This window comes from Corynebacterium sp. MSK218 (assembly GCF_030232655.1).
In the GTDB taxonomy this organism is placed as follows: Bacteria; Actinomycetota; Actinomycetes; order Mycobacteriales; family Mycobacteriaceae; genus Corynebacterium.
This window is the reverse complement of sequence record NZ_JASPGN010000003.1, coordinates 115,343-230,429: the sequence shown is the minus strand read 5'-3', so window position 1 is coordinate 230,429 and position 115,087 is coordinate 115,343. Positions and strand designations below refer to the sequence as shown.

Here is a 115,087-nt window from a genome sequence, read left to right as displayed (position 1 = left end):
TGCTTGCACGCCCGCATATCCTGCTCTACGCCCTAAACTGTCGAGCATTGAAGAATGCAGCCGGACCTAGATGTTGCATCCGTGGGGCAGTGCTGAAAATAGGGTACAGGGGCCTGTAGCTGAGATGTAATAGCTCACCGCAAGTTGTTGAACGAAAAGGGGGTGACGAAGGGGGGGGCAAACTTTCGTTAAGAAGCTTAAGAATCTCAGCTAGGTTTACCGGCATTGGAGGACGGGCGCAAGCCGAAAGCGCATTTATAATTTACGTGGCAAAGTTTGAAAGTCATCGGTACCGTGGGGGACGTGGTCGCGAGCAGAAGTTGATAGCTGCTCCTTACTGAGGTGTCGAGAAACAAGAAACATTTCCGTTGCCGGCACTGTCCTGCAGTAATTAAAGGGGAGTCTCAGCCACTCGCTGCGGCCGCAGTGAATTAGAAATGTAGTTAGACAGAAGGGATGATACGACATGGGTATCTTCGACAAGGCTAAGGATGCACTGAACTCCGATAAGGGCGAGCAGGTTTCTGACTCTGCACTGGATAAGGGCGCTGATTTCGCAAAGAGCAAGCTCGGCGAGGATAAGGCTGACAAGATTGACTCTGCACGCGACCAGCTGGATGAGCGCATTGGCAACCAGGGTGCTGAGGGCAACCAGCCGGAGCAGAACGACCAGAAGTAATTAGGTTTCTGCGCCGCTTTTCTGAGTGGTGCCCCTATTGTGGGCATGCTTGGTAAGCGGTACAGCGCAGGAGAGTCCGGACCCATTCATGTGGGCCTGGACTCTTTTTCTATCCACTATGATGAATAGTATATATCCACTATGTGAGAAAATGAGTTCCATATCCTGAACTTAAAGCTGAGCGGAACATTAATGAACGCTAAGTTATATCGCATGAAACTAAAACGACGATGCTACTGGGTAGGCTCATATCCGTGGTTACTTCAGAAGGTGCGGAAAAGGGCAACCAGCCCTCACGGCAGCTCCTTATTGAACAAGCTGGTCGGGTTATCGCTAAGGCTGGCATGGACGCAGTTCGGCTGCGTGATGTTGCCGACCAAGTTGATGTGCCCCTAGCGGAAGCTCAGGAGCAATTCGCAGGTGACGGCGAACTGGTCGAGGAAACCAAAGAGACTTTGAACCAGGCCCTTCTGTCCGTGGTGGATCTGCACTTTAAGCGCCTCCCAGAGAATGCCACCGCAGTGGATAAACTACGGGCCGCAGCGATGTCCTACTTCTCCTTTGCTGTGGAGGACCCCACCTCTTTCGCCGCCTTCACGGCGGTGCAGGCATCCCCGCGTGAAGGTCTGACCGCTGAGGTTTTCTCTGAGCAGGGCGGCAGCGCAGATACGTGCCCTATTCTTGAGGTTCTCTTCAATTTAACTCGTGATGCCATCAAGGAAGCTGGAGGCACTACTGATGCCCGTGGCACGATGCTTTCCGCATTGGCTATCTTCTCGTACCTACATGGCGTAACCCAGTTGGCCGCCGAAGGTATCCTTCGCTATCTGTCGCCCGCTGCAATGAAGCAGACCTTTGGCGGCGTTATGGACACTTTGAGCGTGGGGCTCATTCCTTTTTTCCAGGGGGAGCGCGTTGAACAAACCGCGCCTTTCGGCTTAGTGGGTGAGCAGCCTGAGCCTCTGCTGGCAAAGGCGGTCGATTTTCCCCGCAGCACCAATGAAGAGAAGCGTACGGCACTTCTTCGAGGGGCAATTGAGGAGTCTCTCGACCACGGAGTTACTGGTCTCCATATTGGCGGTGCCGCGACTCGGGCCGGGCTTACCGTGCAGGAAGCGGAGCACCTCATCGAAAGCGACCAGGAGTTGGCAAGCTACCTTGAGCGATACCTGGACAAGATTAACTACGAGTTTATTTACCGTCAGGTAGCTGCAGTGCCGGAAGGTTCCGGCGCGGTATCCAGAATTAAGGCCACTGGCTACGGTTATGTGTCTCATGCTCTGGCTGATCCGCTCGGCTTTGAAGCGCTCATCAAGATTGCTTCCGGCCCCATTGTCCCGATGTCCTTCGAGGATGACTTCCTGCCGAACGCCAACAAGGCTGCGGAAGTCCAGCGTGACTTCAGTGAATTTGGTCAGGCTTTCGGTTTCATCATGTCCCTAGTGCGGGAAGCTATCGATGAAGTTGATGGTCCACGCGCACCGTGGGTTCTCTTCACTCTCGTGATTTCTGTCTGGGCAGGTGCTCATGGTTTGGCCATGTTGAGCGCCAAGGGGCCACTGCGTGGGTACTCCACGGACTTTATCTTCGAGATTCTTACGCACTACATGGATATTGAGCTTGGCGGTGTCATGCGCAGCCTTGGCGTTGCGAAGTAGCCGTTGGGTCTAGGCCTACGCATGATGCTGTTATGTGCATCACGGTTCCCTGCCTTCCTCTCAGGAAAGGTAGAGAATATTTTTTGATGACAGGGCCTTGTGCTGACCGAAGAATCAGCACGCTCTATCGAAAAGTGCCCACGTAGCGATGGTAGTTTCGTAGAAATATGTGTATCTACATCCTGAATGTATACGCCGTGAACTGGCGTTATGTTCAATGGGGTTGGCGATCCCAAAAAGGGGGCAATAGTTAATTAAGTGTAGAAATCATTTCTGCGCGGCGGTACTGTGGCCTCGTCCGAAACTTATCGCACAACGCGATAGCGGTAAGTTGTTCTTCATTTAGGCTTAAGAAAGAATTACCATGCGCCCTATTTCCTCCCGCATTGTTGCCACCGCGGTGGCTGTAGCTACCTTCTCGTCCGTCATCGTTGCACCTCAGGCGCTTGCAGTAGAAGCGCCTGAAGATTCCGCCTTCGTTCATGAGCAGTCGGGGTCTGACACGGTGGATGTCAACGGCACCACCTTTGACGAAAACGGCAACCTGATTGACTCTGACAATGCCGGCGACAAAGCTATCGATGAGATCGAGCGGGAGTCCCGCGGCAACGAATTTGGTTTCTACGGTGCTGACGATGCCAAGCCATCCAGTCTCGATGAGCTGAAGACCACCGAGGCTACGACATCTGACGTGACCGTGACCGCCGTGGAAAAGAACGGCAAGCTGGTGTGTGAGATCTCGGATGCGCCGGGCAAGGAAGGTCAACTGCTGGAGCGCAAGCTCGACCTTGCGAAGGCTTTCTATGACGGCGGCAATAAGCTCTTGCAGACCGTCTGGGAGGTCATCCCAGTGGTAGGGGACCTCGTACCCGCAGATTTCATCAAGAAGATCGGTGCCAGCTCGTGGGAAAAGATTGAGAAGCTCGTCCGCGAGGGCGAAGCGGATAAGTCCGTAACGTGGGACTTGGTTCGTGCACAGGGCATGGCGATCGGACGGATTGATAACGCGGATGCGGAGGTTGATCTTAAAAACCCTGACGCGGCCAAAAAGACCGTTTCTAACCTCATCAAGTTTGCCGATGGCGCCTTTGGTAAGGGCGTGTCTGTAGTTCTCAAGATTTTCAATGCCGCGGTAACCATCGCCGGTCTCTTCCCCGGAGCTAGCGCTGCAAAGGAATTGAAGCTGTCCGACGCCCAGCGCGCTGAGATTGAAGAGACTCTTGGAGGTATTTCTGCTTCAGCCTCTGCGCTTGCCGCGGTCAACGCACCTGCCGGCCAGAAGTGCGCTGACATGCTGAACGGCAAGAAGGTCAACAGCGATGAGCCGACCAAGCCAAGCGACGAGACCAAGCCAAGCGACGAGACCAAGCCAAGCGACGAGACCAAGCCAAGCGACGAGACCAAGCCCTCCGAAACTCCTGGGGCCGGCGTTGACGGTAAGGACGGCGAGCCAGGCCGCGATGGCAAGGACGGCGTTGACGGTAAGGACGGCGAACCAGGCCGCGATGGCAAGGATGGCGTTGACGGTAAGGACGGCGAACGAGGCCGCGATGGCAAGGACGGCGTTGATGGCAAGGACGGCGAGCCTGGCCGCGACGGCAAGGATGGCGTAGACGGCAAGGACGGCCGAGATGGCTCCAACGGTTTGAACGGTGCTCCTGGTGCTCCCGGCGCACCGGGTCGTGATGGAGTGGACGGCCAAGATGGCCGCGATGGTCTTAACGGTCTGAATGGTCGTGACGGTGTAGACGGCAAGGACGGCAAAGATGGCAAGGACGTTGATACGTCCTCGATGGTGGGTTACTCCTTCCTCGCTGCAATCCTTGGTGGCGGTCTCATCGTGTCTGTCTTGGGCGCGATGGATTACCTCTACCTCCTGGGCTACCTGCCCAAGGAAGGCATCCCGTGGCGCGCTGACCGCTAGTTGAGGAGGCTTACTGCGGTGTAGCCCAGATAGCTCACGCGCGCAAGCAGTATGAGGCCATGCCCTCGGCTCTTAGCCAGGGGTGTGGCCTTGCTGCTTTCTTGGACTTGTCGGTCGACTGCGTGGTTGTTACGTGGTTATCATCGCGGCATGACAGTAGAGACCACGCCGTACATTTCTTTCCCTGGTAACGCCCGCGAGATCCTCGAGTTCTACCATTCGGTTTTCGGCGGTGAGCTCGAGGGTTTGACCTATGGCGAGCAGCTCGATAGTGGAGTTGAATTCCCCTTCGACCCGCCTCGTGAGGCTGTAGCGCACGGCACTCTCCGCGGGCCTTTTTCTCTTGGTGGCGGGGACGATCTGCAGAATTCTCGTGACCGACTCACCCCTGGAGATATCGGATTCATCGTCGAGGCCACTTCGGTTAAAGAAGCCGAAAAGATTTACGCTGCGCTAGCCAATGATGGAACGGTGTCCATGCCTTTCGCTCAGGCGCCGTGGGGAGACTATTTCGGCATGGTTGTTGACCGATTTGGAGTTGGCTTCAACATCACAGTCCCGGCAAGTACCGGCACACCAGAATCATAGGCGTAAATGATGATGGGGAACGAGTCGGTTCCCGTCAGAAGCGCTACGCATGAGCGCCCTCATGATGTTGCCGTGATGCTCAGTGATTCCAACGCGGAATTCGACACCCCGTGCCCGTCAATCGATGTTCTTACAGAGCGTTTTCAGCGTCTTCTTCGACGCGATGACGTCATTGTCTGCATTGCTGATGGTGAGAAGCTACCTGTCGGCTTCGCCTTCGTGACGGTTCGCCCCAGCCCCTACTATGAGGGGCCTACTGTGATGCTTGAAGAGCTTTACGTTCATCCCGGGCTTCGAGCGCGGGGGATAGGCACTGCCATCATGGACCTAGTAGAAACCGCAGTGTCTAAAGCAGACGTCACTGAGATTCAGATCAATGTCGATGAAGTGGACGTTGACGCTCGCCGATTTTACGAAAAGCGCGGATTCTCACATTACGAAGACGGGAACGATTACCGCATGTTTTGCTACATTAAGGAGCTCACGCGGTAGCCGCATGAGCCCCCGTGGTTGCCTAACAGCAAAGCAAAGTCTCACCACATCGATTCTCTGCGGCTTTCCACACCGAAGTGACGGCTGCTGAAAATAAGCCCGTGCGAGGCCCAGCTCTGCTGCTTCTAGCGCTTTCAGGAGCAGTTCTAGAAGCGTGTCTCAACCTATGAACGACAACTGAGATCGCAACCAAGCCCCAGCTATCGCGTTTAAAGCCCGCAAATGGGGCACGTTCTCGGGCCACACAGTTCCCTGTCCCGCGAAGTATCCGAGGTGTTGCGGCTACCCGATTTCCGGGCTCCAGCCCACAGCTCTGGGACTCGCACACCTGTCACTGTCATTCACGGTAGATAAGGGCGAAAAATTTCTGGCCCTTATCTACCGTGAATGTGGCCTTAAGCCTGAATGACGGCTCCAAAAACGACTCTTAACCCGAAAACGAAAAATCTCGAGACGCCGATCGGAACGATGTCTCGAGACTTCGAGTCTTTTGCGAAACTACCCATCCACCTGCAACGGCACTAACCACAGCTGTGGTTTCCGTCGGTTTCCGTTCCCGGTTCCGTCGCCTGGTGGGCCGGGGCGGTGTCGGAGGTGGGGGCACACCACGTGGTTCGTCCCCAGTCCTAGCCCCTATCCGCGAGAGGGACAGGATAACGCCACGACCGGAGACACACCCCGCCGCCAAAGTCACAAGCAAGTTTATGGTGCTGGAGGTCTACGCGACGTGCTTAGCGCATACGCTGTGACAGCCCATAGCGCGGAGCCAAAACCACCGCGCCCCTTGTTTAAGGAAGAGCCTGATTACTCGGGGATCTCGCTGAGTTGGGCCTCAATCCGATCCAACCGCTCGGTGATGTTGCGTAGATGCTCCACGATGAGTTGGTTGGAACCATCGATCGCCGTCGCCGTTTCGCGTCGTGCGCTGGTGACGGTGCGTACCACCCAGACGGTAAGAGCAACGAAGATCGCGAGTGGTAGTGCGGCGGCGAGGATGACAAGAAATACGGTAGCGGTAAGTGTCACGAAGATTCCCTTTTCTGTTCTTGATTAATCAGGTGCCTAATGTGGTCTGGAGTTACTTCAAGCTGAAACGGAGCGACCCAGTAGTGCTTCCTCACTCGGCTCTCTCCGAGCTGTTCCAGGCCACTCTCGATGAGTCCAGCAGCTTCCAAGCGGTTGAGGTGCTGGTAGAGCAGTGGCCGAGACATCCCGAGTCGGCGGGCCAGCTCACTGACATGGGTCGAATCCGTCTCTAGGGAGGCGATAATTCGCAACCGAGGCTCACTTCCGAGAGCACTGAGCATCTGAGCGAGCCGTGCTGCGTCCATCATCCCTCCGTATCGTAATCGAACGATGTCAGGTGTAAGTATATGCTTACAGTCAGCGGTGCGCAAGTTCTGCCGGGTCTGGCGGGAACGCTGCCCGACTTAAGACGTGGCCGGTGTCCCATCACGTCCCCTCTTCACCCTCCCCAAGAAGAAACCCAGCCGCAGCACACACCACAGCTGGGTTCCTTCATGGCTTACAGCGTAGCCAGCAGCTACAGCCGCTCGATGTCTACATCTCCATCCAGTACGCGCGGCTCGATTTCCATGTGGATCCCGCGGTAGGGAAGGAGGGCGCGCAGGATGTCGTGGGTGATGTCGATGCCTGGTCGTGGTTCGTCCCGCAGTAGGTGGTTCAGGCTGGGGCAGTAGTCCACGCCGGGGAACTCGTCTTTAGCTTCGGGAACACAGCCGTCCGGGTCGTGAGTAGTACAGCGAACAACCAGGTCGTCGTGGACACTATTGGGCAGGTTGAGGGTGAGTCCTGGGGTGGAGTAGGACATGTCGGCCACCGTGGCCTCGTTCACAGACCGGGTGAGCGGGATGGGGCCGCGCGCAGCCTCACCGCCCTGGATTCGGGTGAGTCCCGCGCGGCTCCCGTAGGTATCTGCCAGGGTGACAAACGTGACGCGCACGGGGGCTGTAGGCACAGCGAGCGCCGAGAAGGCGGTGAGTACACGGTCGTCCTGGTCGGTGAACTGACCGGCCTCGCCGGTAAACGTCAGAGTGTGGTTGTAGAGCGCGGCGGTGGCCATTGACACCATGGTGCCTTCCACCTGCTTTCGCTCTCGCAGCGTGGCGGTGATGAGTTCGAGTTCATCCACGGTGGTTTCGGCGGTGAAGTACTGGCAGTACAGCGGTGCTGTGAGGTCAAGTGTGGACATGGTTCGTCCCCTTTCTTGTGTGGTGTGGACAGGTGCTGGGCGCAGCGTGCAGGCGATTAAATTGCGTATCCGCAAACTGTCCGCGCGGTAGATCGGGCTACACCGCGCAGGTACTGGAGTCGGTCGTGCATCGGTCGTAATTGCGTATCCGCAAACTGTCCCAACGGTGGTCACGCTAGACGGTTCGGGTCGCGCACCAGGCTCCACGCAGGTCGCGGGCTGGGCGGCTAACCACAACCGGGGGCAGTGAATCTACATGTTGGGGCGGCCTGTCCTTCAGGCCACAAGACGGGGCTGTGGTGGGCGTGGTGGGTAGGGTTAAGGCCGCGAATGTCGCCGCCTCGGGGGTACTAAATATGGCATGTCCCTTTGTCGATTGCCCCAACATGGTGTGGTGGTTCGTCTCGGCACCGATTGCGGAACCGCAAACATGCAGGTCATATAAGGAGTTTGTGTGACGTTGGCGAGATAAACCCACCGCCTTGCCGGATTGCAGATCGGCAAACAAGACTATGTGTGGCGGGATGCACTACTTGACTCTCAAGACGTAGCATCAGCTACACCCGCTGCACTCCACTCTCAAAGGTCAGGGAGGAAAGACCGAATGCCCAGCAACTACACCGCCGCCGACTACGAGGCGATCATCGCCAACTACACACCACACGCGGTTCGCTCAGAACCGTGGAGCCACGTTGCCGACTTCACCCGCGAGTGCGTGCGCGCACTTGACCTCACCCCGGACAACACCAGCCGCGACGCACTGCGCAACACGCTCAACTGCGTGTCCAAGCTCGCCGCCTGGGTCTGGGTGAGCTACGGCGTGGTCACCGTCGAGACCGTATTCCATCCCGACATCATCGGAAACTACTTCCTTGCCGGTGACGGCAAGAACCTCAGCCCATCTACCGCAGGAACCCAGCGCTCGCTACTGTGCCGGGCGGCAGAAGTGCTCAACGACGACTGGAATCCCGACTACCAGCACCCGATCACCTACGAACCAGCACTCCAGCCCTACGACAGCTACGCCACCGACCGGCTGTGGGACTGGGCTGAGTCGCAACCTACCGCCGCCCGCCGCCGCAACTTCACCACGGTGCTAGCGCTCACCCTGGGCGCGGGGCTACGCGCGGGAGAAATTTGTACGCTGCGCGGCAAAGACGTACGCGTTGACGGCGACGGAGTGCTGCTACTTCCGCACGGATACCGCGGTGCTGGCCCGCGCGAGGTACCACTGCTGAAAACTCATACCGAGGTACTTCAGCCGGTCATTATGGCGACCAGCCCGGAGGACTACCTGTTTAGGCCAGGCCGCGACAACGAGAATGTCAGCCAGCTCTCGGCCTATCTTCGCCGGGTAACACCGAGCACGTCGCCAGAGATGGTGCCGGATACCCGCAGGCTGCGCAACACCTGGATCATCGACCGCATTGCAGCCGGAGTTCCCGCTGATGTGCTGTGTGCTGCGGCAGGACTAAAGTCCTTGCATCAATTCGAGGATTATGTGGTTGAAGCCGGAGCTAACCGCCGCCACGCCTATCGGCTTCTTCTCGCCGGTGGCTCTACCCACGGCACCCCAGGTGGCGGGCTGTACGTGCTGTAGCACAGCTCGCGGAGACTCCCTGGGCTATCCCTAGCGATTGCGGATATGCAAAATCTGTTTGCGGATACGCAATCTGAAGCTTGTGGCTGAGGTCAAGTGCTAGGGACGAACCACCCTGTGACCTGCGGGTTTATGGGCGCGCTGCGATAAGAAGGCACCGCCGCCTATTTCATGGCGCGAGTGTGCTCACCTCGTGAGCCATGAACGACACCCATGTAACTAATACCCGCCTCACCAGTGTCGGAAACATGCAGTTTCCAACCCTCGGGTCACTGACTGCCGTATCGGTTGCTGCGATGGCGCGGCCACAAGGATTGGCCTGTGGTGACCTCGATATTGGCAATGACACGTCCCGTCGGGATCATCTCGCCGCGGATGATTCGGGTGATGGTGGAGGTGGGGATACCGCAGGCCTCGGCCAAGTCTTTGGCACTGGGGTAGCTCCCGTCCAGGGTGAGTTTCTGGACGTTGCGGGCAAAGTCCTGCAATTTCCGCATGACCGGATCGTGGGCCTCGATATGGGCATTAGGCCAGTTGGCGTAACGCCTGACCGGAGCCTCGGCGGGAAGGTCGGAAGCCACGAGACCACTTCCTTTGAACAAGAAGAAAAAGACGAACCACCTAAGTCTAAATACAATGAGGTCTACGCTGTGATCGACACACTGACGACACGCGGATTACTGCCACCTACAACTCCCACCGTTCAGCGCAACCGCAAGCGCGTACTCGCCACGTACTTTTGCTACATGCGCGACCGCTGGTACGACGACATTGACGTGGACGGCTGCATCTACCTGCTGCGTGATGGCGGAAAGATCCGCACCTACTTACAAGCTAGAACAGCAGATTTATCCAAGCCCAGCCTCAATGTCACCCGCCGCATCCTCAACCGCTGCGCGAGCCATGTCATTGGCCTCAAAGGTGCACTGGAGTGGGCAGAAGAATTGCCGGAGGTCTTTTACCTGGCAGCTAAGTCTCAGCGTCTCGCCTACAACGCCAGCGAACTTATCCGAATCGACGACTGGGTTCACTCCCGACCGCGCCGCGAGTCGCGGCGCGTGGCCTGCATTATCGTGTCACTGGCTTTAGGTGCTGGCATGTCCACCGAGGAAATCTATCACTGCCGATACGGCGACTTCACTGACTTTGGCACAGTGCTGGCGGTTCATGCGCGCGGTGGTCGTGGGATAAAGCCGCGTATAGTTCCGCTGACTGCCCCGTTCGACGACCTCATGCGCCAGGTGCTGCATGGTGTGGGTGAGGATCGCGGGGACGAACCACTGGTGAAACCCAACTCGGCGCGCCGCCGCAACGATGCCACCGGCCCGCACCTGATTGCTGATTTCATTCACAAGACCAGCCAGAACCCATCGAGTACCGGCCTTGCCCCGACACTGCCCAGGCTGCGCTATACCTGGATTGCCGACCACGCCGCCGAGCGCGTGGACTTTGACCAGCTGGTCTATGCCACCGGAAACATCCAGCCCTTCCGCGACACGTTTCACCACATGATTGTCGAGTCTGGCGCGCTCACCGAGACCGAATACCGCGAGTGGATCGGTGGTAGTAGGGACGAACCGGACTACCCGCCGCTGCGACTCGTCGAACCGAATACAGGGGGCGAAGGGTAGGTGGCGAACTTCAACACCACGCCCACCCCGCTGCTTCGCCTGGACGGAGCCAGCGTGTCCTGGGCGCTGAGCATTATCGACCGCACCGACATCTGTCATCACCTGGCAACGTGGCGGCGCGTAGACGGCTACGACCCCTCCAAAGGAGGACGGCCAACAACCGTCACCGACCGCACCATCCTCGCGCTCTACCTCATTCTGGCCCGCTCTGGTCAACCCATGCACTTGACCACCATGACCACACTGCTGGCCTCGCCCGACACGACAGACAAGGCCCTGGAACTGCTTAACCTGCCCAGCCGCGATAGGGCACGCCGGGTAGGCGACAACTACGACACTCAGCACACCATCTGGTACCACCGTCTGTGGCGAGCACTGCACAGCTTCCTGCACGTCGTTGATCCCTTCGACAACATCACTCACCACGCCCGGCTTACCCGCAGCGAGTTCAACCGGCTGATGGACGAACAATCCTCTGAGCGGCGCGAAGAAAAGTGGCAGCGCGCCACCTACGTCTTCAATGAACTGGTCATGGCCAGTACCCAGGACATGCCCGAAGAGTACCGAGCCAACTGGCAGGGAGACCTCACTCTGGATGGCACGCTGATTCCAGGCGTGCGCCGAGGGAACAACCGATGGACGAACCGGCCGGACGATCTCATGTCCTCCGAGCCGGAGGCAGGCTGGTACTCCCGTGACGAGCGGCAGGAAACCCACGGCGAAAACAAGCGCAGGAGGAACGCCAAGCACGTCTGGGGCTGGGAGGCCACACTGGTTGCCGGAGTAATCCGCGACCAAGGCCCATATCGTCAGCCACACCTGATTATGGGCATGGCTTTCGACCGGCCAAGCCACAACCCGGCGATCCGTGGGCTGGAAGCAATGCGCCACCTCACCGACGATCCTGAGACACCTAAAGGCACAGTGGTGGGCGACCGCGCGTACTTTGCCGTGGCCAAGACCAAGCACTTCCATGAGCCGTTGCGAAAACTCGGCTACACGCTGGTGGGAGACTACAAGACGAACCAGCTGGGAAAGCGCGGCTCCTATGAAACCATGGGGCTAGTCGAAGGCCACTGGTATTGTCCGGCCATGCCGAAACCACTGGTGGAAGCCACCGAAGACTTCTATGCGGGACGCATTGACGAAGCCACCTACAACCAGCGGATCAACGAGCGCCGCATGTTTGCCATGCGAAGAAAAGGCAAAGATCTAGCCGGTGACAGCCAGATGTTTATGTGTCCGGGACGAGGTAAAGGAAAGACACTGGCATGTCCCTTGGTGGAAAAGAGTCAGCGCCAGGACGCGAGAGCCAAAGGACTGCCCTCCATCTCCGGGCCACATCTAACTACTGCGCGTATGGGAAAAGGCAAGTGCTGTACTAACAAGGCCTCGGTAACCATTCCAAATAAGGAAGGTATGCGCTACCGGCAAACTGGCCCTGCTTTCAAGACACCGGAATGGAAGAAGGTGTATGGCACCTGGCGCAATGTGATTGAAACTCGCAACGACTATGTGAAGAACAATCGCGGTGGTGCTGCAATTGGCGACCACACCAGGAGGCCTGTACGTGGTTTTGCTGCGGCATTCTTCTATACGGCCCTTGGTGTGGTTGCGGCCAATGTATCCATGATCCGGCGTTTCCTTGGCCGGGTGGAGCGAGACGAAAAGACACCACCGCCTGAATGTCGTGAGCCACAGCCGCCGCGCGATCCGGCGCGTGAGAAGGCAAGCCCGAACGCGCCGCCTGCGCGCGAGGCTGCTTAAGACCAACTAAATACTTTTATCCATCTAGCTCGGAAAACCGATAAGGGGTTCCGGGCTAGAAGTCGTTTTAGAGGGGACGAACCATGCTGTGTTTGTTATTGGTTAGTACTGTCCAGGAGGCGAAAACGACCAAACCCACCGCTTCTATGCGGTGGGTTTGTCTATGCGGAGCAGTTTCGCAAATGATTTAAGCTAGATTCGCAAAACCGTCACTTCACACTGTCGGACTAACAGGATTTGAACCTGCGACCCCTACACCCCCAGTGTAGTGCGCTACCAAACTGCGCCATAGTCCGCTGTCGCACCGTGTGGTGCAACTGCTTCAGATTACACCAGCGGTATTCGCTTCAACAAATTGCTGTTCACGCGCCTTTTTAGTGACCTCGATGTGGCGGGCGCGGCCCGAGCGGCGCGTGAAGTTGTCCTAGAATTCGCCGGAGGAGTAGACCCACTGCCCGCCTTGCCGGTGGAAAGAGGAGCGCTCGCGTTGTGAACCTTTTGCAGCGCCTTTGTAGAAGGCCTCAAATTCGACGATGCCGGTGTCATCGAGTGGGCCGCCGGCAACGGTGTCAATAATGTCGAGACGGTAGAAGCGAATGCCGGTATCGGCCAGCTCTAGGCGCTCAGGGCGGGTTTCAGGGTCCCAGGTGCGCAGAAGATAGTCTTCGTCGCCGGTGACGAAAGCACTAAACCGATAGCGCATAAGGGCCTCCGCTGAGGGCGCAGGAGTGCCCGCGTGGTAGCGCGAGCAGCACTCGCCAAAGGCTAAACCCGTGCCACAGGGGCACCGAGCACTAGAGTCGAGGGGGTTGAGAACGATCATGTCTAGGCCTAGGAATCGATGGCCTCATTCGTCACGATGGTGGTCGTGACGGTGGCATTGAGGAGGGCATCGATGGGGGTGGCCATGGAGGCGTCGAGAAGCGCGGTGCGGTGTGCTGTGCTTAGGGAATCCGGAAGAGAAATGGTGCGTGTGAAGGCGGACTCAGAATCCTGGGTAATGGTAACGCTGATTGCTTCCAAAGCCTTAGCATCCACTTTGTGTTCTTTGCCCGCAGCCTTGAGCTCTTGTGTGGTGGCGGTGGCCAGGGCCGACATGAGCAGACCTTCAGCGGTAAAACCTTGGCCCTTGCCGCCGGCCTTCTTCGTGCGGTCGGCAGCAACGGTGTGCTCGTTGCTGCGTACGATGACTCCCATGCGCGTGCCCACCGCCGGGATGGCGACGGCGGCCGTAGCGTCGACGGGCTCCGGGAGGTTTTCCGGCACAATGTACTGCTCAGCCCAAGCACCAATGAGATCTGCCGCGCGCGCAGCGGCGCCCTGCTTGGTCACAAGGTGGTCTGCCTTATCCAAGGCCACAAGGGACTTGGGGTAGCGCGTGATGAGGAAGATGTTCTGGGCGTTATCGATGCCGACGGTCTGATCAATCGGGGAGTGCAGCAGAAGCAGCGGTTTGCGCAAGCGCGGAAGGTAGGCCTCCGGATTGGTCTCAGCGAGATCCTCGAGGAAGTGGCGGGAAATGGTCAAAGCTCGGCCGCCAAGGGTGACCTCCACCTCGCCGTTGGCGTCGACTTCACCAATCTTGTCGGCGTAATGAAGAACGGAGTGTGCGGGGTCGAACGGCGCGCCAATAGTGGCCACTGCCTTGAGTGAGCGAATGTCATTAGCCGCTGCTAGGGAAGCAGCTCCACCCAACGAGTGTCCCATGAGTAGCTGCGGGGCAGAGTAGTTGTGGCTCAGCCACTCAGCAGCAGCTTGAATATCCGCTACGTTTTGGCTGAAGTTTGTCTCCCCAAAGTTGCCTTCGGACTGGCCAAGACCGGGGAAATCAAAGCGCAGGGTCGCGATACCGAAGTTGGTGAGCTGCTTGCTTACGCGGGCGGCGCCCGGCGTGTGGCGGGAGCCGGCAAAGCAGTGCGCGAAGATAGCAAAAGCCTTCGGTGGGGTGTCGGGGAAGTCGATAGTTCCGGCCATCGCTGTGCCGGTGCTGGAGGGGAGCGTCACGTTCACGGATTGCATGCCAATAAGGATATAAGGGCAAGTGTGAGGCTGCGAACCGGGGTTGACTAGAGTCGAGGGAAGACGAGTAAGGCCGCTCAGAAAGGTAGGGAGTGCACATGGGCGCATTCGATTGGTTCTGGAAGGCGATGGGCGCGCAGTCCGAACGCAACAACAAGAAGTCTAAGGCTGTGGTGGCGGCTGCAGATTCAGCGGTGGAGGATGTTGCGGCGCTTGACGACGCCTCCGTGGCCACCGCCGCTCGCTCCTGCGTCAAAGACGGCACGATTGCGGATAAGTCGCAGTTCCTCGCAGCCCTCGCCGTAGCGAGTGAACGCAAGCTTGGCATGCGCCCCTTTAACGTGCAATCCCAGGCGGTGCTCCGGTTATTAGAGGGCGATGTCATCCAAATGGCAACCGGTGAGGGCAAGACCCTAGTCGGCGCCATGGCTGCGACTGGCTTTGCGTTGACTGGCAAACGCGTGCACGTGGTGACGGTGAATAACTATCTGGCCGCGCGCGACGCCGAGTGGATGCGCCCGCTCGTGGAGTTCTTTGGGCTTACCGTGGCCTCCGTGACGGAAAAGCTTGGACCTGATGAACGGCGCGAAGCCTACCGCGCTGACATCATTTATGCCCCGGTTAATGAGTTGGGCTTTGATGTCCTGCGCGATAATCAGATCACCTCTCGCGAGCAGACCGTTCAGGCCCGCGCTGACGTGGCGCTCGTAGATGAAGCGGACTCTGTACTAGTGGATGAGGCCCTGGTTCCGCTGGTTCTAGCCGGCAATCGCCCTGGTGAGGAGTCGACGGGGCATATCACCAACGTGGTGTCCCGCCTGCGCGAAGACCAGGACTACGTGATCGCGGAGGATGGGCGCACGGTGGCGCTTACCGATGACGGCGCGGCGCGCGTCGAGCGCGAATTAGGCATCGATTCGCTGTACTCCGAGGAGAACATCGGTTCCGTGCTGGTCAAGGTCAACCTGGCACTGCACGCGAAGGCACTGCTTATCCGCGATATTCACTACATTATAACGGATGGCAAGCTGCAGCTTATCGACGCCTCCCGGGGCCGCGTTGCCGACCTCCAACGCTGGCCCGATGGCCTCCAGGCGGCCGTGGAGGCGAAAGAAGGCCTTGAGGTTTCTGAAGGTGGGCGCATTCTCGACACCATTACCCTGCAGGAATTGATGCGGCGTTACCCGCTGGTGTGTGGCATGACTGGTACAGCCGTTGAGGCCACTGACCAGCTGCGTCAGTTTTATGATCTGCACGTTTCCGTTATCGATCGCAATAAGGAGCTGCAGCGCCTCGACGAAGCTGACCGCATTTATGCGACTATCGATGACAAATCGAAGGCCATCGTCGAAGAAATTGCTGCCCTTCACGCCACTGGACAGCCGGTGTTGGTGGGCACGCACGATGTGGCTGAGTCAGAAGATCTCGCAGAAGCACTGCGGGAACGCGGCATTGAGGTCAGCGTGCTCAATGCCAAGAATGATGAGGATGAGGCCCGCATCGTGGCTGAGGCCGGCGACGTGGGGAGGGTCACCGTCTCTACCCAAATGGCTGGCCGTGGTACCGACATCAAATTGGGTGGCGCTGATGAGGCTGACCGCGATGCGGTGGTAGAGAAGGGCGGTCTGGCAGTGATCGGTACCTCCCGGCACCGCTCGTCGCGTTTGGATAACCAGCTGCGCGGCCGCGCCGGCCGCCAGGGAGATCCTGGAATGTCCGTGTTTTTCGTCTCTCTTGAAGACGATGTGGTCCAGCAGGGAGGGGAGGATGAGTCCCTCTCCGCGCGTCCGGATTCTGACGGCCGTATCGAGTCGAAGCGGGTGAGCGATTTTGTGGCGCACTGCCAGCGCGTAACCGAGGGCCAACTGCTTGAGATCCACGCGCAGACCTGGAAGTACAATCAGTTGCTCGCCGACCAGCGCATCATCATCGACGAGCGCCGTGCCAAGCTCCTTGATACTGCCCAGGCATGGGAGGAACTGGCCGAGCGTGCCCCCGAACGGGCCGCCGAGCTTGACGATGTCCCCCAGGACGCCCGCGAGCGTGCGGCCCGCGAGATTATGCTGTACCACCTGGATCTATCTTGGGCAGACCACTTAGAGCTCATGGACGATGTTCGCGAGTCCATCCACCTGCGCGCCATTGCGCGTGAAACCCCTATCGACGAGTTTCACCGCATCGCGGTGCGAGAGTTCAAGGACTTAGCCCAACGCGCAGTGGATGATGCCGTTGAGACGTTCAACACCGTGGTGATCGATTCCGATGGCGCCCACTTGGAAGACCACGGCCTGTCCCGCCCGAGCGCGACATGGACCTACATGGTTTCTGATAATCCACTGGCAGGAGGCGGAAACTCAGTGCTCAAGGGCATCGGAAATATCTTCCGTTAATATAATTTTTCTGGTGGTGGCTCGCGAGGACAGCGGAGTCGCTACTATGGATTTAGTCAATATCGATCCGACCCTTCGGAGGTAAAAATGAGCGAGAACACCGGAACGCCGGAACCGCAGGCAGAGACTACTTCTGTCTTCCGTGCCGATCTTCTCAAGGAGATGGAAAGCGGTGCGTCGGCAGGCTCTGACGCTTCCGTCGCTGGTGCTGAGAATCTAGCTGAGGGGCAGGCGCTGCTCGTCGTCAAGCGTGGCCCTAACGCCGGTGCGCGGTTCCTGCTGGATCAGCCCACTACCACCGCTGGCCGTCACCCAGAGGCAGACATTTTCCTGGACGATGTCACCGTTTCCCGTCGCCACGCTGAGTTCCGCGCTCAGGACGGTCAGTTTGAGGTCGTGGACGTCGGATCACTCAACGGCACCTACGTCAACCGCGAGCCGCGCAACGCACAGGTTCTCGAGGTGGGCGACGAAATTCAGATTGGTAAATTCCGTCTGGTTTTCATCGCCGCCAAGTAAGTCCACACCTGCGGGGCTGGGGGAGTGTTCTCCCCGCCTCGCTGTGATGTCCAGACCGTGTAGAAAGCAGAAGTAGTTCCCATCGTGAGCTCCCAGAACTCCACCGCCGCAGTAGCGTCCACTGCCGCTAGGAAGCCCAAGGCCGCCAAGCAGAAGCCGATGTCTATCGGTGTGACGCTGAAGCACTTGCAGAAGCAGTTCCCTGATGTCACGGTGTCAAAGATTCGCTTCCTGGAGTCTGAGGGACTTATCACCCCTGAGCGCACGCCGAAGGGCTATCGCCGCTACTACCAGAAGGACTTGGACCGTCTGCGCTACATTCTGACTGCGCAGCGCGATAACTACACGCCGCTTAAGGTAATCCGCGAACAGCTGGAGGCTATGGACTCCGGCCAGGTTACTGCGATTGTCTCGTCACAGGCCGAGGCGCTCATTAGTGCTGAACAGCTGCGTGCCCCTGTGGTCAATAGGCTTACTGACGCCGACGTGGCCGATCAAGCCGGCACCACCCAGGAAGAGATTGCCAGCCTCGTTGCAGTCGGCCTTATTAAGCCGGATGCGGCGGGTTTCTTCGATACCGACGATGTATCGATTGTGTCCGCGGCCGTGGCTCTTGAGTCTTTTGGCTTCGATGCTCGCCAGCTCAAGTCCCTGCGCAATGCTGCCCGCCGCCAAGCTGACCTCATCGCGCAAGTTGCTAGCCCGGTAGCGCACTCGAAGTCCGATACCGCTCCACAGCAAGCAGAAGAGCTTTCCCAGCAGATGGCTGCGCTGGTCCTGTCTCTGCACAGCACGTTGGTCAAGACCGAGCTGCGTGACGAATTTCTACCCTAAACCCCTTCGGTTACTCCGTCGCGAACTGGTGCGCCAGTCACCATCACCGAAATTATGGGAGAGTGGACACCATGAATTCTGAAGTATTGAAATTTTTAGGTATCCATCCTGTCGGTCCCGAAAATAATCTCTGCGCTCTGTTCTACTGGGAGGAAGCAGACCGCCACGTGCCCGTATGGGTCTCACCCATTGATGGAGCCCGTGTTCTCCAGATGCTGGAGCGCCACTTCAACGCTCGCCCCAGCACGTACGAACTTCTCATCGCCTTCGCGGATGAGCTCGACGGTATTGATGAGATCTGCGTATCCGAGTACCGCAAAGGTGCCTTTATGGTGGACCTTGTAGATGGCAGGGGAGAAGAGCACGATGCTCGGATGTGCGATGCTCTTGTCCTCGCAGACCACTACGGGGTTCCCATCACCTTTGAGAAGGACGTGCTCGATGAGGTAGCTATCTACATCAGCGATGAGGACCTGAAGGAGTACTACGGCCTTGAGCGCGATGCCGCATCGCCGGAGACGTTCCCGCAGAAACGAGTGCGGGAACTTCAGGAACGGCTAGCTCAACAGAAAAGCCAAGAAGATGATGACTTCGAGCAGATGATGCGTGATTCTGGTATCTCCGAAGATGACTTGCTTGGCGGCGACGAGCCCGACGACGAAGACTAGATTCTCACCTGACATTAAACCGTGCGTCGTCCCTTCGGGGCGGCGTCTTTTTAACTGTCCGTAAACTTTTTAATGACACGCGTGTGACTCATGATGACAATGAGGTAGAAAAAGTCTAAAGTTCTACTAGAGGTTCATTCCGATGCACCCTTGACGTGGTTGACGGCGTGCCCTTTAATAGACAATTAGAACTCCCTTCAAACATCACTGGAGTAATTACGTGAGCAGTAAAGACCTTCACACCGAGACACTCGACCTTGAGACCGGCGCTGCGCTGAACTACGACGAATGCGGCAGCTACGTTCAAGAGTCTTTGTTTGACATTGGCCCCGACGAGGAACTTGGCTATCGTGTGCCGATTGCCTGCCAGGTGGCGGGCATTACCTACCGCCAGCTGGACTACTGGGCGCGTACAGATCTGGTGAAGCCTTCTATTCGAACCGCCCGAGGTTCCGGTTCCCAGCGCCTGTACTCCTTCAAGGACGTCCTCGTCCTCAAGATTGTGAAGCGCCTTCTGGATACGGGTATCTCCCTGCAGAATATTCGCCTCGCCGTAGAGTCCTTGCGTGACCGCGGCGTCAACGATCTCGCCGAGCTCACCCTAGTGTCTGATGGCACCACCGTCTACGAGTGCCGCTCCAATGACGAAGTCATTGACCTCCTCGCCGGTGGTCAGGGCGTCTTCGGCATTGCAGTGCCGGGCATCCTCAAGGAGCTCTCCGGAACCATTACGTCCTTCCCGGCTGAGCGCATCGTTGAGGAGGAAGAAACCGACGTGGTCGTGGGCCTCGACGAGCTCGCTGCCCGCCGCAAGCGCAAGTCCTCCTAAGGTTCGCTTCGTTTTCCATACAGCCGCCGCACCTTCTCAGCACTGCTGCTCACGTCAGTGCCATAGGAAGGTGCGGTGGCTTCGTGCTTGCTGTGAGGGAAGGCTAGTCAGCACGCTTGAATTCGCGCTGACTACTGGCTGCCTATTGAGCGCCAGCTGCGGCCGTGATGCTCTTCTTGTTCGCGGTAGCATCTGAAGGATCTGAGACAGTGCTGTAAGAATCGGCAAGTTTCTCCAGCTCAGCATCCTTCTCGCCCGTTCCGAGGTGCACCACGCTTAGGCTAACGCCCTCGCCGCGCGCATTCTTGACGGCTTCGGTGAAAGCGGCGTCATCCATGTCCTGTTGGGTTCCCGTAGTGACGAGAACAACGCGAGCATCCTTTCCGCTTTCAGCGACTTGATCAGAAGCGTTTCCCAGCGCGGCCACGACTGCGCTGCGCGTTTGCGGCACACCTCCGGTGCCGAACAATCCCACGGCTTGAGCCACGTTGTCAGCCTCGCCGTAGGCCACGTTCGGACGATAACCCACGGTTGCCGTAGCGGAAATAGGGGAGGAATAGTTCCACAGACCCACCTGGCTGCCCTCATCACCGGCGGCCGTTGCGGCATCGGCGACACCCTGGCTTACTGCCTCGAAATATGGCGCCAGGTTGTCAGAAGTATCGAGAAGGAACAGCGTATTCGGGGCAACCTCTGCAACTGCATCTGCAGGTTTGTCTTCAGAGCTGGGAGCTGCCGATGAGGACTCGCCCTCAGATTCCTCGGCTTCAGACTCTCCGGCCTTTGTAGATGAGGTGGCTTCTGCGGACGACTCCGACGCGGAATTCGTTGCATGAGCGGTGGATTCGCTGCCGGAGCCTGCCGCAGCCGTGGATTCTGCGGATGTCTCGGTAGCCGCCATATCGGTGGAATCCGAATCGCCGCCGCGGAAGAGGAAAAAGCCACCAACAATCAGCGCTAGCAGTGCGAGGATGGCCACAATGATGACCCACGGTGCGAATGCGTAGTTGTTCTTTCCATCCGAGTGTCGGGCCATTTTCTTCCTTCCGCGCTGGGGCCGTGGTGGAAACCTGGGGGCAGCAGAGTGTGCCCCGACTGGTCACATCAATGGTTCTTCATTGTAGCGGGCAGCACGGCGCGAATTTGGGAGACAAGCCGTGCGCGGAGGGGTGCGGCGGCGTCGGACAGCGCGCGTTGGCGGCGCACGTACTCGGACTTGCCTTCTGGAGTTTCAATCGGAACAACGCCAAAGCCCCACTCACGGCAATCATACGGCGAGGCCTCCATATCTAAGGTTCGCGCAGCGACGGCCAGACGAAAGGTATCAAGGAAGAGCTCGCCGGGTACCAACGGCCCCAATTTCCATGCCCACTTGTACAAGTCCATCGTGGCATGGACGCATCCGGCTTGGTCATGACCCGGCTGGTCATCACGCGTGAGGACCGTGAGGTTGAGAGGCCGGGCAGGAGCGGTGAAGAAGCGGAAGGCATCATAGTGAGTGCATTTGATGCGGTGCTTGTCGACGACCTCATTTGTTCCCTCCGCGCCCAGCCGCAGTGGCAAGTCGTGACGCGGGGTATCCGTGTGATAGACCATCGCCCACTCGTGGAGGCCGAAGCAATCGAATTGGATGGGGTTGCGGGTAGTCTTTTCGAGCAATTTGAGAACATAGCGCACCGTGCCTCCGCGACTTTCGAGGAATGCATCGGCATCAAGCGTGATTCCTTCAGAAGTGCGGTGATAGAACCGCCACTCAGCGTGGGGGACATCCTCACCAGCCAGTGTGACACCAACGCCTGGGTGCCAGCGCCGCAAGTGGGAGGGGCGTACGGGGTAGTACTCGAAAAGGAAGTCGTAGACAGGGTGGTAGGAGCCAGGATGGCGGTAGCGAGAGAGATACTCGTTAGCCGCTTCCTCATGGGCACGCATCTGAGCCTGCCAATCTGTGGGCTGAAGTATCATCGCTGACCCGTATTGCCGCGCCGACGGCGTTGGTTTCGGCCGCGTCCGCGGTGACCTTGGTTTCCCGAGCGCTGTCGCGAAGACTGCTTGTGGGCCTCGCTCTTCTGCTTGTTCTTCGATGGTTGCTGGTGCGGTGGCCCGAGCGGTTCACCAGTGGGCTTGCGCGCTCCGGTCATCTGCGCGAGCTCAGGGCTGCTGGCGGGGTTGGTGCGGTCGCTAATGTCAAGGTCCGTGTGGCTAACACCAGCTTTCTGAATGAGCTTGGCTACCTCATCGCGTTGCTCATCGGTTACCAAGGTAACGACGGTGCCAGAATCACCTCCACGGGCCGTCCGCCCGGAGCGGTGCAGGTAGGCCTTGTGTTCCGCAGGCGGGTCGACATGGACGACGAGAGACACATCCGCGATGTCGATGCCGCGGGCGGCGATATCCGTGGCGACGAGGACTGGGACGCTGCCGTCGGCGAACCCTTCGATTGCCTTGGTGCGGGATCCTTGCCCTTTGTCTCCATGCAAAGGCAGTGCATTGATGCCGACGCGGCGGAGTTTCTTGGCTTGTCGGTCTACTCCATGCTTGGTGCGCATAAACATGATGGTCTTGCCTTTGCGTGCGCCTAAGCGCAGGACCACATCATTACGGGCTTCACGGGTGCCAATAAAGATGAGGTGGTGTTCCATGGTATCCACGGCTGCCTCCACTGGGGCTGTGGAATGAGTAACCGGATCGTGCAGGAACTGGTTGACGAGCTTGTTGACTTCGCCGTCGAGAGTCGCCGAAAAGAGCAACCGTTGGCCATTTTCCGGCGTGAGCCTAAGTAGCTTGCGCACCTGGGGGAGGAAGCCCATATCGGCCATCTGATCGGCCTCGTCCAGCGCGGTGATGGCGACGTGGTCAAAGAAAAGTTTGCCCTGGTCAATGAGGTCTTGAGCGCGGCCTGGTGTAGCGACGAGCAGGTCTACTGGTCGCGCGAGCGAGCGAATGTGATTGTTGATATTGACGCCACCGACGACAGCCAGCACACGGAGCCCCAATGCAGCGGCGGGTTCTTCTAGGCGCTGCTGAATTTGGATAGCAAGTTCACGTGTAGGCGCTAGCACCAGTCCACGCGGATGGGCGGGACGGGAGACACCGGATTCCGCCAAGCGGGTGAGCATCGGAAGCCCAAAAGTAAACGTTTTTCCCGAGCCCGTCGGGCCACGGCCGAGCACATCTTTTCCTGCAAGAGCGTCAGGAATCGCAGCGGCTTGGATGGGGAAGGGGGTCGTGATGCCCTGTTTGTCAAGGACACGGACGACGTCACGGGGCAGACCGAGATCGGCAAAAGTAGTCATCGCTTCCAAAGTTTAATGCCCTGCCTAGGGATTCAGAAACCACGTCGTGACCTACCGTCGGTAGAAGGGGAAGGATCCCCGTGGCCTGCAATTATGCGAAATTTGTGACCGAGTTCTCTGTTACTCTAAGGCCATGACAAACCCTCACGGAAACTCCTCTTACTCTCAACAGTCGCCGCGTGGTTTTGCTCCTGGTCCACAGTTTGGCGTGCCGCGCCCCATGCAACCACAAGATGCCGGATACGGTCACCACGGTGCAGCGATCCCTGGTAGTCAGCAACGTGGACAAGCTCAGTTTCAGCAACCACTAGGCATTGCTCCAGGAATGCAGCAGTCACCCTCTGCACAGTGGCCACCGCAGAAAAATGGCGGCTCAAAGAAGACGCTATGGACAATTCTCGGAGTGATTGGAGCTGTGGTGTTTGTACTCGGATTGTCACTCTTTGTCGCCTTCCAAGCCTTCAATGATGCCACCAGTAGCGTCAGTGAGAACCACAATGGGGCGGAATCGTTAACGCCAGCTGATGACGGCTATTGGGACCGGACCATTGATGTGGATGACATCAATACCCTCCAATACCCTCCGCGATTCTGCGGGAGATGCACCGGTACCTTCCGCCCTCTCAGACCTTACGTCTGACTGCTATGAAGGCACATCCTACTTTGGTCAATCTGACGACGATGGCCGCGATGCACACTGGGTGCCGACCGTTGAGTGCATGTTTGGTGATGATAACGAATTCACCGCGCAATACACCGAGAACAAGGAAGCCATCGCTGCTGCGGAGAGCATGGGGCTGCAGGAATCGATAGTGGACTTTTCTACTGCGCGCGGCTCCACCATTGCTGGCTATATACAGGACTCTGATCTGGTGATTGTTGAGGTTCTGGCTAACGGAGAAGCCGTGATTGAGTACCTCATGCTGTTCACTGAAGATATAACAGGCTTTGACTACGACTGTATGCAGAGGCTCGTCGATGCCGGAATTCTCGACAGCACTCCGGGCCCACCCTTCATCGACGCCTAGCAGTCTCAGTGTGAATGACTGCTGACAGGTGGGGATTAGCACCCATGGCCTGCCATTTTCCCGGGAGCACTCGGTGAGACTTTGCTAATTTGCAACCATGACGCAACCTCACAATGGCTCGCACTTCCAGCAGGGACCACAGAATCCACAACAATCCACACAGCCGTTCAATCACTCCGGACCGAATGGGGCTCAGCAATATGGGATGCAGCAGGGCGCCCCATATGGAAACCATCAGGCAGGGCCGTATGGCGCCGGCGCCCTGGCAGACCCCGCCTTTGCTAAGCCGCAGAAGAAGTCCTCATCGGCCGCGATATGGATTCTTCTTGCCGTCATTATTGCGATGCTCCTTCTTCTTGGCGTTGGGTTCTTCCTAGTTCGGGGGCTTGTCAACAACGATGATGATGGCACATCCGCTCCCACACCGGCGTCAGCAACTGAAGCGAAGGCGACTGCGCAATCAACAATGCCGACCTCGGATGACGCTGCAGATACAACTGATAAGGACACAGCTGACGGCGAGAAAGCAACGCAGGCAGAAGCCGCACCGCTTGCGCCGCTAGAAGGCTTGCCGGAGGACTACTTCGACCACTCACTATCCATCGAGGAAGCCGAGAAGATCCGCGAGGGAGACCTGAAGGAGGCACCTGTTCCGGAGGAATTGGCGGGGTTGAGCGACACATGTGTGCAGGGAGCATCGTTCTTCGGTAAACCCGATGACCAAGGATTCTTCTCTAGTGGGATGGTGCCTACCATCACCTGCTTTTTCGGTGAAGAAGGCGAATTCATGGCCAATTACACGAGAAATAAGGATGCCATTGCCGCCGCAGCCAAACCAGGCAAGGAACACAAGGAAAAGTTCGAGTCGCTGGCCGATACGATCGATATCGTCGGTACAGCAAACGAAGTGAAAACAACTCGTGGGTCGATGCTCTTTATGATTTACAACTCGTACGAGGGCGAGACAGAATACGTCATGTCTGAAGTTCTTGCCGGGGAGACGGCCGCCATTGAATACATCTCGAATACAAGCGAAGTCCTTCTGCGCCAACCACTCATTGACGCAGGAATCGTAGAGCGTGTCCGAAAATAGTGAGATCCGTTAGTGGCAACGCAGAAAAGGTAAAGGTAAAGGCCTCTCGCAATCACGGCGAGAGGCCTTTACCCAAAGCGTTTGAGCTTTGTACGCGGTATTTAGTACTCGCTCAGGGAGCGATCACCTGACCACTCGATGTGGAAAGTGCCTTCGCGGTCAACGCGCTTGAAGGTGTGAGCACCGAAGAAGTCACGCTGGCCCTGGATCAGAGCAGCAGGCAGGCGCTCAGCGCGGAGGCTGTCGTAGTAGGACAGGGAGGACGCAAAAACCGGTGCTGGGAGGCCGAGCTGAGTGGCGGCGACCACGACGCGGCGCCACGGATCGATGAGGCCCTCGAGCTCACCCTTAAAGTATGGGTCCAGAATGAGGGCTGGGAGGTCAGCGTTATTGTCGTAGGCCTCACGGATGCGGTCGAGGAACTTGGCGCGAATAATGCAGCCACCGCGCCAGATGGTGGCCAGATCACGCGGATCGACGTTCCAACCAAACTCTTCAGAGCCAGCCTTGATTTCATCAAAGCCCTGAGAGTAGGCGATGAGCTTGGCAGCATATAGTGCGCGGCGCACATCCTCGATGAAGTCGGCCTTATCAACGTCGAGTTCCTTGATGGTGCCGGATGGCAGCTGGCCCTCTTGTGCAGCCGCACGCTGTGCAGTGGAGGAGGACAAGGCGCGGGCAAAGACGGACTCCGCAATGCCAGTGATGGGCACACCTAGCTCGAGGCCATTAATGGCGGTCCAGCGGCCGGTGCCCTTCTGGCCGGCGGCGTCCACGATGACGTCGACAAGCGGGGCTCCCGTCTCTGGGTCCTTCTGCGCCAAGACCTCGGCGGTGATCTCAATGAGGTAGGAGTCCAAATCACCGGAGTTCCATTCCTTGAAGGTCTCCGCGATCTCCGCTGGCTCCATACCTGCGCCGTAACGCAGCAACTGGTAGGCCTCACCAATAACCTGCATGTCGGCGTACTCAATGCCATTGTGAACCATCTTGACAAAGTGGCCAGCACCATCGGGGCCGATGTGAGTCACGCACGGCGTGCCGTCAACGTTAGCTGCGATGGATTCCAGGATGGGGCCGAGCGTCTCCCAGGACTCGGCCGGACCACCCGGCATGATGGACGGGCCATTGAGGGCCCCCTCTTCGCCGCCGGAGATACCGGCGCCGACAAAGTGGCGGCCCTTCTCAGCGACTTCTTTCTCACGACGGATCGTATCAGTAAAAAGCGCGTTACCACCGTCGATGATGATGTCACCTTCATCCATAGCCTCAGCCAGCTGGTTGATGACGGCGTCAGTCGCTTTGCCTGCCTGCACCATGATGATGGCCATACGCGGACGCTCCAAGGACGCAACGAAATCCGCAACGGTTTCGGACGGGATAAACTTGCCCTCATCGCCATGGTTGTCGATGAGCGCTCGGGTCTTCTCTGGGCTGCGGTTGTACACCGCTACGGTGTTGCCGTTGCGGGCAAAATTGCGTGCGAGGTTGGAACCCATAACGGCCAAGCCCACGACACCAATCTGAGCGAGATCTGTCTTTTCAGAAGTTTGAGTCATGTTCACCATCCTACGTCACCAAAATCTACTACTCTGGTGTGGCATGGAACACGCTGAAATCTTTGTCAAGCTTCTCGGCGCGGCGCAAGAACGCCCGCTCAACGAGGAAGAACTCGACCTCATTAACTCCAACCCACAAGGCCTCGCGGGACTGATCGGACTGCGCTACACGTACATCTCCGGTGATGAAATCCGTTCCGAGGTTGAGGTCGTGCCGGACCACCACCAGCCGTGGGGCGTGGCTAATGGCGGCTTGTACTGCACGATTACAGAGTCCACCGCGTCCGTCGGCAGCCTCATTGTGGCAGGCAAGCCTGTCGTCGGTGTTAACAACAACACGGATTTCCTCAAGCCCGTGTCAGAAGGAATCGTTTCAGCTGTGGCCACGCCGCTCTACAAGGGGCGCCGCACGCAGCTGTGGGAGGTCAAGATTAGCCAGGGCGATGTGCTGCTGGCTGCCTCCACGCTGCGAACGATGGTCGTGCAATAAGACGCAATCGCTACAGCCAGTGGTTGCGGCGGAACCACCACCACATGGCCGCGACCACTAACACCATGAGCCCAAGTGCGCCGAAATAGCCCCACGCGAAATGGAGCTCAGGCATGACATCAAAGTTCATGCCATAGATACCAGCGACCAGCGTGGGAGCTGCCCACATGCCAACCACCGCGGAGATAGTGCGCATGTCGGAGTTCTGCTGCATGGTGACTTTGGCCACGGAGGCGTCGATAAGCGAGGTTAAGCGCTCATCGAAGCCCGCTACCTGGTCTTTGACTACCAATTCATGGTCGTTAACGTCACGCAGGTAGGAACGGATCGTCTTGGAAATGAGATCCTTGTGGTCGGAATTCATCGCGCGTAGCGCCGGCGAGAGCGGGTCGATGGCATGCTTCATCTCGAGAATCTCGCGCTTAAACATGTAAATGCGGTCAATGTTAGGCAACGAGTTAGGCGTGAAGACTTCCTCTTCGAGCTCGTCGACCTCAATGGCGATGAGGCGGCAAATCTCGGAGTAGCGGTCCACCATCATGTCCAGAATCTTCCAGGCCATGGCCACCGGACCCTGTTCCACAAGGTCTTGTTCGTCCTGCACCACGTAGGCCAAGTTAGGCAGTTTGGCGGAGTGGCGCACGGTGATGATGAACGTATCACCAATAATCATCTGCACCTCGCCGGTGGAAATGATCTGACGCTTATCGGTCACCTCATCGTGGTCGCGGTAATTCACGGAGCGTGCAACAACGAAGAGCTGGTCATCATAGCGCTCCAGCTTCGGGCGCTGGTGAGCTTGGACGACGTCTTCCACGATGAGCTCGTGAATGCGGAACTCGGAGGCCACCTTGGTCATTTGGGACTCCAACGGTTCGTGCAGGCCGACCCATACGAAGCCACGTCCATACTCCTCGATGGTCTGCAGTGCGCTGTGCGGGGTATATTCACCGGGCAAGGCTTCACCGTCGACGAACACGCGGCAATGTTCGATGGCACGCTCGGCGGGGACGGTGAGTGACGAGGAGGAACTGGGAGGAGCACTCTTTTTACGTGGCCTAAATGGCGACGGTACGTTCGGCATCGGTGACAGCCTCCTTCGCGAGATGTAAGCCTGGGAGGCAAGCTTCCCTGGCGAGTTTTATGAGAGCGGCTAAAGCTTACACCGTGAATGGGCATATAATCGCTTTTATGCCTACCTGGAAAGAAGTTACCGCAGCTAACCCGGCCCATTCCCACAATTTCGCGCGGAAGTGGAAGACGCTTCGGGCCCAAGGCAAGGATATCGATGGGGAAGCACGGCTGATCGATGCCATGGTGGAGCGCTCCTCCCGCGTCCTTGATGCGGGCTGTGGCTCTGGGCGCCTCGGCGGTGAGCTGGCTAAGCGTGGGCACACTGTAGTGGGCGTGGACGTCGACCCAATTCTTATCGAGCATGCCGAACACGACTATCCGGAGGCTCGCTGGGAGGTGGGGGACCTCTCCGAAGACGAGATCCCGGAAGGTGATTTCGACATCGCCGTGGCAGCGGGCAATGTCATGACGTTCATTGCCCCTGAAGGTAGGGAAGCGACCCTGCGTAACGTTTTTGATGCTCTGCGCCCAGGCGGGCGCTTCGTTGTTGGCTTTGGTGAGGGACGTGGCTGGGGCTTCGAAGAGTTTCTTGCACTGGCCAGAGCGGTAGGTTACCGCGTGGATTTCACCTTTTCTTCATGGGACATGAAGGTGTTCAAGGACAATTCGACGTTTCTCGTCGCGGTGCTGACTCGCCCCGGCGCGGACTTACTCGGATAAAGCGAGGCGGCGCATGCGGTGTCCATGGTCGATAGGGCCATGGCCGTGGCCGACGTGAAGCTCATCGGCATGCACGATGGCTTCGTGGAGCCACTCCGTGGCCCACTGAAGGGCGGCGTCAAGCGTATCGCCCGCGCCTAAGCGCGCGGCAAGTGCTGAAGAAAGAGAACAGCCGGTGCCGTGCGTGTTCTTCGTCTCCACGCGCGGGCAAGGGACGCGGGTGACGTGGCCATCGGGGCTTACCGTGGCGTTATCGGCCTGCATGCCGTCAAGGTGTCCGCCTTTCACCACGACCCACGTGCCATTCGTGGCCGCCCACTCGCTCGCCACCGCAATCGCCTCTTCCAGCGTGCGCGGTTCCTCCACACCTGCAAGGACAGCAAGTTCTGGCAGATTGGGGGTGACAACGGTAGTTCGCCGAGCGAGCTCCTGCACCGCACGCTCTGCCGCTGGCTCCAAGAGACGGTCCCCGCTGGAAGCAATCATGACAGGGTCGCACACGACCGGAACTCCATCCGGCAACGACGACACGAACTTGCTCACCGTTTCGGTGATGGCGACGGAACCGAGCATGCCGATCTTGATGGCGTCGATAAGCACATCGTCCTTCACACAATCCAACTGTTCCTGAAGGAAACTGACCGGAGGGGTGTGGATACTGCGCACGCCCTGCGTATTTTGTGCTACCAGCGCTGTGACTACAGCCATTCCGTAGGCGCCGGCAGCCTCGAAGGACTTCAAATCCGCGTGGATACCTGCGCCGCCTGTGGGATCGGTACCGGCGATGCTAAGAACTCGAGGCAGGGGCATGATGGCTCTCCTTCAGGCTGGGAACTGGAATCACTTCCCACCGTATCTGGGAATGAAAAAGGGGAGAGGATTAATTCCTCTCCCACGGTGGCGCGACGCTTATTAATTAAGGTCGCGGTCAATCACATTGCGGGCAATGCGCTGCTGCTGGGTAATCTCCAGGTTGCCGCGGTCACGCGAAACAGCGTTGAGCAGCCAGTGCAGCGCCACGAGTACGCGGCTGCGGAAGCCCACGATGTACGCGATGTGCAGGCCCAGCCAGGACAGCCATGCCGGGAAGCCGGCAAACTCGGTCTTGCCCAGTTTGACCACGGCGTTGAAACGAGAGATAACCGCCATGGAGCCCTTGTCGAAGTAGTCGAATGCCTCAGACTCGTTCGCGGTGGACTCCTCATCAATCTTGGCCTCGATGAGCTTGCCCACGTGGTTACCACCCTGGATGGCTACCTGAGCCACACCCGGCAGACGGTTGAGGGAAATCATGTCACCAACGATGTAGACGTTCTTGTACTCGCCCACGGTGAGGTCCTCGTTGACAGCAACGCGGCCAGCACGGTCAGCCTCGACACCGGCCTGGTCTGCGATGAGCTTGCCCAGCGGGGATGCAGCCACACCGGCGGACCAGATCTTGGTGGCAGCCTCGATGGTGACCTCTTCCTCGGTCTTCATGTTCTTGTAGGTCACAGCATCCGCGGTCACGTCGGTGACCATGGCGTTGAGGCGGACGTCCACGCCCAGCTTCTCCAAGACGCGCTGTGCCTTGCGGCCAAGGCGCTTGCCAAACGGCGGCAGAACCTGCGGGGCACCATCGAGCAGGTAGATCTTGGCGGAGGTGGAACCGAAGTTGGAGTAAGCGCCGGCGAAGGTACGCTGTGCCAATTCAGCAATCTGGCCGGTGAGCTCCACACCAGTCGGGCCGGCACCCACGATGACAAAGGTGAGCAGCTTCTCGCGCTCGGCAGGATCTTCTTCGAGCTCTGCCTTCTCAAAAGCCGAAATGATGCGGGAGCGAATCTCGAGGGCATCATCCAGCGTCTTCATGCCCGGCGCGTACTGGGCAAAGTGGTCGTTTCCGAAGTAGGACTGGCCAGCACCGGCAGCGACGACGAGGGAATCGTACTCATAGGTGCGGGTTGCGCCATCGAGCTCAGCGGTAACGGTCTGGTCCTTGATGTTGATGTCAGTGACCTCAGCGTTGACGAAGTGAGCATTGTCCTGGTTGCGCAGAATCTGGCGCGTGGACGGAGCGATCTCACCGGCAGAAATAACACCGGTTGCTACTTGGTAGAGCATCGGCTGGAAGAGGTGGTGGTTCTTCTTGTCGATGAGGGTGATCTCAACGTCTGCGTCCTTGAGCTTCTTCACGGCATTGATGCCTCCGAAGCCTGCACCGATAACAACGACGTGGTGGCGGCCGTTAGCTGGACGGTGGGGAGTGTGCGCCATAGCGATTGTGTACCTTCCTGAAGAAAGCTAGAAATTTTTACGCGAGCTAGTCTAAACCCTTCTAGCCGTACATGCATACTATTTGGGGGATTAACTGGCTTTTTGGGCCGCGCCTCCACCCTTTGTGGGCGGGAGCGCTTTATTCTTATCGCGACGTGTGTGCGATGAGGAGGCTGGCTTAAGCGTGTATTCCCACTTGGCTTCGATCGATGCTGAGGCCTGGCCAGGAGTGGCCTCAGTGCCGTCCTCGCGTCTGTTGCGTTTTAATGCTAGGCGTGCAGAATCAGAGTTTGCGCAGGCCTGTGCCAAGGCGGGGGTCGAATTAGAAGGTAGCGATCCCGATATTGCTGTGCTTCACGACGCCCTCTTCTCCCGCATCGCCGATTCCGGCTGGCTCGGCCTGGCGGAATCCTACATGGCGGGAGAATGGACAACTCCGGATTCCGAGCGCTTGGTCAAGGTGCTATTGCGCTTGCTGGGGGTGGGATACCGCCCAAAGGCAAAGGACGTGACAGTGGAAGAATCCACGCCGGGGGAGTTGCCCCTCGATGTGGTGAAGCTCTATGCCGGTGATTCTTTGAGTCACTCTGGCGGCATTTTTGCCAGCGGCGTGCCGACTACGGTGCGCGAAGCAGTGCGCAGCTATAGCGCGCATGCAGGCCGCAAAGAGCCGAAGGAGCATTTCGTCGACGTGACGACGGTGAGCGAGCCGACGTCAACGGACCGTGAGGACTTGGGGGATGCGCAGCGTCGAGCGGCGCAGTGGCTCCTTGACGCTACCCATACTGGTGCCGGTACCCACCTTCTGGTTTATCCGGCTACGGGCTTGCAGGTGGCGGTGCAGGCAGTGGCTCGTCGTGCAACCGTTGATGTTCTTACGGGCGATGAGGAGCAGCGTGCGCTTTTCGACGAACAGCTTCTCCTTGAAGGTGCTGCCGATTCGGTGCATGTGCAAGCAATCGACACCACGCTGCCGGATCCAAAACAGTGGCGCGGGCGGTATGACGCCATCGTGAGCGTGGAGAAATTGGAGACCCTCTCCCCGCGGGAGCGCCTTCGCTTCGTTCAAGTGATTGACCGCTCTCTTATCAACGGCGGCCGCGTGGGCTTGTCCTCGTTGTTCGCGACCACCAAGATGACCCCGGCAGCACGATCAGCCGTGCAGGTTATGCGGGGCTATATTTGGCCAGGCTTGGATTATCCGACGCTGGAGGAAACCCACCAGCTTTTTGATAAGCGTTCAAACCTGCGCATTGTTGCGCAGACCCACGTGGGCACGCATTATTTGGAAACCGTGCGCTATCAGCGCAGTTTCTTCGATGGCCGCCTACGTGAGGCAGCGGCCGCTGGCTTTGACCACGTGTTCCGCCGTCTGTGGACCTTCCAGTTTGCATTACGTGAGGCTTTGCTTACCTTAGGCATGTTGGACGCGGTCCACGTTGTGGCAACACATCGCCACCGCGGCGGGCGCCGTTAGCGCGGTCTACACTGGGCGGCGCCATCACAACCCACCTCGCGGCTCGGAGGAAGAACATGTCAGACCGCACTGGAATTATCGCGCACCGCGGCTATAACGGCTGGTACCCGGAGAATACCCACCGTTCCTTCGATGAAGCCCTCAAGCTTGATGTGGCTGGAGTGGAGTGCGACGTCAACCTGACCAAGGATGGGGAAGTCGTGGTCATCCACGACCAGACGGTGGACAGGACATCAGACGGCAGCGGTGCAGTAGGCGATATGACGCTGGGGGAGCTGCGCGCACTTAATGTCGGCACCGCTGAGGATCCGCAACGCATCATGCTTCTCGACGAATTGCTCGACCTCGTCGAATCCTATCCCGGCAAGCAGCTACTCATTGAGACTAAACATCCGTCCCCATTTGGCGCGCGGCTTGAGGAATCGGTAGCGGAGGTCTTGCGCAACCGACAGCTCGATGCCGACCCACGGTTTAGCCTCATTTCCTTTAATCCCGAAGCAATTTCCCGGTTCCGAAACCTGCTCCCGTCCCTGCAATCCTTTTTGCTCCTAGAGCCGGAAGAGGGGCTTCCTCAGTCCCGTGAGGGCGCGACGGGTTTCGGGCCTTCCATTCGCCAGGCACGGAGTGAAGCCGACTTCTTTGTTGACACTGATTGCCCGACCTACGTGTGGACGGTGAACCTGCCGAAGGACATGGCGTGGTGCCGCGATAGCGGGGTAGAGCTCATGGCAACCGATCTGCCGGAGCTGGCCCTAGAGGTGATTTTACGCAGCTAATTAGCATTAAGTTAGGCCTGTATTGGTTCCGCTCATGAGTCTAAAAGGTCTAGCTATTGAGGTTGCGGCATTTACCCTTTAGTGACGTGTGACGGGATGTTCATGGTGGTGCTATGTGTGACGTTATCCACGCGTATATGCCACTTTTGGGGACTGGACCCCTGAAATTCTCCGGCTGTTTAACCGTCCAAAACTTTTGATCCACTTTTTGTTAACCGGCTTGGTCTAGCTTTCTCTGCATGGCAATATCCAACCCGGCAAACGGGCACATGACTGCGATCCCAGCAGTCACCGAGAAGCCGGTCGTCTCCGAGGAGTATGCGCGTCACCCACGCAAGCAGAAGCTCGACTGGAGACAGATCGGCCTCGCGGCATTGCTCATTGGCCCGAACCTTCTCCTTCTCATTCTTTTCACCTATCGACCACTGGTCGATAACATCCGTATCTCTTTCTTTAACTGGAATATTTCCTCGCCGACGATGACCTTTGTCGGCCTCCAGAACTACATCGACTGGTTCCAAGCCCCAGATACCGGACGCGTGGTGTTCAACACCGTCGTGTTCACCTTCTTCGCAGTGGCCGGTTCGATGGTTCTGGGGCTAGCGCTGGCACTGTTGCTGGACCAGAAACTGTTTGGTCGCGCTGCAGTGCGTTCGATGGTTTTCGCGCCCTACGTCATTGCAGGCGCGGCGATTGGTGTGGCCTTCCAGTTCGTATTCGATCCTAACTACGGCCTCATCCAGTACTTCTTGGGCCTTATCGGGGTCGACGTCCCGAACTTCTACCAACAGCAGAACTGGGCACTGTTCATGATTACGGTGACCTACGTGTGGAAGAACGTCGGCTATGTCTTCGTCATCTATCTCGCAGCTTTGCAGGGCCGCCGCCGAGACCTTGATGAGGCCTCGGAGATTGACGGCACCCCTGCCGCGCGGCACTTCTTCCGCGTGGTCCTGCCGCAGCTTCGCGGCACCACCTTCTTCTTGCTGATTACTGTGCTGCTCAATTCCTTCCAGGTCTTCGACATCATCAATGCAATGACCGGTGGTGGACCGTTTGGCTACGGAACCTCCACGATGGTCTTCCAGGTGTACCAGGAGACCTTCATTAACAACCGTGCCGGTTATGGCGCTGCCGTGGCCACCATCATGTTCCTCGTCGTGCTTGTCATTACGGTACTGCAGATAAAGCTGCAGGAAAGGATGGATAAATAGATGTCCGAAAGTCGCGCAATTCCGGCTTCCGTCCAGGTAGGTCTTCCGCAAGCCAAAGGCGAACTTCCGCCCGTTCCTGGCTCCCAATCCCTCGCAGCTCCGGTTATTACTGATGCACAGCGAAAGCGCAAAGGCGAGCCAATTGATCACAGTCATCCAGCGACGAAGGTCATCGGCTACATCGCCTTGGTACTGACAGTGCTGATGATTATGGTGCCGCTGTACTTTATTTTCATCACCAGCTTCAAGTCTTTCCAGGACGTGTATTCGGATCCAATTTCCTTCTGGCCTAATCCTTTCAAGGCAGAGAACTATTCCTACGTCTGGCAGACCTCTGGCTTCTCGAGTTACCTGAAAAACTCCGTCATCATCACGCTGATCCTGACGGTGGTAGAGGTAGTCCTCGGCGTTCTGACTGCCTATGCCTTCGCTTTCATTCGCTTCCCCGGCCGCAATCTGCTGTTCCTGCTTATCATCGCCTCGCTGATGGTGCCCAACCAGATCACCATTATTTCCAACTACTCGCTGGTTGCGTCGTGGGGTTGGAGAGACACCTACGCCGGCGTCATCATCCCACTGGCGGGTGTGGCGTTCGGTGCCTTCCTCATGCGCAATCACTTCCAGTCATTGCCCCCGGAAATTCTCGAGGCCGCTCGCATGGACGGGGCAGGGTTCTTTACCACCTTGTTCCGCGTGGTCCTGCCGATGTCGTGGCCAACGCTGTCCGCGTTCGTCCTCATCACCGTGGTCAATGAATGGAACCAATACCTGTGGCCCTTCCTGATTACGGATACACCGGCTGCAGCCACGCTGCCGGTGGGCCTGACCCGCTTGCAGGACGCGGAAGGCGTTACAAACTGGGCGCCAGTGATGGCCGGCACCGTGCTGACAACCCTGCCCATGATCATCATCTTCCTTATTCTTCAGAAGCCGATGATCAAGGGCCTGACTGCGGGTGCAGTCAAGGGTTAGTCTGACCGCCTGCTATCCCAACGCCCAACTCACTCAAGTCCCCCCATACTCTTCACTTTTCAAGGAGAACCTCCACCATGTCTCGTAAGACCTCTACTCGCATCGCTGCCGTTTGTGCAGCACTGCTGACCACCGTGTCTCTGACCGCCTGCGCAGGTGGCTCGACCACTGCAGGAAGCGGCTCCAAGGACGGCGGCGACGCCAACACCATCACCTTCTGGTCCAACCACCCGGGTTCCTCCCGTGACCTGGAGCAAGAGCTCATCGATGAGTTCGAGAAGGAAAACCCGGACCTCAAGGTTGAACTGGTCACCGCTGGTTCCAACTATGAGGAAGTTGCACAGCGCTTCAACGCGGCGCTCGCTGGTGGCGACTTGCCTGACGTCCTCGTTGCGTCCGACGTCACCTGGTTCAACTTCGCACTGAATGAGGCCACCACGCCGCTCGATGAGCTGTGGGAGATGAACGACATCGACTCTGACAGCTACGTCGATACCCTGCGTGAGGACTACAAGTACAAGGACAAGCACTACGGCGTCCCGTACTCCCGCTCCACGAACCTGATGTACTGGAACACCGATGACCTCAAGGCAGCCGGTCTTCCTACCGACCGTGGACCGAAGGACTGGGAAGAGTTCGATGAGTGGGCCACCAAGATCAAGGACAAGCTCGACAAGCCTGCCGTAACCGTTCCGGATGGCTCCAACTACCTCGACTGGTACTTCCAGGGCATGATTTGGGCCTTCGGTGGTTCTTACTCTGATGAGTGGGAGCCGAACTTTACCTCGAAGGAGTCCATCGAGGCAGGTAAGTTCCTGCAGGACCAGGTCAAGGAAGGCCACATCGAAATCTCCACTGACCCGACCGTCGCATTCGGTTCCGGCAAGGCCTCCGGTCTGCTGGAGTCCACCGGTTCGCTGGGTGGTCTGAAGGAGACGGCTACGATTCCGTTCATCACCACCTACCTGCCAGGCCCTGGTCCTTCGGCAGCCACCGGTGGTGCTGGTCTGGCCGTGCCGGCTGGAATTTCTGACGAGCGTAAGGCCAACGCGGTCAAGTTCATTGACTTCCTGACCAACACCGAGAACACCATCAAGTTCTCCCAGAAGACGGGCTACATGCCGGTGCGCAAGGACGCCCTGGATGATCCGGAAGAGAAGAAGTTCTTGGAGGAGAACCCGAACGCCCAGACCGCTATCGAGCAGCTCAACGAGAACACCAAGCCGCAGGACTACGCTCGCGTCTTCGTGCCGGGCGGCGGACAGCGCATCGGTGGCGTTCTGGACCGCATCACTGTGGGCAATGAGGACGTCGAGTCCGCATTCGGTGACCTGCAGAAGGAGACCCAGAGCGTTATCGACCGCGACATCACCCCGAAGCTGAAGTAACACTTCGGATCGTTTGAAAGGACATCATGGCTACTGTTGAATTCCGCCAAGCTTCCAGGATCTACGATCCGAAGAAGCCTCCAGCGGTCAGCCGCATTAACCTCGATATCAAGGACGGCGAGTTCTTGGTACTCGTCGGACCTTCGGGCTGCGGCAAGTCGACGACATTGCGTATGCTCGCCGGGCTGGAGCCGATCGACGAAGGGCAAATCTTCATCGACGGGGCCGACGTTACTGAGACCCGCTCGCGGGACCGCGATGTAGCCATGGTGTTCCAGTCCTATGCGCTGTACCCCAACATGACAGCGCGTCAGAACATGGCGTTTGCATTGCAAAACGCCAAAGTGGATAAAGCAACCATCGAAGAGCGCGTGAACTTTGCCGCGAAAATGCTCGAACTGGAAGACCTTATTGATCGCAAACCGTCCGCAATGTCGGGCGGCCAGCGTCAGCGTGTGGCCATGGGGCGTGCCATCGTGCGCCAGCCCAAAGTCTTCCTCATGGATGAGCCGCTATCTAACTTGGATGCGAAGCTGCGTGTTTCCACGCGTGCGCAAATCCTGCAGTTGCAGCGCGAGCTCAATACCACCACGGTCTACGTCACCCACGATCAGACTGAGGCAATGACCATGGGGGACCGAGTGTGCGTCCTCAAAAACGGCATCATCCAGCAGGTTGATGCACCGAACACCTTGTATGAGAACCCCGGAAACTCCTTTGTGGCGACGTTCATTGGTTCGCCGGCGATGACCCTCATTGAAAACGTCCCGTTCGTCGATGGTCGTGTCGTTGGCGGCAAGGACCATGCTCTGGACTACTACATGCCACAGGAGCAGGCTGCGAAGGTGACATCGGATCGCGTCATCGTCGGTGTGCGCCCAGAAAACTGGGAAATCGTCGGCGTGAACCAGCCCGGTGAGCAATATGGTCTTCCGGTCCGGGTCGATATTGTGGAGCACTTAGGCTCCGAGCTGTATGTCTACGGTAGTCGCGAGGAGTCCGCGGATGACGTGATTGCGGTCCGTGGTGACCGTATAACGGTAAAGGTGCCGCGCGGCATCAATGTGGATCAGGGCGACACGATCTACTTGCGCCCGATAAAGGGCGGCTGCGTCTTCTTCGCTCCAGATACCGAAATCAACTACGACTACCTCTAAACAGGTTCGGCCATATCCGATGCGCCGGTGGCGGGGCTCCCACAGTGAGTGCCGCCACCGGCGTTTTGCTATGGCGTGACGACCGGTCGAGAGGCGCGTTCGAGGAGCACAGCGATAGAGTCATAGGTCTTGCCCGCGATCATCTCTAGCCCCATCTCGCAGGTGCGGTTATCGGAGACGTACGCGTCGAATCGCTCGGCGTCGAGTGAGGCGCGTTCCTCGCGGGTAGCGGACTCAACGAGCTCTGGGTGGAGCATTACGCGGTCGCCAGCGGAGCCGCAGCACATCGCGCCCTCGGGAACCTTGGCGTCACCGCAGAGGTTGGCCAAATCGACGAGGTCCTGACTGATACCCATGTGATCGGTTGAACACGTGGGGTGTACGGCAATGCTTCCCATGTTCTTGACAATCGGCAGGTGGGGTGCGACTTCATCGCGCAGCCACTCCACGAGGTCAAGGATGCGCAGGTCCTCCCAGAGCTCACGGTCGGCCGTGGACAGTGCGTCTGGTACCGAATCCAGCAGGCCGTGGGTGCAGCTAGCGGCATCCACCACGATGGGCAGGCGACCATGCTCAGACCAGTGCCACAGGTCACGCACAATCTTCTGCGCTTGGTATTCGAAACCTTCCTTGTAGCCCTTAGAGGACCAGGGTGTACCGCAGCAATCGCCGGCTACATCCTCTGGAATCCACACTGGTTGGCCGGCACGGCGGCCGAGCTCGACGACTGCGCGTGGCAGGTCCACCGAGTCCTGCGCGGCTCCTGCCGGGCGGCCGAAGATGCGGTTAATGCAGGCAGGGAAGTAGAGTGCTTGGGCGCCCTCGCGTGGGGTCCCTGGAAGTCGGGAGGCGCCTTTCGGCAGCGGTCCTGGAACGGTTGGCAGCAGGTCGGGTGCCACGACGTTACGGGCCATGTTCGCACCCAGCTCCAGTGGCTTGTGCGGAATCTTGTTGGCGGAAATAATGCCGGCGCGGGCAAGCTTTTCCACGACATCCCAGCGCTGCGCTGTGGTTAGCGCAACCTTCTCACGGGCCGGGGTGGTTTGCTGGTTACGCAACTGCTTCATCACTGCACCGGTATCGATGCTGATGGGGCAGGGGATGGAGCAGGTGCCGTCGGCAGCACACATATCCACCGCGTCGTACTGATACTCTTCCTGCAGCTGGGCAAGCACCTGCGAGCCTTCTTTCTGGCGGGCCATTTCGCGCCGCAGCACGATGCGCTGTCGCGGGGTGACCGTTGCGTGACGCGACGGGCAGACTGGCTCGCAGAAGCCGCATTCCACGCACGGGTTAATCTCCTCTTCCACCTTGGGGAAGGACTTGAAGTTGCGCAGGTGAATGGTCTCATCGCGGGTAAGTTTCACATCAGGAGCGAGGATGCCCTTCGGGTCGATCATGTTCTTGACCTCCCAGAAGAGCTCGAAGGCCTCTGTGCCCCACTCGTGTTCCAAGAAGGGCGCCATGTTCACACCGGTGCCGTGCTCTGCCTTCATTGAGCCCTGGTACTTATCGATGACCAGCTCCGCCAAGTCGTCGAGGAAGTTGGCATAGGATTCACGCTCTTCCTCACGGTCAAAGCGTGGGGTAAAGAAGAAGTGCAGGTTTCCAAAGGCTGCATGGCCCATGACGGATTCCGGGTAACCGTACTTGGCTTGCAGATCCATAAGGTCAGCTGCAGCCTCGCCGATCTGGGCCGGCGGGAAGCATACGTCCTCGGTGATGTAGGCAGTGCCGTTGGGGCGGTCAGCGCCGAGCAGACCATACAGGCCATTGCGCAGCTCCCAGGCTCCGCGCATGCCCTTTGGGGTGGTGAGGAATTCGAGGGGACGGAGCAGTGGGGCGTCGGCAAGCACAGCGCGCAGGCGCTCCATGGCTTGGTTCAGCTCATCCTCATTGCCGCCGCCGACCTCTACCAGAAGAGCTGCCGCGTCATCGTCGAGGTTCCGCCACGATTCCGGCGCGTGTGAGTAATGCTCTGCCGAGCGGCGCATAACGGGAGCAACGAGCAACTCGCAGGCCTCAGCACCGGTTTCCATAATGGGGTGCACGAAGTTAGCGGCATCACGCAAGTTGGGCAGCTCGACCCAGGTGGTGGCCTTCACGCGAGGTAGCTTCACCGTGCGCATAACGGACTCGGTAATGGCACCGAAGATACCTTCGGAACCGATGAGGAGGCGCTTGAGAATGTGTACCGGCTCGTCCTCATCGAGGAATGCATCGATGCGCAGGCCGTTGGTGTTGCGGATGGAGAACTTGGTGCGCAGGAACTCCACCATCTCGGTATTGGCGCGTAACTTATCGCGGAAGGCCAGCAAGTCAGCATGGAGCTTCGGCTCCTGCTTTCGGAAGGCCTCATCACCACGAGCGGTATCAACGATGGTGCCCGAAGGGAGAACGAAGACAAGTTCTTCGATGCTGTGGTAGCTATCGCGCTCCAGTGAACAGCGCATTCCTCCGGAGTTATCGGCCAACACACCGCCGATGGTGCACACGGAGGTCGAACCCGGGTCCGGGCCCAGCATGAAGCCATGGTGGAAGAGCACCGCTTGGGCATCGCCCAAAATGACGCCGGGACGTGACCACAGTTTGGTGCCACCCTCGCGCACTTCCATGCCGCTGAAGTGGGTTTTTACATCGACGAGTATGTCGTCGCCCATAGCTTGGCCGTTGAGCGAGGTTCCTGCCGCGCGAAAAGTCATATGGCGGTCATGCGCATCGCAGTAGGCCATGAGCGCCGAAAGGTCAGCGGCGTTGCGCGGGGAGACCACGATGTTGGGGATTGAGCGGTAGGGACCGGCATCAGAGGAAAAACGCACGAGGTCGCTTAAGCGGCCATGTACGTTTTCTTTGCCGACGATGGCTTCCATGTCCGCGACGAGTTCGGCGGGGGAGCCGTGGCTGTAGCGGGCCGGGACGGCGTCGGCTTGGCTGGTGGTTCCCTCAGGGCGTGAGAGACGCGAGGTATCGGGGCTGAAGAGCTTTGACATACCTCTAATCTATCGCTTGACAGTAAATATGGGTGAAATGGGCTACGCGTCGTCCGGAATATGGGATACTTAGCCCACTGAATGAGATTATTGATGGAAAGGACACGCTATGACCAGCCCACGTACGGAAGGGGAGCGCGGCGAGAAGATCGCCGTCTATGCCTTCCCCCTCGTCATCATTGCCTGCGCCGCCGTGGCATTTGTGAGCCCCAGTACTTTTGAACCGGTAGGCCAGTACACCAAGCAACTGCTCATGGTCATCATGTTCTCCATGGGCTTGACGCTGACTATCCCGGACTTAGCGTTGGTGGCGAAACGGCCCACGCCCATCTTCTTGGGTGTGTTCTGTCAATTTGCCATTATGCCCACGAGCGCGCTGCTGGTGTCGCAGGTGCTCGGGCTTTCCGACGCCGCCACCGTCGGCCTCATCCTCCTCGGCTCCGTCCCAGGTGGCACGGCTTCCAATGTCATGGCCTTCTTGGCCAAAGGCGATGTGGCTTTGTCTGTTGCTATGACCTCGGTGTCCACATTGGTCTCACCAATCATGACGCCGCTGCTTATGCTGTGGTTGGCGGGCCAGACCGCGGATGTGGATGGCAAGGGCATGATGTGGTCGCTGGTGCAGACCGTCCTTATCCCGGTGGGCTTGGGTTTGCTTCTGCGTGTGTTGGCCAGCAAGGCTGTGGACAAGGTTCTTCCTTTACTGCCGTGGGTAGCCATTGCCGGCATTGGCGCCGTGGTGATGGCCGTGGTGTCGAAGTCTCAGGAAAAGCTGCTGACTGTGGGTCTAGTTGTCTTTGTAGGCGTGGCCCTTCAGAACCTTATCGGATTTGTCTTCGGCTACTACCTGGCCAAGATTGCCCGCGAGCGCGAGTCCGCTGCGCGCACAACTGCTATTGAAGTAGCCACGCAGAACTCCGGCCTGGCCTCAGCTCTGGCGTTGCAGTTCTTTACCCCGGAGGCAGCACTTCCCGGGGTAGTGGCTGCTGTGTGGGCTAATGTCACCGGCGCAATCTTCGCGGCCATTGTGAGGCGCAAACCGCTCGACGAAGAAGCTGCGGCCGAAGCACGTGCTGCTCAGACTGTGAGTTAGCTCAGAGAAGGAATGAGTCTCCCTAACTCGCGAAAGTCTTGCTTCAAAAGCAAATCTGAGCTGGACTTTGTAGAGTTAGGGAGGCCTTAGTACTGTGGTTGGTGCTGAACTCGACCTGGGCGTTTATCGGCGCCACGCGAATCACTTCGCCCTAGGCCAACGTTGGCAAAGCCCCAGACCTGAAACCCGCAACACGCTGGTCGCCAAAAGGGGGATTAAGTAGTCGCGGGATAGGCGAGCATGGAGTTTCGGGATCGAGGTCTGGGGGTATGAAGAACCTTGCGCGGGCATCGCAGCGGCAGGGGTGTGGACCATCCATACTATCTGACATAATGTACATTATCGGCCACAACGTTATGGGTGGGAGCGCAACGATGCTTCCCTCGGTTAATGTTCGGCCGTGAACCTTGACGCCGGCGCACTTCTGCATGAGGCGCCGCGGGCGCTGGCTTGCCTCGTCCCGTTAGGCTAAGAGGACTTGCGCCGGGCGCTCTGTGGTCCGGCTCGCCGGCACGGTTGCGGAACGCGGGCACCCCGGCGGCCGGTCGGTTGAATCCTCGTAGCTGACTGCACTCGTGCCGTGTCTGCTTGGCGGTGCCCGCCGGCCCTCTTATTGTCGCCATAACTGCGAGAGTTGAGTGTCCGATCTGCAGGTAAGTCTGACGAAAAGCGGCCAAAAGGCGACCTGGTGCGCTACTTCCCCGGTGTAAATACGCACCTTTATAAAGTCACTGTGACGTAAAAGGCTGGGATTCCCGCACCTAACGCTGCCGGTATGCCATGGCGAGTTGGACAACTGTCAAGGCGACAAGGACCGCAGAGAACGCTGCCAACAGCTTCGTGCCCGTGAACCAGATGAAGATGCCGAAGCCCGCGAGCACAACCAGGCGCACCCATAAGACGGTGATGAGGTGACGAGACTTCATGGCGCTACTTCTGCAGGGTTACGCGGACATTAACGTTGCCCACTTCGGAAATCTTGGCAGCAATCATCTCCGGGGTTTCTATGCCGAAGTCCAGGCGATTGATCGGAATATCGCCGCCGAGAACGATGGTGTCACCATCGCGCACGACCTGAAAATCAGTCGTGACTTTCTGAGTCTCGCCATGGATGGTGAGATTGCCAGTGATCGGAATGGTGGCTGGTGAAGCGTCGTCAGGCACGCTAGAAAGATCAGCTGGTTCAGTCAGCTCGAACGTGGACTCCGGGTATTTTGCGACCTCAAACAGTTTGGTCTTCATGTTCTGATCGCGCACCTTCTTATCGGTGGTAAGCGAGGTCATATCTACGGTGATGGTGGCTTCCTCTACGACCGCGCCTGAAATAGTGGCCTGACCAGTAACTTCTTTGGTTGAGCCAGACGTAGTTCGTTTGTCTGCGGGCAGGATTTCGTCGATAGTAAAGCCTGCTGATGTGAAGTTATAGGGTGAGCCCTTGACCACGTGCCACTCGCCGTCAAGCTCGGTCGACGCGGCCTTTACCCGGTCTAGATTGATGGGTTCAGTTTTGACTCCACGTCCCATCACCAGGGAGAACACGAGAGGTCCGAGGGCTAATGCGGTTGAGGCGAGAATCAGAATCACGAAGACGCTGATGACCAGCTTGCGGTTACCTAATACAGATTTCATGTTCTATCTCAATTCCTCTAGCTTGCGAGCCAACGTGACTAGCTCCGTACACAGCTCATCCATCTCTTCAGCGCTGGCGCTTTCCGACGCCGCCGTCGCCACATCCTCTGCACAACACCGCAACTCAAAGAGGCTATCTCGCAGCTGATCTGCCTTTTCTGGGCTGAGGATAACGGCGTCGGCAGGGATGGTAGTTCCTGCAACGTTCTGGCGTTGCTCATATGCACGCTGCTTACATGAGGCCGAGCAGAACTTGCGTGGTCGACCACGCCCGCCTTGCGGGATGTCCTTGCCGCACCATTGGCAGGTGGCGGCGCCTTTTCGGCGAGGCGAGCCTGGCTGCCGATCCTGTGTACCAATCACTCCACACACCTTAGCCCATAAAGCTGAGGGTGGGAACAAAGGCTTGAGGCCGTTCGTTATACTGTAAGAACTTTAAATGATAAAGGTCGCTCCTTACTCTCCCTCACTATTTGAAAAGGATGATGTTGCATGGCAGATCGCGTGCTCCGTGGCAGCCGCATGGGCGCTGTGAGCTACGAAACCGACCGTGATCACGATTTGGCGCCACGCCAAATGGTGAAGTACCGCACCGAGGACGGCGAGATTTACGAGGTGCCATTTGCGGACGACGCGGAAATCCCTGAGGAGTGGATGTGCAAGAACGGTAAGCTTGGCACACTCGTGGAGGGTGAAGGCGTGGAATCCAAGCCCACCAAGCCGCCGCGTACCCACTGGGACATGTTGCGTGAGCGCCGCTCCATTGAGGAACTCGATGAGCTGTTGACGGAACGCATCGAAAGCCTTCGTTCCCGCCGCCGCGCTGCGGCTCGTCTGCTTAAGGAGCAGAAGGAACAGGAAGAAAACGAGTCCTAAACCGCGCGGAGCTTCGTGTGGTGATGAAGAAGGGTAGAGGCCCATGTGGGTGCCTCTACCCTATTGTTGTTTTAGGAGTCTCGTGCGGCCTGCGTCGAGAGCTCTGGCCACTGCAGCGCAAGCTCGGCTAGGTAGATGGCGAGAGCCGGGCCGAGCACGGCGAGGAAGAAGACGTAACTCCCCCATTGTCCCGGGAAAAAGAACGGAAAGAGAACCATGAGCACCCCCGGCGCAATTGCCAAGAGCGTCCGAGGTAAGTGCGCTACGGCGTGGGTTATGGCTGCAGCACAGCGCCGCCGAAACCCACTGTTCGGCGCATCTAGATGGAAGAACCAGACACTGATGCAGCTCAGTACGATGAGCCCAGAGACAAGTGCGGCCCGTAAAACGATTCCCATGTGTCCTAGGTCCGCCTTGGCAATGATGGCGAACTCATATGTTGCTAGCCCTACTGCGGCGAGACAGATGAGCCACCAAGCGGTGTTGGTCCATGGACGGGTGAGCACGTTTCGGACAAATGCGGAACCACGACGCGACCCTTCCTCCCTAACCATGTGACCGGTGACCTCGTGCGCCGTGCGCAGCGACATTCCACCGGTAACCACTGGAAAACATGTGATGACGACAAGCACGTTGACGATGACGAGGTCAGCGAACAGGCTCAGAACGGCATAGAACTTCGATTCGGGCCCTAGCAAGCGGTTCATGGTTTCCTAACCTATCGAATGTGAGCTGACAACAGAGAACAAGCCTCCCGACTGGATACGGGAGGCTTGTTGACACGATGGTGGTTCGAGGCCGAGATTGCTTAGCCCTTGACCGCTCCCGCGGCCACGCCTTCAATGATGTGCTTCTGCGTCGAGAAGTAGAAGATCACAATCGGAATGATCGCGAGCACGAGCATGGCCATCATGGCACCCATATCGCGGTTACCGTTGGAGCCTACGAAGGACTGGATAACCACGGGAATGGTCTTGTAGCGGGTCGACAAACCAATGACCAGGTACGGCAGGAGGTAGTCGTTCCATACCCACATGGCATTAAGAATCGCAACCGTCACTGCGGTGGGCTTCAGCATTGGCCACACCACGCGGAAGTAATTCTGGAGTGGGCCGCAACCATCGATCATGGCGGCTTCCTCGACGTCGATAGGAATTGATTTCACGAAACCTGCAAACATGAACACCGAGAGACCCGAGCCAAAGCCCAGGTACAGGACCACAATTCCAAGTGGGTTGTTGAGATGGAGCATGTCAGCAATCTTGACCGTCGGGAACATGACCATCTGGAACGGAATGATCATGGAGACTACGAACAGGTAGTACAGCAGGCTAGTCCACCAGGTCTTGACTCGCGTGATGTAGTACGCCGTCATGGCGGAGAAGAACACGATGACGATAACGGAGAGAATCGTGATGACAAAGGACCACAGCGTGGCCTCAAGGAAGCCCTGCTTGGTGAGTCCCACCATGAAGTTCTCAAACCCTACCCAGGTTTCGCCAACCGGCAGGGAGAACGGGTCGGAGGAAATCGCGAACTTTGACTTGAAAGAGTTGATAAAGATGAAGAGGATCGGGCCCAAGAACACGATGGTGAAGAACACCAGGATGGCGTAGACCACGAACTTGGCAGCACCCGACATGCGGGTTTCATTGTCTGAAGATAGTTTGTGCTCCTTCTTCTTGGTGGCCGGAACGGCTTGCGCTGAAGTGCTGGTAGTCATGACTTAAGCCTCGATTTCCTTGGAGCGGGTCGCGCGCAGCTGGAAGTACGCGATGACAACCACAACGACGACGAAGATGACGGCCTTGGCCTGTCCCACGCCTTCGACGTTCATTCGGTTGAACAGCGTGTTGACGATGTTGAGCGCCACCATTTCCGTTTGTCCGCCAGGCGCACCGTTGGTCAGTGCTAGGTTCTGGTCGAAGAGTTTGAAGGAATTCGACAGAGTGAGGAAGAGACAAATGGTGATGGATGGCATGACCATCGGGATGGTCACGTGGCGAAGCATTTCCCACTTGTTTACGCCATCGAGCTCAGCGGCTTCGATGAGTTCTGGTGGAACGTTCTGCAGGCCGGCGATGTAGATAATCATCATGTAGCCAATAAGCTGCCAGTTGAGCAGCATGATGAGGCCGGCGTAGCCAAACTTCCAGTCGGCCGAAATCGTGGTGGCATAGTTCGCGAGGACCGCATTGATCATCGTCTGCCAGGTATAGCCCAGCACGATGCCACCGATGAGATTAGGCATAAAGAACACTGTGCGGAAGAAGTTGGTACCGCGCAGTTTGCGGGTCAGCATCCACGCCAAGAGGAAGGCGAAGACATTAACGGTGATCACCGAAACGATGACCACGAGGACGGTGAAACCGAAGGCTGAGATGAAACCCTCGCGTTCGGAGAAAGCTTTGACGTAGTTGTCAATGCCCACCCACTTGGCGTTGGTGATCGTGGTGAACTTCGTGAAGGACAGGAAGAAACCTACGATGAATGGAACCAAGAAGGCAATCATGAATGCCAGCAAGGTGGGCAAGACAAAGACTGGGAAGTACTTCTTCAGCGTTGCTTGCATGGTGGTGAGACCTTCATTTCAGTGAAACTGTGTGAGTGAATCGTGCGCGGCTCGCACACGCGGTGTGTGAGAGCGTCTGCTTCCCCTCCCCTGCGTTGACTGCACTTGAGAGGGGTAGCGCACGCCCCCACTTCAGGGAGCGGGCTGGGGACGCTGACTGATGCGTCCCCTTACTGAGACCGAAACCTCTTAGGAGTTCTCAATTAACCCCAGTTGGTTTCCTTTTCAGCGGCCCAATTGTCCTTGAACTGAGCAACAACATCCTCCCACTTCAAGGTGCCGGAGGCGTACTGCGAGAGAGCCTGGCCAAAGTCATCCTTGAACTGCTGGGACGGGAAGTACTGGAAGTTCCATGGGTACGTGGTGAGATCCTTGTTCGCGATGGCCTCTGCTACCTGCTTTGCCAGCGGATCGTCCGGAGTGTCTTCCTCGGTATAGGACTCGAATGGCGCGATGAAGCCTAGGTCGTTGACCACGTGCTCCTTGCCTGCATCAGAAGTAAATAGCCAGTCGACGAAGTCCTTCGTAGCCTGCTGGTCTGCCTCAGACGCCTCGGAGTTGATACCGAGGTAGTTCTCGGTACCGACGTTGAGGCCGAACTTTTCCTCATCCGGAAGTCCCATGTACATCGGGAGGAACTTAATCTTGTCTTCCTTCACCACGTTGCCGGAGGTCTCAGAGATCTGGGACCATGCCCAGTTTCCGTTCTGGACCATGGCGGCCTTGCCCTGGGCGAACTCGGCCATGGAATCAGTCACCGTCTTGGATGGAGCGAGGGACTTCTCCACAGTGGAGTTGTCCAAGTAGAGGTCGAAGAGGTTCTTGAACTCCTTGTTGTAGGAGAAGTCAATCTCGTTGGTGTCTTCTACGTTCTTGTCCTGATACTCCTGCCAAATTGGGGCGTTAGCCAGGTGAGTCTGCCAGCGCCAGTCTTCACCAGAGGTCAAGGAGGTGGAAGCGAAGGCACCTTCGATGCCGAGCTCGTCCTTCTTGGACTGCATATCCTCGGCAACTTCCTTGAGCTTCTTGTAGTTGGTGATCTCATCGGTGGACTTGATCTTTGCGCCAGAGGTTGCGATGTACTTGTCGAAGATCTCGTCGTTGTAGATGATTCCGAAACCCTCTACAGCAAACGGAACACCGCGTACTTCGCCGTCCTCGGTGGTGAGAGGCGGAATATCCTCAGTAAGCTGCTTTGCCACCTCAGTATCGGACATGTCAGCCATGTAGTCCTGCCAGGTGATGAAACCTGCTGGGCCATTTACCTGGAAGAGCGTCGGAGCTTCGTCTTTACCAATCTCAGCCTTGAGCGTCTGCTCATAGGAGCCGGAGGCGGCGGTGACGACCTTGACCTTCACGCCGGTTTCCTCGGTATAGGCCTTAGCGATCTCTTGATATGCGGCATCCTGCTCAGGCTTGAAGTTCAGGAAGTAGACATCGCCTTCGTCGTCTGCAGAACTGGAGGAGCAAGCTACGAGGCTGGTGGCGGCAAGCATGGAGGCCATGGTGACCGACGCGATGCGAGTGAGACGCTTCATTGTTTCCTCATCTTTCTTGATGAAACGCGGGTTAAAGGGCCGTGCAGTAAACGCTGACCCCTGCGTATGCGGTTATCTCCGGGCCATTGCCCTCAGTAAGGAGAGCCACCCGGCGCCTACTAGTTGCGAAACTAACGGGATATATCCAGTTATGAACTAGTTAGCCTGACTCCCACTTTAGTGAGATAATCCACATAAACAAAAATAGATTGCACGAATACGTCCGATTGTGACCATATGCATACCGAAGTGCCCGTACGTGCCCCATTTATGGGGGCATACGGACTCGTATCTGGTTAAAAGATGAAGAAACTGTGCCCTGGCATTTGAAGATCTGTTGGTCCACAGCGTCAATGAGGGCACACTCGCGGTTATAACAAACCGCTGATCGCACGGTTAGGGTTCTGCATCGGAACCGCGTGAAACTGTTCGCAGCAGACGTGCCTCATCGCGACGAGATGGCAGTACGGTAGCGAGATAGGACTCGGTAGCCTCTGGGAGAGAAACGGCTTCTCCCCTATCTTGAGAAAGAAACCAGCGGTGATCCGTGATCTCGTGAAACACCTGGGCTGGTTCAAGCTTGCCCAGCATGTCATCCGGAATAGCGGCAATGGTGGGTTCGTATTCTTGAGTCATCCAGCGGTGAGCGGCCTGAGTGAGACCGACATGGGGGCTGCATTCCACCGCTTGGTAGGCCTGAATGGAGCTGAGGAGACGCTGGGCCTGGTGCTCCTCCACACTTAACCCCGTGAGACTGAGGAGCTGCGCGCGGTAATGCCCTGGGTCCACCACAACGGGCCGGATACGGACGGTGTGCTTGGAATCGTCCTTGGTGACTTTGAGCTCGCCCACTTCGAAGCCCAACTGATTGAGGCGATCAATGCGCTCAGAGACTTTCCAATACTCGCTCGCGTCCACGGATTCTTCCGCAGTGAGTTCCTCCCAGAGCTCGAGATACGAGGACTCGACGAGGCTGCCGAGCGCGATGACATCGATATCTGCGTCTAGACAGTCACCGGCTTGAAGGTCCATGAGCTCGCCGATGATGTTTACGCGGGCAATGTCGACGTCGTAAAGCCTGCGTGATTCTGACAGATTGGGTTGAAACTCTCCTGTTTCAGCGTCGACAAGGTAGGCCGAGTACGTCTCGGCATCGCGCCGAAAAAGCGTGTTGGACAGGGATACATCGCCCCAGTAAAAGCTGAGAAGATGCATGCGCACGAGCAATACGGACAAGGCGCGGATAAGCTTTTCGGCTTCCACTGTTGTCAGTTGTCGGGAAAAGATCTCACGGTACGGCAGAGAGAATTCCAGGTGCTCGGTGACCAAAGCGGCGGTGAGCTCACCGTAGTCCTCATGTGCGGGATGGCGGCCAGTAATTACCGCAACCGGACGGACGCTAGGCGCTCCTAAGCGCTGGAGTTCGCGGAGCATCTTGTACTCATGATGAGCAGTGCGTACACCAATCTCCTTCACCGCGACGATGCCGCGCTCGACACCCACAAAGCGAACGATGTGCCGCGAAATACCCCTCGGCAGCGCGGCGATGAGTTCATCGGGCCAGTGCTCCAAAGGGGTATCCCACGGAAGCGTCAGCAACGCTGACGCATACGTCGAGGAGGTGATGCTCATGGATTCCTTCATGACAGGTCACCTCTTTTCACAGGCGTCTTAGGGCAGACGGACACCAGTCGATGCTGAGAAGTTGTGCTGACCGCCCTCAGCGATACGGGCGTGGAAGACGCTGCCGGGGGCGGGCGCGGTATTCGGAGCCGCGCGGACGACGATTTGACCAGACTCAGGCACGTCCTCGGCCGAAGAACCAAGATCGCCATCGCCAACAAGCTTGCCGTAGAGGAAGGAATCGGAACCGAGTTCCTCCACGAAGTTCAACGTAATTGGGATGGAGTGCTCAGTGGACTCACCCTCGGGGATGATCTCCAAGGCTTCTGGGCGGAAGCCGATGGTAATCCGGTTGTTGTCCTCCGGCGTCATTGCGGCGAGGGTTTCCTCGGAGAGTGCGATGCGGGCCTGGCCAGAGGTTGCCACCCCATCCTTCACCGTAAAGGTGCCAAGGTTCATGGCTGGGGAGCCAATAAAGCCGGCAACAAAGACATTAGCTGGGCGGTCGTAGAGCTCGCGCGGGGCACCAACTTGCTGGAGGTAGCCGTCTTTGAGCACCGCGATGCGGTCACCCATGGTCAAGGCCTCAGTCTGGTCGTGGGTGACGTAGACGGTTGTGACACCCAGTTTGCGCTGTAGCGCGGCGATCTGAGTACGAGTTTGGACGCGGAGCTTGGCATCGAGGTTCGACAGCGGCTCATCCATGAGGAAGACCTGTGGGTTACGAACGATGGCACGGCCCATGGCCACGCGCTGGCGCTGACCGCCCGACAGCGCCTTCGGCTTGCGCTCCAGATACTCGGTAAGGCCGAGTGTGGCTGCTGCCTCATCGACTCGCTGGTTAATTTCGTCCTGCGACTTACCAGCAATCTTGAGGGCGAAACCCATGTTTTCGCGCACGGTCATATGGGGGTAGAGCGCGTAGTTCTGGAAAACCATGGCGATGTCACGGTCGCGTGGGGCGACGTTGGTCACGTCCTTGTCGCCGATGTAGATGGCGCCATCTGTGACGTTTTCCAAACCCGCTAGCATGCGGAGCGTGGTGGATTTACCACATCCGGACGGGCCGACGAGAACGAGAAATTCGCCATCGGCAATGTCCAAATTGAACTTCTTTACGGTGGGCTCTGAGGCGCCAGGATAGGTCAGAGTAGCGTCTTTGAACGATACGGTTGCCATTGCAGTGTCTCCTCCATCGGCAGGTACGTGCCGAACGATCCTTAGTGTGAGAATGGCGTGAAGTAAATCACGTTGCACGGTGGAAGTGCCACTTACGACATTAGCACTGCACCTGGTCATTACCACAAAGGCCCGTGAGCGGTTTTCTGCTCACGGGCCATAAGAGGTCGAAACCGGCGTTTAGCGCTTCAGAGTGTTGGAGACCAAGTGGGTTACATCGGCGACAAACTCGCTGATTGCGTTCTTGGCCTTGGTGGTTTTAGCACCGAGCTCAAGGTCTTCCACGGTGCGGGTAGCGAGCTTGGATGCCTCACCACTGAAGTCGGCGACCTGCTCCGAGCGGTGCGCGATTCCCCACTTGGTGACCTCCAAGAGAGAGTCCTTGACAAAAGAGCCGTCCAGCTTAGATTCACCCAGCTCGCGCTCGGTAAAGGTAATCGGGACCTCTCGCACGTCGAAGCCGTCCTTGATGGCGCGGAAGGCCACGTCCACCTGGAAGATGTAGCCAGCCTTCGACAAGCTGTCGAAGTCGAGGTGCTCAAGCAGTTCGCGGCGGAAGGCACGGTAACCGGCGGTCATATCGTTAATGCCCGCGCCAAGGGCGACGGAAATGTACTTATTGCCCAGGCGCGAGAGCAGCTCACGGTTGGCCGGCCAGTTGACGGTTTCGCCGCCCGGAACATATCGCGAGCCGATGACGAGATCTGCGCCCTTCTCGATTTCCTCGAGCAGCAGATGCAACTGCTCCGGAGCGTGGGAGCCGTCGGCGTCCATTTCACACAGCACCTGGTAGTCCTTCTCCAGGCCCCACTCGAAGCCAGCGATGTAGGCGCCTAGGAGGCCGCCCTTGCCCTCGCGGTGCAAGACGTGCAGGTGAGAGTCCTCCGCCGCCAGCTTATCGGCTGCCTCACCGGTGCCGTCTGGGGAGTTATCGTCCACGATGAGAATGTGAACCTCCGGGGTGGCCTCTCGCACGCGGCCGGTGATCAACGGCAGGTTCTCAATCTCGTTGTAGGTGGGGATGATGACCAGGGTGGATTCGTGGGTCGAGCTCACTTGTTCCTTGCTCCTTTAGACTTCTTTTCTAGGCGCGCTGCCGCGTGCCACGCGGGTGGAATAGACCGCCAGCAGCGCGCAGACCGTTCCAATGATAACCATGAGCCATTGCAGGAGCGAACCATAACGCACCGCAAAAGTCCGGCCTTCTTTTAAGGGAAGCTCTTCCTCAAGATAAGCCGGTTCAAAGATCCCACTCGCCTGACTCACGCTGCCATCCGGATGCACAATCGCGGAGACGCCCGAGGTGGCGGCGACGATGACAGCACGGTCAGTCTCCAGTGCCCGCAGACGGCTCATAGCAAGCTGTTGGTAGGTCATATCCGAGTCACTAAACGTCGCGTTATTCGTGGGCGTGGTAAGTATCTGCGCGCCGTTGTTGATCGCCGTGCGGAAGGCTTGATCAAAGCTCACCTCGTAGCAGGTAGCAACTCCCACCGTCGTGCCGGCCATGGTGACCACGCCGGGGCCATCACCAGGCTTCATATCGCCCGCAAGATCCACCAAGTCGGTAATCTTGGCAAAGAAATCCCGCATCGGCATCGTCTCACCAAAAGGCTGCAGATATTTCTTGTGGTGGTGCTCTCCTACCGTGCCATCGGGATTGAAAACCTGCATCGTATTGCGCGCACCCACCTCATCAGTGGTCAAGGTACCGACGAGGATGGGGGCATCGATGTCGTGTGCGGAGGCGTCGATAAGCGCCCGTGCGTCTTGGTTGGTGAAGGGATTGATATCGGAGGCGTTTTCTGGCCAGATGACGATGTCGGGGTGCGCGCCATCCTGGGCGGCTTGTTCGGTAACCCGCACATGGTTGTCCAGCACCGCGCGACGTTGGGCAGCAAAGTCCAAGCCGAGGCGTGGAACGTTGCCCTGGACTGCCGCAGCCGTTACCGAGCCCGTAGTGTTACCGGGACGGTTAATCCCGAACCCGGCGAGAAGACCCGCTAGCAATGGGAGTGCCATGAGCGCGCAGGCAAGTCTCGGTGCTCGCGTCAGACCGACCAGGCCCGCCGCGACACACACCACGGCAAAAGAGATCAGCGCAGGTCCGCCCCATGGCGCGAGGTATGCCAGAGGGCCTTCGATCTGCCCCCAAGCCAGACGTACCCACGAGAACCCACCGAAAGGCACTGAGGAGCGTAGCAACTCCACGGCGACGTAGAAGAAGGGAAAGAGCGCGAAGCCATGGCGCCACCGCAACAAAGCCGCCCCGCCGATGCCCAACAGAATGCTGTAGAGGGACAAAAAGATCGCCAGCGCAATGTAAGGCATACTGCCCACGAGCTCACCAATCCACGGCAACGTAAACAGGTAGAGCACCGCGCTGTGCACCGCGGCGATGAGGGCGGACCACGCTAGCGTGGGCTGAAGCTTCGACTCATTACTTCGCCACGGCGACAATGCAGCCACGAGCAGGGCAATGCCGATAGTGCCGGAAGCCCACCAACCGCGTGGTTCGACGGCGAGAAACGTGATACCGCCGGAGACAGCGGCCAGAATAAGGCGAGCGAGTACCTCTACCACTACTTCTTGCCGTCCCCGAAGTCCTCAGGCTTGACGTGCTGGGTCCACTCCCGTAGCTCGTCCTCATCAATGACCTCGTGGTGAAGGTTGTTCGGATCCGCCGTCCCCGATGGTCCCATAGACCCGAAAGAACCAAAGGAATCACGGTGCTGGGCCATCGGTGAGGCCTCATACACACGCACACCGAGGTTCTCAATCTTCTTAAACATGGATGCAGCCAAGAGCGTTCGGATAATAGAACGCGTCGGTGCAAAGATCAGCAGTGCACCCAACACCGTGGACACAAAACCCGGCGCTGAGAGCAGCATGCCGCCCACCATGGTCAAACCCACATTTCCTGCGGTTTTACCTGGGGTCGGGTCTTCCATGACATACACGCCGTCCCCGGTCTGGCGGATACGGGAGGACATCATGCGGCGCACTTCCCAGCTGGCGATGGTCATGCCGAAGAGCATGGTGAGCCCTAAAGCAAGCAGGGCCCAGAGAACGCCGATCCAGTTCGCGACGGCCCAGAAGGCGAGGGTTTCCAGAAGGATGTACGCGATGAACAGAACAAAGGGCATGCCGCCTACCCTACTTGGTTTACCTGCCTGTTCGCTGTAACCCCTCCCTGGGCAATTAGACTGAGTCATCATGTCACATACCTTGCACTTTTACCCTGCTGGCGGCGTGGTGACACCTGAGCAATGGCTAGCGCTGGGCCAGGCCGCGCGCGAACACGCTGATGGTTATGTCTACCTTGATGAGCACAGCGTGATTACCCTGCGTGGAGTGGACGACGAAGCCGATATGAGCAGTGTGTCACTGCCCCACAGCGCCCCGCACGTCGTGGCCTCTCCCCTGTCTTTGCATGCTCGTACCTTGGCTGCGCGCGTGGCTGAGGAACTCGCTGCTGCAGTGACAGAACACGAGGTTGCTCTCGCGCGGTTGGTCCACACCGTCGTGGGCATCGACGGCGGTCACGGTGACATTGTGGCGCACGGAGTATCGCTGGGTCTACAGTTGCAAGACCCAGCAGGCACCACGGAGGTGCGCCTAATCCAGGAAGGCCAGGTGTTCGGTGAGGCGCTGGCGCTTGACGACGCCCTCCCCACCCTCATCGACTCCGTTCTCACTGCAGTCACGAGCGACGCTGTCGTGGGCGAAGCTACGCCTTCCGCTAAAGCTGAAGGCGCCGACTCGGATCGTGGTCTCACAGCATCGGCACAGGCACCCATTGGTTGGCTCACTGATCACACCGCTGAGGGCCGCGTCGATCTGGGCGCAGGCTTGCACAAGGGCGTGCTGCCGGGCGAGTACGCGGGGCTGATAGCACAGTTAGACGTGCCTATTACGGTGACACCGTGGCGGGGCTTGGTGCTCCATGACCTCGCGGATGGTGATGCGGACGTCGTTCTGCGCGTCCTAGCCCCACGCGGCTTTATTTTCGACGCGCAATCACCCTATCTGCAGGATTAACGCGGCATGTGCCGCCAGATGGGGCGCGGCACGAGCTTCATAATCCAGGCCAAGAGCTGAAGCGCGCGTGGAATCCATAGTGTGCGCGACCGCGTGCCGGATTCAATAGCTTGTGTGACGGCTTCAGCGACGACATCTGGCGTCACTGACAATGGCGCCGGCTTCATTCCCGTCGTCATGGAGCCGATAACAAAGCCAGGACGTGCGGTTATGAGTGCCAAGTCGGTTCCGTGCAGTCGGTCGGCTAGGCCTTGGCAGAAAGCGTCCAACCCGGCTTTAGTCGAGCCATAGACATAGTTGGCGCGGCGTGCCCTCCACCCCGCGATCGACGAGAAGGCGACGATGTGGCCAGAACGCATGACATCCGCCAACACGGTGAGCATGGATACCTGCGCTGCATAGTCCACCAGCGCGATGTCGAAGGCATGGGCCTCGTCGCGTTCTGCACGGTCCTGATCCCCCAAGATGCCGAAGGCAACCACAGCCGTGGTGATGGGTTCACCCGCTAGCTGTGCTGCGCGCTCGACGACGTCTCGATGGCCCTCAACTTCAGCGGCATCAAAGGACAGCGTATGGACGGCGGTGGCTCCTGCCGCGGACAGATCCTTTTGTATCTCCTCCATGCCGTGCTCGCCCCGTGCTGCCAGGACGACTGGGCGGTCATGGCACAACCGGCGAGCGAGCTCTCCGCCGATGTCACTGCGCCCGCCGAGAATCAATAGCGCGCCCATTAGCGCAGCTCCCGCGGTGCCTGGTTGAGTGATTCATAGCCATCTGCGGTGGTCACCACGATGTCCTCAAGACGCATCCCCCATTGACCAGGAACATAGATGCCCGGCTCGATGGAAAACGCCATGGACTCCGCCAGCGTCAGCTCGTTGCCTTCCATGATGAATGGCTCCTCGTGAGTAGACAACCCAATGCCGTGGCCCGTGCGGTGCGTGAAGTGCTCACCCCAGCCGGCTTCCTCAATGACCTGGCGGGTCACACGGTCGATGTCTTGCGCACTTACGCCGGGGCGTGCCGCAGCACGTCCCGCTGCCTGCGCCTTCTCCAGCACTGCATAAGCCTCACGGAACTCGGCCGGTGCTGCAGCGACATCACCACCGACGACGTACGTCCTCGTGCAATCGGAGTGGTAACCCGACGGCAGTGTGCCACCAATGTCCACCACGATGGGATCGCCGGCAGACAACACGCGGTCACCATAGTCATAATGTGGGTTCGCACCGTTGGCACCGGAACCGACGATGATGAAGTCAACCGCGCTGTGTTCGCGCAGGATGAGCTGGCGCAGATCCTCTGCTACCTCTGCCTCTGTGCGGCCCGGCTGCAAGAGACGAGGCACCTCGATGTGGACCGCATCGATTGCGCGCGCCGCCGTGCGGAGCTCATCAATTTCATCGGCGTCCTTGCGAGTAAAGAGCTCAGAGAGGGCGTTCGTGGCTAAGACATAGGATGCGTCGTTGAGCGCAGCCTGGAAGCGCAGCACGTGATCGGCCGTTAGCGTCGAACCTAACGCCACATGGCGTGCGCTAAGCCCTTCCAAGGCCAGCGCATATGGATCCTCACCGTCTTTCCACCCGCGAAGCGCGGCGTCGACGCCCTGCAGGGATTCAATATCGGTGCTCGGCGCCACGATTACCGGCTCGGAATCAGGGCGGATTACTAAGCACGTTAGCCGTTCATGGGAAGACACCCAGGAGCCAGTGAGATAAGCGAATTCAGCGCCAGTGCCCAGGAGAGCCACGTCAATGCCGTGTGCGGCCACTGCCTCACGTGCGCGCGAAAGACGGGAAGCGTAATCAGTCATGTCCGTCAGCTTACCCGCCGTGTTGGGCCGTACCGAGTGCCGTACTGTGCGCTTCCTCGATAGGCTAGAGCACGTGAAAACTCATCCCGCTGTCGTGAAGATCCGCACCCGCAACGGGTACTGCTCGGGTGTATTAGTGGACTCCTCACTCGAGCCACAAACTCAGCACCGCGCTGAACTGGTCCTGACCTGTGCACACTTCTTCCGTGACAACCTCGAAGAGGGTGACAAGTACAAGGTGAGTGGTGGCTTTAACCGGCGGCTTAAAGCTGTGCGCACCATCGACGGCACCGATATGGCGCTGTGCGCGCTCGATTCGCCAGCTCCTGCTCGCGACGTGCCCGGAATTGCTGCACAGACCCCATCTTTCCGCGATCCGGTTTTCACGTGGGGATTCGGGGGCAAGGCGCGTCGCGCACAACTGCGTCAAGGACTCTTTCTCATGCCCTTTTTCCGCGTTTGGTCCGTGGACTTTCGCACGACAGTCTCTCCCGCCGGCATGGTTTTTAACACGCTACCGGCTGTGAAAGGTGATTCGGGTGGCCCAGCATTCGTCAATGACGAGGTCGTAGGCACCCAAGCTCTCATCCTCAATCCTTTGGGCAAGAACCTGCGTATCGCTACCTTAGCGCTGGTTGCTCCCCACCGACGAGCACTCATCGAGGCGGCCGCGGACCTTAAGCGCCGATAGCCACCACACCTCGCTGAATAGCGTCAATGGCGCGCCGGGCATTGCGGCGAATATCGTCCTCGTAGCCGGTCTTGGCTATCTGCTGGAGCAGATCCACCACCTGGCGGCACCACCGCACGAAGTCACCCGGGGTAAGCTCAGCGCCCGCTTCGTTGGCGGCGGCCATGCAGTAGGCCAACGGTGCGCCTGCGGTCCACTGGTGAATGGCGAGCGCAAAAGCAGGTTCCGGCTCGCGAGTTTGGGGCAGGTTATGCCGCTTTTCATCGGCAACAAGTTCGGTATAAATCCGCCACGTAGCTTCCATCGCATCCGCCATGGGATCGGTAGCTGCCCCCGCCTCACCGCGAGTGGCCTTGCGGTTTTCAAAGACGCAGAGGGAAGCCACGCCAGCCAGTTCTGCTGGGTCAAGCTCGTTCCAGATACCTCTCTTGAGACATTGCGCCACGAGGAGGTCCGATTCGGAATGAATCTTGGCTAGGCGCTCACCTTCATCGGTGATGACGGGCTCGCGGTCATCACCGTAGCCCTCAAACTCGACATAATCCATCTCAGCGAGAAGATCGACGATGCGCTCGAAGGTGCGGCCCAAGGTATCCGTGGCACGTTCCACCTTGGTTTCGAGCTTTTCCAAGTCCCGCTCACGACGAGCCAACTTCTGGGCTACACCGGCTAGCTGTTCGCGGTCAGTAGCCGGCCAATGGTGGACTGGGTGGTGGCGAATCGCGTCGCGCAGCTCTCCCACCTTTTTATTGGGACGGTTTCGTGGTTCCGTACGCATCTTCTTCGGCCGCTTATAGAAGTCGCGCTTGAAGGCATCCTGAACATATTTGTTGTTGCGGCGTGGATTCTTCTGCACTCCGCGTGGCAGCTTCATATGGCCCACGGTGATGGGCGGGTTCTCAATACCTTCGGCGTCGATGCGCCCGGACCACCCTGTTTCGGTGGTGACCCACGGGCGGGGATCAGCGGTTTGATTAGCTGGAGTAATCACGACTGCCAAGGTGGGGCGCTTGCGCGTGGCGATGGCAATGACGTCACCTACCTGGAGGCGTGCAAGGACAGTGGCGACTTCCTTGCGGCGTTCGTGTTTCTTATTGGCTTGGGCGGCCTTCTCCTCCTCAGAAAGTGCCCGGCGCAGGCGCATATAGTCCATGAGGACCTCGGCGGCATCTTCGCCGTCGGTTGTGGGCGGTGCCAAATGGGAAATGGCATCCTCAAGTTGCGCTCTAAGTTCGCGCACGCGGTGCTCTGCACGTTCAATCTCACGGGTTTCCTCCACTACGGAACCGTCGGCTTGGAACTGAGCGAAGGACTTCTCCAGCAAACGGAGAGACTCGTCAAAGCCGAGCATGCCGAGCAAGTTAATCGCCATGTTGTAGCCCGGCTCAAAGGTGGAAATAAGCGGGTAGGTGCGCGTAGAGGCAAGCCCGGCCACGGCCTGCGGGTCCATAGCCGGCGCCCACTGGACAACTGCATTGCCCTGGGTATCGATACCGCGGCGTCCCGCGCGTCCGGTGAGCTGCGTGTATTGTCCCGGGGTGAGATCGACGTGAGCCTCACCGTTGAATTTGATGAGTTTCTCCAGCACCACCGTGCGCGCAGGCATATTAATGCCAAGGGCCAAGGTCTCAGTGGCAAAAACAGCCCTGACCAAACCTTTGACGAAAAGCTCCTCTACGATGTGCCGGAACGCCGGCAACATACCGGCATGATGGGCGGCGAACCCACGAGACAGCGCTTCGCGCCAACGCTTGAAATCCAAGACCTGCAAGTCTTCTTCCGGGATTCCTTCCACTCCGCGGTCCACGATGGCCTTGATTTCGGTTGCTTCCTCCGGAGTGGTAAGAACCATGCGGGAGCGCAAGCACTGGTAAAGGGCACCATCGCAGCCAGCGCGGGAGAAGATAAAAGTAATTGCCGGCAACATGTTCATGGACTGCAGCTCTTTGAGCACCTCTGGACGGCCGAGCGGGCGATAGCGGTCTTGGGCGCGGGGCGCTCCGCTGCGCCTATCGCCCCCCTTGTGGCGTGCACGAGACCGGAAGCTGGCACGTTTATACTCGTAACGTTCGTTGCCGTGATCGGATGTGCGCTCCCCTGACTCTAGCCGCTCAATGCGGCGAGCCAATTCAGTGTTGACTTGTCCGCCGGAATCCGGTTCGAAGAGCGGGTAAATCTTACGACCCACCATCATCCACTGGTCCAGCGGGACTGGACGCTTCTCAGACACGATGACGGTGGTATCGCCACGCACGGTGCTCAACCAGCGTCCAAATTCTTCCGAATTAGACACGGTTGCGGAAAGTCCAATGATGGAGACGTGCTCATCAAGGTTGAGGATGACCTCTTCCCACACGGCGCCACGGGAGGCATCTGCAAGGAAATGGATCTCATCCATGACCACGTGGGTCAGCCGGTCGAGTGCTCCGGAGCCGGCATAAATCATGTTGCGCAGGACCTCAGTCGTCATCACCAGGATGTCTGCGGAGGAGTTGATGGAAACGTCACCAGTCAGTAGGCCAACAGCGTCGTCACCGTGGGCTTCGACGAGATCGTGGTATTTCTGGTTGCTCAGGGCCTTAATCGGCGTGGTGTAGAAACAACGTGTGCCCTGGCTCAACGCTAGCGATACGGCAAACTCACCGACGATGGTCTTACCTGCGCCCGTTGGCGCACAGACCAAGACACCGTGGCCGTCCTCGACGGCCTGGCAACCTTCGATCTGGAAGTCATCCAGGGAGTACGGCAGGGCGCGGGTAAACTCATCCAGATGCGTCAGTGTCATAAGCACCCAGGGTACCTGCCCAGCGCACCTTCGGCGCAGTGAAGCGCCTGTCTCAATTAGAAGTTGGAAACGGCAGGTTTAGAGAACGTCGTCGAAGAACCCACCCTGGGGCGGCTGTGTACTTGGCTGGGAGCTCTGCGGAGTGGCCTTGGACGGCGATGGAGACGCCGAGACACTCGTCGGGGCTTCAACGGGAGTCGGTGCCTCAATGCCGCCTGGCCCCTCGCCCAGTGGAGAGGCTGTCTCATCGTCGAGGTCCATCCACTCTGGGCGCTTACGGTTGTTGCGCTTGTCGTTGATACGGCAAAACTGGAAAGCGATTTCTACGAGCAAGACCAGTGCCAACGCCAAGACCAGCATGGAGAAAGGCTCTTGACCTGGGGTGACTACTGCGGCGAAAATCATAATCACGACGATGATGATGCGGCGCTTGTCCTTGACATGCTGGTACTCCAAGACACCGACCATATTGAGGCACACGATGAGCAGCGGGATTTCGAAGCTCACGCCGAAAATCATGAGCAGCGCCAGCAGGAAGTAGAAATACCGCTCACCTGTCAGAGCTGCGGTCTGGAATTCTTCGCCCATGCCCATGAGGAACTCAAGGCCGACGGAGAGGATGAAGTAGGCCAGCACAGCACCAAGGACGAACAGTACGACTGCTGAGAAGACAAAGAAGAAGGTAAAGCGGCGTTCGTTCTTGTGAAGGCCGGGGACGATGAAGGCCCAGATTTGGTACAACCATACAGGCGAAGACAGCACTGCACCGGCAAGTGCACCTACTTTGAGGCGCAGCAAAAGCATCTCAAAGGGACTGGTCGCCAAAAGTCGGCATTCGCCGTCGGCAGTGAAGGATACTCGGCTTTCCTCAGGCAGTGAACAGTATGGTCCACGAAGGATTTCGCCGAGCGGCGCGATGTTAAATGGGGCGTTCTGATACCACATGAAACCCACAATCGTGCCCACAACAAGCGCGAGCAGAGAGATGACGATACGCCTGCGTAGTTCTTGCAGGTGCTGAACTAGGGTCATCTCCCCGGTGGGGTTCTTAGGCTTGCGCCGAAGCTTTGAGGTCCACTTCTGCCTGCGAGACGTTGTCATCGTAGTTGGTGGTGTGCTCCTATCGCTCAAGGCACACGTCCTCCCCTCTCAAGCAGAAAGTTGGTAGTGGTGGTGTGTTGACAGCGCTTAGTTCTGCGTGCCGTCGACCGGCTTGGTGGAGCGCGGCTGCATCTCTGGGCTGTTCCAGAAATCTTCGTCGTTCTTTTTCGACGCAGCGATCTGGCCCTGCTCGTTAGTGGTGTTGTTCTCGTCCTTCATCTCTTTGACTTCGGACTTGAAAATGCGCATGGAGCGGCCGAGAGAACGGGCCAGCTCTGGGAGCTTCTTAGCGCCAAACAGCAGCACAATAACGAGGACGACAAGGCCGATTTCCAAAGGTCCCACGGTCATGGGGTTGCCCCTTCTTTCGTAGTTGGAGGTGCGCGCTGTAAAGGAAGACTTCACCATACAACGGGCGCACGCAGAGAGCTCTTAATCTGGGTGTTGAGTATAACGCTCCACGGCGCGTTTTCTATGCTGCGAAATCGTCTCAACCAGTTTCTCAGGCCCCACAACACGCAACCTATCGCCCTGACCAAGGGCAAAACGGCTAAACCAGTCTTCCGATCCGACCGGCATCGTCGCAGCTATGAGGCCATTTCCTAACTCTTCACCGAGAGTGATGTCATAGTGCTCTGCTAGCCAGGTGAACTCTTGGTGAATCTCAATCTGCGCGGTGAGAGTGTGATCTAGACCAAAGGGTGAATCGGGGTTGAAGTCCAACTCCCTCAAGTGAGGGGTAGCGGCAACATCGAGGACCTCAACATTGTGCATGCGGTCAAGGCGGAACGTGCGGTGCTCCCCAGCCGTTTCATCCCACGCAGCCAGATAGGGCTCGCCGTCCACGATGAAGATGCGAGCTGGATGTACGGTGCGTTCGGTGGTGCGGTTGGAGGACATGCTCCAGTAAGTAAAACGTACCTGCTGGCGCTTGTCGACGGCCCCCGCAAGCGCCGCCTGCACCTCGGATTCCTCGGGGTCTGTGGTGGCCAGAGAATCGTAGATGGCGGCAGTCTTGTCATCCATGATGGCGCGCAACTTGGAGGCTGCGGAATGGACTGCGGAGACGTCGACAAGCCCCGGCATTGCTTCCAAGGATTCGAGGGTGAGCAGCAGCGCGCCGGCTTCCGTCGGGGTAAGGCGCAGCGCTTGGGTTAAACCCTGGTCATTGTAGATTTCAATGCCATCACGGTAGCTGAAGCTTAAATCAATGAGGTCTTCAGTATTGCGTCCAACACCGGAGCAAAAGAGCCTATCGATGGCATCTTTAAGCTCCACGGGCGTCATACCGAGGTCCTCAGCAGCTTCCATAGGGCTCAGGCCCGGATGGTTACGCAGATACGGGATGAGGTTGAGGGAGCGCACAAGAGCCTGTAACTTGCGAGACTGATCAGCCATGGGCTTCCTCCTCGCTGGCACTGCGAAGCAAGGCCAAGATGTCGGAGCGGACGTCCTCAGGCTCGAGGACAACCACGTCCGGTGCGTAGCCCGCGGCGGTGCGGATGAGCCAATCACGGTCGACGTCGCAAAGCTCGACACGCCCATCCGAGCGCCGCGTCCCCGCATCCACTAATTCCGCGGCCTGGCCTTGAGGTACCTCGAGCACTGCCGTTACCGTCTCACCACGCTGTAGGGCTGCGACGACAAGGTCTTGCAGTGGTGCACTCTGCTCGAGATGCGTGGCCTCTTGGCGGGAACGGCGCACATCATCAATACGCGTAGCGCGAAAGGTGCGTGGAGCCTCGCGGTCAGCGTCCCAGCCCACGAGGTAGACACGGTCACGGTGATTGACCAATCCCCAGGGATCCATGACTCGGCGCACCGGCTCGGAGGCCGGAGTGGCGTAGTAGTCAAAGGAAATGCGCACGCCAGCGCGGACTGCAGTGAGGACGGCCTTGACCAGCTCCGGGCTGAGCTTAGTCATGTCATTGACGGCCGTGTATACGGGTGCTCCAGAAAGGTCACGGGAAGCGCCCGAAGCAGCAATCTTGGTCCACGCGGACAAACTGAAGTCACTCAATCCACCGGGAGTGCCAATACCTCCGGCCACGCCAAGGACCATGGCTTCCTCGGGCGTGAAATCGACCGGCGGTAGCTGGTAATCCTCAGGGTTGAGCCGGTACAGCGGCCCCTCAGCGCCACTGGAATGCACCACCGGCACACCGGCGCGCTGCAGTGTACGTATATCGCGGGAGAGCAGCTTGCTAAAGGCATCGTCGCTTTTGTCCTGGTAGCCCTCGACATGGCTGCGAATCCAAGACGCACTCCGGTCTGGAACACCTCCCTGGTGAGCGGCGCCGTGTAACGCGAAGGTGAGGTTGGTGAGCCTTTCAATAGCCATATCCCGGGCAGGGGCCCGGGTGGCTGCACGGTCAGCGGACGACGGCATAGTGCTAGGCTCCTTCAGGCTCAAGACGGCGGCTATTCAATGGGGCGTGAGCTCAACGCTAAACGCTGTGGTGCGAACGCATGTAGTCTAACAATCCATCCAAGCGCGGGTCCGCGGACACGAAGGGCTCGGAGAACTCCTCCGTCATGGGCTCCGGGCGATTGACTTTCATTCGTGTCCAATCCACCGTGATGGCCGCATTGAGCTCACGCGCGGTGGCTAGGAATTCACCGCGCAGCTTGGCACGCGTAGTTTGAGGGGGTTGCTCTACAGCGGTAGTGATGGCAGCGTCATCAATCCAGCGCTTAACCATGCCTCGCTGCTCCAGCACGCTATAGAGCCCGCGTCCGGGGCGAATATCGTGGTAGGTCAGGTCAATCTGGGCCAGCTTGGGGTGGCTCCACTCCCCTCCTAGGCGGGTGCGGTAGCGCTCCAGAAGGCTTCGCTTGATGACCCAATCGATTTCGCGGTCAATACCGGAAAAATCCTGGGTCTCGATAGCGGTGAGCGTACGCTGCCACAGGTCAACTACGCGGGCCATCTCCGCGGTAGGGGTACCGGCATCCTCGCGGTGGTCGAGCCAACGCGCGGCAGCATCGCACAAGGCCTGTTGGACCTCTAGGGAGGTGACCGTGGAGCCATCGTCAAGCGGCAGAGCCGTGCTCCCCGTGGGATCGAGAGCAATTGCGCGAATGTGGTGGATAGGATCCTGTACGGAAAACTGCGGTACGTCGAAGCCTGCCTCAAGCATCTCCAGCATCAGCAGGGCGGAGCCTACCTTAAGCGCCATTGTCGGTTCCGCCATGTTCGAGTCACCCACGATGACGTGCATGCGCCGGTAAAGCTTGGAATTGCCGTGGGGCTCATCGCGCGTATTGATGATGGGCCTTGATCGAGTCGTCGCCGAGGACACGCCTTCCCATACCTGGTCGGCGCGTTGCGACAGCACGAAACGTGCCGGCTCATCGCCCTTAGCCTTCTGGATCATTCCAGCGCCACAGATGAGCTGGCGGGTAATCAAGAACGGCAGCAGCGCCTGGCCCAAGTCCTTGAGCACAATGTGGCGGCCAATGAGGTAGTTCTCATGGCAGCCATAAGAGTTTCCAGCGGAGTCCACGTTATTTTTGAACAGGTAGACGGCGCGTTCTTCGCCTTGTGCGGCGAGAGCCTTTTCTGCTTGTCGAGCTAGGCGGTCCACCATCACATCACCAGCGCGCTCGTAGGCGATGAGCTGGCTCAAGCTATCGCACTCCGCCGTAGCAACTTCTGGGTGGGACCCCACATCGAGGTAGAGGCGCGACGCATTTGGAGCGAAAATATTTGAGGAAGAGTACTCCGCCACGACAGGCCGAAAAAGCAGGCGGGCAATCTCATCTGGAGACAATGCCCGCTGCCCGGAAGCCGTGGAGGCGGTAATACCGTACTCGGTTTCAATGCCCATGATGCGCCGAGCGTATACAGGCGCAGTATCGGCGGTGTTCTCCACCTTTATTCGCCGCCCTTTTGGACGTAGGAGCGCACAAACTCTTCGGCGTTGGACTCCAGCAAGCCATCGATCTCATCGAGGAGATCGTCGGTACCAGCGGTGTTGATGCTGACCTGACCGGACTCGAACTCTTCGGCGTTATCACCGGAGTTGTTGCCGCCGCCGGCGTTGATCTGCGATTGGTTACCACTCATGGTGAAGGCTCCTTTCGTGAGCTACAAACGAGATGACGCAGGTTGAAACGCGCGCTCTAATACAACGTAGGGTACTCGATGTGCACGCCCAGCTGGCGCAATCCCTCCACGAGTTCCTTCGCATGTTTGCTGGATTCGAGCAGCGTGCCGACGTCTTCCCTCCCCAGCCGCGTGGTCACATCGAGGGGAACATGGGCAGCGCCAGACTCGGCGCCATTGGATTCGCCAACGCGGAATGTCAGCGATTGCCAGGAGGCGGCGAGGACGTCCTCACCAAACTTCTGAGTGGCGAGCCCGCGCAGGTAGGCGCGAGTATCACTCGGTGGATTCTCGGCGGCGTGGATAAGCTCCTCTTCGGTGACGAGCGTGCGCATCTGCCCTTTGCGCACGAGCGCGTGGTGCAGTGACTTGGCGGGATCGATGTCGGTGTACTGAAGATCGATGAGCGCGAGCTTGGGATCCTCAGGGGCGACACCACGGTCGAGGTAGCCCTTAATAAGGCGGTACTTGGCTACCCAATCCAGCAGGTGCGCAGCTTTCAAAGGGTCGTCAGCAAGAAGTGCCACAACCTCGTCCCAGGCAGCGAGAACCTTCTCATCTGCCACCGAGGTGGCGGTGACGCGTTCGCGGTAGTCACGGAGGATGTCGAGGGCGGTGAGGCGGCGGCCGTCATGAAGCACCAGCTCATGGCTCAAGGTGAGGTCGCGGCTGACACGCTGAACCTCTGCCACGGGATCTGCCAAGCGCAGGTCACTAAAGTCGATGCCGTCCTCGATGGCATCGAGCACAAGCGAGGTCATGCCGAGCTTGAGAAGATTCGAGGTCTGGGACATGTTGGCGTCACCAATGATGACGTGGAGGCGGCCAAAGTCTTCTGCCACCGCATGCGGCTCGTCGCGGGTATTGATAATGCCGCGGTTGAGCGTGGTTTCTAGGGAAATCTCGGTCTCGATATAGTCCGCGCGTTGGGAAATCTGGAAACCGGGTTCATCGCCATCGGGTCCTAGGCCGATGCGGCCGGCGCCGGTCACCACCTGGCGGGTCACGAAGAAGGGAATCAATCCCTGGGCAATGTCCTCAAAATCGGTGCCACGGGAGTACTGGTAGTTCTCGTGGCTGCCATAGGATGCACCTTTGCCGTCGACGTTGTTTTTGTAGAACTTCAACGGCGGGCACGGGTCGTGGTGTGCGAGGACCGAGGTGCCCTGGGCTGTGAGCTCGTTGACGGCGTCCGCGGCGCGGCGCAGGATGAGGTCCCCGGCGGCGTCGTACAGCATGGCATCCCACGCGTTTGTGCATTCTGGCGAAGAGTACTCCGGGTGCGCATGATCGACATAGAAACGGGCACCATTGGCGGTGACTACGTTGGCGACGCCGATCGCATTCGGATCTACGACGGGAACGGTGTGATAGCGCTTGAGATCAAACCCTCGGCTATCGCGCAGCGGGTGTTCCTCGCGGAAATCCCAGCGCGAACGTGCCCCGGTGTGCAGCGCGGCATAGGCTACGACGGCATGCGTTGAGGTCACGATGGGAGACAATGCTGGGTTTGACGGGGTAGCAATACCGTACTCGGTTTCAGTCCCCATGACTCGGTTGATACGGCTCATTGTTATGCTCCCATCACTTCGACGCCGGTGACGTGTGCGCCGGCAGAGGTTCCGGCGACGATCTTGGCCCATTCTTCCGGTGTGGCGGAAGTAGGCACATACTCGGATTCGGCCTGCTCCGCGGCGATGGCCTCGTGGAGGTGCTGTGCGGTAATTCCAGGACCAGTTCCATCGGCTGAGTCGAGCGCTTCTTTAAGGGCGAGTTTCTTCGCACGAGAGACGATATTGGCAATCATCGCACCAGAGACGAAATCGCGGTAATGCAGCACGCGCGGCTCAGTATTGGCGTAGAGCAGCCGAACGAAGGGGCGGTCAGCGTAGAGATCGTCCACGGCGGCGTCGATAAGCTCCGCGAGGTCCCCCTCGTGTGGCACCGTCTCTGGGAAGTGGCGGGCAAAGATCTCGCGCGCGCCGTCTTTCGTGGGACGGTTGATGCGAATCTTGATGTCGAGGCGCCCTGGGCGCATGATGGCCGGATCTATGAGCTCTTCACGGTTGGTCGCACCGATGACGATGACATTGTTGAGCTTTTCCACGCCGTCGAGCTCCGTAAGCAGCTGCGGAACCACTGTGGTTTCCATATCGGAGGACACGCCGGAGCCGCGAGTGCGGAAAATGGATTCCATCTCATCGAAGAAGATGATCACTGGGCGTAGGCTGCCGTCTTCGGAAGGCTCAGAGGCCAGCTCGCGGGCGCGTTCAAAGATGAGGCGGATGCGACGCTCGGTTTCGCCAACATACTTGTTGAGCAGCTCCGGGCCCTTGACGTTGAGGAAGTAGCTGGGCGCAGTCGTGCCTAAGGAGGTGGACAGAGAATGCGCCACGGCTTTGGCAATGAGGGTCTTGCCGCATCCCGGAGGGCCATAGAGCAGCACGCCTTTGGGCGGCTGAAGATCGTATTGGCGGTAGAGGTCTGGGTGCAGGAAAGGCAGCTCAACAGAATCCCGAATCTGGGAAATCTGCTCATCCAAGCCGCCGATGTCATCGTAGGAAACGTCTGGAACTTCCTCGAGAGTCAGCTGCGCCACCTCAGTTTTGTGCACGCGTTCGGCCGCGACGGCGGACTTCGGCTCGATAAGAAGGGTATCGCCCGCGCGAACCTCGTCCCGCAAGTGCGCGGCGAGCACAACGACCTGCTCCTCCCCTGCGGAGTTGGTGATGACTGCACGGTCGGTGCCGAGGCGCTCGTGAAGCGTGGCAAGCGAGCCCGTGTTGACCGGTGCACAAGCTTCCACCACAACGAAACCTTCGCCCAAGCGCACCTGCTGGCCTACCTTTAAAGAGCCAGGCTCGAGGTTGGGTGAAATTTTCACGCGCATGACGCGGCCATTGGTATACACCTCGGCATCGCGGCGCGAATCGTGTGGCCGGCCGGAATAGCCTAGGAAGACTCCATATGTGGAGGCAGGTTCCGCCAAAGCGTCAACTTCAGCCAGAAGCTGCTGGAGCTTGACGCGTGCATCCTTCAACAAGGCGGCGAGCTTAGTGTTGCGCTCAGAGAGTTGATCTATCTGCCGGCGCAACTGGGTGTGCTCGGAGGCGTTGGTGGCATCGTTCATAGGATCCACCCTAGCGCGCGGGCAGGCCCTTACCCCCTACTTTCGTGCGCGGCGCTGTGGGCGGGGCGGCGTGACGCCGTCGGCAAGCCGGCGCGTCCAAATAAGGAAGGCCGTGTGGGCGTTCATGCGGTGCTCCGGGCGCGTAGCTAGGCCCTCCACCTTCCACTCGCGCACCAGGGACTCCCATGCCTTGGGTTCGGTAAAGCACTTAAGCTCACGGATGCCTTCCATCACCTTCATGAGCTGAGGCACGGTGGCCACATAGGTCATGAACACGCCACCCGGAATGAGGATGTCACGAACCTTTTCAAGATGCTCCCACGGCTCGAGCATGTCGAGGATGACGCGGTCCACAGGTCCGTCCAGATCCTCGACGGTCACATCTGCCAAGTCCCCCAGGCGCGGGCTCCACCACTCGGGCTGCTCGCCGAAGTATTCCTTGACGTTGTCCACGGCGTATTCGAGGTGATCATCGCGGACTTCATAGGAGTACACGTGGCCCTGTGGGCCCACAGCACGCAACAGCGTCATGGACAACGCACCGGACCCGGCACCGGCCTCCAGCACGCGGGCACCCATGAAAATATCGCCTTCGACCAGGATCTGTGCGGAGTCCTTGGGGTAAATCACTGCTGCGCCGCGCGGCATGGAGAGCACGTGATCCACCATGAGGTGGCGGAAGAGCAGGAAGGAGCTGCCCAGGGTGGAGTCGATGACCGATCCTTCATCGAGCCCGACGATGTCATCGTGATTGATGATGCCCTTGTGCGAGTGGAACTGGCCTCCCTCTTCGAGGACGATGGTGTAGTGACGGCGCTTAGCGTCGGTAAGCTGCACGCGGTCGCCGTAGCTGAAGGGGCCAGAATATGCCATAGCGTTTAGGGCCTTTCACAAGTGAGGGAGGGATGTCCGGGTTAACCCACCAAGTATGCCTCAAGAGCCTGGCCGAGCCATAGTTGGTCACGTTCGCCCACAAGCTCGCGGGCAGAGTGCATCGACAGCATCGGCACACCGACATCCACAGTGGGGATACCCAAACGCGTGGCAGAGATTGGACCAATCGTGGAGCCACACGGCACATCATTATTGCCCACGAAGCGCTGGTACGGAACACCTGCGCGGCGGCACGCGTCCTCCCAGAGGTTCACCGTGACAGCATCGGAGGCATAACGCTGGTTGCCGTTGATTTTGGTCACGGGGCCCTGGCCGATGATTGGATGATGCGTAGGGTCGTGCTTTTCAGCATAGTTTGGGTGCACCGAGTGCGCTGCATCTGCTGATACACAGCTGGAGCGGGCGAACATCTGGAAACGCTGTTCCTCGTTCGCGCCGAGCGCACGCGCGGTACGCGTGAGCACGTCTCCCAGGATGGGACCGCCGGCACCATAACGGGAGGAGGAGCCGACCTCTTCGTGGTCAAAGGCGGCCATTACCAGGATGTCTTGGTTGTTAGGTGCTGTGCTTGACGACGCCACCCCAACCATCGCCCGCAGCGAGGCATGAACGGAGGACAGATTATCCATACGCCCGGCAGCGATGAGCTTCTCCCCCGCGCCGAAGACCTCTCCGCGCTGGGCATCCGCAGTAATGAGATTGAAGGAAGCAATGTCATCGGGTTCAACGCCGAGCTGGTTGCCGATCACGCCCATCACGGAGGTCTCTGGCGTACCTACGGAGAGCACCGGCTGCATGTGACGTTGACGGTCGGGCTTGAATTCATCCTTGCGGTAGAGGTGGATAGCCAGCGAAGGCAGGCGCAGGAGCGGACCAGTGTTGATGAGGTGGCGGGAACCATCCTTGGTCAAAACTTGGCCGCCCACGGTGAGCTCGCGATCAAACCAACTGTGCAACAAAACGCCGCCATAGACTTCCACAGCTACCTGTTGCCACCCAGCGGAATCGAAGTCCGGAGTGGGCTTGAGGGCAAGGCCTGGGGAGTCGGTATGAGAACCGATGATGTGGAATCCGGACTCCGGGCTAGCCCCTTCCGGTACATACCACGCCATGACTGCGCCTCCCCGCACCATGACGTGTCCACCGGGTTCGGCTGACCACTCTTCATTTTCCTCCTGGCGGCGAAATCCCGCCTCCGTCAGCTGGCGCGCTACTTCTTCAGCAGCGTGGTAGGAGGAGGGGCTAGCAGCGATGAAATCGAGAAAGTCTTTCGTGGTATCCGTCGTAGTCATACCTTCTAGCTTGCCACGGTTGGCAGCAGTGCGTCCTGAAGTATGCGCAGCAGGGTTTTCATGAGCCGTGCGCTAGGCTAGGCAACATTATGCCGAAACGACTAGCCCTCTCCCCTTCCCGCGCGTCCGATTACAACCAATGCCCTTTGCTCTACCGCTTCAGGGCTATTGACAAACTCCCTGAACCCAAGACGAGGGCGCAGGTCAAGGGAACGTTGGTTCACGCTGTTTTGGAAAACATGCATAAACTCCCGCGCGAGGAGCGAGACTACCCGGCCGCAGTAAAGATGATTAAGCCCGAATGGGCCTCGATGGTTAAGGCGGACCCGGATCTGAGGGAGCTCGTACCAGCAGAGGAAGAACTGGACTTCTTTATCGAAGCACGAGAACTGGTCAAGGGTTATTTCCAGATGGAGAACCCACAGGGCTTCGATGCCCACGAGTGCGAGATGTACGTGGATACGGTTTTGCCCAATGGTGTGCCCGTCCGCGGCTTCATTGATCGCGTTGATGTAGCACCCACCGGAGAAGTACGTGTGGTGGACTACAAGACCGGTAAGAAGCCTCTCCCCCGGTATTCACACGATGCGCAATTCCAGATGCGGTTCTATGCACTCGTGTATTGGCGGATCATGGGCACAATTCCGGCGCAGTTGCGCTTGATGTACCTCAAGGTGCTGGATTCGATGTTCCTGACTCCAAGTCCTGAGGAGCTCGAATATTTCGAGCGTGACTTGGGTGAGCTCTGGGCGAAAATCGAAGGAGAAGGCAAGGCTGGCGATTTTCGCCCCAAGACCTCGAAACTGTGCGGCTGGTGCTCATTTCAGGACCTGTGCCCGGCCTTTGGCGGTACGCCGCCCGAGTACCCCGGCTGGCCGGAGTAGAACGATCGAATAGCCGCTCTACTAGCGTCCACACAACCCAGCCGCACCGGGCCTAGCCTTAAAACAGGCCGGAAATCGTGCCATCTGCAGCAACATCGATGTTGTTCGCTGCTGGCTTCTTAGGCAAGCCCGGCATGGTCATCACATCACCCGTCAACGCCACGATGAAGCCGGCACCAGTGCGCGGCTGGAGCTCACGGACATGCAAGGTATGTCCCTCCGGTGCACCGAGTTGGCTCGGGTCGTCAGAGAAGGAGTACTGGGTCTTAGAAATCACTACTGGGTAGTTTTCCCAGCCGTTGTCCTTGATGTACTTCAGATCCTTGAGGGCCTTAGATGAGTACTCGACGTTCTCCGCACGGTAGATCGTGGTGGCGATGGTCTGGATAGACGCCTCAATTCCCTCTTCAGGATCGTAGAGCTGCTTCGAGCTGCCCTCAGAGAGATTCTCAAGCAACAGCTGGGCAAGTTCAATTGCGCCCTCGCCACCCTTAGCCCAGACATCAGCCTCCTCCAGAGCGACACCGAATTCCTTGGCCCACTGACGCATGAAGTCACGCTCCGCGTCGGTATCGCTGCCAAAGAGGTTGAGGGCAACAACTGGGGTCAGTCCGAAGCTGCGGAGATTCTCTACGTGGCGCTCGAGATTGACCACGCCCTTCTTCAACGCGTCAAGGTTCTCTGTAGTGAGTTCCTCGCGCGGTTGGCCACCGTTGTATTTCTGCGAACGAATCGTGGCTACAACTACAGCTCCCGCTACGTCAAGATCACCAAAGCGGGCCTTGATATCCATAAATTTCTCGCCACCGAGGTCAGCGCCGAAGCCAGCTTCAGTCAAGACGATGTCACCAAAGCGCATCGCTGTCTTGGTTGCGAGCAAGGTGTTGCAACCGTGGGCGATGTTGGCGAAGGGACCACCGTGAACGAAGGCCGGGGTCCCAGCCAACGTCTGTACCAAGTTAGGGTTAAGCGCGTCCCGCATCAGCGCGGTCAGGGCTCCCTCGGCGCCCAGCTCGCGAGCGGTGACCGGCTTCTGATCGTAGGTGTAGCCCACCGTGATGTCACCAAGGCGCTTCTTCAGATCAGCGAGGTCGGTAGCAAGACCCAAGATTGCCATGATTTCAGAGGCTGCCGTAATGGTGAAGCCAGTCTCCCCCGGCACGCCGTGGGCCGGTCCGCCCAAACCAGTAACGACGTTGCGCAGGGCACGGTCGTTGACGTCGACGCAGCGCTGCCACGTTACGCGACGCGGATCGATGTTGAGCGCATTGCCTTGGTGGATGTGGTTATCAATGATGGCTGCCAACGTGTTGGTGGCAGCAGCGATAGCGTGAAAGTCACCGGTGAAGTGGAGGTTGATGTCCTCCATAGGCACAACCTGTGAATAGCCACCACCTGCAGCGCCGCCCTTGATACCCATGACTGGTCCCTGGGAAGGCTCGCGCAAAGCGACAATAGCCTTCTTACCTAACGCAGCAAGGGCATCGGTAAGGCCGATGAGGACCGTCGATTTGCCCTCACCGGCCGGAGTCGGCGACACACCGGTCACGAGAACAAGCTTTCCTTGAGCGGGTTTGTCCTCGATGTGGGTGATATCCACTTTGGCCTTGGTGCGACCAAATGGAATCAATGCTGAATCCGGGATGCCCGCGCGGGAGGCAATCTCGGTGATCGGTTCCAGTTGGTGGGCTTGGGCAATGTCAACGTCTGAAGGTTGCGTACTCATGCCCACCAGTTTAGCGCGGTGAGGGGCCGATTTTTAGCGTGCTCCGGCTAGATGATGACGGCGCCGAAGACATAGCAGAGAACAATCGACAGGACGATGTTCAGCACGCCCGGAACGATGAATGGGTGGTTGAAGACTGCCTTGCCAATACGCGTGGAACCGGTATCGTCCATCTCCACCGCTGCCAGAAGAGTCGGGTAGGTCGGCAGGATGAACAGTGCGGATACCGCCGGGAAAGCGGCTACAGCGGTCAGCGGGCTGACACCAAGTGCCAATGCGGCCGGCATAAGTGCCTTGGTGGTGGCTGCCTGCGAGTAGAGCAGCGCCGCAGCGAAGAAGAGAACGACAGCCAGCAGCCATGGAGCGGATGCGATGATTTCTCCGGAAAGCTCCTGAATATCCTCCAGGTAGTGGTTAATCAGGGAGGTGCCCAGCCAGGCAACGCCCAAAACACAGATGCAGGCAGACATACCGGATTTGAACACTGGGGTATTGAGGACATCGCCTGCCGGAACCTTAGTCAGCATCACGATGAGGGTGGCTGCGGTGAGCATGACCGTCATGATGGCCTCATTGCGTGGCAAAGTCGGTTCCTCGATGAGTCCAACCTGCGAAGAGGTCAGCGTAGCCCACAGCATGACGATGACGATTGCCACGAGGAAGATGATGACGGAAGACTTCGCACCCTGGACCGGGCTGTAGTTGGAAGCTCCTTGCGGAAGCTTGACGAGGCCCTGTTCCTTACGCTGGTTGTATACGGGATCGTCCTCAAGCTCAACACCCGCGCGGTTGGCTACCCATGCTGCCGGGAAGATCGAGAGGAACGTTGCAGGGATTAGAACGGCCAAAATCTGGAGGTAGCCCACGCCCATTGGCTCAAGCAACGAGGCCAAGAGGACGACTGCTGCAGAAATCGGCGACGCACAGATCGCCATCTGCGAAGCTACAACAGAAATGGACAATGGGCGGGACGGGCGAACCTTTCCTTCCTTGGCCACCTCGACAATGACCGGGAGGGTAGAAAAGGCGGTGTGACCAGTACCGGCAAGTACGGTCATGAGCCAGGTAACTACTGGTGCATAGAAGGTGATTCGCTTTGGATTCTTACGAAGGAATTTCTCGGCGAGATAGACCAAGTAATCCATACCGCCCGCGCGCTGCATGGCAGCGATGGCGGCGATAACGGTCATGATGATACCGATGACGTCGAAAGGAATGTCTTCGCGGGTAATTGGAACGCCGGTTAGACCGAGAACCAAGACGCCAAGGCCACCGGCCATACCGATTCCGATGGAACCGATTCGGGCACCCAGGTAAATCGCCGCTAGGACAATAAGAATGTGCACAACAACCATTGTGTGACTCCAATATTCGCAGCAGTACTGCAAGACAAGGTGGGTAAGTCGCGCCCTACCCGATGCCTGTGGGGTCAAGCACGACAACTGACTGTTTTTATTCTGCCCTATTTGAGCGAAAAAATGAGTACTTAAGCCCGATTGTGTCCACCTACACACCCGTAAGGAGGTTCCCCCTCATCCCTCCTCTCCTCCCCTCTTTTCTTTCTACATCTCGACAACTGTTGCCCGCAGACCCCACGTCTTTCTGCTGATGTGTCAATGAAAAGAATCAGCGCCCGCACACGCCAGTTATGGCGGTGCGAGCGCTGGAGGTAGCAGCCCTTGACTCCCTCATGTGCAGGGGGTGTCAACGCTGTGATTTATTCGTCAACGTAAAGCTGGCCACGGAACTCTGGGTGCATCAGGTTCTCAACAGACAGCACACGGTTGAGGGTCTCCTCGTCGAGCAAGCCCTTCTCCAGCACCAGCTCCTTGACGCCCTTGCCGGTCTCGAGGGACTCCTTGGCAATGAGGTCACCATTGTGGTGGCCGATGAACGGGTTCAGGTAGGTGACGATACCGATGGAGTTCTCCACGTAAGCACGGCAGACGTCAGCGTTAGCGGTAATACCCTCAACGCACTTCTCGCGCAGGGTATCCACAGCATTGCCCATGATGCGGATGGACTGGAAGAGGGCCTCACCGATAACCGGCTCCATGACGTTGAGCTGGAGCTGGCCAGCCTCAGCAGCCATGGTGACAACGTGGTCGTTACCAAAGATCTTGAAGCAGACCTGGTTAACAACCTCTGGGATAACCGGGTTGACCTTACCCGGCATGATGGAGGAACCAGCCTGACGGGGCGGGAGGTTGATCTCTGCCAGACCAGCACGCGGACCGGAAGACAGAAGGCGCAGGTCGTTACAGATCTTGGCCAGCTTCATGGCGGCACGCTTGATCGTGGAGTGCAGAAGCACGTAGGCGCCGCAGTCAGAGGTGGCTTCGATGAGATCGCGCGCGGTCTTGATCTCCAGACCGGTGACCTCAGACAGGGCGGCGGTGACCTGGTGGCGGTAGCCAGCCGGCGTATTCACGCCGGTACCAATGGCGGTAGCACCCAGGTTGATCTCGAGGAGACGCTTCTGGGAATCGCGCAGGATGGCCTGCTCCTCAGCGAGGTTGTGGGCGAAAGCCTTGAACTCGTCGCCGAGAGTCATCGGCACAGCGTCCTGCAGCTGGGTACGGCCCATCTTCAGGATGTCGTAGAAGTCGTTGCCCTTGGCATGGAATGCAGCCTGAAGGGCATCGATACGCTCAATGAGGTCCTCCATGGCGTAGTACAGGCCGAGGCGGAAGCCAGTCGGGTACGCGTCGTTAGTGGACTGAGACATATTGACGTCATCATTCGGGTTAATGACGTCGTAGGCGCCCTTTTCCTCACCAAGGTGCTCAAGCGCCAGGTTAGCCACGACCTCGTTGGTGTTCATGTTGAGTGAGGTACCAGCGCCACCCTGGAAAACATCGAGCGGGAACTGATCCATGCAGCGCCCCTCTTCCAGAATCTGGTCACACGCCCAGATGATGGCTTCTGCCTTCTTCTTTGGCAGTACGTGAAGGCGGCGATTGGCCATTGCGGTGGCCTTCTTAACCTGAACCATGCCGCGGATAAAGTCCGGAATGGTGTTGATGGTTACGTAGGAAATCTGGAAGTTCTCAATTGCGCGCAACGTATGGACGCCGTAGTACGCGTTGTTGGGAACCTCCATGGAGCCGAGGAGGTCGGTTTCAGTACGAGTCTTTTTGGTGCTCGTAGTCTTCGGGGCCTTATTCGTGGCCTTCTCCTCAACCTCAGACTTGGCGGCCTTGGTCTCGGTCTGAGCATCCTTCTTAGTGGACTTTGCCATGATGGCTGACTCCTTGCATATAAATCGAAGAACGACGGTGGTCACTCTTCATCGTAGCCAGGAGTACGAATAAAATGTTTGGAATCTGCCCCTAAAATCGGGCAATTCGGAGATCTGACGCGAGAATTGCTTCCGCTCCGAGCTCGGCGAGGCTGTCCATGACCTGGTTAGCCATCTTGCGAGGAACCATCACACGGACTGCTACCCATCCATCACGTGCCAACGGGGAAATCGTCGGACCTGTTAAGCCAGGCGTGACAGCTTCGACATCCGGAAGATTCTCCTTGGCCACGTTGTAGTCGAGCATGACGTAGTGACGTGCGTTGAGGATGCCGCGAATACGGCCGAGCACAACGTTTTCTTCATCACTTAGTTCTTCCCCCGCGCGTTTTATGACAACAGCTTCCGATGCCACGATGGGGTCTCCGAAAGGCTCGAGTCCCTGCTGGCGAAGTGTGGCTCCCGTCGAGACGACGTCGGCAATCACATCGGCCACGCCCAGGTGGATGGAAATCTCGACCGCACCGTCGAGGCGAATGACCTCCGCTTCAATGCCGTTGGCAGCCAAGTGGTCTCGCACAACATTGGGGTATGAGGTGGCAATACGCTTGCCCTGCAGCTTGGCCACAGTCCATTCTTCACCAGCGGGCGCTGCATACCGAAACGTGGAAGCCCCAAACCCAAGGTTAAGCACCTCGTTGAACTTGGCGCGGGAGTCTTGGGCCAGGTCACGACCCGTAATGCCTAGGTCAAGCACGCCTTGAGCAACGTAGATGGCGATATCTTTAGGGCGAAGGAAGAAGAATTCAACGCCGTTCTCCTCATCCACGACGTTGAGCGATTTATTGTGTCCGCGGCCTTTGTAGCCGGCCTCCTTGAGGATTTCGAGAGCAGACTCGGACAGGGAACCCTTGTTGGGAACAGCAATTTTAATCATGGATGTTGCTTTCTCTAGAGGTAGCGGTAAATGTCATCGAGCTTCAGGCCGCGCTTATGGGCCATGACCTGTAGCCAATACAGCAGCTGTGACATTTCCTCAGCGAGTTCCTCATCGGACTGGTATTCCGCGGCGATCCATACCTCGCCAGCCTCTTCGATGATCTTCTTGCCCAGGTGGTGAATGCCTTTGTCATAGGCCTCCACGGTGCCGGAGCCTTCAGGTCTCTCGGCGATCTTCTGGGACAATTCCTCAAACAGGCTCTCAAAATTCTTCACAAGCGCATATTCTTCCACACCGCTGCATAGAAATCTGCTCTCCTGCCGAAACTAAAGCCGTCGCCCCCTATTCAGCGTTAGCGGTGGATGCGGGTGAACCAGGAATACACATCGTCTGCAGTAGCACCTACAAGGTGGCGCTCAGAATGCAGGTGGGAAATCTCTGTTGCCTCCGCAGGAACCTCAACGTGGTCACCTTCAGGAAGAGCGATGACGGCACAGCCAGCGTCGACAGCCGCACGCATTCCGGCAGCAGAGTCTTCAAACACGAGACACTCTCCTGGTTCCAGGCCGAGGCGCCGTGCGGCCTCGGCATACATGTCCGGAGCAGGTTTGCCATGGGGTACCTCGTCACCGCATATGGTGTCCACAAAGTAACTGCGGCCCAGCGCCTCAATAGCAGAATCCGCCACATAGCGTTCCGTATTGGTCGTCACCATCATCGGCATGCCGTGTGACTTGAGTTCGCTGAGCAGCTCAGGAACGCCAGGGAAAATCTCGAGGTGTTGAGCAAACAGCGATTTAACGTAGTCAAACATGAGCGTGCGATAGCGCTCCGTATCGCCTGGCTGCAAAGTCACGCCAGCCTTATCGGCGCAGATATCCAGCGTGTCCTCAAAGGTCGCGCCCACAGTGGCAAGACGCTCAGTTGGCGTGAGACGGCGTCCCAAGCTCTCTGAGAGATGGAACGTGGCCTCTTCCCACAACGGCTCGGAATTGGTAAGTGTGCCATCCATATCCCAGAAGATTGCGGATGGTCGACGAATCTGCACAGTCAATTAGAAGTCTAGCTCCGGAAGCTGCGAGAGGGCCTCATCGTCGGCGCCTGTGGCAGCCGAGGCAGAGTGAATAAGCTCGGTCAGCTCTTCCTTCTCCTCTGGCTCCAAAACAGCATCGGCATTCTTACGGTTGAAGGCTCCAAGCTTCTCTACTGATGGCTTCACTGCAGCGCTCAGAATCGGACCTTCTGGGTCATCTGGAAGCTTGTCCAAATTATCGAGGAAACCTTCGATAATCTCCTTCAGTTCCGGGAGGACTGCGGCATCGAAAGGTGCCTCCCAGAACTCCTTCTCATCCTCCTTGAGGTAATCGCCGGTGGCGAAGGATTGAAGGTTAGAAATGAACTCGTCAACGGTGGGCTGGAATTCTGCGCGAATGCTCATGAGCTAGATAATGCCTGAAGATCTCTAGAGGCGCACGCCCAACAGAGAATTAACTGCGGTGCGGATGAGTGAGGCAGCGTCTGCAGTGCTCTCTTCGCTGGTATCAGCGCTTTCATTGATTGCCTCAGCTGCCCAGGCGTCAAGGGTTTCAAGCGCTCGTGGGGTGTCAAGATCGTCGGCCAAAGCTGCTCGCACATCCTGGATTACCGTCTGCACGGACTCCACAGAGCGTGGGCTCTTTGCGGCAGCACGCCAGTGCGTCAAACGCTCTTGAGCGGCACCAAGCACCTCATCAGACCAATCACGGTCTCCGCGGTAGTGGCCGGCATACACTCCGAGACGGATCGCAGAGGGGTCCACGCCAGCTTCAACTAGCTTGTGCACGAAGACGAGGTTTCCCAGTGACTTCGACATCTTCGTGCCCTCCAGTCCAATCATGCCGGAGTGGACGTAGACCTGTGCCATGCGTTCAACCTGGAGTGCAGCTTCTGCGTGGGCTGCGGAGAACTCGTGGTGCGGGAATTTCAAATCAGAGCCACCACCTTGAATCGTGAAGGTGGAACCAAGCCGGTTGGTGGCAATAGCAGAGCACTCGATGTGCCATCCCGGGCGGCCAGGACCGAAGGGAGACTCCCAGGCGGGTTCGCCGTCACGGTGTGCCCGCCAAATCAGAGCATCAAGGGGGTCACGCTTGCCGGGGCGGTCGGGGTCACCGCCACGCTCGGCAAAGAATGTCTCCATCTGCCCGCGCGAGTAGTTGGACTCATAACCAAAGTTATCCGTGGCCTGGATTGACGCGTAGACATCGGGATACTCTGGGTCATCGACGGTGTAGGCCGCGCCGACGTCGAGAAGCTTCTGCACCATCTCCGTAATCTCATCAATAGCTTCCATCGCTCCGATGAAATGCTGCGGTGGGATCACAGACAATAGCTCCATATCGGAGCGGAAGAGATTAATCTGCGAAGTACCCAACTCGCGCCAATCCACGCCATCGCGCTCGGCCCTTTCAAAAAGTGGGTCGTCGACGTCGGTGATGTTTTGCGCGTAGTTGACCTTATAGCCGTTGTCCAGCAGCTGGCGATAAATAAGGTCAAAGGTAAGATACGTTGCCGCATGGCCCAAATGAGTGGAGTCGTACGGCGTAATGCCACAGACGTATATGCTGGCGGTATCACCCGTGATGTCTACCTTTGAGACAACCTCATCGGCCGAATCATAAAGGTGAAGCGGGGCGGGAGTGCCAGGTACAGAATCGACGTGGGGTGTAGGCCAAGAATGCATGTCCACAATCCTAACGCGCGCCCTGCTCTGATGACACGACCGCGGCTATCAAACCTTGCTTTGGGGCGAACTCTAGGGCGCGAGCACTCCCAGAGCCAGCAAGATCATGACGATAATGCCGACCGGGATGCGGTAAGCAGCGAACCACTCGAAGGAGTGGTTACCCACAAACTTCAGCAACCATGCGATGGAGGCGTAGCCGACGATGAAGGCAATACCTGTTCCCACGAGAAGTTGCATACCGGTAGCGGACTGACCAACGGTGGGGCCGAAGGCGTCGCCCAGCGAGAAGAGCCCGGAAGCCATCACTGCCGGAATGGCCAGAAGGAAGCTGAAACGGGTAGCTACCTCGCGGTCAAGGCCAAGGAAAAGGCCACCAGAAATCGTACCGCCGGAGCGGGACACACCGGGGATAAGCGCAAGGCACTGGCACAGGCCCATGACGATGGCATCACGCATGGTTAGTTCCTCAAAGCTGCGGGTCTTTTTACCCATACGCTCAGCCGCGATGAAGACGAAGGAAAAGAGCACCAACATAGAAGCCGTGATCCATAGATTGCGGAGGTTATCACGGATTAAGTCTTTGCCAAGGACGCCAAGAATGCCAATAGGAATGGAGCCGACGATAACCATCCACCCCATGCGATAGTCTTGGCCGCGCTTGTCCTTGTTGGCAAGGCCAATGAACCAACCTTTGAGGATCTCCCAGATCATGCCAGCGAAATACACGATGACGGCAAGCTCGGTACCGAGCTGAATGACGGCGGTAAAGGAAGCGCCTGCGTCCTGCCCCCAGAAGAGCGTAGAGACGATGCGCAGGTGGCCAGACGAGCTCACGGGCAAGAATTCGGTGAGTCCTTGGACAAGGGACAGAACAATGACCTGCATCCAGGTCATGGCGTCAGTAGCAGCTGTTGTAGTCACTCGCGACAGCCTACTCGTCCCATTTGCGGCTTCCGGTTTGCACCACGCTGGCTGCTAGGATGTGAAATCGTGAAAATGCGTCGAGTTTTGCTTTCTTGTGCCCTTCTCACCAGCACGTCTGCCCTCGCAGCGTGTGATCCCACGGTGGGAGTAGGAGGGGATCCCAACTCGGCCGTCTACGGCCAAGCTGAACCTGCTAACTCCCCTGCCACGCAGGACGCTGCTGGAAAGGTTGTGGATTTCGACAAGGTCACTGACGTCGCTGCAGTGGGCAACGTACTCGCGGTCCGCACCGCAGAAGCCCTCACGGTAGGCACCCAGTCTGACTTTGAGGCGGATAAGGCAACGCGCGTGGACATCGATAAGCACTGCGGAGACCTCACTGCATCTCCATCTCATTTTGTCGTAGCCTGCGGGGACAAGGTTCTCCTCATTGATCCACAGCAGCCAGCTTCCCCGCAAAAGCTCGCGGTGGATGAGGAAGCACCAGTGACAGTCGCCGCCGAAACCTCTACCGGTGAGATCTTCGTGGGCTCGGCGGATTCGACGACTGTAGGCGTTTACAAGGACGGCAAGAGAACTGGCACTATCAAGGTAGAAGCAGGCAGTGACCAGCTTATTTCCGTGCCTAATCCGGATGGGGCGGATGGCGTCGTCCGCGTTCTGCGCCAGGACTCCACAATCCAATCCCTGGATTGGGAGAAGGACCGCGCCGGCGGACGTCTGCGCGTGGGCCAGGGTGTTGGTCAGATTGCCGGCGGTGACGGAGCGGTGGTGGTGGCTTCGGATACCGTGGGCAAACGTGTGGCCATCTACACCGCGAGCGACGTTATCCGTCTCCACCAGTTCGGCAACACGGAGGGCACGCCCTGGGCTGTAGCTTGGGACAATGAACGGGAGTTGGCGTGGGTTACCACCACAGATAACAATCTGCTTCATGCCTACACCGTCTCCTCCGGAGTTCCGGAACTCACCGGAAGCGTTGAAACGGTAGCAGGCGCGCAGAATATCGCCGTGCTTGACGACGGCACAGTGGTCGCCGCTTCCGCTAACGGTGACGGGCTGCAGTTCATCAACGATCCGGAGCTAGACGGCTCCTAGTCTCTGAGGCGCTGTTCTCCGCTATCCCAATCCACTACTCGCTTTCCCCCTGCCACTATGGACTAGAAGGATTATTCATGCAGTATTCCGCGCTCGACCGCGCTCGCCACGCCGCATATCAGGTTGCTCTTAAGGGAATGTTTCGGCTGAGCCCAGAGCGCATCCACGGCATTATCACCATGGGCCTTGCTGGCCTGCAGGCAGTTGGCCCCGCTAACCGGTTGTTGGCGAAGGTGCTGCCAGTCACTGATCCCATGCTGGAACAGGAAGTCTTCGGTGTTCGGTTCCCCCGCCCGTTGGGCCTTGCTGCTGGTTTCGACAAGAATGCCTCCTCCCCCGATGTGTGGGCTACGATGGGCTTCGGCTACGCGGAGTTGGGCACTATTACGCCAAAGGCACAGCCAGGAAACCCGGCTCCCCGACTATTCCGACTCAAACCGGACAAGGCCATCCTCAACCGCATGGGCTTCAACAATGAGGGAGCGCTCCATGCCGCGCGTAACCTGCGCAAGCGCCGCTACAACGACGTCATCGGCATTAATATTGGCAAGAACAAAGTGACCACGCCTGAGCACGCTGTGGACGATTACCGCCAGTGCGCGTCGCTCCTCGGGGATCTGGTTGATTTTGTGGTGGTCAATGTCTCTTCCCCTAACACCCCTGGCTTGCGTGACTTGCAGGCGGTGGAGTCGTTGCGCCCGATTATGGAGGCAGTCGTGGAATCCACGTCCCGCCCTGTTTTGGTGAAGATTGCGCCGGATTTGTCGGACGAAGATATAGATGCAGTGGCTGATATGGCTGTCGAGGTGGGCCTTGCTGGCATCGTGGCGACCAACACGACGATTTCTCGTGAGGGCCTTTGCACACCGGCTGATGAAGTAGCGGCGATGGGCGCCGGCGGTGTGTCGGGACCTCCGGTCGCGGCGCGTTCTCTAGAGGTGCTCAAGCGCCTCAATGCCCGCGTGGGCGATGAGCTCGTTCTCATCTCCGTGGGCGGTATTTCCACCCCTGAAGAAGCCTGGGAGCGGATCACCGCTGGCGCTTCCTTGCTGCAAGGTTATACCGGCATGATTTACGGCGGCCCAGACTGGATTCGCGATATTCACCGTGGCATTGCGCTCCAGCTGCGCAACCACGGTCTACGGAATATTTCCGAGGCCGTGGGGTCCGGCTTGGGATGGATTGATTAATGCACCGTGCGGCGAATGACCGCCGCACACAAACCTGCGCCCACGGCGTAGAGGAAGACCACGTATTGCCCCATCGTGGTGAGAACCGTGCTCGGTAGAGCGCGGCTCGCCACGATAAGGACGAGGGCGAGCACGAGCGCGATGATTTGTTCGCGGCTGCCCCGCTGGTCGCGCCGCTGAGTGCTGAATGCGCCGACGAGAAGCGCTGCGCCCACGATGGCGAGACGCCGCCATGTCCACTCAAAAGTAGCTCCCCATCCGTCGGTAAAGATGGAGACCAGCCCGAAGAGTGCTAGCACGGCGGCCAGCAAGGTAAATGCCCCACCTACTCGTAGTCCGGCAGGGATAGCTACTCCGTCGGTTTCGGGATGATTAGTCATTCTTCTGAGTGTAACGGGGGCGAACTAGTGAGCCTCGTACCAGCCCCAAGTAACCGCGCGGCCCAACGTGTGGAAGAAAAGATTGAAACCCAGCACGGTAGGCGTGGCGTCAGGGTCAATATCGAGCTTTTCAACGTCCACAGCATGGACGGCGAAAAGGTAGCGGTGCGGGGCATGACCAGCCGGCGGTTGGGGGCCATAGTAGACACGCTGGCCGGAGTCACCGCGCAGGCTGACAACGCCCTCAAGTCCCAGGTCCTCAGCGGATCCTGCCCCCGTAGGGAGCTCACGCACATCCGCAGGGATGTTGAAGACAGCCCAGTGCCAGAATCCGGAACCCGTCGGTGCGTCTGGGTCGAAACACGTCACAGCAAAGGATTTCGTCCCTTCGGGTACATCAGTCCACGCCAGCCGCGGGGAAACATTCTCCGGCGCACGGAACTTCTCAGCGATCTCCGCGCCTTCTTCGATATCGGTAGAGGTCACGGTGAACGCTGCTACCTCCCCCAACGGGGCGTAAGGATCCGGCCCCGGGAAGCGAGAGTCCGCAGCATAGCTCGGCGTGGTAGTTGCAGTCTTGTCAGATGTGTTGCTAGTCATACTTCCTTTCTACTGGACAGAACTTTTGTCCGCAGAAGATTCACTCACTATCAACTTTCATCGGTGTGTTTTAGCACGCCAGTAGACGCAGAAAAGTGCAGGATGACATGGCGATTTGTGTACTGCAGGCTAATCGGGATACAGTATGCGAGTGCCCAGCCGAGAGGCTGAACAAACACCCTAGCCCGGGTGGCGGAATGGCAGACGCGCTAGCTTGAGGTGCTAGTGTCCTATTAACGGACGTGGGGGTTCAAGTCCCCCCTCGGGCACAGTGTGAAGTCTCGAGACATCGTTCCGGTCGGTGTCTCGAGATTTTTCGTTTTTGGAGCCGAGCCCGACATACAGGCTGAGACCACATTCACGGCAGATAAGGGCCAGAAACTGAATTTTGGCCACTATCTACGGTGAATGACAGTGACAGGTATTCGAGACCTGGTTCCGACCTCAGCCGTCGTTCATAGGTTCAGTCACACTTCTAGAAATGTTCCTGAAAGCGCTAGAAGCAGCAGAGCTAGGCCTTACTCCGGCTAAATTTCAGCACCCGTCACTTCGGTGCGGAAAAGCCGCAGAGGATCGATGTCTCCGAACCAGACGTCCCCTCAGGCACATAACTTAGCCCCGCGCTTCACTGAGGAATGAAAGAGTCAGTGAAGCGTGGGGTTTCTGTTTGCCGGTACAGTGGGGCGTGACATGAGCCACGAAGCGCTCTTATCCCCTATCCGCGTGCCATTCAAGGAGTTCTGTATGACGGCGACCTTCACGTACCTCGACCCGTTTACCGCCCAACGCAAGGTCATCGATGCTCCAGAGGGCTCCGAGTATGTCGTCGTCAAGCGCCGCGGTGAGGCCGTCGTGGACGGTGAGGTTATGAGCTTCCACGCCACGCATTCTGAGGCTCGTGATGCTGTCATGGCTGGGCTCACGGAGGAGTTTAAGACGGCAGTGGATAATGAGCCTATCTACGTCACTCATGCGCGCCTGCGTGGCGAGTATGCGCGCTACGTTAACCTTTAGACGGTCACATGCTGTGGGGTGGGCTTAAATTTTAAGCCAGCGGGGTTAACTCTTCGACGACCGTGGCCTTCTTCTTTCCGGTGAAGTAGCTATGGAGGCCCTTGATAACGATTGGTGCTACGGAGATCACTACGACAAGAATCATGATTTTGTCGATGGAATCCGCGATGCCTGGGATGCTGCCGAGGAAGACGCCAATCAGGTTCATGGATACAACCCAGGTCACTGCTCCGCTAACGTTCCAGCCCACAAAGTTCTTGTAGGGCATGTTTGCCGTGCCAGCGGCAACTGGAATGTAGGTGCGTACGATGGGCACGAAACGGCCTAGGACGAGCGCCAGAGGGCCATGCTTGCGGAAGAAATCCTCGGCTGAGCGGAGGTACTCCAGCTTGAGAATCCTCGCGTCCTTCTTAAAAAGGCCGCGGCCAAAGCGGTGTCCAATCCAAAAGCCCACCTGGTCGCCGATAATTGCGGCTGCCATGCCGACAAACACGAGGGCCCAAATAGACACGTGCAGCTCGTGGCGCAGGGTCGCTGCCATGACGAGGAGTGAGTCGCCGGGCAGGAATGGGAATAATACGCCAGATTCAATAAAGACGACAACGGCCAGTCCGGCCACCACCCAGGGGCCAAACGCCTCAAGCAAGGTGGCTGCGTCCATGTAGGACGTGAGGTTGTGTAGAAAGTCCATGGAGGGTTCTCCTAGCGATAAGGCGCGCTCCGTGCGCGCGAACGTGTATCAGTATCCTCCTGCTTCGCTGGCAACGACGAATCGAAAGTGGCTGCCCCAGCAACTTGTTTCCAACACCACAGGAAACTGCCAGCTGCCAGCCCGGATGTAGGTGACGCGACCAACAGCGCTAGGCTTATTCCCCATGGGCTCACGGTGGATTCGCAATGCAGGTGACTTCCTAAGATCGCTAGGATTCGCCGCGTGGAACAGCGTGCGCGCATGGTCATGGCGGCGTTGGCTCCTCGTAGGTGTCGGCTGCGCGGCACTGGTGGTAGCGGCCGCGCTTGTCGACGTCCCCGATACCGCCGCCCTACGCCAGTGGTCGGAAGACCTCGGCCCGTGGTTTGTCGTGGCCTTTACTGCCGCCTACGTCCTTTTCACGCAGTTCCCTATCCCGCGCACCGTGTGGACAGTGGCCGCTGGCGTGCTTTTTGGCCCGTGGTTGGGGCTTGGAGTGTCGCTCGTGGCTTTAACGATCTCCGCAACGCTGTCGCTTCTCGTGGTTCGGCGTCTTTTGGGCGAGTGGATTCGCCCCCATCTAAGCCATCCGGCGGTATTCACGATCAACTCACGTTTGGAAAGTCGCGGTTGGTTGGCTATTGCTTCGCTTCGACTCGTCGCAGGAGTTCCATTTTGCTTAGTAAACTACGTAGCGGCGCTCACTCCTATTCCCGTCGCACACTTTGCACTAGCAACACTTTTTGGATCCATTCCAACTACGGCTATTGGCGTCTTCCTGGGTGACGCTTTGAGCGGGCAGACTGATCCCTTGACCATCGTCGCACTCATCGCAGCCACGGTGCTGGGCGTTGCCGGCCTGGTGCTCGACACGCGCCTGCCCGCACGGCCCTCGGTAAGCGCCCAGGTCAAGCACAAAGAGTAGACTGAGGCTAATTTCTCGTCGGAAGGAGTCTCCCACAGTGCTAGCAGTCCATGCCCGCTACCGCGGCCGTTCAGTGCGCCGTGCCGAATTGGTGCAGCGTTCCGCCGCTGCCCTATCTACTTTGGAGGGCATCGGGGAGTTTGAAGTACTCGGAGTAGAAGACATTTGTGCGGTGGCCTATTCGGCCTCCTCGGTCTGCGATGTGGTGATGGCGTTGCTCGCTGATGGTGACTGGGCCATCGGCATCGGTGTTATTCCCGGCGACGATGCTAGCGACAAAGAAACTCGCGCTGTCGCTACGGCAGCCGTCAAGGGCTCTGCCCGCGCGGGTCACGTCTACGCCAAGGTCGATCGCCGTGGCCGCGCGGCGGAAGCCAATGACATTGCCGCCGCCTTCGCGCTACTTGGATTCGTCCTCAACAAGCGCACAATGGAAGGCCGCGAAGCCACATCACTAGTACGTGGCGGACTTAACCAAAACGAGGCGGCTGAAGAGCTCGGCATTTCCAAGCAGGCCATGTCCCAGCGCCTCCAAGCTGCAGGATGGGCTGCAGAGACTGCTGGATGGCAACTCGCGGTCAATCTCATTGAGCGCGCTAACTCGACGAACTAGGCAGTGACACTATCTTTACAGGAGATCTTCCTTCTTTAACTCCGGCGTGGTGACGAAATCCACGAGACGTTCCACCGCACCGATCAGCGTTGAATCAAGATCGCGGAAGGAACTCACCGCGTTGTAGACACGACTCCACCCTTCCTTGGGGTCGGACCATCCCAGACGAGCGCAGGTACCTGTCTTCCAATCTTCACCGTAAGGAACCTCAGGCCAGGCGCGAAAACCAAGGCGTTCGGGCTTTACTGCGGCCCAAATATCGATGAACGGATGCCCCGTCACCAAGACGTGCTCACCCACTGTCTGTGTTAGTCGCGTTTCCTTGGACCCTTTCACGAGGTGATCAGCCAATACCCCAACTCGACGCCCAGGACCGGGCTGGAACTCAGCAAGGCGCTCCTCCAAGTTGTCGAGGCCCTCGAGATATTCCACGACCACTCCTTCCACACGCAAGTCATGGCCCCATACCTTTTCCACGATCGCGGCATCATGGACACCTTCCACCCAGATGCGGGAAGGTGCAGCCACCTTGGCCTCAACGTTCTCTACGCGGCGCGAGCCCGAATTAGATTTTCGCGGCGCCTGCTTCTCTACATAGCGAGTCAGGGTGACAGGTTGGCCCTCCAGAAGAAAGCCACCTTTGATTAAGTTGAAGACGCGCTCCACTCCGTGGCGATCTTCAAGCCGGACCACTGGGCCCCATGCTGTCTTATCGACGCCCATCACAGCGCCCACAAAGTCATCTCCCCGGACTTCTACTACCATGCCGGGTTCGGCGGGAACCTCAGGGTACTGCGGTTTGTGGGTGCGTGCATGTCCGGCGAAAATATCGCCGCCATAGGGGTCTCGGGGATTGATGCTCATAACGGTCAACCCTATCGTCTACACTGGCCAGCCATGGATATGCGCGCCGAGGTCTGGTCCCCTGTTCAAAACGTCTCCGTGTGGCTCGGAGCATGGTTGTGGGGCCACGAATCCACCGATGACTTCCTCGATGCCATTACAGAGTTGGGCGGTGAACAGCTTGGGCCAGAAGGAAGTCCCTTCGTTACCCTTCTCGCTCACCTGCGCCGCGAAACGGCTGACATCATTGCCCGCGGTGAGCGCGAACCGCTTGTGCGTCTTATCCTGTCAGGGCCTGGCGAAGCACCAGCGCTACCGGCCGGCACTGCGTCCGCCCGAGCCGCTTCAGAAAACTCGGCCGGCGCTATCGTGGTGCGCACCAACGATCGCGATAGTCATCTGGTTCTCATCCCCAGTTATGCCGACGGCGCAACTATCTGGACTCTCATCGAGGAAACAGCCCCACTGCCCGCCCCCGCGTGGCTGAGCCCAGGCGATGCCGATGCGCTGTTGAGTCAAGCCACCAATGAATCGGCAGCGCTTATCGAGGCCACCGGATATACGAGTGATGTTCTCCCCAACCCCCGACTCACTGTGGGTACCCTCAGCGATTTCTACGACACTCCAGGCCTGCCATCTGCGGTGCCAGCGCGCGCCGCGAAGCTTTTCGCGCGCGCCGACCGCGTCGCCGCCATCATTGAAGCGGTCACGGACCGTATCCAAGACCACAGCCTCGACCCGCAATTACTCCGGTTGTGGCGGCATATCCGCCAAGCGCGCATGGCCGGGGTGGCCTACGCGCTCACCGATTTTGCGCGTTAGTGCGACTTCTTCAACGACCAGATATCGCAGCATCCCTCTGCACACGGAGCACCGTTAACGGTGCAGCCTTGGACGGTCACGTTGCCTAGGGATGCTGGTTCAGTTCCTTGCTCCAGTTCATCTATGAGATCGATGACCAAGGAGGCGAAGCGCTGTGATGGGCCGGCCGTTCGTGTGCGATACACGCTCACGCCCATCTCATCAGCTGCTTTTTTCAGCTCAGAATCGAGGTCCCAGATAACTTCCATATGATCCGAAATGAAGCCGATTGGGCATGCAACAACGGCCTCAACACCATCATTAGTGTGAATCGCTTTGGTGTGGTCCACAATGTCTGGCTCCAACCACGGGGTAGCTGGGTTACCGGAACGGGATTGCCACACAAGGTCATAGTCGCCCACTCCAGCTGCCTCAGCGACGAGGCGAGAAGCCTCGGCGACTTGGCGGGAGTAGATGTGCTTGTCTCCTTCCGCACCACCGACAGCATCGTGCGCCGAAGGCACAGAGTGCGCCGTGAACAGCATGCGGGTATTCGGGAGTTTGTCCTTCGGTACCTCCGCATATGCCTCACGAATTGCCTCTGCCATCTCCTCAACGAACTTCGGGTGGTCGAAGAACTGGCGCAGCTTAGTGAAGGTAATCTCCGGCAGTCCCTTTTCCTCGGCGTAGGCGCGCAACTTGATGATGTCCTCGTCGTACTGCCGGCAGGCGCTGTAGCCTCCCCACGCTGAGGTAGCAAAAACCGCGACGTTGCGGATGCCATCAGCAGCCATCTGCTCAACCGCCTCGGTACCGAACGGGTGCCAGTTACGGTTACCAAAGTAAATTGGTAGATTATGTCCGCGATTTTTCAGTTCTGCTTCGAGGTTGTCAATGATTTCGCGGTTCAAAGCATTGAGGGGGCTCACACCATCAAAATGGAAATAATGTTCGCCTACCACCTCTAGGCGTTCACGCGGGATACCACGACCGCGGGTGACATTCTCCAAAAACGGAACGACCTCCTCGTTTCCTTCCGGGCCACCGAAAGAAAGAACGAGGAGGGCGTCAAAAGTGGAGGGTGCTCGGCCAGTGCTCGAACCGGCACCGGGGGCAGTACGCTGTGCTTCAGTCATACGGCCCAGTTTAGCAATGGTCTTATCTAAATCAGACGCACGGCATACGGAGCCATTCCCGCCTGTCGGACTGGTGTGATGCTGACATTCTGGCCAGATTGAGGAGCCTCGACCATGGTGCCATCACCCAGGTAGATAGCGACGTGCTGGTTACCGCTTGGGCCGTAGAAGATCAGGTCACCGCGTTCAATTTCGCTGGTCGAAATCTTCTCGCCCTTCTGATACTGATACCCCGTGTAATGCGGCAGGGAGATGCCCACGCCAGCAAAGGCGTAGAGGACGAGACCCGAGCAGTCGAAACCAACCTTGTTGTAATCGCCGTGAGAGTCAGCAACGCCTCCATCGCGGATACCCTGAGTCGGGCCATTGGCGTCACCGCCACCCCACGCATATGGGACACCGACCTGAGAGGTGGCGCGTTCGATGACGGTCTCGATCTGAGCTTCACGAGACGCATCGCCCAGCTTCGATGCTGCCTTATCGGTTACACTGTCAGTCGTTTCGAGGTCTTCCAACACACCAGAGAGGTCTGAGATGAGGGAATCCTCATCGGCTTCCTCGTCCTCATCGTCGAGACCAACAGAGGTAGTTGTCGACGTTGACGTCTCGGAGTCCTCACCCTGGAGGGCGAACAGCTTTGAGGAGCCCTGCGCCAAGGCGTCAATCTCCTCCGGTGTCAGACTATTACTGTGACTAGGTTGAGAGGCTGCCACCATCGATGCCACAGTGCCAACAACACCAATGCCCAAGGCAACGGTTTCCGGATCGATAGAGCGAGAATCGAGAGAGCTGCCACCGCTGTTGGCGCGGCGATCCGCACTCTTAGAGGAAAGCTCCTTGACATTAGGATCGGAAGAGAGCGTATCGGCAGCGCTAGAGAGTTCCTTCATCTCTTCTGGAGAAATCGACGGAGAAATGTGTTGAGCCTGCAGCGAGCGATCACGCGCTTCCTCCGCTGAGGGGCCCTCGACGGACGCTGGCTCAGAGGCTTCTGCGCCCGGTGTCGCGGCCGGCTCTTCCGTCTTCAGCGGTTCCTTTTCGTCAGGCTGGGCACCGTCGTCAGCGATACGCGATGCCTCTTCAGTCAAGTTTTTATCCTGGACATTGTTTCCAGTCTCAATTCTTGACTTTTCAGTATCGTCAACTCCCTTAGCTTTATTAAGCGCCTTATGAAGCTCGGACAGCTGAGATAGAAGGTCGGTTCGTTCCGCAGCGGAATCCTCAATAGTTGACTCCGATTCAGCGAGCAACTGACGTGCAGACGCCTCTGCTTCGGACGCCTGGTTCTCACGCTGCTCGGCAAGTTCTTGAGTCTTGCGCAGCTGAGATTCCTTGTTGGCCTTCTGAGTACGCTCCTGCTCCAGCTGGGTAAGAACGCCCTGCTGCTTATCGGACTGGGAGCGAAGGAAAGACTGACGCTCGAGCATGTCGGAGCGAGCGTCCTTACCGGCTGCATGCGATACGGCGTCGGATGTATTGGCGCGGCGATAAGCAGAACGTGAGATATCGTCGAGCTTCGCCTGAGCCTTCGCCACATCATCCTCGGCAGTGTCGAGCTGCTTGCGTGCCGTGGTGGTACCACGACGTGCCTGCTCGGCCTTCGTCCGGGCGTCGTTAAGATCGACGAGCGCCCGGTTCACTGCCTCACGCTGGGAGCCGATTGTGGCCTCAGCCTCGGCGATGCGTTGCTCAACCTGGGCAATGGCCCCGGCAAGGTCTGCAATGGAGGGGTTGTCAGAAGATAGCAGCTCTTTAACGTTGAGCTGCTCTGGTTCCGCCGCTACTGCTGGCGCTAGAGATGAAACTGTAGACAAAGCGGCGGTCGTCGCGATGGCAGCGCACACTGCCCTGAGACGACGAAAGCCGAAAGATGAAGTGGTGGCCACGAGAATAGTCTCCTCAACGCCTACCTAGCCCTGGCCCCAACAACTACATGAAAGGGTACAACGATGATTTGTCCCTCTCCCCAGTCGTAACGACGAAGTGGAGCGAGGTTGCTTGAGTTGCGGATACAGGGGCTTCCCTACTTCCTACGAGTTCAAACCACGATTGAGGTGGTGCTCAATGAACATGCACAAGGAAGGAGTGGGAGGGCCATTCTGGAGAGGCGAACTTATGAGAGGTCCTGTCACTAGCGAGGACGTGGATGATCTATCGCGGGTGTACACCGACGCTAATCCGAGACCGCGTACATGGAGATGGGTCATCCATGTGCTCTAGGGTCCCGATTGCGAAGGGGCACACGCTACACGGAGAACACCGCACTGCGAGGTTCCTCCTCGCCAGGCGCCGCGCGCATAGCGAAATGACCGCACACCCTAGAGGCAGCAGGCATCGACATGGCTGGCACCTGACCGGGAACCGACAGGACGAGATTGCGCAGCACTCCAATCAAAGAGTGCATGTGAAGCGTAAAGGAGCCTCTCCCACTCGGAAGGTAGGTGTCTTTGTGATGAAAAGTCGAACACTGGTACCGACTGCACAAAGCAGCTCATTCTGCTGCGCGCTGTGAGGCGCGGCGTTCATCCGCCAGGCGGTGATCCTCAACTGCCGTAATCGCTCGTGGCGTGCTTCCCCACATACCCGTGCGTCGTCTCTGTTGAGAGTCAAGGCTTGGCCCATGAACACATGGAGCAAGAGTCAACCCGTGAGTCGATACGTGAACCATACGTCACCGACACGCCATGTCGCACACTTTCCTCATTTTTCACATGAGTTAAGTCCAGCCACAGAGCCTTACAGGAGCACCTTACCTGCAACAATTTCGTTACCAACGTGTGACTGTGATGTTTGTCACTAATATGTAACGTACTCTCTCTGCGGCAGGTTGCCGCGGGTCAAAGTGGGCCAGACGACGTCTAGTCAAATGCTTCGTCAGATGCCCAGCAGTCTTCAACACGGCTACCACACGACAAGGTTCGGGACTTGTCCCCATTTTTCTGGCCGAGCCCAACTTCGCCTTAAATCAGCGGCAACTGTGGCGCCCGATTCCGCCCCGAGTGACGATGGTTGGCACCTTCACAACCAAGCCGATACTCAACGCCTTGAAGCCACGCCTGGGCAACTGAATTCTCCCCCAAGCATCTTGCCCTTACCCCCACAGATAAAGCTTTCGCGTTGTCGATTCAAGCCCCTACAGGTAGCGCAGATCCGGCACCGCGTCGCGCCCTACCTCGGGCCACTTAGGCGCCGTCGGTGAGGCCGAACGCAGAACCACTTCTCCAAGTCGCAACCACTCCCCCGGGCCCAAAGTAAAGGCTTAGTGGTTGATTTCCACCACTTCCCTACCCTTCTCCCATCATTCCTTACGGACCTCCAGGCAGTCCGTTTACGGGCTATTGGGACCTCTTTACTGCCTGCCGCAGACCCCCTGTTGTAACGAGCTTTGCGCCGCCATCTGAGCGTGCCAGAGGTCTTTATTAAGAAGGCCCTCAGGCCGAATTCGGGTGACCTAATCAGAGGCTCGGTGGCTATCTGCGGGCGCGTGGTGCCGCCCGCTCCAGGGGGTTGAATTCCATGGATCTCAGAGCGGATAATCAACCCCTTTGGCTGGCCGGAGAAGTGACAGTGGACGCCGCGGATTGAGAGTCGACCTTGTGCCCCGGCTAGCCCACCGTAGCCTCAACGACATCTGTGGCCGGTTTCGTTGCGGGCGCTTGTCGAGCCGCGTGGCGGAATGCGGTGAAGGCAGCCAACGCTGCGAGGCAGAAAAATATTCCAACAATGGGAACCCACGGGACTGAGAAATCATCTGCCGTGGCATAGAAGTCGTTCACCAGTGTGACCTGATCGAGACCTGTCGGCAGGGAATCCTCAGCTGCTTCAATAGCCGCCCGGTCGTAGGAATCGCTCACCACCGACACCTTCATGGGTGCCTGAAGGATGACAGTGTCTAGACCGGTCCTATCTTGAAGAGTGGTTGCGAGATCGCGCAGATCCGGAATTTTCTCCGGAAACACGTCAACAACCGCTACCCCATGATCAGGATGAAGGGAGGCGATGATGGGCTCCTGGAGGGCGTCGTCAAGCGCTAGCTCTGGGTTGGAGAAGGCGACACCGTCGTCCGAGAGTTGCTCGGCGATGGCATCTACATCTACGCCGGCCGGGATCATGGAGTACTCCTTACTGTTGTGCAGCCTCGAGCCTAAGCACGTGACGGCAAGTGAAGGGTGGGTGACGCGCCGGTACCCCCGAAATGGATGAAACAGAACGGGCGTACTGTTATAGTGGCCCCAACCGCAGGTTCCAGCCTCTACAATAGATAAGGAACCTTCGCGTTCTGAGAACGTCGATGTGCCGCAGTCCCTCCGGACGCCGGTACGGCCTCGATGAGCTCGATGGACCTTTATTAAGTGTTCGACAACCCACAAGCGAAAAGCAAGGAATGGAGCTCCCTGTGACTGAAAGCCTGAACTCCTTCGGCGCCAAGAAGACCCTTGATGTCAACGGTAAGTCCTATGACTACTTCGACATCAACGCGGTTGAGGGCCTGGAGAAGCTGCCGTACTCCCTTAAGGTGCTGGCTGAGAACCAGCTGCGCTACGAGGATGGCAAGAACGTAACCAAGGATCACATTAACGCTTTGGCGAACTGGGATCCGTCCGCAGAACCGGATACCGAGATCCAGTTCACCCCGGCTCGTGTCCTCATGCAGGACTTCACCGGCGTTCCCTGTGTGGTCGACCTCGCTACCATGCGTGAGGCCATCGCTACTCTCGGCGGCAAGCCGGATCAGGTGAACCCGCTCAACCCGGCAGAGATGGTTATTGACCACTCCGTTATTGTTGAGGCCTTCGGTTCCTCCGAGGCTCTGGAGAAGAACGTTGAGATCGAGTACGAGCGCAACCAGGAGCGTTACCAGTTCCTGCGTTGGGGCGCCGAGAACTTCTCCAACTTCCGCGTTGTTCCTCCGGGAACCGGTATTGTCCACCAGGTCAACATCGAGTACCTGTCCCGCGTCGTCTTTGACAACGAGGGCGTTGCTTACCCAGATACCTGTATCGGTACTGACTCCCACACCACCATGGAGAACGGCCTCGGCATCTTGGGCTGGGGCGTTGGCGGCATCGAGGCTGAGGCAGCCATGCTGGGCCAGCCGGTCTCCATGCTTATCCCACGCGTCGTCGGCTTCAAGCTCACCGGTGAGATTCCGACCGGCGTGACGGCTACCGACGTTGTTCTGACTATTACTGAGATGCTCCGTGAGCACGGCGTGGTTCAGAAGTTTGTCGAGTTCTACGGCAACGGTGTGAAGTCCGTGCCGCTGGCTAACCGCGCCACCATCGGCAACATGTCCCCAGAGTTCGGCTCCACCGCTGCGATCTTCCCGATCGACGAGGAGACCATCAAGTACCTCGAGCTCACCGGTCGCCCGCAGGAGCAGATCGACCGTGTTGAAGCATACGCCAAGGCTCAGGGCATGTGGCTGGAGCAGGATGCTCCGGAGGCTAAGTACTCCGAGTACCTCGAGCTGGACCTGTCCACCGTCAAGCCTTCCATCGCTGGCCCGAAGCGCCCGCAGGACCGCATCCTGCTTTCTGAGGCAAAGGAGCAGTTCCGTAAGGATCTGCCGACCTACGCTTCTGGTGACGTCGTCGCCGACGAATCCACCATTGAGGCAAAGCGCATGACCGCTGAGGGCGGCGACGAGAACTCCCTCGTTGACGTTACCGGTGGCCTTAACAAGTCCCGCGCAGGTCAGGGTGAGTCCGCAGCCAAGGGTAGCTCCGGCCGTCAATCCAACCCAGTGACTGTTACCTCCGCGAACGGTGGCGAGTACACCCTGGACCACGGCATGGTCGCTATTGCTTCCATCACTTCCTGCACCAACACCTCCAACCCGTCCGTCATGGTTGGCGCTGGCCTCATCGCCCGCAAGGCGGCTGAGAAGGGCCTCAAGTCCAAGCCGTGGGTTAAGACCATTTGCGCACCGGGTTCCCAGGTAGTTGACGGCTACTTCCAGCGCGCAGACCTGTGGAAGGACCTCGAGGCTCTCGGCTTCTACCTCTCCGGCTTCGGATGCACCACCTGTATTGGTAACTCCGGCCCGCTGCCGGAGGAAATCTCCAACGCCATCAATGAGCACGACCTGGCTGCTACCGCAGTGCTGTCCGGTAACCGTAACTTTGAGGGCCGCATCTCCCCGGACGTCAAGATGAACTACTTGGCTTCCCCAATCATGGTCATCGCCTACGCTATTGCTGGCACCATGGACTTCGATTTCGAGACCCAGCCGCTGGGTCAAGACCAGGACGGCAACGATGTCTTCCTCAAGGACATCTGGCCTTCCCCGCAGGAGATCGAGGACACCATCCAGCAGGCAATCTCCCGCGAGCTCTACGAGGCTGACTACGCCGACGTGTTCAAGGGCGACGACGCATGGCGCAACCTGGATGTACCGGAGGGCAAGACCTTCGAGTGGAATGAGGATTCCACCTACATCCGCAAGGCTCCGTACTTCGACGGTATGCCGACTGAGCCGGAACCGGTTGAGGACATCAAGGGTGCTCGCGTCCTGGCTAAGCTCGGTGACTCCGTCACCACCGACCACATCTCCCCTGCTTCCTCCATTAAGCCGGGTACCCCTGCTGCTCAGTACCTGGATGAGAATGGTGTGGAGCGCCAGGACTACAACTCCCTGGGTTCCCGTCGTGGTAACCACGAGGTCATGATGCGCGGTACCTTCGCCAACATCCGCCTGCAGAACCAGCTGGTGGACGTTGCTGGTGGCTACACCCGCGACTTCACCCAGGCGGGCGCACCGCAGGCCTTCATCTTCGATGCTTGCGAGAACTACAAGGCCGCTGACATCCCGCTGGTCGTCCTGGCCGGCAAGGAATACGGCACCGGTTCTTCCCGTGACTGGGCTGCTAAGGGCACCAACCTGCTGGGCGTGAAGGCCGTTATTACCGAGTCCTTCGAGCGTATCCACCGCTCGAACCTCATCGGTATGGGCGTTATCCCGCTGCAGTTCCCGGAGGGCGAGTCCCACGAGTCCCTGGGCCTGGACGGTACCGAGACCTTCGACATCGACGGTATTGCAGCTCTTAACGAGGGCGGCATTCCGAAGTCGGTTCACGTGACCGCGACCAAGGAGTTCGGTGAGACCGTCGAGTTCGACGCCAAGGTTCGCATCGATACGCCTGGTGAGGCCGACTACTACCGCCACGGCGGCATTCTGCAGTACGTGCTGCGCCAGATGGTCAAGGCCTAAAGAGGCCCAGACCGCTGTGAGAGCCCACGAGGTGGGCTCTGCATAGCTCAGCGGAAGGCCAGCTAGCAACAATTTGAGTGCTGGCTGGCCTTTCTTTATCCACAAAGCTTTCCATTTACCGAGTCGTTGGAAAGTATTTCCCTACTCGGTTCCCTTCCCGTACCCACTATCGTTGCGGCAGATTCGTGCCGCGCTTCCTTCCAAGGAGATTGTCCAGCCATGCCGATTATGAGCGATTCCGAGCTCAACCGCCGCCGTAACGACATCCTCGTCGGGGCGAGAAAATGCTTCGCTGAGTATGGCTATGAAGGCGCGACAGTCCGCCGACTCGAAGAGGTCACTGGAAAATCACGCGGCGCCATCTTCCACCACTTTGGCGATAAGGAATCGCTCTTCCTTGCCTTGGCTCGGGAGGACGCCGCCCGGGAGGCAGAGGTCGTGGCCAACAATGGTCTGGTTGAGGTAATGAGTGAGATGCTTCGCCACCCAGAGCGTCACGACTGGCTCGCTACCCGCCTTGAGGTCACCTCAATGCTGCGTACCGATCCCTCTTTTGCCACCCGCTGGCGCGAGGAGCAGGAAGTCCTTGACAAAGCCGTGCGTGCCCGCTTGGAATCCAATGCTGAGAAGGGGCGACTCCGCGATGATGTGTCCATCGATACCTTGGTGACCTATCTGGAAACTTTCATGGACGGTTTCATTAACCGCCTTGCGCTGGGTGAAACGTCAAACCTGGAGCAAGTTCTTTCGTTGGTCGAGCAGACGATTCGTGGGTCACGTACTCAATAGCTGCGGATTTTTCTCCCCTGATTGCCACCCCTGATGGTCCACTAGTCCTCGTTACACTGTGTGGCATGGACCAAACTCCCCTACGACTTCCTCGTGCAAAGCTCCACATCTACTCAGGCGACAAGTCACGGCTCGCCCCTGCAGGATCCCACGCTCACGATGCACAACCAAACCCGCACGTCGATACGTCGGGTATACGTGAGGTAATAGAGGATGCCGGTCCTCAACCAGGGCGCCTCAAGTTCGGTGACATCGCCATCTGGCTCCCTATAGTTCTCGTTGGACTATTCATAAGTAGCGTGACGTTTTCTTTCCTCACCAGTGGTTTTGGCCCTCCCCAAAGACCGCATTCCGGGTTTGATCCATTTGCTTTGATCCCAGTCTTCGGCTGCCTCTTTGGCCTTTTCTTTGTGGGGCTTGGCGTGTGGAATGTCTTCAAAGCGATTGGCCGTGCTCGGCGTCTTCGTACCGCGTGGCAAAACGGCTGGATTGAATACCGGCCCGCTCTTATCGGTGAGCTCGTTTACTTGCGCAGCAAGACCGAAGGCTCGGAAAAGAATGAGAGGACCCATTTCTATTACTCCGCTCCACTCCTCATTCTTCGGCCAGACGGCTCTTTGTCGAACGCAACGTCCGGCGAGTTCCGTGGCAACTATCCGAACGCACTAAAGTCACGGGGCGCTGCCCTGTCAGAGGCTTCCCGCGCAGCAACCGTTGATTCCACCCGCAACAATGGGTGGACCGTAGCCGCATACCGTACGGGTAGCCAGGACTCTGAAGCAGAGATCCCTTGTGGATTATCCGCCAAGCAAATCGACGCCATTCTTCACTTCGCCGAACAGCGATGGATCACATAGCCGCCAAGGTCTTACACCCCACTCGCAGGATCCACACGGGTACTGCTCCCCTCAGGGCCTGTTGTTTATAGCCCCTAGCGTTTCACTACCGCTAACCTGTGAAGTATGACTCACTCTCCCATCCGGTTTCCGCGTACAAAGCTAAAAATCGCAGGTAAATTCCCAGAATCCCTTGCGCCCAAGGAATCCGAAACGCATGATTCTCAACCAAGGCAGGAGATCGACCGCAGCGGTATCAGGGAGGCCATTGATTCCACCGGCTTGCCCCCAGGGCGCGCCAGCGTCCACGATATGCTCTTTGGCTTCGTCTTTGGCTTCTTTGGCGTAACCGCTGCTTTTCTCGCGTGCATTATGGGGTTCGTCACCCTTATGTTAGGTGGAAGTCAGGAGGAGGATGACTTAGGTTTGCTACACGGCCTTCTCATTACTGCGGTATTAGCTGTCCTATTTTTGTGGCTTGCCATCTTCCTCGTGCGCAGTGAAAGGCAGAGAGCCAAGCGCATGGCCGCTGCTTGGAAGAACGGATGGATTGAATACCGGCCGGCACTCATCGGGGAATTGGTGTTGCATCGCCGCAGGAGGAGTGACGACTCAACTGATCATTTCTACAAAGCTCCACTACTTATTCTTCAGCCGGATGGCTCGATGCCGAAAGCGCACAGCGCTGAATTCAGGAGCGGGAATCCCAATTGGTTGAAGATGCGCGGATTCACCGTGGCGGATGGCCCACTGGTTGCCACCGTCGATTTCAACCACAACAACGGTTGGCATGTCGTGGCATACCGAGCTGACGATCCCAACCCCACGCCCGTGCTTCAACACGGCCTCAGCAAAGATCAAGTGGAGGCTGTCTTGACCTTCGCCGAAAACTCATGGGTGAAGTAGGTCGCATGTCCCAGGATGTACTCGCACCATTCGACTTCCAGAGCCTTTTTTATTCTGACCGAATTATCCCGAAAAGCAAGCGGTCCGTGTCCTCGCCTAACCCGGTACCCGCAACACCCGTGGTGGCGCGAGCTGTATACGCCACCGGTCCCTTCCCTGGGAACTCAGCTCTCAATAAGAAATCATTGCTGGGGCGTGCCATTCTTGTGCCGATGGTCTGTGCTTCCGCCATTGCCCTGATCATGGAAGATGAAGTCATCATCCATCCGTCGATTTCCTGGGCCTTCAAACTGTTCTTTTTCGCAGCGCTCATTGCGGGAGTAGCCGACCTAGGAGAATCAATCCGACGCAACACGTGGGGTGCACACCGTGTTCGTCTCGCCGCACAGAACGGGTGGATCGAGTACTACCCAGCGCTAGTAGGAGAAATCTGGAACACTGGCACCATCAAACATGAATATGATCCGACAGAATATTGCTACCAGGCTAGAGCGCGTCTGTTCTCCCGAGATGGCTCGAGCTTTGACATCACCACCGAGGTCTTTTCTGACAATCGCACGCCAATGGAATTTTCTCAGATGGGCATCGCGGTGGTCGACGATGAAAAGGACGCGAAGTTTGAACGAGTGAACGGTTGGTACCTGGCAGGCCACATCGCTACCAAGCCGCTAAATGAAGCCGGTTTCGCGCATCGACTCACCAGAGATCAGGTGCGGGCAGGCCTCAATGCTGCGCTACATGCCTAGCAATCGGAGCTAATCCTCCGAGTCTCCTCGGAGACGCTCCCCATCCAGCACTGCATGTACTGACTTGTCAGTTACTGTGTGATCTATGACTCAGTCCCCCATCACGTTGCCACGCACGAAGTTGAAGCTTTCGCCGACTATGCCTCGAACGCATTCAGCTCAACAATCTGCAACCGATGTATCCCAGCCGAATCCACATATGGATCGCAGTGGTGTCCGTGAAGTCATCGTTGGCGCCGGCCTCGCCCCCGGGACGCTCCCTGTTGGAGAAGAATTCCACTGGAAACATCACCGGAATTCTTGCCATAACAGTGGGCATCATCGGCCTCGCGATAGCTGCTGCCGCCTACGCGATATACGTAGAGACCAAGGCGACAGGCCCCATCGTTCTTATCGGCCTTCTGGTCTTTATCGCACTGACAGCATTTGTTGTTGCCGCTTCCATCCGTGGCAAGAAGTCGTTGAACCGCATCGCAGAAAGCACGGATAACGCGTGGATAAACGGGTGGATCGAATACCGCCCAGTCCTCATCGGCGAGCTAGCCCACGTGCGTCAGGAGGATGACGGCGACACAGTGACGCACTACTACACCGCACCGCTTCTGATGCTGCAGCCAGATGGAACCATGCATAGGGTCGCTTCACAGGAGTTCACTTATAGGGACCCAGCGTGGCTGAAGGCGAAAAATTTCGCTGTAGCCGAAAGCCCACAGACAGCGACCGTAGATTTCGCCCACAATAATGGCTGGGACGTGGTTGGATACCGAGTGGACGTTCCCAACCCAGAGCCTCAGTTTGGACTCGGGCTCACCAAACAGCAGGTAGACGCAGTTCTTTCCTTCGCAGAGCAGAACTGGGTGCGCTAAATATCCTTGACGCTGCCGTCGCCGTCGATGAACTCCAGCGGAGAGGATGGCAGAGTCTCACGAGAGGCTACCTCGGCGACAACCTCGGCAACCAAATCGCGAGAAGTCTTCATATCCGCAGTACGCTGCGAATTCTCCGTGAGGACGGTAATGCCTTGGGCTGGCTCCTCAGTGAGAGCAGCTGGGCCAAGGATAAGGTAGTCAAGGTCCGTGGAATTGAGCTTATTATCCACGGCCTTCTTGGACTCCACGTAGGCATACCACTTTTCATCAGCAGGATCGGTGGTATTCGTCGTGGCACCCATGTAGGAAATCATGATGTAGGCAGGAGTGTTCTTGCCGGCGGCAGCAAGCTTCTCCAGACCTGCGATCGATGCGAGCGCAGCATCGCGGTCCACCGCCCAGGTGACGTCAGCACCAGCACGGCCACCGTTGCCAGCGCCCCATACGACGACGTCATACTCGCCTAGGAGTTCAGCCCACTGTTTCTCGGAAATCTCAGTGAGATCGCGCAGAATCGGTGTGGCTCCACTCGCCTCAATATCGGGCACCTGGTTGGGGTTACGGATAAGCGAGTGGACGTCTAGGTTGGCGTCGACAAGCTTCGGCGCTGCCAGCAATCCCACCTTGCCGTGGCCGCCGATGTAGAGAACTTTCTTACGCGCGATAGTTGTCGTATCAGTCATGTGCGCCACCGTACGCGCCTTCCTGCGGCTCTGCAGGACCCCTGGGCAGTGCTCAGAATACGCAGGATACAATGAGATCATGATTGCCATCATGACTGTTACCGGTGCCGATCGCACCGGCATTATCGCCTCCGTGACCACTGCTCTTGCTGAGCTCAACGTCAACATCGTGGATGTTTCGCAGACTCTGATGTCTGGCTTTTTCACCATGATCCTGCGGGTCGACTTCGATGAGAATGAGGTGAGCATCCGCGAAATCCAGGACCGTATGAACGCCGTGGGCGAGTCCACCAATCAGTCTATTCGCGTGCAGTCGGAAGCGCTGTTCACTGCCATGAACGAGATCTAGGGGCGAAAACGAGTCATGCTTAATCGCTTCAATACCGTCAGCATTCTCGACACCATCGAGATGATCGAGAAATACCGCCTCGATATTCGCACCGTCACCATGGGGATTTCCCTACTCGGAAGCACCCGCCCCACCATGGAAGCCACCGCCGAGGCCGTCTACGATCGCGTGACCACTCGCGCAGCTCAGCTCGTGGAGGTTTGCGAAGGAATCGAGGCTGAACTCGGCATACCCATCGTTAACAAGCGCATTTCCATCACTCCAGTGTCCCTCATCGTCGCCGGTGTGGAAGGCAACCCCGTTGACGTCGCTCGTGCCCTCGACCGCGCCGCGGCTGAGACCGGTGTCGACTTCGTAGGCGGCTACTCGGCACTCGTGGAAAAAGGTGCCACCACTGCTGAGAAGAAACTCATCCGCTCCATTCCGGAAGCACTCGCAGAGACCAACCTCGTTTGCTCCTCGGTGAATATCGCCTCCTCCCGCGCGGGCATCAATATGAATGCTGCTGCACAGATGGGGCGCATCATCAAGGAAGCGGCCGAGCTTACCAAGGACCGCAGCGCTATCGGTTGCGCCAAGCTCGTGATCTTCGCCAACTCCGTGGGCGATAACCCCTTTATGGCCGGTGCTTTCCATGGCATCGAGGAACCCGACTGCGTCGTTTCCGTTGGTGTTTCCGGACCCGGTGTGGTCGACCGCGCACTCGGTTCCCTCGAAGGCGCCACGCTCAACGAGGTTGCCGAAGAGGTCAAGAAGGCAGCCTTCAAGGTCACCCGCGCGGGTCAGCTCGTTGGTTCCTTGGCATCGGAACGCCTTGGCGTGCCTTTCGGCATCATCGACTTGTCGCTCGCGCCTACTGCGGAGCTCGGTGATTCGGTCGCGCACATCCTCGAGCACATGGGCCTTGACCAGGTAGGCACGCACGGCACCACCGCGGCCCTTGCGCTGCTTAACGACGCCGTCAAGAAGGGCGGCATGATGGCCTGCTCCCGAGTGGGCGGATTGTCTGGTTCCTTCATCCCGGTGTCTGAGGACAAGGGCATGATCGACGCAGTGCGCTCTGGCGCTATCTCCATCGACAAGCTAGAAGCCATGACCTCGATCTGCTCGGTGGGCCTCGACATGATCGCTATCCCGGGCGATACCTCTGCTGAGACCATCGCCGGCATGATCGCGGATGAGGCCGCCATTGGCGTGATGAACCATAAGACCACCGCCGTGCGTGTTGTCCCCGCCCCTGGCACTCGGGCCGGCGACGAGGTCAACTTCGGTGGCCTCCTGGGCTACGCGCCGGTTATCCCGGTCAACCAGGTCGGCAACTCCACCTTCATCAACCGCGGAGGCTTCATTCCGGCGCCGGTGCACGGCTTCCGCAATTAACACCCGCCGCTAGCGGTGCGCAGTTGTTCCTCAAGGCCAGCAATGAGCGACTGCGCAAACTTCGCGCGCTCAGTGCTAATTCCCCATTGTTTAGGCTCGGTGCGCACGATGCGCCCAGTAGAGTTGAGGAAATGGGCAAAGTTCTCAATCACCGCTCGGTTACCATGGCGCACGGCCTCGTTAAGGACGGTATCTGCCAGTCTGGTTGACCACACTTCGAGCACGTGTGGCGACGTGCTTTTGCCAATCACGGTACAGGCAGCGTGTGCGAGGCGCACACCTTCGGCATCGTGCCATACACCACCGGCTGCGCGCAGACGACAGGAGATGATGGCCGCGCCCTCGAGTGCCGGGATGAGTCCGAGCCGCACGCAGGTCTCGACGTACTCGGCGCCATTACCCACTGCCATAATCGGGCCAATATCAGCGACAAAGCCACGGGTGTCTTCCTCAGTGACGTACCACGCGCGAAAGATGAGGTAGTCCTCGTAATTGAAGTGGCCTGCGTTGGCTAAGGCATTGAGCACCCTGGTGGCTGCGGCTTTCGCCCACACAATGTCGCTGGAGAAGTACTCGGTGAGACGATGACGGATAGTCGCAATGTCGTGTTCCCACTGGCCTGCGTCAATACCGCGGATGAGTTCCCGGGATGCACAGTCAACGCGTACGTTTGGGTCTTGAGCAGCCAGCCCGTCTAATAAGGCCTCAAGGTCGCTGGCCGCTCGAGCGTTCGTCATCTCAGTCGCGGCCATTGCGTCCTCCCTCGCATTCTCTTGGCACTCTCGTGTCACTTCTACCTCTGGGTTTCCCACAGAGTAAAACACAACCAGCGTCCTGGGAGGCGAATGGAGAGAATTCCCCAAAGAGTTTTATAGGCAGGATCTCTTAAGCGAGCTCAACAATCTCCATGTACTCATCACTCCAGAGGTCTTCATCGCCGTCCGGCATGATGATGACGCGCTCAGGGTTGAGTGCTTTCACCGCTCCCGGGTCGTGGGTCACCAAGACGACAGCACCGGTATAGGTGCCAAGGGCGTCAAGCACCTGTTCGCGGGACTGGGGATCGAGGTTGTTTGTGGGCTCGTCGAGAAGCAGCACGTTCGCACGCGAGGACACCAGCGTTGCCAGGGATAGTCGGGTCTTCTCACCGCCGGAGAGAGTGCCAGCAGGTTGTTCGAGCTTGTCGCCGGAGAACATGAAGGCGCCGAGCAAGCCACGCAGGTCCTGCTGCCCCGCATCCGGGCAAGCCTCGATGGTGTTCTCCCACACCGTTTTATCCGGATCGATGTTGTCGTGCTCCTGGGCAAAGTAGCCGATGCGCAGCCCGTGGCCGGTGACGATACCACCCTCGCCGTCGGTGCGCTCGACACCGGCGAGCAGTTTGAGCAAGGTTGTCTTACCAGCGCCGTTATAGCCCAGCACAACCACACGGGAGCCTTTGTCAATGGCCAAGTCCACTCCGGCGAAGACCTCAAGGGAGCCATACATCTTGGTCAGGCCCTTAGCGTTCATCGGGGTCTTACCGCACGGAGCCGGCTCTGGGAACTTGATGTTGGCCACCTTGTCGGCCACGCGGACATCATCGAGCTCGTTCATCATGCGCTCAGCGCGGTGCAGCATCTGCTTGGCAGCAGCCGCCTTCGTGGCCTTCGCACCCAGCTTGGCGGCTTGCTTCTGCAACGCTGCAGCCTTCTTCTCTGCGTTGGCGCGCTCGCGGCGGCGGCGAGCCTCATCGGTCGCGCGGGCGTCGAGGTACTTCTTGAAGCCCATGTTGTAGACATCTGCTTCGGCACGCACGGCGTCGAGGAACCAGACCTTGTTGCACACGGCCTCCAGCAGGTCCACGTCGTGCGAAATCATGACGAGGCCGCCCTCGTGCTTGGACAAGAAGCCGCGCAGCCAGGTAATGGAGTCTGCGTCGAGGTGGTTGGTGGGCTCGTCGAGAAGCAATGTGGTTTGAGACTTTCCGGACCCAGCTGAGGCCGCGAAAAGAATCTGCGCTAGCTCCACACGGCGGCGCTGACCGCCAGACAGGGTCTTGAGCTGCTGATCCAGGACGCGCTGCGGAAGGCCCAAGTTGTCGCAAATCTGCGCGCACTCAGAATCCGCCTCGTAGCCGCCGAGAGCGTGATACTCCTCTTCCAAACGAGAGAACTTACGGATAGCTTTGTCGCGGATCTTATCGTCCGTGGCCGTCTCCATGAGCTCCTGCTGCTTGGCCATCCGGCGCTTGATGTCATCGAGACCTCGTGCGGAGAGCACGCGCTCGCGCGCGGTCTGCTCAATGTTGCCCTCACGGGAATCCTGGGGCAGGTAACCAATGGGGCCCGAGCGGGTCACAGAGCCACCATAGGGCTCTGTCTCCCCCGCCAGAATGCGCATCGTGGTGGTCTTACCCGCACCGTTACGCCCGACCAGGCCGATGCGGTCTCCCGGTTGGACGCGAAGGTGCTGGCCAGGGGCGTCGAGAAGCGTGCGTGCACCTACACGCACCTCGAAATCATTGGTCACAATCACGTCGAAACAGTCTAGCAACCAGGGCAGTTAAACCCGAACCCACGATAGAACTTCCTTCACCACGTAGTCGGGCTTCCTCCTGCAAAGCCACTGTGGATTCGTGAAGCCCTTTTCGGCGCGTTTGATCTATCCACGAAGTTCAATGTGACTACATTGGCCTCATGAGCACTTCAGACACATCGAAACCACCGTTGATCCTCGCGATTACCGCCTGCCCCACTGGCATTGCCCATACCTACATGGCGGCCGAGAATCTCGAAGCTGCTGCCGCAGAGCTTGGCTACCGTATCAAGATTGAGACACACGGCTCAATCGGTGTTGAAGGTACCTTTAGCGCGAAAGACATCGACGAAGCCGATGCCATCGTGATTGGCGCCGACACCGTAATTGCAAAGGACCGCTTCCACGGTAAACGTTTGGCAGCTACTGGCGTCGATGAAGCAATCAAGCATCCAAAGGAACTTCTTACCCGATCCCTATCAGCGGCGAAATGGAAAGGAAAGACCTCAAGCAAATCGCCACAAGCTGCTGAGGACAAAGAGCGCTCCGCTAGCGCCACTGGGTTCCCAGCACTGGGCCAGACCCTTTACAAGGCTTTGATGAACGGTGTTTCCCACATGATCCCGTTCGTGGTGACCGGTGGTCTCCTCATCGCGGTTGCACTATCGATCGGAGGAACACCTACGCCCGAGGGTTTGGCGATTCCAGAAGATTCGTTCTGGAATACTCTGAACGAACTGGGCGGCTTAGCCTTCTCACTCATGGTGCCGGTTCTTTCCGGCTATATCGCAGTTGGCATTGCAGACCGTCCCGGGTTGGCGCCAGGACTCATCACCGGTCTTATCGCGACGACTGGTTCGCTGTACGGTTCCGAGGCCGGTGCCGGATTCTTGGGAGGCATTGTTACAGGCATCCTATCCGGCTACGTGGCCCTGGGGATTAAGAAGATCCCCGTCAACAAGTACATCGCCCCAATTTGGCCGATCATCGTGATACCGATTTTCACCACACTCATCGTTGGGCTTATCTTCATTTACTTCGTCGGCGCGCCCGTAGCCGGGGCATTTGAAGCACTGACCGAGTATCTCGCAGGGATGGAAGGCTCCTCTGTCATAGTCCTTGGTCTCGTTATCGGCGCGATGATCGCATTCGACATGGGAGGCCCCTTCAACAAAACTGCCTTCCTCTTTGGTGGTGGCATGATTGCCGCGGGCAATGCGGCACCAATGGGCATGGCCGCTACCGCTATCGCTGTACCGCCCTTGGCGGTGGGAGTTGCCACCCTAGTCCGCCGCGCTTGGTTCAACAAAGCAGAAAAAGACGCCGGAATCGCCGCGCTCTTCATGGGGTTCTTCGGCATTACTGAAGGCGCAATTCCTCTTGCCGCTGCACGTCCGCTACAGGTCATTCCGGCAAACGTCATCGGCGGTGCGGTGGCGGGCGCCTTGGCAGGTGCATTCGGGGTCAAGGACCATGTCATGCATGGCGGTCCCATCGTTGCGATGCTTGGCGCTGTCGACAACGTCATAGGCTTCTTCGCAGCATTGCTCATCGGCGTCGTCGTCTGTGCTTCGGTGATGCTCCTGTTGATTGGATTTACCCAAAATAGGAAATCTCAGAGCTGGAGCGAGAACAAGAGTGAACAGAACGCCGCACACGAATCTCATGTCACCGTCCCGGAAGCATCGGCCCAGGACCAACCACTGCTATCTGTCGAGACGGTGAGCCTCGACCGCAACCTGGGAAATAGCCGCGAAGAGACCATCCAAGCACTTGTTCAGCTTGTTTCAGGTCGCATGTCTGATCCCTCTGCAGTGGTTCATGCAGCCCTTGAGCGGGAATCGAAGCATTCCACCGGGGTGGGGCATGGCGTGGCCATCCCACATGCCCGGTCTGCGGGTGTGGCAACTCCTACGTTGGCTTTTGCTCGCCTCCCCAAAGGCATCACATGGGCGGAAGGCGAGGAGCCAACAACGATGGTGTTCCTCATTGCCGTGCCAGACGACGCCGGCAAGCAGCATCTCAAGCTGCTCTCCAAGCTGGCTAGGGCCATCATGAAAGAAGACTTCCGAGCCCGCCTCGAATCCGCCACAACTAAGGAAGAGGCTGTCAGCATCATCTCTTCCGCCCTGAATCCGGCATCCACACCAGCTGAGAAGTAGCGGTATGGCTAAGGCGCCCGCCCATTAGGGAAAAGAAACCGTCAGCCCGAATGCGCGGCAGGTCATGGAACAAAGACCTACAGCATCTCGGACTGATGGAAAGAGGGCTTGCAGTCGAATCTAGACGGCAAAGCCGAGGGCCTGGAGCATCTCGCGGCCCTCCTCAGTAATCATGTTCGGGCCCCACGGCGGCATCCATACCCAGTTGAGTTGGACGGCCTCAGCAAGCTTGTTGCCCACGATGACGTCCTCAATCTGCTCGCCAATCACGTCGGTGAGCGGGCAGGCCGGAGAAGTCAGCGTCATATTAATGACGCAGGTGTTCTTGCCGTCAATCTCATCGAGCCAGACGTCGTAGACCAAGCCCAGATCAACGATGTTGATGCCGAGCTCTGGGTCGATAACGTCGCGGAGATACTCGGTGATGTCGAAGACCTTAGCAATCTGCTCTTCGGTCTGCTCAGGCTTGACAGCACCTCCATCAAAGGACGCGTTCTGGTCCTGGTACGGGTCGGTAGGACCCGTGGTTTCAGTGTTTTCTGCCATCTATTTCTCCAATTCGTTCAGCGCCTCCATGGTGGCGGCCTGAAAAGCCTTCCACCCCAGAAGAGCGCACTTCACACGGGCGGGGAATTTGGCCACACCGGCAAAGGCGATGCCGTCCCCAATGATCTCATCGTCACCCTCGACTTCACCGCGCGAGGTGACCATCTTCTCAAACTCAGCCAGCTTGGCGTTGGCTTCTTCGAGAGGGATGCCCACGATTTCTTCCGCCATGACGGAGGTCGAGGCCTGCGAGATGGAGCAGCCTTCGGCGTCGTAGGAGACGTCCTCCACTGTTTCTCCATCGGCAGAGAGCTTCACACGCAAGGTGATCTCGTCACCGCAGGAAGGGTTGACGTGGTGGACTTCTGCCTGACCTTCGCGCAGGCCGGAAAACTTCGGGTTCTTGTAATGGTCCAGGATGACGTCCTGGTACATGGAATCTAGGTTCATTCGCTCACTCCAAAGAAGGCACGGGCTGCCCGCACCGCCTCTACGAGGGCGTCGACCTCGTCCTCAGTGTTGTACAGGTAGAAGCTGGCGCGTGCGGTCGAATTAGCCTTGCACGCGCGATGCAGTGGCCACGCGCAGTGGTGGCCAGTGCGAATGGATACGCCATGGGCATCGAGGACTTGGCCCAAGTCGTGGGGATGGATTCCCTCCACGACGAAGGATACCGCTCCCCCACGATGTTCAGTGTTCTCGGGGCCAATGATGCGCAGGCCCGGAATCTGGGTGAGCTTCTCCAAGGCATAAGCGGTGAGCTTCTTCTCGTGGGCATGGATGGCGTCCATGCCGATCTCACTGAGGAACTTCACGGCCGCACCGAGTCCCACGACCTGGCTGGTCATTTGGGTGCCAGCCTCGAACCGTGTTGGCGGTTCTGCAAAGGTGGTGCTGTCCATCTTCACGACCTCAATCATGGAACCACCCGTGAGGAAAGGTGGAAGCTTGGACAAAAGTTCAGCTTTGCCGTACAGCACGCCGATGCCAGTAGGACCGCACATCTTGTGCCCGGAGAACGCCGCGAAGTCGACGTCCAGCGCATGGAAGTCCACCGGCATGTGGGGAACGGATTGGCAGGCATCGAGGACGACGAGGGCACCCACAGCACGAGCGCGTCGCACCAGTTCCGTGACAGGAGCAACAGCTCCGGTGACGTTTGACTGATGGGTAAAAGCCACGACCTTGACGGACTCATCGAGCTCAAGGGAATCGAGGTCGATGCGGCCATCCTCTGTCATGGAGTACCACTTCAGCGTGGCACCGGTGCGCTGGCACACCTCCTGCCATGGCACGAGGTTCGCGTGGTGCTCAAGCTCGGTGACCACCACGGTGTCACCTTCACCAACGTAGAGCTCCCCCGCACGTTCATCACTAAGCGTGTAGGCAACCTCATTGAGTGCCTCCGTGGCGTTCTTAGTGAAAGCGATCTCATCGCGGTCGGCGCCGACGAAGGCAGCGATGGCCTGGCGAGCGGACTCGTAGGCATCATCCGCCTCCTCCGCCAGCTGGTAGGAGCCGCGGTGCACCGGCGCGTTGGTGCCGAGGACAAACTCCTCCTCGGCCTTCCACACCGGCAGCGGACGTTGCGAGGTCGCTCCCGAATCCAGGTACACCAGGGGTTTACCATCGCGGACAGTGCGCGAAAGGATGGGGAATTGCTCCCTAATCGCAGTAACGTCTAGTTCAGACATGGGTCCTTCTGCTCGGTTCTGTGGTTGATAGAGGTGGTACTGGGTCCGTGCGGCGCGACTACTTGAGGAACTGCTCGTAGCCGTCAGCCTCAAGCTGGTCAGCCAGCTCTGCGCCACCGGTCTTGATGATCTGTCCATCAGCGAAAACGTGGACGAAGTCCGGGGTGACGTAGTTGAGGATGCGCTTGTAGTGCGTAATGAGGAGGATGCCGCCGTTGGTTTCCTCCTGGTAGCGGTTGATGCCTTCAGACACAACGCGCAGAGCATCGACGTCCAGTCCGGAGTCGGTCTCATCCATGACAGCGAACTTCGGCTTGAGGATATCCAGCTGCATAACCTCGTGGCGCTTCTTCTCACCACCAGAGAAGCCCTCGTTAACGGAACGGTGAGCGAAGGACTTGTCAATAGCCAGCTTCTCGCGGGCTTCGGTCAGTTCCTTGTTCCACTCACGCAGCTTCGGAGCCTCGCCACGGATGGCGGTGACGGCAGAGCGCATAAACTGCGACATCTTCACGCCCGGTACCTCGGTCGGGTACTGCATGGCGAGGAAGAGACCAGCACGGGCGCGCTCGTCAACTTCCATCTCGAGGAGGTTTTCGCCGTCAAGAAGCACTTCACCTTCGGTGACCTCGTACTTCGGGTGACCGGCAATGACATAGGACAGAGTGGACTTACCGGAACCGTTCGGGCCCATCACGGCGTGGGTCTCACCGGAGTGGATGGTGAGGTTGACGCCCTTGAGAATCTCCTTGGCCTCGCCGTCCTCCTCGTTCGGGAGCACCTGCGCGTGGAGGTTCTTGATTTCCAGAGTAGACATGGAGTTGGTACCTGCTTTCGGGGAGTGTTAAGCGTTGATCTTGGCGAGCTCGTCGACGACGCGGGATTCCAGATCCTCGCGCAGGGACTCGACTGGGATACGGGAGATGACTTCAGAGAAGAAGCCACGGATGATGAGGCGGCGAGCCTCGGCGGCTGGGATACCGCGGGACATGAGGTAGAACAGCTCGAGGTCGTCGAAGCGGCCCACGGTGGCAGCGTGGCCGGCACCAACGATCTCACCGGTCTGGATCTCCAGGTTCGGGATGGCGTCAGCGCGCGCACCTTCGGTGAGGATCAGGTTGTTGTTCGTCTCATAGGTATCGGTGTTGTTGGCGTCCTTGCGGATGAGTACGTCACCGACCCAGCAGGTACGTGCCTCGGGGGTACGCGAAGCAGAGCCCGCCTCCTCCTTCTCCGAGGCGGTAGCGCCCTGCAAAGCGCCCTTATAGAACACACGGGAGCGGCAGTTCGGGACGTCGTGGTCGACGAGCAGGCGGTTCTCAAAGTACTGGCCTGCATCAGCGAAGTAGACACCCAGCAGTTCGGCATCACCGCCGGGTCCGTCAAAGACCACGCGCGGGACGAGGCGCACAATCTCGCCGCCAAAGATAGCGGTGTTGTGGCGCAGTACAGCGTCACGGCCCACCTTGGCAATCTGGTGGGACAAATGGACGGCGTCGTCCTCCCAGTCAGCATCGACGACGACGGTGACCTGTGCACCATCTTCAAGCACGAACTCCACGTTGTCCGCGTGGGTGCCGGAACCGACGTAGCGGAGCACGATGGTGACCTCGGCGTGGTGGCCCACGTGGATGGAAGTCGCGCCAAAGGAGGTGACTCCCTCACCTGCGCCGGTAATGGTGATTTCCACCGGCTTGTCCAGCTGTGTTTCTGCAGCAACAGTGACAATCTGAGCCTCTGGCATAGATGTCCATGCCTGTGCCGCAACACGGTCAGCCGGAGCGCCTGCAGTACCGAGGCGGGAATCGTCAGCTGCCACGGTTTCAGAGGTCACGCCCTCTGGGGCTGTGACGTCGATCTTCTGGGCAGTGGCCGGGTCAAATTCCCCGTTGTGCAAACCACGCAGATTACGCAGGGCAATGAAGCGCCAGACCTCGTCGCGGCCATGCGGGACCGGGAAGTCCTCCACATTGAACGAGGTGAACTGGTCACCCTTAGTGACATCAGCAGGGTTAAATTCGTTGGAAGCTACCACTTAGCCCACCGATCCTTCCATCTGCAGCTCGATAAGACGGTTGAGCTCCAGGGCATATTCCATCGGGAGCTCCTTGGCAATCGGCTCGACAAAGCCGCGCACGATCATGGCCATCGCTTCTTCCTCGGCAATGCCGCGGGACATGAGGTAGAACAGCTGCTCCTCAGAAACCTGGGAGACAGTGGCCTCGTGGCCCAAGGTGACGTGATCGTTGCGGATGTCGTTGTACGGATAGGTATCCGAGCGGGAGTCATTATCCACAAGCAAGGCGTCACACTCGACGTTAGCTGTGGAGTTGGAGGCGTTGTTGTTGACCTGCACGAGTCCGCGGTAGGCGGCGCGGCCGCCGTTGCGGGCCACGGACTTCGACACGATGTTGGAGGAAGTGTTCGGCGCCATGTGGATCATCTTGGAGCCGGTGTCTTGAACTTGGTTTTCGCCAGCAAAAGCCAGGGAGAGAACCTCACCCTTGGCGTGCTCGCCGGTGAGCCAGCAGGACGGGTACTTCATGGTGACCTTGGAGCCGATGTTGCCATCGACCCACTCCATGGTGCCGCCTTCTTCCACCTTGGCGCGCTGGGTCACCAGGTTGTAGACGTTGGTGGACCAGTTCTGGATCGTGGTGTAGCGGCAGCGACCGCCCTTCTTCACGACGATCTCAATGACACCTGTGTGCAATGAGTCCGAGTTGTAAATCGGGGCGGTGCAGCCCTCGATGTAGTGGACGTAAGCGCCCTCCTCGACGACGATCAACGTGCGCTCGAACTGGCCCATGTTCTCGGTATTAATGCGGAAGTAGGCCTGGAGCGGGATGTCCACGTGCACGCCCTTCGGGACGTACACGAAGGAACCACCGGACCAGCAAGCGTTGTTCAGTGCGGAGAACTTGTTATCACCAGCAGGGATCACAGTACCGAAGTACTCCTGGAGAATCTCCGGGTACTCCTGCACGGCGGTGTCGGTATCGAC

107 protein-coding genes and 2 tRNA genes (1 of these 109 only partly in view) are annotated in these 115,087 nt (G+C 58.3%); 44 read left to right on the top strand and 65 right to left on the bottom strand.

Annotated features, from left to right (window positions below; translation table 11 throughout):
• Positions 1–466 precede the first annotated feature (466 nt).
• From QP922_RS03980 to QP922_RS03960, 5 genes are all read left to right on the top strand, one after another.
• A complete protein-coding gene (locus QP922_RS03980; RefSeq protein ID WP_070669802.1) occupies positions 467–679 on the top strand; it encodes an antitoxin in 213 nt (70 codons plus the stop codon).
• Positions 680–933: 254 nt separating this feature from the next.
• Positions 934–2,337: a WHG domain-containing protein gene (locus QP922_RS03975; RefSeq protein WP_070669801.1), complete on the top strand. Its 1,404-nt coding sequence runs from the start codon at positions 934–936 to the stop codon at positions 2,335–2,337.
• A gap of 364 nt (positions 2,338–2,701) precedes the next feature.
• A complete protein-coding gene (locus QP922_RS03970) occupies positions 2,702–4,261 on the top strand; it encodes a collagen-like domain-containing protein (RefSeq protein ID WP_284808006.1) in 1,560 nt (519 codons plus the stop codon).
• Positions 4,262–4,411: 150 nt separating this feature from the next.
• Positions 4,412–4,849, top strand: a complete 438-nt coding sequence (locus QP922_RS03965) for a VOC family protein (RefSeq protein ID WP_284808005.1) — start codon at positions 4,412–4,414, stop codon at positions 4,847–4,849.
• Positions 4,850–4,861: 12 nt separating this feature from the next.
• Positions 4,862–5,341 carry a GNAT family N-acetyltransferase gene (locus QP922_RS03960; protein ID WP_284808037.1) on the top strand — a complete coding sequence of 160 codons (480 nt, stop codon included), beginning with the start codon at positions 4,862–4,864 and terminating at the stop codon, positions 5,339–5,341.
• A gap of 804 nt (positions 5,342–6,145) precedes the next feature.
• Here QP922_RS03960 and QP922_RS03955 read toward each other — a convergent pair.
• From QP922_RS03955 to QP922_RS03945, 3 genes are all read right to left on the bottom strand, one after another.
• Positions 6,146–6,367 carry a hypothetical protein gene (locus tag QP922_RS03955; protein WP_005323143.1) on the bottom strand — a complete coding sequence of 74 codons (222 nt, stop codon included), beginning with the start codon at positions 6,365–6,367 and terminating at the stop codon, positions 6,146–6,148.
• Entirely contained in the window at positions 6,364–6,648 is a 285-nt protein-coding gene (locus tag QP922_RS03950) for an ArsR/SmtB family transcription factor (protein ID WP_230310978.1), read from the bottom strand. The genes QP922_RS03955 and QP922_RS03950 overlap by 4 nt, the downstream gene beginning before the upstream one ends.
• A gap of 236 nt (positions 6,649–6,884) precedes the next feature.
• Complete coding sequence (locus QP922_RS03945) at positions 6,885–7,553, bottom strand: hypothetical protein (RefSeq protein ID WP_284808004.1); 669 nt, start codon at positions 7,551–7,553, stop codon at positions 6,885–6,887.
• Between the two features lie 604 nt (positions 7,554–8,157).
• Between QP922_RS03945 and QP922_RS03940 the strand changes: the two genes are divergently transcribed.
• Positions 8,158–9,153 carry a tyrosine-type recombinase/integrase gene (locus tag QP922_RS03940; RefSeq protein WP_284808003.1) on the top strand — a complete coding sequence of 332 codons (996 nt, stop codon included), beginning with the start codon at positions 8,158–8,160 and terminating at the stop codon, positions 9,151–9,153.
• A 269-nt stretch (positions 9,154–9,422) separates the two neighbouring features.
• Here QP922_RS03940 and QP922_RS03935 read toward each other — a convergent pair whose 3' ends face one another.
• Positions 9,423–9,734, bottom strand: coding sequence for a helix-turn-helix domain-containing protein (locus QP922_RS03935; protein ID WP_284808002.1), 312 nt, complete (start codon positions 9,732–9,734; stop codon positions 9,423–9,425).
• Between the two features lie 69 nt (positions 9,735–9,803).
• On the opposite strand from QP922_RS03935, the gene QP922_RS03930 reads away from it, so the two are divergent.
• Both QP922_RS03930 and QP922_RS03925 read left to right on the top strand, forming a co-directional pair.
• Positions 9,804–10,784, top strand: a complete 981-nt coding sequence (locus QP922_RS03930; protein WP_284808001.1) for a hypothetical protein — start codon at positions 9,804–9,806, stop codon at positions 10,782–10,784.
• The gene (locus tag QP922_RS03925; RefSeq protein ID WP_284808000.1) at positions 10,785–12,551 is read left to right on the top strand and encodes a hypothetical protein; all 1,767 of its coding nucleotides are present in this window, start codon (positions 10,785–10,787) and stop codon (positions 12,549–12,551) included.
• A gap of 222 nt (positions 12,552–12,773) precedes the next feature.
• Here the strand turns inward: QP922_RS03925 and QP922_RS03920 are convergent.
• From QP922_RS03920 to QP922_RS03910, 3 genes are all read right to left on the bottom strand, one after another.
• A tRNA-Pro gene (locus tag QP922_RS03920) sits at positions 12,774–12,847 on the bottom strand.
• 128 nt (positions 12,848–12,975) lie between these two features.
• Positions 12,976–13,374, bottom strand: coding sequence for a YchJ family protein (locus QP922_RS03915; protein ID WP_284807999.1), 399 nt, complete (start codon positions 13,372–13,374; stop codon positions 12,976–12,978).
• 8 nt (positions 13,375–13,382) lie between these two features.
• Complete coding sequence (locus QP922_RS03910) at positions 13,383–14,570, bottom strand: bifunctional alpha/beta hydrolase/OsmC family protein (protein WP_284807998.1); 1,188 nt, start codon at positions 14,568–14,570, stop codon at positions 13,383–13,385.
• A gap of 98 nt (positions 14,571–14,668) precedes the next feature.
• Between QP922_RS03910 and secA2 the strand changes: the two genes are divergently transcribed.
• The 5 genes from secA2 to QP922_RS03885 all read left to right on the top strand — a co-directional run bounded on the left by secA2 (position 14,669) and on the right by QP922_RS03885 (position 19,810).
• Positions 14,669–16,960: an accessory Sec system translocase SecA2 gene (gene secA2 / locus QP922_RS03905; RefSeq protein ID WP_284807997.1), complete on the top strand. Its 2,292-nt coding sequence runs from the start codon at positions 14,669–14,671 to the stop codon at positions 16,958–16,960.
• Between the two features lie 87 nt (positions 16,961–17,047).
• Positions 17,048–17,479 (top strand): oxoglutarate dehydrogenase inhibitor Odhl, encoded by a 432-nt coding sequence (odhI, locus tag QP922_RS03900; protein ID WP_070671339.1) that lies wholly within the window; start codon positions 17,048–17,050, stop codon positions 17,477–17,479.
• Positions 17,480–17,638: 159 nt separating this feature from the next.
• Positions 17,639–18,313 (top strand): transcriptional regulator FtsR, encoded by a 675-nt coding sequence (gene ftsR, locus QP922_RS03895; protein WP_246817049.1) that lies wholly within the window; start codon positions 17,639–17,641, stop codon positions 18,311–18,313.
• Positions 18,314–18,384: 71 nt separating this feature from the next.
• A complete protein-coding gene (locus QP922_RS03890; RefSeq protein ID WP_284807996.1) occupies positions 18,385–18,981 on the top strand; it encodes a bifunctional nuclease family protein in 597 nt (198 codons plus the stop codon).
• A 274-nt stretch (positions 18,982–19,255) separates the two neighbouring features.
• Complete coding sequence (locus tag QP922_RS03885) at positions 19,256–19,810, top strand: MerR family transcriptional regulator (RefSeq protein WP_210388165.1); 555 nt, start codon at positions 19,256–19,258, stop codon at positions 19,808–19,810.
• A 142-nt stretch (positions 19,811–19,952) separates the two neighbouring features.
• Here the strand turns inward: QP922_RS03885 and QP922_RS03880 are convergent, their stop codons facing one another.
• From QP922_RS03880 to QP922_RS03870, 3 genes are all read right to left on the bottom strand, one after another.
• Positions 19,953–20,846 (bottom strand): vWA domain-containing protein, encoded by an 894-nt coding sequence (locus QP922_RS03880; RefSeq protein WP_284807995.1) that lies wholly within the window; start codon positions 20,844–20,846, stop codon positions 19,953–19,955.
• Between the two features lie 68 nt (positions 20,847–20,914).
• Positions 20,915–21,772, bottom strand: coding sequence for a 3-methyladenine DNA glycosylase (locus QP922_RS03875; RefSeq protein ID WP_284807994.1), 858 nt, complete (start codon positions 21,770–21,772; stop codon positions 20,915–20,917).
• The gene (locus tag QP922_RS03870; RefSeq protein WP_284807993.1) at positions 21,769–23,103 is read right to left on the bottom strand and encodes a DEAD/DEAH box helicase; all 1,335 of its coding nucleotides are present in this window, start codon (positions 23,101–23,103) and stop codon (positions 21,769–21,771) included. The genes QP922_RS03875 and QP922_RS03870 overlap by 4 nt, the downstream gene beginning before the upstream one ends.
• Positions 23,104–23,660: 557 nt before the next feature.
• Here QP922_RS03870 and QP922_RS03865 point away from each other — a divergent pair.
• On the top strand, positions 23,661–24,131 hold the full coding sequence (locus QP922_RS03865; protein WP_284807992.1) for a hypothetical protein: 471 nt from the start codon (positions 23,661–23,663) through the stop codon (positions 24,129–24,131).
• Between the two features lie 97 nt (positions 24,132–24,228).
• Positions 24,229–25,224, top strand: a complete 996-nt coding sequence (locus QP922_RS03860; protein WP_284807991.1) for a hypothetical protein — start codon at positions 24,229–24,231, stop codon at positions 25,222–25,224.
• Positions 25,225–25,325: 101 nt separating this feature from the next.
• Here the strand turns inward: QP922_RS03860 and gnd are convergent, their stop codons facing one another.
• Positions 25,326–26,783, bottom strand: a complete 1,458-nt coding sequence (gene gnd / locus QP922_RS03855) for an NADP-dependent phosphogluconate dehydrogenase (protein WP_284807990.1) — start codon at positions 26,781–26,783, stop codon at positions 25,326–25,328.
• 43 nt (positions 26,784–26,826) lie between these two features.
• Between gnd and QP922_RS03850 the strand changes: the two genes are divergently transcribed.
• Positions 26,827–27,273, top strand: a complete 447-nt coding sequence (locus tag QP922_RS03850; protein WP_284807989.1) for a PaaI family thioesterase — start codon at positions 26,827–26,829, stop codon at positions 27,271–27,273.
• 10 nt (positions 27,274–27,283) lie between these two features.
• On the opposite strand, the gene corA is transcribed toward QP922_RS03850, so the two are convergent.
• A complete protein-coding gene (gene corA / locus QP922_RS03845) occupies positions 27,284–28,357 on the bottom strand; it encodes a magnesium/cobalt transporter CorA (RefSeq protein ID WP_070671319.1) in 1,074 nt (357 codons plus the stop codon).
• A gap of 107 nt (positions 28,358–28,464) precedes the next feature.
• Between corA and QP922_RS03840 the strand changes: the two genes are divergently transcribed.
• Positions 28,465–29,067 (top strand): class I SAM-dependent methyltransferase, encoded by a 603-nt coding sequence (locus tag QP922_RS03840; RefSeq protein ID WP_284807988.1) that lies wholly within the window; start codon positions 28,465–28,467, stop codon positions 29,065–29,067.
• Here the strand turns inward: QP922_RS03840 and thiD are convergent.
• Together thiD and QP922_RS03830 are read right to left on the bottom strand one after the other, a co-directional pair.
• On the bottom strand, positions 29,056–29,877 hold the full coding sequence (gene thiD / locus QP922_RS03835; protein WP_284807987.1) for a bifunctional hydroxymethylpyrimidine kinase/phosphomethylpyrimidine kinase: 822 nt from the start codon (positions 29,875–29,877) through the stop codon (positions 29,056–29,058). The genes QP922_RS03840 and thiD overlap by 12 nt on opposite strands.
• A gap of 102 nt (positions 29,878–29,979) precedes the next feature.
• Positions 29,980–31,323, bottom strand: coding sequence for an NAD(P)/FAD-dependent oxidoreductase (locus QP922_RS03830; protein ID WP_284807986.1), 1,344 nt, complete (start codon positions 31,321–31,323; stop codon positions 29,980–29,982).
• Between the two features lie 184 nt (positions 31,324–31,507).
• Here QP922_RS03830 and QP922_RS03825 point away from each other — a divergent pair, with 184 nt between their 5' ends.
• From QP922_RS03825 to QP922_RS03800, 6 genes are all read left to right on the top strand, one after another.
• Positions 31,508–32,800 carry a class I SAM-dependent methyltransferase gene (locus QP922_RS03825; RefSeq protein WP_284807985.1) on the top strand — a complete coding sequence of 431 codons (1,293 nt, stop codon included), beginning with the start codon at positions 31,508–31,510 and terminating at the stop codon, positions 32,798–32,800.
• A 56-nt stretch (positions 32,801–32,856) separates the two neighbouring features.
• On the top strand, positions 32,857–33,576 hold the full coding sequence (locus tag QP922_RS03820) for a glycerophosphodiester phosphodiesterase (RefSeq protein WP_284807984.1): 720 nt from the start codon (positions 32,857–32,859) through the stop codon (positions 33,574–33,576).
• A 239-nt stretch (positions 33,577–33,815) separates the two neighbouring features.
• Positions 33,816–34,790 (top strand): carbohydrate ABC transporter permease, encoded by a 975-nt coding sequence (locus QP922_RS03815; RefSeq protein WP_231913846.1) that lies wholly within the window; start codon positions 33,816–33,818, stop codon positions 34,788–34,790.
• Positions 34,791–35,762, top strand: coding sequence for a carbohydrate ABC transporter permease (locus QP922_RS03810; protein WP_070671309.1), 972 nt, complete (start codon positions 34,791–34,793; stop codon positions 35,760–35,762).
• A 77-nt stretch (positions 35,763–35,839) separates the two neighbouring features.
• Positions 35,840–37,150 (top strand): ABC transporter substrate-binding protein, encoded by a 1,311-nt coding sequence (locus QP922_RS03805; protein WP_070671307.1) that lies wholly within the window; start codon positions 35,840–35,842, stop codon positions 37,148–37,150.
• Between the two features lie 26 nt (positions 37,151–37,176).
• Positions 37,177–38,307, top strand: a complete 1,131-nt coding sequence (locus QP922_RS03800) for an ABC transporter ATP-binding protein (RefSeq protein WP_284807983.1) — start codon at positions 37,177–37,179, stop codon at positions 38,305–38,307.
• A gap of 68 nt (positions 38,308–38,375) precedes the next feature.
• On the opposite strand, the gene QP922_RS03795 is transcribed toward QP922_RS03800, so the two are convergent.
• Positions 38,376–41,297: an FAD-binding and (Fe-S)-binding domain-containing protein gene (locus tag QP922_RS03795; RefSeq protein ID WP_284807982.1), complete on the bottom strand. Its 2,922-nt coding sequence runs from the start codon at positions 41,295–41,297 to the stop codon at positions 38,376–38,378.
• Positions 41,298–41,406: 109 nt separating this feature from the next.
• Here QP922_RS03795 and QP922_RS03790 point away from each other — a divergent pair, with 109 nt between their 5' ends.
• Entirely contained in the window at positions 41,407–42,390 is a 984-nt protein-coding gene (locus QP922_RS03790) for a bile acid:sodium symporter family protein (protein ID WP_284807981.1), read from the top strand.
• 761 nt (positions 42,391–43,151) lie between these two features.
• On the opposite strand, the gene QP922_RS03785 is transcribed toward QP922_RS03790, so the two are convergent.
• From QP922_RS03785 to QP922_RS03775, 3 genes are read right to left on the bottom strand one after another with little or no spacing between them, the layout of a single operon-like run.
• Entirely contained in the window at positions 43,152–43,316 is a 165-nt protein-coding gene (locus QP922_RS03785) for a hypothetical protein (protein ID WP_181815368.1), read from the bottom strand.
• Positions 43,317–43,320: 4 nt separating this feature from the next.
• Positions 43,321–44,019 carry a YceI family protein gene (locus tag QP922_RS03780; RefSeq protein ID WP_284807980.1) on the bottom strand — a complete coding sequence of 233 codons (699 nt, stop codon included), beginning with the start codon at positions 44,017–44,019 and terminating at the stop codon, positions 43,321–43,323.
• Positions 44,020–44,022: 3 nt separating this feature from the next.
• Positions 44,023–44,382 (bottom strand): hypothetical protein, encoded by a 360-nt coding sequence (locus tag QP922_RS03775; RefSeq protein ID WP_070671297.1) that lies wholly within the window; start codon positions 44,380–44,382, stop codon positions 44,023–44,025.
• A gap of 129 nt (positions 44,383–44,511) precedes the next feature.
• Here QP922_RS03775 and QP922_RS03770 point away from each other — a divergent pair, with 129 nt between their 5' ends.
• A complete protein-coding gene (locus QP922_RS03770) occupies positions 44,512–44,895 on the top strand; it encodes an RNA polymerase-binding protein RbpA (RefSeq protein ID WP_070671294.1) in 384 nt (127 codons plus the stop codon).
• Between the two features lie 71 nt (positions 44,896–44,966).
• Here the strand turns inward: QP922_RS03770 and QP922_RS03765 are convergent, their stop codons facing one another.
• The 9 genes from QP922_RS03765 to QP922_RS03725 form a co-directional block, all read right to left on the bottom strand.
• Complete coding sequence (locus QP922_RS03765) at positions 44,967–45,602, bottom strand: MusI family membrane protein (RefSeq protein WP_284807979.1); 636 nt, start codon at positions 45,600–45,602, stop codon at positions 44,967–44,969.
• Positions 45,603–45,703: 101 nt separating this feature from the next.
• Entirely contained in the window at positions 45,704–46,618 is a 915-nt protein-coding gene (locus QP922_RS03760) for a carbohydrate ABC transporter permease (RefSeq protein ID WP_284807978.1), read from the bottom strand.
• A gap of 3 nt (positions 46,619–46,621) precedes the next feature.
• Positions 46,622–47,467 (bottom strand): carbohydrate ABC transporter permease, encoded by an 846-nt coding sequence (locus tag QP922_RS03755; protein WP_039675386.1) that lies wholly within the window; start codon positions 47,465–47,467, stop codon positions 46,622–46,624.
• 203 nt (positions 47,468–47,670) lie between these two features.
• Entirely contained in the window at positions 47,671–49,005 is a 1,335-nt protein-coding gene (locus QP922_RS03750) for an ABC transporter substrate-binding protein (RefSeq protein WP_284807977.1), read from the bottom strand.
• 396 nt (positions 49,006–49,401) lie between these two features.
• A complete protein-coding gene (locus tag QP922_RS03745; RefSeq protein ID WP_284807976.1) occupies positions 49,402–50,649 on the bottom strand; it encodes a DUF4032 domain-containing protein in 1,248 nt (415 codons plus the stop codon).
• A gap of 27 nt (positions 50,650–50,676) precedes the next feature.
• Positions 50,677–51,807, bottom strand: a complete 1,131-nt coding sequence (locus QP922_RS03740) for an ABC transporter ATP-binding protein (RefSeq protein WP_284807975.1) — start codon at positions 51,805–51,807, stop codon at positions 50,677–50,679.
• A 180-nt stretch (positions 51,808–51,987) separates the two neighbouring features.
• A complete protein-coding gene (locus QP922_RS03735) occupies positions 51,988–52,863 on the bottom strand; it encodes a polyprenol monophosphomannose synthase (RefSeq protein WP_284807974.1) in 876 nt (291 codons plus the stop codon).
• Positions 52,864–52,878: 15 nt separating this feature from the next.
• On the bottom strand, positions 52,879–54,390 hold the full coding sequence (gene lnt / locus QP922_RS03730) for an apolipoprotein N-acyltransferase (protein ID WP_284807973.1): 1,512 nt from the start codon (positions 54,388–54,390) through the stop codon (positions 52,879–52,881).
• Complete coding sequence (locus QP922_RS03725) at positions 54,390–54,953, bottom strand: FxsA family protein (protein ID WP_284807972.1); 564 nt, start codon at positions 54,951–54,953, stop codon at positions 54,390–54,392. Before QP922_RS03725 ends, lnt begins: the two co-directional genes overlap by 1 nt.
• 70 nt (positions 54,954–55,023) lie before the next feature.
• Here QP922_RS03725 and QP922_RS03720 point away from each other — a divergent pair, with 70 nt between their 5' ends.
• Positions 55,024–55,848, top strand: a complete 825-nt coding sequence (locus tag QP922_RS03720) for a cobalamin biosynthesis protein (RefSeq protein WP_284807971.1) — start codon at positions 55,024–55,026, stop codon at positions 55,846–55,848.
• Here the strand turns inward: QP922_RS03720 and QP922_RS03715 are convergent.
• On the bottom strand, positions 55,845–56,579 hold the full coding sequence (locus QP922_RS03715) for an SDR family oxidoreductase (RefSeq protein ID WP_284807970.1): 735 nt from the start codon (positions 56,577–56,579) through the stop codon (positions 55,845–55,847). The two genes, QP922_RS03720 and QP922_RS03715, sit on opposite strands and share 4 nt — an antisense overlap.
• Complete coding sequence (locus QP922_RS03710) at positions 56,579–57,661, bottom strand: M24 family metallopeptidase (protein ID WP_284807969.1); 1,083 nt, start codon at positions 57,659–57,661, stop codon at positions 56,579–56,581. Before QP922_RS03710 ends, QP922_RS03715 begins: the two co-directional genes overlap by 1 nt.
• Between QP922_RS03710 and QP922_RS03705 the strand changes: the two genes are divergently transcribed.
• Positions 57,660–58,352 (top strand): trypsin-like peptidase domain-containing protein, encoded by a 693-nt coding sequence (locus tag QP922_RS03705; RefSeq protein ID WP_284807968.1) that lies wholly within the window; start codon positions 57,660–57,662, stop codon positions 58,350–58,352. The genes QP922_RS03710 and QP922_RS03705 overlap by 2 nt on opposite strands.
• Here QP922_RS03705 and QP922_RS03700 read toward each other — a convergent pair.
• From QP922_RS03700 to QP922_RS03650, 11 genes are all read right to left on the bottom strand, one after another.
• On the bottom strand, positions 58,339–61,137 hold the full coding sequence (locus tag QP922_RS03700) for a DEAD/DEAH box helicase (protein ID WP_284807967.1): 2,799 nt from the start codon (positions 61,135–61,137) through the stop codon (positions 58,339–58,341). The two genes, QP922_RS03705 and QP922_RS03700, sit on opposite strands and share 14 nt — an antisense overlap.
• A gap of 78 nt (positions 61,138–61,215) precedes the next feature.
• Positions 61,216–62,169, bottom strand: a complete 954-nt coding sequence (gene tatC / locus QP922_RS03695) for a twin-arginine translocase subunit TatC (protein WP_502869583.1) — start codon at positions 62,167–62,169, stop codon at positions 61,216–61,218.
• 156 nt (positions 62,170–62,325) lie between these two features.
• Complete coding sequence (gene tatA, locus QP922_RS03690; protein ID WP_204100092.1) at positions 62,326–62,589, bottom strand: Sec-independent protein translocase subunit TatA; 264 nt, start codon at positions 62,587–62,589, stop codon at positions 62,326–62,328.
• Positions 62,590–62,670: 81 nt separating this feature from the next.
• Positions 62,671–63,636, bottom strand: coding sequence for a helix-turn-helix transcriptional regulator (locus QP922_RS03685; protein ID WP_284807965.1), 966 nt, complete (start codon positions 63,634–63,636; stop codon positions 62,671–62,673).
• Positions 63,629–64,627, bottom strand: coding sequence for a helix-turn-helix transcriptional regulator (locus tag QP922_RS03680; RefSeq protein ID WP_284807964.1), 999 nt, complete (start codon positions 64,625–64,627; stop codon positions 63,629–63,631). Before QP922_RS03680 ends, QP922_RS03685 begins: the two co-directional genes overlap by 8 nt.
• 58 nt (positions 64,628–64,685) lie before the next feature.
• The gene (pafA, locus tag QP922_RS03675) at positions 64,686–66,068 is read right to left on the bottom strand and encodes a Pup--protein ligase (protein WP_284808036.1); all 1,383 of its coding nucleotides are present in this window, start codon (positions 66,066–66,068) and stop codon (positions 64,686–64,688) included.
• 47 nt (positions 66,069–66,115) lie between these two features.
• Positions 66,116–66,307: a ubiquitin-like protein Pup gene (locus tag QP922_RS03670; protein WP_284807963.1), complete on the bottom strand. Its 192-nt coding sequence runs from the start codon at positions 66,305–66,307 to the stop codon at positions 66,116–66,118.
• Positions 66,308–66,363: 56 nt separating this feature from the next.
• A complete protein-coding gene (dop, locus tag QP922_RS03665; protein ID WP_284808035.1) occupies positions 66,364–67,908 on the bottom strand; it encodes a depupylase/deamidase Dop in 1,545 nt (514 codons plus the stop codon).
• 11 nt (positions 67,909–67,919) lie between these two features.
• Positions 67,920–69,476 carry a proteasome ATPase gene (gene arc / locus QP922_RS03660; RefSeq protein WP_284807962.1) on the bottom strand — a complete coding sequence of 519 codons (1,557 nt, stop codon included), beginning with the start codon at positions 69,474–69,476 and terminating at the stop codon, positions 67,920–67,922.
• A 36-nt stretch (positions 69,477–69,512) separates the two neighbouring features.
• Positions 69,513–70,349 (bottom strand): tRNA (adenine-N1)-methyltransferase, encoded by an 837-nt coding sequence (locus tag QP922_RS03655; RefSeq protein WP_070671258.1) that lies wholly within the window; start codon positions 70,347–70,349, stop codon positions 69,513–69,515.
• Positions 70,350–70,390: 41 nt separating this feature from the next.
• Positions 70,391–71,662, bottom strand: coding sequence for a M18 family aminopeptidase (locus tag QP922_RS03650; protein ID WP_284807961.1), 1,272 nt, complete (start codon positions 71,660–71,662; stop codon positions 70,391–70,393).
• Between the two features lie 89 nt (positions 71,663–71,751).
• On the opposite strand from QP922_RS03650, the gene QP922_RS03645 reads away from it, so the two are divergent.
• Entirely contained in the window at positions 71,752–72,546 is a 795-nt protein-coding gene (locus QP922_RS03645) for a RecB family exonuclease (protein WP_284807960.1), read from the top strand.
• A 58-nt stretch (positions 72,547–72,604) separates the two neighbouring features.
• On the opposite strand, the gene QP922_RS03640 is transcribed toward QP922_RS03645, so the two are convergent.
• The 9 genes from QP922_RS03640 to QP922_RS03600 form a co-directional block, all read right to left on the bottom strand.
• Positions 72,605–74,272 (bottom strand): formate--tetrahydrofolate ligase, encoded by a 1,668-nt coding sequence (locus QP922_RS03640; RefSeq protein WP_284807959.1) that lies wholly within the window; start codon positions 74,270–74,272, stop codon positions 72,605–72,607.
• A gap of 47 nt (positions 74,273–74,319) precedes the next feature.
• Entirely contained in the window at positions 74,320–75,627 is a 1,308-nt protein-coding gene (locus QP922_RS03635; protein WP_284807958.1) for an anaerobic C4-dicarboxylate transporter, read from the bottom strand.
• A 362-nt stretch (positions 75,628–75,989) separates the two neighbouring features.
• On the bottom strand, positions 75,990–77,513 hold the full coding sequence (aspA, locus tag QP922_RS03630) for an aspartate ammonia-lyase (RefSeq protein ID WP_284807957.1): 1,524 nt from the start codon (positions 77,511–77,513) through the stop codon (positions 75,990–75,992).
• A gap of 91 nt (positions 77,514–77,604) precedes the next feature.
• On the bottom strand, positions 77,605–78,450 hold the full coding sequence (hisG, locus tag QP922_RS03625; RefSeq protein ID WP_284807956.1) for an ATP phosphoribosyltransferase: 846 nt from the start codon (positions 78,448–78,450) through the stop codon (positions 77,605–77,607).
• 14 nt (positions 78,451–78,464) lie between these two features.
• On the bottom strand, positions 78,465–78,728 hold the full coding sequence (locus QP922_RS03620) for a phosphoribosyl-ATP diphosphatase (protein WP_284807955.1): 264 nt from the start codon (positions 78,726–78,728) through the stop codon (positions 78,465–78,467).
• A gap of 77 nt (positions 78,729–78,805) precedes the next feature.
• Positions 78,806–79,507, bottom strand: coding sequence for an HAD family hydrolase (locus QP922_RS03615; protein ID WP_284807954.1), 702 nt, complete (start codon positions 79,505–79,507; stop codon positions 78,806–78,808).
• Positions 79,508–79,891 (bottom strand): hypothetical protein, encoded by a 384-nt coding sequence (locus QP922_RS03610; RefSeq protein WP_070671239.1) that lies wholly within the window; start codon positions 79,889–79,891, stop codon positions 79,508–79,510.
• Positions 79,892–79,915: 24 nt separating this feature from the next.
• Positions 79,916–81,175, bottom strand: a complete 1,260-nt coding sequence (gene mshC / locus QP922_RS03605; protein WP_070671237.1) for a cysteine--1-D-myo-inosityl 2-amino-2-deoxy-alpha-D-glucopyranoside ligase — start codon at positions 81,173–81,175, stop codon at positions 79,916–79,918.
• Between the two features lie 72 nt (positions 81,176–81,247).
• On the bottom strand, positions 81,248–82,072 hold the full coding sequence (locus QP922_RS03600) for an undecaprenyl-diphosphate phosphatase (protein WP_284808034.1): 825 nt from the start codon (positions 82,070–82,072) through the stop codon (positions 81,248–81,250).
• A gap of 102 nt (positions 82,073–82,174) precedes the next feature.
• Between QP922_RS03600 and QP922_RS03595 the strand changes: the two genes are divergently transcribed.
• Together QP922_RS03595 and QP922_RS03590 are read left to right on the top strand one after the other, a co-directional pair.
• Positions 82,175–83,200: an NHL repeat-containing protein gene (locus tag QP922_RS03595; RefSeq protein WP_284808033.1), complete on the top strand. Its 1,026-nt coding sequence runs from the start codon at positions 82,175–82,177 to the stop codon at positions 83,198–83,200.
• Positions 83,201–83,277: 77 nt separating this feature from the next.
• Positions 83,278–84,390: a quinone-dependent dihydroorotate dehydrogenase gene (locus QP922_RS03590; protein ID WP_284807953.1), complete on the top strand. Its 1,113-nt coding sequence runs from the start codon at positions 83,278–83,280 to the stop codon at positions 84,388–84,390.
• Here QP922_RS03590 and QP922_RS03585 read toward each other — a convergent pair.
• Positions 84,387–84,770 (bottom strand): hypothetical protein, encoded by a 384-nt coding sequence (locus QP922_RS03585; RefSeq protein ID WP_115022087.1) that lies wholly within the window; start codon positions 84,768–84,770, stop codon positions 84,387–84,389. The genes QP922_RS03590 and QP922_RS03585 overlap by 4 nt on opposite strands.
• Positions 84,771–84,794: 24 nt before the next feature.
• Positions 84,795–85,370, bottom strand: a complete 576-nt coding sequence (locus QP922_RS03580) for a YbhB/YbcL family Raf kinase inhibitor-like protein (protein WP_284807952.1) — start codon at positions 85,368–85,370, stop codon at positions 84,795–84,797.
• 183 nt (positions 85,371–85,553) lie between these two features.
• Here QP922_RS03580 and QP922_RS03575 point away from each other — a divergent pair.
• Positions 85,554–85,639 (top strand) — tRNA-Leu (locus tag QP922_RS03575).
• A gap of 475 nt (positions 85,640–86,114) precedes the next feature.
• Positions 86,115–86,384, top strand: coding sequence for a hypothetical protein (locus QP922_RS03570; protein ID WP_070671225.1), 270 nt, complete (start codon positions 86,115–86,117; stop codon positions 86,382–86,384).
• A gap of 31 nt (positions 86,385–86,415) precedes the next feature.
• Here QP922_RS03570 and QP922_RS03565 read toward each other — a convergent pair whose 3' ends face one another.
• Positions 86,416–87,075, bottom strand: coding sequence for a DedA family protein (locus QP922_RS03565; protein WP_210388155.1), 660 nt, complete (start codon positions 87,073–87,075; stop codon positions 86,416–86,418).
• A 184-nt stretch (positions 87,076–87,259) separates the two neighbouring features.
• On the opposite strand from QP922_RS03565, the gene QP922_RS03560 reads away from it, so the two are divergent.
• Together QP922_RS03560 and QP922_RS03555 are read left to right on the top strand one after the other, a co-directional pair.
• The gene (locus tag QP922_RS03560; protein ID WP_284807951.1) at positions 87,260–88,000 is read left to right on the top strand and encodes a TVP38/TMEM64 family protein; all 741 of its coding nucleotides are present in this window, start codon (positions 87,260–87,262) and stop codon (positions 87,998–88,000) included.
• Positions 88,001–88,037: 37 nt separating this feature from the next.
• Positions 88,038–88,613 carry a MarR family transcriptional regulator gene (locus tag QP922_RS03555; RefSeq protein ID WP_284807950.1) on the top strand — a complete coding sequence of 192 codons (576 nt, stop codon included), beginning with the start codon at positions 88,038–88,040 and terminating at the stop codon, positions 88,611–88,613.
• A 15-nt stretch (positions 88,614–88,628) separates the two neighbouring features.
• Here QP922_RS03555 and QP922_RS03550 read toward each other — a convergent pair whose 3' ends face one another.
• Positions 88,629–89,477, bottom strand: coding sequence for a DUF3097 domain-containing protein (locus tag QP922_RS03550; RefSeq protein ID WP_284807949.1), 849 nt, complete (start codon positions 89,475–89,477; stop codon positions 88,629–88,631).
• A gap of 33 nt (positions 89,478–89,510) precedes the next feature.
• Between QP922_RS03550 and QP922_RS03545 the strand changes: the two genes are divergently transcribed.
• A complete protein-coding gene (locus QP922_RS03545; RefSeq protein ID WP_284807948.1) occupies positions 89,511–90,278 on the top strand; it encodes an Rv1486c family protein in 768 nt (255 codons plus the stop codon).
• Here the strand turns inward: QP922_RS03545 and QP922_RS03540 are convergent.
• From QP922_RS03540 to QP922_RS03530, 3 genes are all read right to left on the bottom strand, one after another.
• Positions 90,275–91,393 carry a ferrochelatase gene (locus QP922_RS03540; RefSeq protein ID WP_284807947.1) on the bottom strand — a complete coding sequence of 373 codons (1,119 nt, stop codon included), beginning with the start codon at positions 91,391–91,393 and terminating at the stop codon, positions 90,275–90,277. The genes QP922_RS03545 and QP922_RS03540 overlap by 4 nt on opposite strands.
• Before the next feature lie 26 nt (positions 91,394–91,419).
• Positions 91,420–93,279 carry a DIP1281 family NlpC/P60 protein gene (locus tag QP922_RS03535; RefSeq protein WP_284807946.1) on the bottom strand — a complete coding sequence of 620 codons (1,860 nt, stop codon included), beginning with the start codon at positions 93,277–93,279 and terminating at the stop codon, positions 91,420–91,422.
• Positions 93,280–94,998: 1,719 nt separating this feature from the next.
• Positions 94,999–95,505 carry an Rv1476 family membrane protein gene (locus tag QP922_RS03530; protein ID WP_284807945.1) on the bottom strand — a complete coding sequence of 169 codons (507 nt, stop codon included), beginning with the start codon at positions 95,503–95,505 and terminating at the stop codon, positions 94,999–95,001.
• Positions 95,506–95,789: 284 nt separating this feature from the next.
• Between QP922_RS03530 and acnA the strand changes: the two genes are divergently transcribed.
• The 6 genes from acnA (at position 95,790) to QP922_RS03500 (ending at position 102,749) form a co-directional block, all read left to right on the top strand.
• Positions 95,790–98,606 (top strand): aconitate hydratase AcnA, encoded by a 2,817-nt coding sequence (acnA, locus tag QP922_RS03525; RefSeq protein ID WP_284807944.1) that lies wholly within the window; start codon positions 95,790–95,792, stop codon positions 98,604–98,606.
• A 219-nt stretch (positions 98,607–98,825) separates the two neighbouring features.
• Entirely contained in the window at positions 98,826–99,395 is a 570-nt protein-coding gene (locus tag QP922_RS03520; RefSeq protein WP_070671206.1) for a TetR/AcrR family transcriptional regulator, read from the top strand.
• A 299-nt stretch (positions 99,396–99,694) separates the two neighbouring features.
• Positions 99,695–100,252 (top strand): hypothetical protein, encoded by a 558-nt coding sequence (locus tag QP922_RS03515; RefSeq protein WP_284807943.1) that lies wholly within the window; start codon positions 99,695–99,697, stop codon positions 100,250–100,252.
• Between the two features lie 105 nt (positions 100,253–100,357).
• The gene (locus QP922_RS03510; protein ID WP_284807942.1) at positions 100,358–101,137 is read left to right on the top strand and encodes a hypothetical protein; all 780 of its coding nucleotides are present in this window, start codon (positions 100,358–100,360) and stop codon (positions 101,135–101,137) included.
• Positions 101,138–101,142: 5 nt separating this feature from the next.
• Positions 101,143–101,883, top strand: a complete 741-nt coding sequence (locus tag QP922_RS03505) for a hypothetical protein (RefSeq protein WP_284807941.1) — start codon at positions 101,143–101,145, stop codon at positions 101,881–101,883.
• 176 nt (positions 101,884–102,059) lie between these two features.
• Positions 102,060–102,749 (top strand): hypothetical protein, encoded by a 690-nt coding sequence (locus QP922_RS03500; RefSeq protein WP_284807940.1) that lies wholly within the window; start codon positions 102,060–102,062, stop codon positions 102,747–102,749.
• On the opposite strand, the gene QP922_RS03495 is transcribed toward QP922_RS03500, so the two are convergent.
• Positions 102,746–103,435, bottom strand: coding sequence for an NAD(P)H-binding protein (locus QP922_RS03495; protein WP_284807939.1), 690 nt, complete (start codon positions 103,433–103,435; stop codon positions 102,746–102,748). The two genes, QP922_RS03500 and QP922_RS03495, sit on opposite strands and share 4 nt — an antisense overlap.
• 79 nt (positions 103,436–103,514) lie before the next feature.
• Between QP922_RS03495 and QP922_RS03490 the strand changes: the two genes are divergently transcribed.
• Both QP922_RS03490 and QP922_RS03485 read left to right on the top strand, forming a co-directional pair.
• The gene (locus QP922_RS03490; protein ID WP_284807938.1) at positions 103,515–103,784 is read left to right on the top strand and encodes an ACT domain-containing protein; all 270 of its coding nucleotides are present in this window, start codon (positions 103,515–103,517) and stop codon (positions 103,782–103,784) included.
• Positions 103,785–103,799: 15 nt separating this feature from the next.
• The gene (locus tag QP922_RS03485) at positions 103,800–105,164 is read left to right on the top strand and encodes a PFL family protein (RefSeq protein WP_284807937.1); all 1,365 of its coding nucleotides are present in this window, start codon (positions 103,800–103,802) and stop codon (positions 105,162–105,164) included.
• Here QP922_RS03485 and QP922_RS03480 read toward each other — a convergent pair.
• Both QP922_RS03480 and QP922_RS03475 read right to left on the bottom strand, forming a co-directional pair.
• Positions 105,161–105,916 (bottom strand): hypothetical protein, encoded by a 756-nt coding sequence (locus QP922_RS03480; RefSeq protein ID WP_284807936.1) that lies wholly within the window; start codon positions 105,914–105,916, stop codon positions 105,161–105,163. The genes QP922_RS03485 and QP922_RS03480 overlap by 4 nt on opposite strands.
• 133 nt (positions 105,917–106,049) lie before the next feature.
• The gene (locus QP922_RS03475; RefSeq protein ID WP_284807935.1) at positions 106,050–107,681 is read right to left on the bottom strand and encodes an ABC-F family ATP-binding cassette domain-containing protein; all 1,632 of its coding nucleotides are present in this window, start codon (positions 107,679–107,681) and stop codon (positions 106,050–106,052) included.
• Between the two features lie 161 nt (positions 107,682–107,842).
• Between QP922_RS03475 and QP922_RS03470 the strand changes: the two genes are divergently transcribed.
• Positions 107,843–109,843: a fructose-specific PTS transporter subunit EIIC gene (locus tag QP922_RS03470; RefSeq protein WP_070671192.1), complete on the top strand. Its 2,001-nt coding sequence runs from the start codon at positions 107,843–107,845 to the stop codon at positions 109,841–109,843.
• Positions 109,844–109,963: 120 nt separating this feature from the next.
• On the opposite strand, the gene QP922_RS03465 is transcribed toward QP922_RS03470, so the two are convergent.
• The 6 genes in view from QP922_RS03465 to sufB are tightly spaced (at most 58 nt apart) and all read right to left on the bottom strand, a layout consistent with a single transcriptional unit that may run on beyond the window.
• Positions 109,964–110,389, bottom strand: coding sequence for a metal-sulfur cluster assembly factor (locus QP922_RS03465; RefSeq protein WP_284807934.1), 426 nt, complete (start codon positions 110,387–110,389; stop codon positions 109,964–109,966).
• Positions 110,390–110,839 carry a Fe-S cluster assembly sulfur transfer protein SufU gene (gene sufU / locus QP922_RS03460; protein ID WP_284807933.1) on the bottom strand — a complete coding sequence of 150 codons (450 nt, stop codon included), beginning with the start codon at positions 110,837–110,839 and terminating at the stop codon, positions 110,390–110,392.
• Positions 110,836–112,083 carry a cysteine desulfurase gene (locus tag QP922_RS03455; protein WP_284807932.1) on the bottom strand — a complete coding sequence of 416 codons (1,248 nt, stop codon included), beginning with the start codon at positions 112,081–112,083 and terminating at the stop codon, positions 110,836–110,838. Before QP922_RS03455 ends, sufU begins: the two co-directional genes overlap by 4 nt.
• Before the next feature lie 58 nt (positions 112,084–112,141).
• A complete protein-coding gene (gene sufC, locus QP922_RS03450; protein ID WP_284807931.1) occupies positions 112,142–112,900 on the bottom strand; it encodes a Fe-S cluster assembly ATPase SufC in 759 nt (252 codons plus the stop codon).
• A 27-nt stretch (positions 112,901–112,927) separates the two neighbouring features.
• Entirely contained in the window at positions 112,928–114,118 is a 1,191-nt protein-coding gene (gene sufD, locus QP922_RS03445; protein WP_284807930.1) for a Fe-S cluster assembly protein SufD, read from the bottom strand.
• A protein-coding gene (gene sufB / locus QP922_RS03440) for a Fe-S cluster assembly protein SufB (protein WP_284807929.1) crosses the window boundary here: on the bottom strand, positions 114,119–115,087 show its 3' portion. It continues 477 nt past the right edge of the window; 969 of the gene's 1,446 nt are visible here — the last part of the coding sequence; its start codon lies off the right edge, out of view — the gene reads right to left on this strand; its stop codon occupies positions 114,119–114,121.

Excerpts from the sequence above, each read along its gene's own strand:
- QP922_RS03945 (WP_284808004.1), bottom strand. The coding sequence starts at position 7,553 with ATGTCCACACTTGACCTCACAGCACCGCTGTACTGCCAGTACTTCACC.
- QP922_RS03530 (WP_284807945.1), bottom strand. The coding sequence starts at position 95,505 with ATGATCCCGGCCGGCGTAGATGTAGATGCCATCGCCGAGCAACTCTCG.
- QP922_RS03640 (WP_284807959.1), bottom strand. The coding sequence starts at position 74,272 with ATGAGTACGCAACCTTCAGACGTTGACATTGCCCAAGCCCACCAACTG.
- mshC (WP_070671237.1), bottom strand. The coding sequence starts at position 81,175 with ATGCATTCTTGGCCTACACCCCACGTCGATTCTGTACCTGGCACTCCC.
- QP922_RS03505 (WP_284807941.1), top strand. The coding sequence starts at position 101,143 with ATGTCCCAGGATGTACTCGCACCATTCGACTTCCAGAGCCTTTTTTAT.
- QP922_RS03585 (WP_115022087.1), bottom strand. The coding sequence starts at position 84,770 with ATGACTAATCATCCCGAAACCGACGGAGTAGCTATCCCTGCCGGACTA.
- QP922_RS03500 (WP_284807940.1), top strand. The coding sequence starts at position 102,060 with ATGTATCCCAGCCGAATCCACATATGGATCGCAGTGGTGTCCGTGAAG.
- QP922_RS03800 (WP_284807983.1), top strand. The coding sequence starts at position 37,177 with ATGGCTACTGTTGAATTCCGCCAAGCTTCCAGGATCTACGATCCGAAG.
- QP922_RS03635 (WP_284807958.1), bottom strand. The coding sequence starts at position 75,627 with ATGGTTGTTGTGCACATTCTTATTGTCCTAGCGGCGATTTACCTGGGT.
- QP922_RS03780 (WP_284807980.1), bottom strand. The coding sequence starts at position 44,019 with ATGAAATCTGTATTAGGTAACCGCAAGCTGGTCATCAGCGTCTTCGTG.
- tatA (WP_204100092.1), bottom strand. The coding sequence starts at position 62,589 with ATGACCGTGGGACCTTTGGAAATCGGCCTTGTCGTCCTCGTTATTGTG.
- QP922_RS03880 (WP_284807995.1), bottom strand. The coding sequence starts at position 20,846 with ATGGCCCGACACTCGGATGGAAAGAACAACTACGCATTCGCACCGTGG.
- QP922_RS03970 (WP_284808006.1), top strand. The coding sequence starts at position 2,702 with ATGCGCCCTATTTCCTCCCGCATTGTTGCCACCGCGGTGGCTGTAGCT.
- QP922_RS03580 (WP_284807952.1), bottom strand. The coding sequence starts at position 85,370 with ATGACTAGCAACACATCTGACAAGACTGCAACTACCACGCCGAGCTAT.
- QP922_RS03830 (WP_284807986.1), bottom strand. The coding sequence starts at position 31,323 with ATGGCGCACACTCCCCACCGTCCAGCTAACGGCCGCCACCACGTCGTT.
- QP922_RS03670 (WP_284807963.1), bottom strand. The coding sequence starts at position 66,307 with ATGAGTGGTAACCAATCGCAGATCAACGCCGGCGGCGGCAACAACTCC.
- QP922_RS03465 (WP_284807934.1), bottom strand. The coding sequence starts at position 110,389 with ATGGCAGAAAACACTGAAACCACGGGTCCTACCGACCCGTACCAGGAC.
- QP922_RS03910 (WP_284807998.1), bottom strand. The coding sequence starts at position 14,570 with ATGCAATCCGTGAACGTGACGCTCCCCTCCAGCACCGGCACAGCGATG.
- QP922_RS03705 (WP_284807968.1), top strand. The coding sequence starts at position 57,660 with ATGTCCGTCAGCTTACCCGCCGTGTTGGGCCGTACCGAGTGCCGTACT.
- QP922_RS03980 (WP_070669802.1), top strand. The coding sequence starts at position 467 with ATGGGTATCTTCGACAAGGCTAAGGATGCACTGAACTCCGATAAGGGC.
- QP922_RS03680 (WP_284807964.1), bottom strand. The coding sequence starts at position 64,627 with ATGCCGTCGTCCGCTGACCGTGCAGCCACCCGGGCCCCTGCCCGGGAT.
- hisG (WP_284807956.1), bottom strand. The coding sequence starts at position 78,450 with ATGATTAAAATTGCTGTTCCCAACAAGGGTTCCCTGTCCGAGTCTGCT.
- QP922_RS03600 (WP_284808034.1), bottom strand. The coding sequence starts at position 82,072 with ATGACCTGGATGCAGGTCATTGTTCTGTCCCTTGTCCAAGGACTCACC.
- QP922_RS03740 (WP_284807975.1), bottom strand. The coding sequence starts at position 51,807 with ATGGCAACCGTATCGTTCAAAGACGCTACTCTGACCTATCCTGGCGCC.
- QP922_RS03520 (WP_070671206.1), top strand. The coding sequence starts at position 98,826 with ATGCCGATTATGAGCGATTCCGAGCTCAACCGCCGCCGTAACGACATC.
- tatC (WP_502869583.1), bottom strand. The coding sequence starts at position 62,169 with ATGACCCTAGTTCAGCACCTGCAAGAACTACGCAGGCGTATCGTCATC.
- corA (WP_070671319.1), bottom strand. The coding sequence starts at position 28,357 with ATGCCGAACGTACCGTCGCCATTTAGGCCACGTAAAAAGAGTGCTCCT.
- QP922_RS03550 (WP_284807949.1), bottom strand. The coding sequence starts at position 89,477 with ATGAGCATCAATCCCCGAGACCCCTATGGCGGCGATATTTTCGCCGGA.
- QP922_RS03570 (WP_070671225.1), top strand. The coding sequence starts at position 86,115 with ATGACGGCGACCTTCACGTACCTCGACCCGTTTACCGCCCAACGCAAG.
- odhI (WP_070671339.1), top strand. The coding sequence starts at position 17,048 with ATGAGCGAGAACACCGGAACGCCGGAACCGCAGGCAGAGACTACTTCT.
- QP922_RS03770 (WP_070671294.1), top strand. The coding sequence starts at position 44,512 with ATGGCAGATCGCGTGCTCCGTGGCAGCCGCATGGGCGCTGTGAGCTAC.
- QP922_RS03545 (WP_284807948.1), top strand. The coding sequence starts at position 89,511 with ATGGATATGCGCGCCGAGGTCTGGTCCCCTGTTCAAAACGTCTCCGTG.
- QP922_RS03890 (WP_284807996.1), top strand. The coding sequence starts at position 18,385 with ATGAATTCTGAAGTATTGAAATTTTTAGGTATCCATCCTGTCGGTCCC.
- aspA (WP_284807957.1), bottom strand. The coding sequence starts at position 77,513 with ATGGCAAAGTCCACTAAGAAGGATGCTCAGACCGAGACCAAGGCCGCC.
- thiD (WP_284807987.1), bottom strand. The coding sequence starts at position 29,877 with ATGCCCCTGCCTCGAGTTCTTAGCATCGCCGGTACCGATCCCACAGGC.
- QP922_RS03960 (WP_284808037.1), top strand. The coding sequence starts at position 4,862 with ATGGGGAACGAGTCGGTTCCCGTCAGAAGCGCTACGCATGAGCGCCCT.
- arc (WP_284807962.1), bottom strand. The coding sequence starts at position 69,476 with ATGAACGATGCCACCAACGCCTCCGAGCACACCCAGTTGCGCCGGCAG.
- QP922_RS03655 (WP_070671258.1), bottom strand. The coding sequence starts at position 70,349 with ATGGCATATTCTGGCCCCTTCAGCTACGGCGACCGCGTGCAGCTTACC.
- secA2 (WP_284807997.1), top strand. The coding sequence starts at position 14,669 with ATGGGCGCATTCGATTGGTTCTGGAAGGCGATGGGCGCGCAGTCCGAA.
- QP922_RS03875 (WP_284807994.1), bottom strand. The coding sequence starts at position 21,772 with ATGATACTTCAGCCCACAGATTGGCAGGCTCAGATGCGTGCCCATGAG.
- sufC (WP_284807931.1), bottom strand. The coding sequence starts at position 112,900 with ATGTCTACTCTGGAAATCAAGAACCTCCACGCGCAGGTGCTCCCGAAC.
- QP922_RS03710 (WP_284807969.1), bottom strand. The coding sequence starts at position 57,661 with ATGACTGATTACGCTTCCCGTCTTTCGCGCGCACGTGAGGCAGTGGCC.
- QP922_RS03805 (WP_070671307.1), top strand. The coding sequence starts at position 35,840 with ATGTCTCGTAAGACCTCTACTCGCATCGCTGCCGTTTGTGCAGCACTG.
- QP922_RS03755 (WP_039675386.1), bottom strand. The coding sequence starts at position 47,467 with ATGCAAGCAACGCTGAAGAAGTACTTCCCAGTCTTTGTCTTGCCCACC.
- QP922_RS03485 (WP_284807937.1), top strand. The coding sequence starts at position 103,800 with ATGCTTAATCGCTTCAATACCGTCAGCATTCTCGACACCATCGAGATG.
- QP922_RS03965 (WP_284808005.1), top strand. The coding sequence starts at position 4,412 with ATGACAGTAGAGACCACGCCGTACATTTCTTTCCCTGGTAACGCCCGC.
- QP922_RS03915 (WP_284807999.1), bottom strand. The coding sequence starts at position 13,374 with ATGATCGTTCTCAACCCCCTCGACTCTAGTGCTCGGTGCCCCTGTGGC.
- QP922_RS03540 (WP_284807947.1), bottom strand. The coding sequence starts at position 91,393 with ATGACTGAAGCACAGCGTACTGCCCCCGGTGCCGGTTCGAGCACTGGC.
- QP922_RS03590 (WP_284807953.1), top strand. The coding sequence starts at position 83,278 with ATGCAGTATTCCGCGCTCGACCGCGCTCGCCACGCCGCATATCAGGTT.
- QP922_RS03785 (WP_181815368.1), bottom strand. The coding sequence starts at position 43,316 with ATGAAGTCTCGTCACCTCATCACCGTCTTATGGGTGCGCCTGGTTGTG.
- QP922_RS03765 (WP_284807979.1), bottom strand. The coding sequence starts at position 45,602 with ATGAACCGCTTGCTAGGGCCCGAATCGAAGTTCTATGCCGTTCTGAGC.
- QP922_RS03790 (WP_284807981.1), top strand. The coding sequence starts at position 41,407 with ATGACCAGCCCACGTACGGAAGGGGAGCGCGGCGAGAAGATCGCCGTC.
- QP922_RS03795 (WP_284807982.1), bottom strand. The coding sequence starts at position 41,297 with ATGTCAAAGCTCTTCAGCCCCGATACCTCGCGTCTCTCACGCCCTGAG.
- QP922_RS03950 (WP_230310978.1), bottom strand. The coding sequence starts at position 6,648 with ATGCTCAGTGCTCTCGGAAGTGAGCCTCGGTTGCGAATTATCGCCTCC.
- QP922_RS03750 (WP_284807977.1), bottom strand. The coding sequence starts at position 49,005 with ATGAAGCGTCTCACTCGCATCGCGTCGGTCACCATGGCCTCCATGCTT.
- QP922_RS03840 (WP_284807988.1), top strand. The coding sequence starts at position 28,465 with ATGCCTACCTGGAAAGAAGTTACCGCAGCTAACCCGGCCCATTCCCAC.
- ftsR (WP_246817049.1), top strand. The coding sequence starts at position 17,639 with ATGTCTATCGGTGTGACGCTGAAGCACTTGCAGAAGCAGTTCCCTGAT.
- QP922_RS03745 (WP_284807976.1), bottom strand. The coding sequence starts at position 50,649 with ATGAAGGAATCCATGAGCATCACCTCCTCGACGTATGCGTCAGCGTTG.
- QP922_RS03650 (WP_284807961.1), bottom strand. The coding sequence starts at position 71,662 with ATGACTACGACGGATACCACGAAAGACTTTCTCGATTTCATCGCTGCT.
- QP922_RS03490 (WP_284807938.1), top strand. The coding sequence starts at position 103,515 with ATGATTGCCATCATGACTGTTACCGGTGCCGATCGCACCGGCATTATC.
- QP922_RS03725 (WP_284807972.1), bottom strand. The coding sequence starts at position 54,953 with ATGCCCTTTGTTCTGTTCATCGCGTACATCCTTCTGGAAACCCTCGCC.
- QP922_RS03810 (WP_070671309.1), top strand. The coding sequence starts at position 34,791 with ATGTCCGAAAGTCGCGCAATTCCGGCTTCCGTCCAGGTAGGTCTTCCG.
- pafA (WP_284808036.1), bottom strand. The coding sequence starts at position 66,068 with ATGGGCATTGAAACCGAGTACGGTATTACCGCCTCCACGGCTTCCGGG.
- QP922_RS03470 (WP_070671192.1), top strand. The coding sequence starts at position 107,843 with ATGAGCACTTCAGACACATCGAAACCACCGTTGATCCTCGCGATTACC.
- QP922_RS03720 (WP_284807971.1), top strand. The coding sequence starts at position 55,024 with ATGTCACATACCTTGCACTTTTACCCTGCTGGCGGCGTGGTGACACCT.
- QP922_RS03715 (WP_284807970.1), bottom strand. The coding sequence starts at position 56,579 with ATGGGCGCGCTATTGATTCTCGGCGGGCGCAGTGACATCGGCGGAGAG.
- QP922_RS03685 (WP_284807965.1), bottom strand. The coding sequence starts at position 63,636 with ATGGCTGATCAGTCTCGCAAGTTACAGGCTCTTGTGCGCTCCCTCAAC.
- QP922_RS03645 (WP_284807960.1), top strand. The coding sequence starts at position 71,752 with ATGCCGAAACGACTAGCCCTCTCCCCTTCCCGCGCGTCCGATTACAAC.
- QP922_RS03820 (WP_284807984.1), top strand. The coding sequence starts at position 32,857 with ATGTCAGACCGCACTGGAATTATCGCGCACCGCGGCTATAACGGCTGG.
- QP922_RS03455 (WP_284807932.1), bottom strand. The coding sequence starts at position 112,083 with ATGTCTGAACTAGACGTTACTGCGATTAGGGAGCAATTCCCCATCCTT.
- QP922_RS03560 (WP_284807951.1), top strand. The coding sequence starts at position 87,260 with ATGGGCTCACGGTGGATTCGCAATGCAGGTGACTTCCTAAGATCGCTA.
- QP922_RS03940 (WP_284808003.1), top strand. The coding sequence starts at position 8,158 with ATGCCCAGCAACTACACCGCCGCCGACTACGAGGCGATCATCGCCAAC.
- QP922_RS03510 (WP_284807942.1), top strand. The coding sequence starts at position 100,358 with ATGACTCACTCTCCCATCCGGTTTCCGCGTACAAAGCTAAAAATCGCA.
- QP922_RS03865 (WP_284807992.1), top strand. The coding sequence starts at position 23,661 with ATGACATCAATACCCTCCAATACCCTCCGCGATTCTGCGGGAGATGCA.
- QP922_RS03860 (WP_284807991.1), top strand. The coding sequence starts at position 24,229 with ATGACGCAACCTCACAATGGCTCGCACTTCCAGCAGGGACCACAGAAT.
- gnd (WP_284807990.1), bottom strand. The coding sequence starts at position 26,783 with ATGACTCAAACTTCTGAAAAGACAGATCTCGCTCAGATTGGTGTCGTG.
- QP922_RS03850 (WP_284807989.1), top strand. The coding sequence starts at position 26,827 with ATGGAACACGCTGAAATCTTTGTCAAGCTTCTCGGCGCGGCGCAAGAA.
- QP922_RS03815 (WP_231913846.1), top strand. The coding sequence starts at position 33,816 with ATGGCAATATCCAACCCGGCAAACGGGCACATGACTGCGATCCCAGCA.
- QP922_RS03700 (WP_284807967.1), bottom strand. The coding sequence starts at position 61,137 with ATGACACTGACGCATCTGGATGAGTTTACCCGCGCCCTGCCGTACTCC.
- QP922_RS03610 (WP_070671239.1), bottom strand. The coding sequence starts at position 79,891 with ATGAGCATTCGCGCAGAATTCCAGCCCACCGTTGACGAGTTCATTTCT.
- QP922_RS03870 (WP_284807993.1), bottom strand. The coding sequence starts at position 23,103 with ATGACTACTTTTGCCGATCTCGGTCTGCCCCGTGACGTCGTCCGTGTC.
- QP922_RS03760 (WP_284807978.1), bottom strand. The coding sequence starts at position 46,618 with ATGACTACCAGCACTTCAGCGCAAGCCGTTCCGGCCACCAAGAAGAAG.
- QP922_RS03495 (WP_284807939.1), bottom strand. The coding sequence starts at position 103,435 with ATGACTGATACGACAACTATCGCGCGTAAGAAAGTTCTCTACATCGGC.
- QP922_RS03480 (WP_284807936.1), bottom strand. The coding sequence starts at position 105,916 with ATGGCCGCGACTGAGATGACGAACGCTCGAGCGGCCAGCGACCTTGAG.
- QP922_RS03565 (WP_210388155.1), bottom strand. The coding sequence starts at position 87,075 with ATGGACTTTCTACACAACCTCACGTCCTACATGGACGCAGCCACCTTG.
- sufU (WP_284807933.1), bottom strand. The coding sequence starts at position 110,839 with ATGAACCTAGATTCCATGTACCAGGACGTCATCCTGGACCATTACAAG.
- QP922_RS03595 (WP_284808033.1), top strand. The coding sequence starts at position 82,175 with ATGCGTCGAGTTTTGCTTTCTTGTGCCCTTCTCACCAGCACGTCTGCC.